This window comes from Streptomyces sp. SAS_270 (assembly GCF_052543295.1).
Map to the genome: position 1 here is coordinate 1 of NZ_JBMNDS010000017.1, position 111,619 is coordinate 111,619.

Annotated in this window: 100 protein-coding genes and 3 pseudogenes (1 of these 103 cut by a window edge); 50 read left to right on the top strand and 53 right to left on the bottom strand. The window is 70.6% G+C overall.

The window, feature by feature from the left end; all coding sequences use genetic code 11:
• A partial coding sequence (locus ACN6LB_RS14210) for a TniQ family protein (RefSeq protein ID WP_445026106.1) occupies positions 1-770 on the bottom strand: 770 nt, incomplete at its 3' end.
• A gap of 168 nt (positions 771-938) precedes the next feature.
• Here ACN6LB_RS14210 and ACN6LB_RS14215 point away from each other — a divergent pair.
• The 4 genes from ACN6LB_RS14215 (at position 939) to ACN6LB_RS14230 (ending at position 3,643) form a co-directional block, all read left to right on the top strand.
• Positions 939-1,391: a hypothetical protein gene (locus ACN6LB_RS14215; protein WP_445026107.1), complete on the top strand. Its 453-nt coding sequence runs from the start codon at positions 939-941 to the stop codon at positions 1,389-1,391.
• Positions 1,392-1,444: 53 nt separating this feature from the next.
• Positions 1,445-1,906, top strand: coding sequence for a hypothetical protein (locus tag ACN6LB_RS14220; protein WP_445026108.1), 462 nt, complete (start codon positions 1,445-1,447; stop codon positions 1,904-1,906).
• Positions 1,907-1,995: 89 nt separating this feature from the next.
• Positions 1,996-2,880, top strand: coding sequence for a DNA-processing protein DprA (locus tag ACN6LB_RS14225; protein ID WP_356457201.1), 885 nt, complete (start codon positions 1,996-1,998; stop codon positions 2,878-2,880).
• Between the two features lie 181 nt (positions 2,881-3,061).
• Positions 3,062-3,643, top strand: coding sequence for a hypothetical protein (locus ACN6LB_RS14230; protein ID WP_445026109.1), 582 nt, complete (start codon positions 3,062-3,064; stop codon positions 3,641-3,643).
• Between the two features lie 15 nt (positions 3,644-3,658).
• Here the strand turns inward: ACN6LB_RS14230 and ACN6LB_RS14235 are convergent, their stop codons facing one another.
• Positions 3,659-4,762, bottom strand: a complete 1,104-nt coding sequence (locus ACN6LB_RS14235; protein WP_445026110.1) for a hypothetical protein — start codon at positions 4,760-4,762, stop codon at positions 3,659-3,661.
• 611 nt (positions 4,763-5,373) lie between these two features.
• Positions 5,374-6,027: an FMN-dependent NADH-azoreductase gene (locus tag ACN6LB_RS14240; protein ID WP_445026111.1), complete on the bottom strand. Its 654-nt coding sequence runs from the start codon at positions 6,025-6,027 to the stop codon at positions 5,374-5,376.
• Between the two features lie 114 nt (positions 6,028-6,141).
• Here ACN6LB_RS14240 and ACN6LB_RS14245 point away from each other — a divergent pair, with 114 nt between their 5' ends.
• A complete protein-coding gene (locus tag ACN6LB_RS14245; RefSeq protein WP_356134223.1) occupies positions 6,142-6,513 on the top strand; it encodes a winged helix-turn-helix transcriptional regulator in 372 nt (123 codons plus the stop codon).
• Between the two features lie 204 nt (positions 6,514-6,717).
• The gene (locus tag ACN6LB_RS14250) at positions 6,718-8,181 is read left to right on the top strand and encodes a DUF2252 domain-containing protein (RefSeq protein ID WP_445026112.1); all 1,464 of its coding nucleotides are present in this window, start codon (positions 6,718-6,720) and stop codon (positions 8,179-8,181) included.
• A gap of 70 nt (positions 8,182-8,251) precedes the next feature.
• Here ACN6LB_RS14250 and ACN6LB_RS14255 read toward each other — a convergent pair.
• Positions 8,252-8,637 (bottom strand): annotated as a pseudogene (locus ACN6LB_RS14255) (IS110 family transposase); the annotation flags it as partial.
• A gap of 292 nt (positions 8,638-8,929) precedes the next feature.
• Here ACN6LB_RS14255 and ACN6LB_RS14260 point away from each other — a divergent pair.
• Both ACN6LB_RS14260 and ACN6LB_RS14265 read left to right on the top strand, forming a co-directional pair.
• Positions 8,930-9,805, top strand: coding sequence for a J domain-containing protein (locus ACN6LB_RS14260; protein WP_445026208.1), 876 nt, complete (start codon positions 8,930-8,932; stop codon positions 9,803-9,805).
• Positions 9,806-9,920: 115 nt separating this feature from the next.
• Positions 9,921-10,250 (top strand): rhodanese-like domain-containing protein, encoded by a 330-nt coding sequence (locus ACN6LB_RS14265; RefSeq protein ID WP_445026209.1) that lies wholly within the window; start codon positions 9,921-9,923, stop codon positions 10,248-10,250.
• Between the two features lie 70 nt (positions 10,251-10,320).
• On the opposite strand, the gene ACN6LB_RS14270 is transcribed toward ACN6LB_RS14265, so the two are convergent.
• Positions 10,321-11,493: an acyl-CoA dehydrogenase family protein gene (locus tag ACN6LB_RS14270; RefSeq protein ID WP_445026113.1), complete on the bottom strand. Its 1,173-nt coding sequence runs from the start codon at positions 11,491-11,493 to the stop codon at positions 10,321-10,323.
• Between the two features lie 514 nt (positions 11,494-12,007).
• Here ACN6LB_RS14270 and ACN6LB_RS14275 point away from each other — a divergent pair.
• From ACN6LB_RS14275 to ACN6LB_RS14285, 3 genes are read left to right on the top strand one after another with little or no spacing between them, the layout of a single operon-like run.
• The gene (locus ACN6LB_RS14275) at positions 12,008-13,210 is read left to right on the top strand and encodes a DUF5819 family protein (RefSeq protein WP_445026114.1); all 1,203 of its coding nucleotides are present in this window, start codon (positions 12,008-12,010) and stop codon (positions 13,208-13,210) included.
• Positions 13,207-14,442, top strand: a complete 1,236-nt coding sequence (locus ACN6LB_RS14280) for an HTTM domain-containing protein (RefSeq protein WP_445026115.1) — start codon at positions 13,207-13,209, stop codon at positions 14,440-14,442. The genes ACN6LB_RS14275 and ACN6LB_RS14280 overlap by 4 nt, the downstream gene beginning before the upstream one ends.
• Positions 14,439-15,227: a TrmH family RNA methyltransferase gene (locus tag ACN6LB_RS14285; RefSeq protein ID WP_445026116.1), complete on the top strand. Its 789-nt coding sequence runs from the start codon at positions 14,439-14,441 to the stop codon at positions 15,225-15,227. The genes ACN6LB_RS14280 and ACN6LB_RS14285 overlap by 4 nt, the downstream gene beginning before the upstream one ends.
• A gap of 4 nt (positions 15,228-15,231) precedes the next feature.
• On the opposite strand, the gene paaN is transcribed toward ACN6LB_RS14285, so the two are convergent.
• Positions 15,232-16,923, bottom strand: a complete 1,692-nt coding sequence (gene paaN / locus ACN6LB_RS14290; protein ID WP_445026117.1) for a phenylacetic acid degradation protein PaaN — start codon at positions 16,921-16,923, stop codon at positions 15,232-15,234.
• A 148-nt stretch (positions 16,924-17,071) separates the two neighbouring features.
• Between paaN and ACN6LB_RS14295 the strand changes: the two genes are divergently transcribed.
• Together ACN6LB_RS14295 and ACN6LB_RS14300 are read left to right on the top strand one after the other, a co-directional pair.
• Positions 17,072-18,586 carry a 3-hydroxyacyl-CoA dehydrogenase gene (locus tag ACN6LB_RS14295; protein WP_445026118.1) on the top strand — a complete coding sequence of 505 codons (1,515 nt, stop codon included), beginning with the start codon at positions 17,072-17,074 and terminating at the stop codon, positions 18,584-18,586.
• Complete coding sequence (locus tag ACN6LB_RS14300; RefSeq protein ID WP_445026119.1) at positions 18,583-19,173, top strand: TetR/AcrR family transcriptional regulator; 591 nt, start codon at positions 18,583-18,585, stop codon at positions 19,171-19,173. The genes ACN6LB_RS14295 and ACN6LB_RS14300 overlap by 4 nt, the downstream gene beginning before the upstream one ends.
• Positions 19,174-19,175: 2 nt before the next feature.
• Here the strand turns inward: ACN6LB_RS14300 and ACN6LB_RS14305 are convergent, their stop codons facing one another.
• On the bottom strand, positions 19,176-19,676 hold the full coding sequence (locus tag ACN6LB_RS14305; RefSeq protein WP_445026120.1) for an Lrp/AsnC family transcriptional regulator: 501 nt from the start codon (positions 19,674-19,676) through the stop codon (positions 19,176-19,178).
• Between the two features lie 174 nt (positions 19,677-19,850).
• Between ACN6LB_RS14305 and pdhA (ACN6LB_RS14310) the strand changes: the two genes are divergently transcribed.
• The 6 genes from pdhA (ACN6LB_RS14310) (at position 19,851) to ACN6LB_RS14335 (ending at position 27,249) form a co-directional block, all read left to right on the top strand.
• Positions 19,851-21,029 carry a pyruvate dehydrogenase (acetyl-transferring) E1 component subunit alpha gene (gene pdhA / locus ACN6LB_RS14310; RefSeq protein ID WP_445026121.1) on the top strand — a complete coding sequence of 393 codons (1,179 nt, stop codon included), beginning with the start codon at positions 19,851-19,853 and terminating at the stop codon, positions 21,027-21,029.
• Positions 21,026-22,030 carry an alpha-ketoacid dehydrogenase subunit beta gene (locus ACN6LB_RS14315; RefSeq protein ID WP_445026122.1) on the top strand — a complete coding sequence of 335 codons (1,005 nt, stop codon included), beginning with the start codon at positions 21,026-21,028 and terminating at the stop codon, positions 22,028-22,030. Before pdhA (ACN6LB_RS14310) ends, ACN6LB_RS14315 begins: the two co-directional genes overlap by 4 nt.
• Positions 22,030-23,427: a dihydrolipoamide acetyltransferase family protein gene (locus ACN6LB_RS14320; protein WP_445026123.1), complete on the top strand. Its 1,398-nt coding sequence runs from the start codon at positions 22,030-22,032 to the stop codon at positions 23,425-23,427. Before ACN6LB_RS14315 ends, ACN6LB_RS14320 begins: the two co-directional genes overlap by 1 nt.
• A gap of 71 nt (positions 23,428-23,498) precedes the next feature.
• Complete coding sequence (locus ACN6LB_RS14325; protein WP_445026124.1) at positions 23,499-24,677, top strand: NTP transferase domain-containing protein; 1,179 nt, start codon at positions 23,499-23,501, stop codon at positions 24,675-24,677.
• Positions 24,674-26,146 carry a molybdopterin molybdotransferase MoeA gene (locus ACN6LB_RS14330; protein ID WP_445026125.1) on the top strand — a complete coding sequence of 491 codons (1,473 nt, stop codon included), beginning with the start codon at positions 24,674-24,676 and terminating at the stop codon, positions 26,144-26,146. Before ACN6LB_RS14325 ends, ACN6LB_RS14330 begins: the two co-directional genes overlap by 4 nt.
• Complete coding sequence (locus ACN6LB_RS14335; RefSeq protein ID WP_356134249.1) at positions 26,143-27,249, top strand: potassium channel family protein; 1,107 nt, start codon at positions 26,143-26,145, stop codon at positions 27,247-27,249. Before ACN6LB_RS14330 ends, ACN6LB_RS14335 begins: the two co-directional genes overlap by 4 nt.
• A 25-nt stretch (positions 27,250-27,274) precedes the next feature.
• Here ACN6LB_RS14335 and ACN6LB_RS14340 read toward each other — a convergent pair whose 3' ends face one another.
• Positions 27,275-28,123 carry an ABC transporter permease gene (locus ACN6LB_RS14340; RefSeq protein ID WP_356134251.1) on the bottom strand — a complete coding sequence of 283 codons (849 nt, stop codon included), beginning with the start codon at positions 28,121-28,123 and terminating at the stop codon, positions 27,275-27,277.
• A complete protein-coding gene (locus ACN6LB_RS14345; protein ID WP_445026126.1) occupies positions 28,120-29,124 on the bottom strand; it encodes an ATP-binding cassette domain-containing protein in 1,005 nt (334 codons plus the stop codon). Before ACN6LB_RS14345 ends, ACN6LB_RS14340 begins: the two co-directional genes overlap by 4 nt.
• Before the next feature lie 238 nt (positions 29,125-29,362).
• On the opposite strand from ACN6LB_RS14345, the gene ACN6LB_RS14350 reads away from it, so the two are divergent.
• Positions 29,363-30,343 carry an NAD(P)H-quinone oxidoreductase gene (locus ACN6LB_RS14350; RefSeq protein ID WP_445026127.1) on the top strand — a complete coding sequence of 327 codons (981 nt, stop codon included), beginning with the start codon at positions 29,363-29,365 and terminating at the stop codon, positions 30,341-30,343.
• A 14-nt stretch (positions 30,344-30,357) separates the two neighbouring features.
• Here the strand turns inward: ACN6LB_RS14350 and ACN6LB_RS14355 are convergent, their stop codons facing one another.
• Positions 30,358-30,822: a hypothetical protein gene (locus tag ACN6LB_RS14355; RefSeq protein WP_445026128.1), complete on the bottom strand. Its 465-nt coding sequence runs from the start codon at positions 30,820-30,822 to the stop codon at positions 30,358-30,360.
• 205 nt (positions 30,823-31,027) lie between these two features.
• Between ACN6LB_RS14355 and ACN6LB_RS14360 the strand changes: the two genes are divergently transcribed.
• Entirely contained in the window at positions 31,028-31,600 is a 573-nt protein-coding gene (locus ACN6LB_RS14360; RefSeq protein WP_445026129.1) for a PadR family transcriptional regulator, read from the top strand.
• A 97-nt stretch (positions 31,601-31,697) separates the two neighbouring features.
• Positions 31,698-32,237, top strand: coding sequence for a bacterial proteasome activator family protein (locus ACN6LB_RS14365; RefSeq protein WP_356134262.1), 540 nt, complete (start codon positions 31,698-31,700; stop codon positions 32,235-32,237).
• 117 nt (positions 32,238-32,354) lie between these two features.
• Here the strand turns inward: ACN6LB_RS14365 and ACN6LB_RS14370 are convergent, their stop codons facing one another.
• Genes ACN6LB_RS14370 through pdhA (ACN6LB_RS14380) form a run of 3 tightly spaced genes read right to left on the bottom strand, consistent with a single transcriptional unit; the run spans position 32,355 to position 35,978 of the window.
• Positions 32,355-33,785, bottom strand: a complete 1,431-nt coding sequence (locus tag ACN6LB_RS14370; RefSeq protein WP_445026130.1) for a dihydrolipoamide acetyltransferase family protein — start codon at positions 33,783-33,785, stop codon at positions 32,355-32,357.
• Positions 33,786-33,795: 10 nt separating this feature from the next.
• Positions 33,796-34,776 (bottom strand): alpha-ketoacid dehydrogenase subunit beta, encoded by a 981-nt coding sequence (locus ACN6LB_RS14375; protein WP_356134267.1) that lies wholly within the window; start codon positions 34,774-34,776, stop codon positions 33,796-33,798.
• 2 nt (positions 34,777-34,778) lie between these two features.
• Positions 34,779-35,978 (bottom strand): pyruvate dehydrogenase (acetyl-transferring) E1 component subunit alpha, encoded by a 1,200-nt coding sequence (gene pdhA / locus ACN6LB_RS14380; protein ID WP_356134269.1) that lies wholly within the window; start codon positions 35,976-35,978, stop codon positions 34,779-34,781.
• Between the two features lie 379 nt (positions 35,979-36,357).
• Between pdhA (ACN6LB_RS14380) and ACN6LB_RS14385 the strand changes: the two genes are divergently transcribed.
• The 3 genes from ACN6LB_RS14385 (at position 36,358) to ACN6LB_RS14395 (ending at position 38,819) form a co-directional block, all read left to right on the top strand.
• Positions 36,358-37,023 (top strand): response regulator, encoded by a 666-nt coding sequence (locus tag ACN6LB_RS14385; RefSeq protein ID WP_445026131.1) that lies wholly within the window; start codon positions 36,358-36,360, stop codon positions 37,021-37,023.
• 226 nt (positions 37,024-37,249) lie between these two features.
• Complete coding sequence (locus tag ACN6LB_RS14390; RefSeq protein ID WP_445026132.1) at positions 37,250-37,672, top strand: pyridoxamine 5'-phosphate oxidase family protein; 423 nt, start codon at positions 37,250-37,252, stop codon at positions 37,670-37,672.
• Positions 37,673-37,775: 103 nt separating this feature from the next.
• Entirely contained in the window at positions 37,776-38,819 is a 1,044-nt protein-coding gene (locus ACN6LB_RS14395; RefSeq protein WP_445026133.1) for a phosphotransferase, read from the top strand.
• An 84-nt stretch (positions 38,820-38,903) separates the two neighbouring features.
• On the opposite strand, the gene ACN6LB_RS14400 is transcribed toward ACN6LB_RS14395, so the two are convergent.
• Positions 38,904-40,478, bottom strand: coding sequence for a protein kinase domain-containing protein (locus tag ACN6LB_RS14400; protein WP_445026134.1), 1,575 nt, complete (start codon positions 40,476-40,478; stop codon positions 38,904-38,906).
• A gap of 391 nt (positions 40,479-40,869) precedes the next feature.
• Here ACN6LB_RS14400 and ACN6LB_RS14405 point away from each other — a divergent pair, with 391 nt between their 5' ends.
• Positions 40,870-42,537 carry a protein kinase domain-containing protein gene (locus tag ACN6LB_RS14405; RefSeq protein ID WP_356134331.1) on the top strand — a complete coding sequence of 556 codons (1,668 nt, stop codon included), beginning with the start codon at positions 40,870-40,872 and terminating at the stop codon, positions 42,535-42,537.
• A gap of 91 nt (positions 42,538-42,628) precedes the next feature.
• Here ACN6LB_RS14405 and ACN6LB_RS14410 read toward each other — a convergent pair whose 3' ends face one another.
• On the bottom strand, positions 42,629-43,510 hold the full coding sequence (locus tag ACN6LB_RS14410; RefSeq protein WP_445026135.1) for a D-alanyl-D-alanine carboxypeptidase family protein: 882 nt from the start codon (positions 43,508-43,510) through the stop codon (positions 42,629-42,631).
• 196 nt (positions 43,511-43,706) lie between these two features.
• Here ACN6LB_RS14410 and ACN6LB_RS14415 point away from each other — a divergent pair, with 196 nt between their 5' ends.
• Positions 43,707-44,423, top strand: coding sequence for a GntR family transcriptional regulator (locus tag ACN6LB_RS14415; protein WP_445026210.1), 717 nt, complete (start codon positions 43,707-43,709; stop codon positions 44,421-44,423).
• Entirely contained in the window at positions 44,420-45,736 is a 1,317-nt protein-coding gene (locus ACN6LB_RS14420; RefSeq protein ID WP_445026136.1) for an MFS transporter, read from the top strand. Before ACN6LB_RS14415 ends, ACN6LB_RS14420 begins: the two co-directional genes overlap by 4 nt.
• 71 nt (positions 45,737-45,807) lie before the next feature.
• On the opposite strand, the gene ACN6LB_RS14425 is transcribed toward ACN6LB_RS14420, so the two are convergent.
• Complete coding sequence (locus ACN6LB_RS14425; RefSeq protein WP_356134287.1) at positions 45,808-46,632, bottom strand: maleylpyruvate isomerase family mycothiol-dependent enzyme; 825 nt, start codon at positions 46,630-46,632, stop codon at positions 45,808-45,810.
• A 155-nt stretch (positions 46,633-46,787) separates the two neighbouring features.
• Here ACN6LB_RS14425 and ACN6LB_RS14430 point away from each other — a divergent pair, with 155 nt between their 5' ends.
• Positions 46,788-47,597 carry a carbon-nitrogen family hydrolase gene (locus ACN6LB_RS14430; RefSeq protein ID WP_445026137.1) on the top strand — a complete coding sequence of 270 codons (810 nt, stop codon included), beginning with the start codon at positions 46,788-46,790 and terminating at the stop codon, positions 47,595-47,597.
• 55 nt (positions 47,598-47,652) lie between these two features.
• On the opposite strand, the gene ACN6LB_RS14435 is transcribed toward ACN6LB_RS14430, so the two are convergent.
• The gene (locus tag ACN6LB_RS14435; RefSeq protein ID WP_356134292.1) at positions 47,653-48,147 is read right to left on the bottom strand and encodes an LURP-one-related/scramblase family protein; all 495 of its coding nucleotides are present in this window, start codon (positions 48,145-48,147) and stop codon (positions 47,653-47,655) included.
• Entirely contained in the window at positions 48,144-49,142 is a 999-nt protein-coding gene (locus ACN6LB_RS14440) for a GlxA family transcriptional regulator (protein WP_445026138.1), read from the bottom strand. The genes ACN6LB_RS14435 and ACN6LB_RS14440 overlap by 4 nt, the downstream gene beginning before the upstream one ends.
• A 52-nt stretch (positions 49,143-49,194) precedes the next feature.
• On the opposite strand from ACN6LB_RS14440, the gene ACN6LB_RS14445 reads away from it, so the two are divergent.
• Positions 49,195-49,590, top strand: a complete 396-nt coding sequence (locus ACN6LB_RS14445) for a cupin domain-containing protein (RefSeq protein ID WP_356134296.1) — start codon at positions 49,195-49,197, stop codon at positions 49,588-49,590.
• A 21-nt stretch (positions 49,591-49,611) separates the two neighbouring features.
• On the opposite strand, the gene ACN6LB_RS14450 is transcribed toward ACN6LB_RS14445, so the two are convergent.
• The 3 genes from ACN6LB_RS14450 to ACN6LB_RS14460 form a co-directional block, all read right to left on the bottom strand.
• The gene (locus ACN6LB_RS14450) at positions 49,612-49,860 is read right to left on the bottom strand and encodes a DUF6458 family protein (protein ID WP_356134298.1); all 249 of its coding nucleotides are present in this window, start codon (positions 49,858-49,860) and stop codon (positions 49,612-49,614) included.
• An 80-nt stretch (positions 49,861-49,940) separates the two neighbouring features.
• Positions 49,941-51,233, bottom strand: a complete 1,293-nt coding sequence (locus tag ACN6LB_RS14455) for a M18 family aminopeptidase (protein ID WP_445026139.1) — start codon at positions 51,231-51,233, stop codon at positions 49,941-49,943.
• 165 nt (positions 51,234-51,398) lie between these two features.
• Positions 51,399-53,225, bottom strand: coding sequence for an acyl-CoA dehydrogenase (locus tag ACN6LB_RS14460; protein ID WP_356134302.1), 1,827 nt, complete (start codon positions 53,223-53,225; stop codon positions 51,399-51,401).
• Between the two features lie 299 nt (positions 53,226-53,524).
• On the opposite strand from ACN6LB_RS14460, the gene ACN6LB_RS14465 reads away from it, so the two are divergent.
• Both ACN6LB_RS14465 and ACN6LB_RS14470 read left to right on the top strand, forming a co-directional pair.
• On the top strand, positions 53,525-53,989 hold the full coding sequence (locus tag ACN6LB_RS14465) for an SseB family protein (protein ID WP_445026140.1): 465 nt from the start codon (positions 53,525-53,527) through the stop codon (positions 53,987-53,989).
• 119 nt (positions 53,990-54,108) lie between these two features.
• Positions 54,109-55,080 (top strand): pirin family protein, encoded by a 972-nt coding sequence (locus ACN6LB_RS14470; RefSeq protein WP_356134306.1) that lies wholly within the window; start codon positions 54,109-54,111, stop codon positions 55,078-55,080.
• Between the two features lie 81 nt (positions 55,081-55,161).
• Here the strand turns inward: ACN6LB_RS14470 and ACN6LB_RS14475 are convergent, their stop codons facing one another.
• The 5 genes from ACN6LB_RS14475 to ACN6LB_RS14495 form a co-directional block, all read right to left on the bottom strand.
• Positions 55,162-55,542, bottom strand: coding sequence for a hypothetical protein (locus ACN6LB_RS14475; RefSeq protein WP_445026141.1), 381 nt, complete (start codon positions 55,540-55,542; stop codon positions 55,162-55,164).
• Positions 55,539-55,829: a ribbon-helix-helix protein, CopG family gene (locus ACN6LB_RS14480; protein ID WP_445026142.1), complete on the bottom strand. Its 291-nt coding sequence runs from the start codon at positions 55,827-55,829 to the stop codon at positions 55,539-55,541. Before ACN6LB_RS14480 ends, ACN6LB_RS14475 begins: the two co-directional genes overlap by 4 nt.
• A 97-nt stretch (positions 55,830-55,926) precedes the next feature.
• On the bottom strand, positions 55,927-56,871 hold the full coding sequence (locus tag ACN6LB_RS14485; RefSeq protein WP_445026143.1) for a hypothetical protein: 945 nt from the start codon (positions 56,869-56,871) through the stop codon (positions 55,927-55,929).
• A 231-nt stretch (positions 56,872-57,102) separates the two neighbouring features.
• Entirely contained in the window at positions 57,103-57,315 is a 213-nt protein-coding gene (locus ACN6LB_RS14490) for a DUF397 domain-containing protein (protein WP_445026211.1), read from the bottom strand.
• Positions 57,316-57,340: 25 nt separating this feature from the next.
• Positions 57,341-58,390, bottom strand: coding sequence for an aldo/keto reductase (locus ACN6LB_RS14495; protein WP_445026144.1), 1,050 nt, complete (start codon positions 58,388-58,390; stop codon positions 57,341-57,343).
• Between the two features lie 115 nt (positions 58,391-58,505).
• Here ACN6LB_RS14495 and ACN6LB_RS14500 point away from each other — a divergent pair, with 115 nt between their 5' ends.
• Together ACN6LB_RS14500 and ACN6LB_RS14505 are read left to right on the top strand one after the other, a co-directional pair.
• The gene (locus tag ACN6LB_RS14500) at positions 58,506-58,970 is read left to right on the top strand and encodes a MerR family transcriptional regulator (RefSeq protein WP_445026145.1); all 465 of its coding nucleotides are present in this window, start codon (positions 58,506-58,508) and stop codon (positions 58,968-58,970) included.
• Between the two features lie 77 nt (positions 58,971-59,047).
• Positions 59,048-60,109 carry an AI-2E family transporter gene (locus ACN6LB_RS14505; RefSeq protein ID WP_445026146.1) on the top strand — a complete coding sequence of 354 codons (1,062 nt, stop codon included), beginning with the start codon at positions 59,048-59,050 and terminating at the stop codon, positions 60,107-60,109.
• On the opposite strand, the gene ACN6LB_RS14510 is transcribed toward ACN6LB_RS14505, so the two are convergent.
• On the bottom strand, positions 60,064-62,265 hold the full coding sequence (locus tag ACN6LB_RS14510; protein ID WP_445026147.1) for a SpoIIE family protein phosphatase: 2,202 nt from the start codon (positions 62,263-62,265) through the stop codon (positions 60,064-60,066). The genes ACN6LB_RS14505 and ACN6LB_RS14510 overlap by 46 nt on opposite strands.
• Positions 62,266-62,409: 144 nt before the next feature.
• Between ACN6LB_RS14510 and aspS the strand changes: the two genes are divergently transcribed.
• A complete protein-coding gene (aspS, locus tag ACN6LB_RS14515) occupies positions 62,410-64,173 on the top strand; it encodes an aspartate--tRNA ligase (protein WP_445026148.1) in 1,764 nt (587 codons plus the stop codon).
• A 118-nt stretch (positions 64,174-64,291) separates the two neighbouring features.
• Positions 64,292-65,257: an intradiol ring-cleavage dioxygenase gene (locus ACN6LB_RS14520; RefSeq protein ID WP_445026149.1), complete on the top strand. Its 966-nt coding sequence runs from the start codon at positions 64,292-64,294 to the stop codon at positions 65,255-65,257.
• A gap of 43 nt (positions 65,258-65,300) precedes the next feature.
• Here ACN6LB_RS14520 and ACN6LB_RS14525 read toward each other — a convergent pair whose 3' ends face one another.
• The gene (locus tag ACN6LB_RS14525; protein ID WP_445026150.1) at positions 65,301-66,752 is read right to left on the bottom strand and encodes an AAA family ATPase; all 1,452 of its coding nucleotides are present in this window, start codon (positions 66,750-66,752) and stop codon (positions 65,301-65,303) included.
• A gap of 84 nt (positions 66,753-66,836) precedes the next feature.
• On the opposite strand from ACN6LB_RS14525, the pseudogene ACN6LB_RS14530 reads away from it, so the two are divergent.
• The 3 genes and pseudogenes from ACN6LB_RS14530 to ACN6LB_RS14540 all read left to right on the top strand — a co-directional run.
• A pseudogene (locus tag ACN6LB_RS14530) lies at positions 66,837-66,923 on the top strand (transcriptional regulator); the annotation flags it as partial.
• Positions 66,924-66,978: 55 nt separating this feature from the next.
• Positions 66,979-67,365, top strand: coding sequence for a hypothetical protein (locus tag ACN6LB_RS14535; RefSeq protein ID WP_445026151.1), 387 nt, complete (start codon positions 66,979-66,981; stop codon positions 67,363-67,365).
• 154 nt (positions 67,366-67,519) lie between these two features.
• A complete protein-coding gene (locus tag ACN6LB_RS14540; RefSeq protein WP_445026152.1) occupies positions 67,520-68,866 on the top strand; it encodes a pectate lyase family protein in 1,347 nt (448 codons plus the stop codon).
• A gap of 65 nt (positions 68,867-68,931) precedes the next feature.
• On the opposite strand, the gene ACN6LB_RS14545 is transcribed toward ACN6LB_RS14540, so the two are convergent.
• The 8 genes and pseudogenes from ACN6LB_RS14545 to drmA form a co-directional block, all read right to left on the bottom strand.
• Positions 68,932-69,366, bottom strand: a complete 435-nt coding sequence (locus ACN6LB_RS14545; RefSeq protein WP_445026153.1) for a nucleoside deaminase — start codon at positions 69,364-69,366, stop codon at positions 68,932-68,934.
• Between the two features lie 65 nt (positions 69,367-69,431).
• Positions 69,432-69,968, bottom strand: coding sequence for a GNAT family N-acetyltransferase (locus ACN6LB_RS14550; protein ID WP_445026154.1), 537 nt, complete (start codon positions 69,966-69,968; stop codon positions 69,432-69,434).
• 108 nt (positions 69,969-70,076) lie between these two features.
• Positions 70,077-70,553 carry a hypothetical protein gene (locus ACN6LB_RS14555; protein ID WP_445026155.1) on the bottom strand — a complete coding sequence of 159 codons (477 nt, stop codon included), beginning with the start codon at positions 70,551-70,553 and terminating at the stop codon, positions 70,077-70,079.
• A gap of 48 nt (positions 70,554-70,601) precedes the next feature.
• Positions 70,602-71,039 carry a nuclear transport factor 2 family protein gene (locus ACN6LB_RS14560; protein ID WP_445026156.1) on the bottom strand — a complete coding sequence of 146 codons (438 nt, stop codon included), beginning with the start codon at positions 71,037-71,039 and terminating at the stop codon, positions 70,602-70,604.
• Between the two features lie 84 nt (positions 71,040-71,123).
• Positions 71,124-71,216, bottom strand: a pseudogene (locus ACN6LB_RS14565) (hypothetical protein); the annotation flags it as partial.
• 14 nt (positions 71,217-71,230) lie between these two features.
• Positions 71,231-72,049 (bottom strand): DISARM system phospholipase D-like protein DrmC, encoded by an 819-nt coding sequence (drmC, locus tag ACN6LB_RS14570; RefSeq protein ID WP_445026157.1) that lies wholly within the window; start codon positions 72,047-72,049, stop codon positions 71,231-71,233.
• Positions 72,046-73,902, bottom strand: coding sequence for a DrmB family protein (gene drmB, locus ACN6LB_RS14575; protein WP_445026158.1), 1,857 nt, complete (start codon positions 73,900-73,902; stop codon positions 72,046-72,048). Before drmB ends, drmC begins: the two co-directional genes overlap by 4 nt.
• Complete coding sequence (gene drmA / locus ACN6LB_RS14580; RefSeq protein ID WP_445026159.1) at positions 73,899-77,519, bottom strand: DISARM system helicase DrmA; 3,621 nt, start codon at positions 77,517-77,519, stop codon at positions 73,899-73,901. The genes drmB and drmA overlap by 4 nt, the downstream gene beginning before the upstream one ends.
• 241 nt (positions 77,520-77,760) lie before the next feature.
• Between drmA and ACN6LB_RS14585 the strand changes: the two genes are divergently transcribed.
• Positions 77,761-78,411, top strand: a complete 651-nt coding sequence (locus ACN6LB_RS14585) for a DUF4365 domain-containing protein (protein WP_445026160.1) — start codon at positions 77,761-77,763, stop codon at positions 78,409-78,411.
• Entirely contained in the window at positions 78,408-79,610 is a 1,203-nt protein-coding gene (locus tag ACN6LB_RS14590; RefSeq protein WP_445026161.1) for a hypothetical protein, read from the top strand. The genes ACN6LB_RS14585 and ACN6LB_RS14590 overlap by 4 nt, the downstream gene beginning before the upstream one ends.
• 20 nt (positions 79,611-79,630) lie before the next feature.
• Here ACN6LB_RS14590 and ACN6LB_RS14595 read toward each other — a convergent pair whose 3' ends face one another.
• The 4 genes from ACN6LB_RS14595 to ACN6LB_RS14610 form a co-directional block, all read right to left on the bottom strand.
• The gene (locus tag ACN6LB_RS14595; protein ID WP_445026162.1) at positions 79,631-79,888 is read right to left on the bottom strand and encodes a hypothetical protein; all 258 of its coding nucleotides are present in this window, start codon (positions 79,886-79,888) and stop codon (positions 79,631-79,633) included.
• Positions 79,885-80,232, bottom strand: coding sequence for a hypothetical protein (locus ACN6LB_RS14600; RefSeq protein WP_445026163.1), 348 nt, complete (start codon positions 80,230-80,232; stop codon positions 79,885-79,887). The genes ACN6LB_RS14595 and ACN6LB_RS14600 overlap by 4 nt, the downstream gene beginning before the upstream one ends.
• Before the next feature lie 74 nt (positions 80,233-80,306).
• Complete coding sequence (locus ACN6LB_RS14605; RefSeq protein ID WP_445026164.1) at positions 80,307-81,167, bottom strand: helix-turn-helix domain-containing protein; 861 nt, start codon at positions 81,165-81,167, stop codon at positions 80,307-80,309.
• Between the two features lie 239 nt (positions 81,168-81,406).
• Complete coding sequence (locus ACN6LB_RS14610) at positions 81,407-81,898, bottom strand: ATP-binding protein (protein WP_445026165.1); 492 nt, start codon at positions 81,896-81,898, stop codon at positions 81,407-81,409.
• A 155-nt stretch (positions 81,899-82,053) separates the two neighbouring features.
• On the opposite strand from ACN6LB_RS14610, the gene ACN6LB_RS14615 reads away from it, so the two are divergent.
• Positions 82,054-82,932, top strand: a complete 879-nt coding sequence (locus ACN6LB_RS14615; protein WP_445026166.1) for a helix-turn-helix domain-containing protein — start codon at positions 82,054-82,056, stop codon at positions 82,930-82,932.
• Positions 82,929-83,138 (top strand): DUF397 domain-containing protein, encoded by a 210-nt coding sequence (locus tag ACN6LB_RS14620; RefSeq protein ID WP_445026167.1) that lies wholly within the window; start codon positions 82,929-82,931, stop codon positions 83,136-83,138. The genes ACN6LB_RS14615 and ACN6LB_RS14620 overlap by 4 nt, the downstream gene beginning before the upstream one ends.
• Positions 83,139-83,202: 64 nt before the next feature.
• Here ACN6LB_RS14620 and ACN6LB_RS14625 read toward each other — a convergent pair whose 3' ends face one another.
• From ACN6LB_RS14625 to ACN6LB_RS14655, 7 genes are all read right to left on the bottom strand, one after another.
• Positions 83,203-87,357, bottom strand: a complete 4,155-nt coding sequence (locus ACN6LB_RS14625; RefSeq protein ID WP_445026168.1) for an Eco57I restriction-modification methylase domain-containing protein — start codon at positions 87,355-87,357, stop codon at positions 83,203-83,205.
• Positions 87,357-90,641: a DISARM system SNF2-like helicase DrmD gene (drmD, locus tag ACN6LB_RS14630; protein ID WP_445026169.1), complete on the bottom strand. Its 3,285-nt coding sequence runs from the start codon at positions 90,639-90,641 to the stop codon at positions 87,357-87,359. The genes ACN6LB_RS14625 and drmD overlap by 1 nt, the downstream gene beginning before the upstream one ends.
• A 155-nt stretch (positions 90,642-90,796) precedes the next feature.
• Positions 90,797-92,518, bottom strand: a complete 1,722-nt coding sequence (gene metG / locus ACN6LB_RS14635; protein ID WP_445026170.1) for a methionine--tRNA ligase — start codon at positions 92,516-92,518, stop codon at positions 90,797-90,799.
• 189 nt (positions 92,519-92,707) lie between these two features.
• Positions 92,708-94,132: a VWA domain-containing protein gene (locus ACN6LB_RS14640; protein WP_445026171.1), complete on the bottom strand. Its 1,425-nt coding sequence runs from the start codon at positions 94,130-94,132 to the stop codon at positions 92,708-92,710.
• A 158-nt stretch (positions 94,133-94,290) separates the two neighbouring features.
• Positions 94,291-96,363 carry an FUSC family protein gene (locus ACN6LB_RS14645; protein ID WP_445026172.1) on the bottom strand — a complete coding sequence of 691 codons (2,073 nt, stop codon included), beginning with the start codon at positions 96,361-96,363 and terminating at the stop codon, positions 94,291-94,293.
• A gap of 84 nt (positions 96,364-96,447) precedes the next feature.
• Positions 96,448-97,461 carry an endonuclease/exonuclease/phosphatase family protein gene (locus ACN6LB_RS14650; protein WP_445026173.1) on the bottom strand — a complete coding sequence of 338 codons (1,014 nt, stop codon included), beginning with the start codon at positions 97,459-97,461 and terminating at the stop codon, positions 96,448-96,450.
• Positions 97,462-97,567: 106 nt separating this feature from the next.
• Complete coding sequence (locus tag ACN6LB_RS14655; protein ID WP_445026174.1) at positions 97,568-98,371, bottom strand: alpha/beta fold hydrolase; 804 nt, start codon at positions 98,369-98,371, stop codon at positions 97,568-97,570.
• Between the two features lie 87 nt (positions 98,372-98,458).
• Here ACN6LB_RS14655 and ACN6LB_RS14660 point away from each other — a divergent pair, with 87 nt between their 5' ends.
• The gene (locus ACN6LB_RS14660) at positions 98,459-99,886 is read left to right on the top strand and encodes an aminotransferase-like domain-containing protein (protein ID WP_445026175.1); all 1,428 of its coding nucleotides are present in this window, start codon (positions 98,459-98,461) and stop codon (positions 99,884-99,886) included.
• On the opposite strand, the gene ACN6LB_RS14665 is transcribed toward ACN6LB_RS14660, so the two are convergent.
• Positions 99,801-100,736 (bottom strand): hypothetical protein, encoded by a 936-nt coding sequence (locus ACN6LB_RS14665; RefSeq protein ID WP_445026176.1) that lies wholly within the window; start codon positions 100,734-100,736, stop codon positions 99,801-99,803. The two genes, ACN6LB_RS14660 and ACN6LB_RS14665, sit on opposite strands and share 86 nt — an antisense overlap.
• A 176-nt stretch (positions 100,737-100,912) precedes the next feature.
• Between ACN6LB_RS14665 and ACN6LB_RS14670 the strand changes: the two genes are divergently transcribed.
• On the top strand, positions 100,913-101,461 hold the full coding sequence (locus ACN6LB_RS14670; protein WP_445026177.1) for an SH3 domain-containing protein: 549 nt from the start codon (positions 100,913-100,915) through the stop codon (positions 101,459-101,461).
• Between the two features lie 119 nt (positions 101,462-101,580).
• On the opposite strand, the gene ACN6LB_RS14675 is transcribed toward ACN6LB_RS14670, so the two are convergent.
• Positions 101,581-102,054, bottom strand: coding sequence for a hypothetical protein (locus tag ACN6LB_RS14675; RefSeq protein WP_445026178.1), 474 nt, complete (start codon positions 102,052-102,054; stop codon positions 101,581-101,583).
• Positions 102,055-102,169: 115 nt separating this feature from the next.
• Here ACN6LB_RS14675 and ACN6LB_RS14680 point away from each other — a divergent pair, with 115 nt between their 5' ends.
• Complete coding sequence (locus ACN6LB_RS14680; protein WP_445026179.1) at positions 102,170-103,393, top strand: PP2C family protein-serine/threonine phosphatase; 1,224 nt, start codon at positions 102,170-102,172, stop codon at positions 103,391-103,393.
• Here the strand turns inward: ACN6LB_RS14680 and ACN6LB_RS14685 are convergent.
• Complete coding sequence (locus tag ACN6LB_RS14685; protein WP_445026212.1) at positions 103,365-104,738, bottom strand: hypothetical protein; 1,374 nt, start codon at positions 104,736-104,738, stop codon at positions 103,365-103,367. The genes ACN6LB_RS14680 and ACN6LB_RS14685 overlap by 29 nt on opposite strands.
• 367 nt (positions 104,739-105,105) lie before the next feature.
• Between ACN6LB_RS14685 and ACN6LB_RS14690 the strand changes: the two genes are divergently transcribed.
• A complete protein-coding gene (locus ACN6LB_RS14690; protein ID WP_445026180.1) occupies positions 105,106-106,338 on the top strand; it encodes a molybdopterin-dependent oxidoreductase in 1,233 nt (410 codons plus the stop codon).
• 334 nt (positions 106,339-106,672) lie between these two features.
• Here the strand turns inward: ACN6LB_RS14690 and ACN6LB_RS14695 are convergent, their stop codons facing one another.
• From ACN6LB_RS14695 to ACN6LB_RS14705, 3 genes are all read right to left on the bottom strand, one after another.
• Positions 106,673-107,440 carry a methyltransferase domain-containing protein gene (locus ACN6LB_RS14695; RefSeq protein ID WP_445026181.1) on the bottom strand — a complete coding sequence of 256 codons (768 nt, stop codon included), beginning with the start codon at positions 107,438-107,440 and terminating at the stop codon, positions 106,673-106,675.
• Positions 107,437-108,054, bottom strand: a complete 618-nt coding sequence (locus ACN6LB_RS14700; protein WP_445026213.1) for a TIGR04282 family arsenosugar biosynthesis glycosyltransferase — start codon at positions 108,052-108,054, stop codon at positions 107,437-107,439. The genes ACN6LB_RS14695 and ACN6LB_RS14700 overlap by 4 nt, the downstream gene beginning before the upstream one ends.
• Before the next feature lie 128 nt (positions 108,055-108,182).
• Positions 108,183-108,890: a glycosyltransferase family 2 protein gene (locus ACN6LB_RS14705; RefSeq protein WP_445026182.1), complete on the bottom strand. Its 708-nt coding sequence runs from the start codon at positions 108,888-108,890 to the stop codon at positions 108,183-108,185.
• Between the two features lie 121 nt (positions 108,891-109,011).
• On the opposite strand from ACN6LB_RS14705, the gene ACN6LB_RS14710 reads away from it, so the two are divergent.
• The 3 genes in view from ACN6LB_RS14710 to ACN6LB_RS14720 are tightly spaced (at most 57 nt apart) and all read left to right on the top strand, a layout consistent with a single transcriptional unit that may run on beyond the window.
• Positions 109,012-109,782 (top strand): response regulator transcription factor, encoded by a 771-nt coding sequence (locus tag ACN6LB_RS14710; RefSeq protein ID WP_445026214.1) that lies wholly within the window; start codon positions 109,012-109,014, stop codon positions 109,780-109,782.
• 3 nt (positions 109,783-109,785) lie between these two features.
• Positions 109,786-110,898, top strand: a complete 1,113-nt coding sequence (locus tag ACN6LB_RS14715; RefSeq protein WP_445026183.1) for a sensor histidine kinase — start codon at positions 109,786-109,788, stop codon at positions 110,896-110,898.
• A 57-nt stretch (positions 110,899-110,955) separates the two neighbouring features.
• On the top strand, positions 110,956-111,619 hold the 5' portion of the coding sequence (locus ACN6LB_RS14720) for a hypothetical protein (RefSeq protein WP_445026184.1). The gene runs 473 nt beyond the window's last position; the window shows 664 of its 1,137 coding nt (coding positions 1-664); the start codon lies at positions 110,956-110,958; its stop codon lies off the right edge, out of view.

Sequence of the window (111,619 nt, forward strand, 5' to 3'; positions counted from 1 at the left end):
GCGGAACTCCTCCGGATAAGGCTTGGGCACAGCGACATCCTTCCCACCCGCCCCACAGGGCAAGCCAGTTCAGATGTCACCCGATCGTGCGGCAGACCCCGTTCCTGCAAGGTCAAGACGGAGGTGTCGCTGACGGGCACCGGCTGGCACATGGCCAGCGAGTGTCCGCAAGGCTCCCTGAGGTCGTGGGTCCATTCGCCCTCGTCGGTCATGTTGTCGCAGTTTCGCGGGGGTGGCGCGTCGTGCCGGAAATCGACGGTGTCCCAGCAGGACTGGCATTCGGTCACCATGTAGACGGCGTGATCAACGCACGCGAACGACCAGGGAAGTTTCCAGCGCAGGAGCCAGCGCGAGCTACTGCCGTTGCGCAGACACCTGGGGCACCAACGTGCCCGCGAACGGTGGAGCCGCGCCCCCTGGTTCCACTGCTGAACCGCCACACCGTCAGATGCGAGCAGCGGAAGATGCGGCAGAGCGTTGCCGGCGTAGCGTGCGAGGGTCATCGCGTGCAGGCGCTCGGCGTCGATCCCGGTCAGCTTCTCCACCCGCCGGACCACAGGATCGGACAACCGGGTTTCGGCCCCGGCGAGCCCACCCAGCCTGTCGAGGTGAAGTTCCCGCAGGAGCGGCTTCATCTCGAAATCCTGTTGACGGGCCAGCTCACCCACCCAGCTGGTCAGCGACTCCCCGGGGATCGGTTGAACCACCGGTCCAGTCAGCGTGCGGCGCGGTGGGCGACGCTTCTGCGCGGTCTTCTTCACGGTACTCACGTCGCGAATCCTGTGGCAGGTGCGCTCTGTTGAACCGTGGCTTGAGGGCGGACCACCAGTGTGAGTGACTGAAGCCTGTCGTCGTTTACCCAATCCCGGCCGGTGGCGTGTCACCCGTTAGGACGCCTCCATGGTGTTATTCGAATAGCATCGTGGAAACGTTGGAGCATGAACGACGCCTACCTGGATGGCTACGACGTAGTACGCCCCGTCGTCATCGACTCCTCGAAGCGCATGCTCCTCCTGATCCCGGACGGACCGGACGAGGAGAACTGCTGGACCCTGCCGATGGTCCCCATGCGTTCCGGTGAGACTTGCCGTCGGTCGGCAACTCGTCATCTGCGGAAGGTCGCGCACCTCCCGCCACTGCGTATCTCGCCGCTCATTGGCCGACTCGCCCGCAGGGACGCACCCCGCGGGGTCCAGTACGTCCTCGTAGTCCGCTCTGCCGTCGATAGCTGGCCGCCATCCGTCCGCTTTGCACTCGCCCCTGAGGCTTGCTGGTGGACAACAGCCGAGTTGCGGTCAGCCGACGCGGTGGTCGAACCCGCCGAGTTGCTCGACTTCATGGACGGCTACTGGGAGGGGTGGCTGCCAGACGGAGAGATCTCGCTCGAGTGACTCACCGGGGCCGCAGTTCTCGTTCGCAACTCACCGCAGCAGGAGGAGAAGCCGTGACCGTGCATGCCATTGAGATCAGCCTGACCCGCTCCTTGGACGCCGTCGAACTGAGGGCTGCGCAGCAGGAAAGCTCCTTCCCTCTGGCAGCCGCTGACGACCGCAGGCGGCTCGTGGTCCTGGTGTCCGCCAGGAACGAACGGCGGGCCATGCGGAAGATCTGGAAACGGTTGGAGGACGCACTTCCGATCGACGTGCTCTGCAGTCTCTTTCCGAGCTCGGACGGCAAGTACCTGATGAGCATCCCCATCAGCGAGGAGACCCACGAGCGGATCCGGGCGCGCGCCACAGCCGAGGGGAAGAAACCGGAGGCGTACCTGCAAGAGGCGATCGCCGAGGCCCTGGCTCGTGACCGGTCCACACGACGAGCCCAGCTGGAATGCTCGTTGAACGAACTGCTGCGCACCCACACCCCCGAAGAGATCACCGGTGCGGCCGCGCGGCGGATCAAAAGGTGATCCCGGGTACTGGTGCTCCTCGGGAGTCTTTACGGGACTGGTCCCTCCGTTCCCGTACCGCTGAGGTGGCCTGTTCTTATACTTGTGGCATGGACCAGGAGCTGGAGCGAGCCGCGCTCGTCGCGTTGTTGCGGCGCGGGGATCGCCCCTGGCCCGAGCTGACCGACCAGGTAGAGACCGTCGGCAGCGCACGTGATGTCCTGGAGAGTGCCCTCGACGCCTCCGGGCAGGCTGCCCTCTTCGACACCGAGCCAGCCGTGGATCTGGAGTCGATCGCCGCAGAGATCGCTGCCTGGAACCGCGAGGGCATGCGTCTGGTGACGATTCTGGACGAGGACTATCCGCTGTGCCTGAGGCTGGTGCACCAGCGCCCTCCCTTCCTGTTCCTGCGTGGCACCCACGTCGAGGAAGACCTGCGGGTCGCGGTCGTCGGCACCCGCAATCCCACACCTGAGGGCATCGACCATGCCCGGGCCATCGCGGGCGGGCTGGCCGAGCGTGGCGTCACGGTGGTCAGCGGGCTGGCTGCCGGAATCGACACCGCCGCCCATGGAACGGCTCTCGCTGTCGGAGGCCGAACCGTCGCTGTCATCGGTACGGGCCTGCGCCGCTCGTACCCTGCGCCGAACGCCCGTCTGCAGCAGGAGATCGCTGAGAGGGGGCTGGTCATTTCCCAGTTCTGGCCGGACGCGCCACCCTCGAAGGCCTCTTTCCCCATGCGTAACGCAGTGATGAGCGGATACAGCCTGGCCACGGTAGTGGTCGAGGCGGCCTATCGGAGCGGCGCTCGGATGCAGGCCCGCCTCGCCCTGGAGCACGGTCGCCGCGTCTTCCTGATGCGTTCTCTCATGACGCACGAATGGGCGCGCGAGTACGCCACCAGACCGAACACGAGCGTCATCGACACGGCAGACGACGTCTTTGACGTCCTCGATTCTCTCGTCCCCACAACGGGCGAGCTGACCTGGGCATAGTCGGCGGCCTCGGGTGACAACAGTCGTCGGACTGTCCGACCGTTACGCCAACTTCCTCGTTCATCCCCTGATGTCCGGCCCGGGCGTATGCCAAATCTGCCGCGGTACCGCGAACGCCGGCTACCCGAGTTGCAGACAGTGCCAGCAGACCGGAAACGTCCTCGGTATAGGTGTTGCTGACGTGGTCGTTCCGGTAAGCCTGGCACTCAAGGGTGAGCAGTATGCCAACGAACTGTGGCGCTACAAGAACGCCGCCGGCCCGCAGCAGATGTACTTCCGTATGGGCCTGGCAGCCGTTCTGTGGCGTTTCCTCGCGCTGCACGAAGCCTGCATTGCGGCCCACTGCGCCGTGCCCGGCTTCGACATCGTCACGACGGCCCCCAGTACCAGCGGCCGTGAGAACCACCCCCTGCGCACCATTACCGCCGAGATGGTGGAGGTCACCCGCGATCGGTACCGTGACCTGCTCGCACCGGCCCCGGACGCGGCCGTTCTGGGCCGGAACCCGTCTCGCTCGCGCTATACCTCGACAGCGCTCTGGGGTGAGAACGTCCTGGTCATCGACGACACGTGGACCAGCGGAAACCATGCTCAGTCCGCCTCCGCAGCGCTGAAGGCAGCGGGTGCGAGAAGCGTGGCTGTCGTGGTCCTTGGGCGGCATTTGAACAACTCGTACGGCGACACGGCCACGCTCGTCGAACAGGCGCGGCTACGGCGGTTCTCCTGGGACACGTGCGCACTTCGACCCTGGCACCACGGCTGAGCCCTGTTTCGGTGCCTACACGCTGCTTTCCCATCTATTCAAGGCGCAGGCCGTTTCACGAATACAGGTATCTACCAATTCGCTCAGCTGCTCATAGGTATAGGCAGGAAAATACTGAGGTACTAGGCCAAAGATCGGCTGTGCCAAATCAACCTTTGCGGGATCGGCTCCCTTCAGCAAGTTGTAATGAATCAAGGTGTTCCGAAACTCTCGGACCGCACCATCCGTGATGGTATGCACGGCGTCAGTATTCAGGATGGTTTTCAGTACTGCGTTAGATGAAGGCGACAGCGGATAACGCGCGTCATCCTTGAGGAGCTTGAGGCTCAGCAGCACCTGATACAGGGTGATGTAGCGAATCTTGAAAACCGTGTACTCAAGGTTACGGATATCGGCTCCAGCAGTGACGATCTTATCGATGAAGTTCATCCTGACTTGGAAGTCGGTCAAAACGCCGTTCATGGCCTGTGTTGCTACTCCATCGAAAGCCTGCGCGTAGTACGTTGAAGCTCGCACATCTGCAGACCTCAAATGCGCCCCCGCGAGGTGGCGTACAAACGTCTCGCCCCCCTGAGTATCCATACGGGCGCCGAGTGCTCCGAAGCAACGTCCCAACTGCTGCATAATACCGAGCATGTAGGTGCCGTTATCCTCCTGAAGGAGGTTCTCTGCCTCAACTCCAAGGTGAAAAGCAGCGGCATGCGAGGTCGTAACTAGAGTACCTTCGTACGTGAACAGCCCCAGGTCCTTCTCCCACCTTCGGGCGAGCCAGAGCCAGGTGTTCCCTAGGAAGTGATCGGAGTGCTTGTCCAAAATGTCATCTGTGAAAAATCGCAACTGTCCGTCGATGTGTCGTTGTGTGTCCTCGAAGAGCTTCAGGCTATGCCTCGCGCGAGCACACACCTCCTCAGCTTCGGCAGAGAACCCATCAAATGCTGAAGAGTCGATCGCCTGGGGCTTCCTCTTCGCCTCATGGAGCACCAGCGAAAAGTATGGAGCCATGCACAGGGGCATGATCGAAGATACGCTCGCATCATTTGCTGCCTGAAAGTCGCGGAACAATCGACCCACGTAGTCAGCATCGCTCGCCACGCCAGCCTTGATGACGTCATCGTTCACGGACACTGCCAGCCTCCCTCATGCTGAGCCAGAATTATCTTCCCTTCTCATGTGGTGCTCAACGGCTTTTCCTCAGATGTCACCGGGCGCCAAAAGTCGTTCACCAGGCGCGTACTACCCGTAGGTATGCCGCCGCCGATGGCCGGCGCGCCTTCTACGGGGCATGGGCGCTGATTGAACAGGCGCCGGTGGCTCGGAGTTTCCTCGGCGGGCATCCCCGGGGTATCGGCCGACTGGCGCGCCTCTCACCTGGCGGATGGGAAAAGATCTTGGTGATCGCGGGAGTTGATCTTTGGATGCGTGGTGTACCCCTTGGTCAGCCCATTCCGTCGGTTCCCCACCATGAGGACGGGTCCTCACCAGAGACGAGAGTCTCGGTGAGGGCCCGTTTCTCGTTGTTCTGGGGTCAGCTTCTGGGCTGGGGTCAGCTCCTGGCTTTGGGTTCGGGGTTCCGGCGGCTCTTGTGGTCGCGGTGGTGGGGAGTGCACGGCAGGACCCCGGCGGTGAGGTATCTCACTGCCGGGGTCCTGCTGTTTGCGGTGTTCATGCTTTTGAACGGCCGGTGGTCGCGGGCGGCCGGTGCTTTTGGGTGGACGGTGCTGAGGCGGTGTTCAGCCTGCGAGGCGCTGGGCGAGCTCCTTGGCCTTGGTGGCCGCGTCGTCGAGGGCCTTGGAGCGGGACGCCTCGAAGAGCGGGACCAGCTCGGCCATCGCCGGGTTGTGGGGAGCCATCGTGAGCTCCGGGACGATGAACTCCAGCTCCAGGCCGAGGGTGTCGCTGAGGATGGCCTCCAGGTAGTTCTGCACGTACTCGTATCCCTCGCGCGGGGTGCCCGGTGCATAGGAGCCGCCGCGGCTGGCGACGACCGTGACCGGGGTCCCCTTGGTCTTCGAGTCCTCGGCCATGGCGGTGCGGCCGATGAGGACCACGTGGTCCAGCCACGCCTTCAGCGTCGAGGGGATCGCGTAGTTGTACATCGGGGCGCCGATCAGCACCGCGTCCGCGTTCTCCAGCTCCTCTATGAACTTCACGCGCTCGGCGAAGGCCTCGGCCTGTCCGGGCGTGTGCGTGTCCGGAGCGGCGAAGCCGGCGGTGTGGGAGTCGGCGGTGATGTGCGGAACGGGGTCCGCGGCCAGGTCGCGGTAGATCACCGTGCCCTCGGGGTGCTGCTCCTCCCAGGCCTTGCGGAAGGCGTCCGTCACCGCGCGGGAGGCGGAGGCGGCGGCGGGGAACACCGAGGAGTCGATGTGAAGAAGCGTGGCCATGGGGGTCTCCAGAGGCAAAAGGAAGGGGGATGCCTGACGTTTCGTACTGAACTATTGATAACACAGTCGCTTACTTTTTTTCAGCCCCCTACGGGAACGCAGTACCCTGGGCCTATGGCGGAGCAGGTGAAGCACGAGGCGGGCCCGTGCCAACGGGTCGACGACGGCATGACCCGGGTCTTCCTGCTGCTCGGAAAACGCTGGACCGGTCTGATCGTGGCCGTGCTCATGCAGCACCCCGTGCACTTCTCCGACCTGCGCAGGGCGATCCCCGGCATCAGCGAACGCATGCTCTCGGACCGGCTCACCGAACTCGGCGCGGCCGGCCTCGTCGTGCGCGAGGTCGACGAGGGCCCCCCGCTGCGCGTCTCCTACCGCCTGACGCAGGCTGGCTCAGCCCTGGAGCCGGCCCTCAAGGAACTCGGCAGCTGGGCCGAGCAGCACCTGCCCGAAAGCGCTCCGTGCTCGGAGAAGTTCGGAAAGTAGAGCCCACCGGCAGCCCGCCGCGCTCCTGCCGGGAGCCCGCCAGGAGCGCGACGGCCGGGTTGGCCGGCGCCCGTGCGCGGCAGCCCGTATCCACGGTGGTTTTCCACAGTCGCGGAGTTGTCCACAGGGTCTGACGCGTCTCGACGACCGGCTGTACGGTCATCACGAGTTGATGTTCGTGCAGGCACGGGGGAGGCGGTCGAAGTGACCCAGCTCGGTACGGCGGTCGAGGCGACGTCGGTTGGTACGAAGGCGGTCGGGGCGGCGGTCCCCGGCGCGCGGGCGACCCGGGTCCCCGGAGTACGCGGCTTCGCGCAGTGGCCCGTACAGGGCTCACCCAAGGACGAGGGCAAGGCGCTGCGCGAGCGGGTGGGCCGCACCGCCCACGCCGAGCTGACGCTCGACGTCGCCCGGCCGGACGCCGTCGCCGCGGTGGAGGAGTCCAACCGCGGCAGGATCCCCGAGCTCACGGCGATACGCGTCGGCAGGATGGCGGCCACACCCTTCGCGTTCCTTCGCGGCTCGGCCGGCCTTATGGCGTACGACCTCGCGCGCACCCCCATGACCGGGATAGCGGCACAGATCTGTGGCGACGCGCACGCGGCGAACTTCGGCCTCTACGGAGACGCGCGCGGAGGCCTCGTCATCGACCTGAACGACTTCGACGAGACGGTGCACGGCCCCTGGGAATGGGACCTCAAGCGGCTCGCCACCTCGCTCGTTCTCGCGGGCCGGGAAGCCGGGGCGGACGAGGACACCTGCCGCAAGGCGGCCCGCGACGCGGTCGGTGCCTACCGGCGCACCCTGCGGCTGCTCGCCAAACTCCCGGTCCTCGACGCGTGGAACGCCATCGCCGACGAAGAACTCGTCTCGCACACGGACGCCCATGACCTGCTCGGCACGCTGGAACGGGTCTCGGAGAAGGCGCGCGCCAACACGAGCGGACGCTTCGCGGCCAAGTCGACGGAGGTGACGGACAACGGCGGACACCGCTTCGTCGACGCCCCGCCGGTGCTGCGCCGCATACCCGACGAGGAGGCCGCGGCGGTGGCATCCTCCCTGGAGCAGTACCTCGGCACGCTCTCGGAGGACCGCCTCCCCCTGCTGGCCCGCCACGCCGTGCACGACGTCGCGTTCCGCGTGGTCGGCACGGGCAGCGTGGGCGCGCGGTCCTACGTCGTCCTGCTCCTGGACCACCGCGGCGAACCGCTCGTCCTCCAGGTGAAGGAGGCCCGCCCGTCGGTGCTGGTGCCGCATCTGGTGACCGCCGGGTTCGAGGCACCGGACGTGGAGCACGAGGGGCGCAGGGTTGTCCTCGGGCAGAAGCGCATGCAGGTCGTCAGCGACATCCTGCTCGGCTGGACCTCGGCCGACGGGCGGCCCTTCCAGGTACGTCAGTTCCGCAACCGCAAGGGCAGCGTCGACCCCGCCGCGCTGTCCGCCGACCAGATCGACGACTACGGCCGCATGACCGGCGCCCTTCTGGCCCGAGCCCACTCCCACACCGCCGACCCCCGCCTCCTCTCCGGCTACTGCGGCAAGAACGAGGAACTGGACGAGGCGATATCCACATTCGCCGTCGCCTACGCCGACCGCACCGAGGCGGACCACGCGGAGTTGGTGGGTGCGGTGCGGGCGGGGCGGGTTGCTGCGGAGATGGGGGTTTGACGCGGTTGGGGCGGGGGGTTGGGTCCCGCCCGGCTGATGCCGAGTGCCCGGACCTGCGAGTTTGGCCGACCTCGTCCAGCGCGGTGAAGACATCGTCGACCAGACGTTCGGCCAGCCGCGGGGCCTTGGCCCGTATCAGGCCGACCAGTTTGCGGCCTCCGGCCTTCCTCAACTGGGCTGGAGAGCCGAACCGTTCGAGCATCAGCAGCACGGCCGGGTGCTGGAGCGTGGGCCCAGGACCCGTTCCAGACGGGGGTGGATCTGAGTGAGCAGACCGCGGAGCCGGTGGGAAATGCGGGTGGCTTCGCCGGCCAGGTCGTCGTCGAAGCCGACGATCATCTCCAGCTCTGCGATGGTCTCGTCTTCGACGTCGATGGCGCGCAGGGTGTGCGGCATCGCGCGGGCGGCGTCCGCGGTGATGAACGCGTCACGGGCGTCGGTCCGCGCGGAGGGAGGCCCCGGAGGGGCCTTCGGAGGGGGATGACAGTGAGCCTGCGTGGGCGTTTGAGCCGTGGCCTACGCTGGGCGGGTGACGACGCCGGAAGCTGAGCAGTCCCAGTCCGCGCCTGCTGGTGAAGAGCCGCGGGAGCGGGAGGGCACGGATGTGCCGCCCGCCGCAGCCGAGCGGGCCGGTGAGGCTGCCGGCGACGCTGCTGGTGGGGTTGCCGGCGACGCTGCTGGTGAGGCTGACGGCGGCGCTGCTGGTGAGGCTGCCGGTGAGGCGAAGAACGAGGTCCAGAGCGAGCCGGTGAGCGAGGCCGCGAACGAGGCTGAGGCCGCGAGCGAGCCTGGGGAGAGCAGCGCGGCCGGTGAGAAGGCGGACGGCGCGCGGGATGTCACGGGTGAGGAAGACCGGCCCGAGGAGCGGCTGGAGCGGGCCGTGCGGGCGGCAGAGCAGGCGTTGATCGAGTTCGAGATCGCGGTGGAGACCTTCCGCGTCGAGGTCGAGAACTTCTCGCGGCTGCACCACCAGAAGCTGGGGCCGATGTACGCCCGCCTGGACGAGCTGGAGGCGCAGATCGCCGAGGCGCGGGCCGCGCGGACCGGTGACCCCGAGGACGTTCGCAAGGCGCACGAGGCTCGGGCGCGGGTCATGCCGATGCCGGGCGTCGAGGAGCTGTTCCACGGCTGGATGGACTCCGAGGGCCTCTTCCCGGAGGCGGCGGCGATGCTGACCGACCAGCCCGTGCGGCCCCCGCAGCGGGTGCGCCCCAGCGACGAGGCCCGCAAGCTCTACCGTGAGCTGGCCCGCAAGGCCCACCCCGACCTGGCGCAGGACGAGGCGGAGCGTGCGCGCCGGGACGAGTTCATCGCCCGGGTCAACGCCGCGTACGGCAGGGGCGACGAGGTGCTTCTGCGGGAGCTGGCGCAGGAGTGGGCCGCCGGGCCCGTTCCCGAGGAGTGGCGTCCGAGCCGCACCGAGGAGCTCTACGCCCGCCTCGAATGGCTCGCCCAGCGCAAGGAGCTGCTCACCCTGGTCGCCCGCGACCTGGAGGAGAGCGCGATCGGAGCGATGCTCAAGCTGGCCCCGGAGGACCCCGACCGTCTCCTGGAGGAGATCGCCGAGCAGCTGCTGGCCCAGGTCGGCGAGCGCGAGGCGGAGCTGACCGGGCTGACGGGCTGACCGGACTGACCAGACGGATGAGGTGATCCGCTGACCGGGCTGGGGTCTCCTGGACGGCAGCGTTCGTGGTGTCGGTCCGGTCAGGTAGCGTCGGGGCATGGCTTTTGGATCTGGTGTGCCCTCGGTCGCGGTCGGCGATCTCGTGGACGGCGACTTCCTGCTGGACGTCCGGGAGGACGACGAGTGGCAGGCGGGTCATGCCGCAGGGGCGTTGCACATCCCCATCAGTGAATTCGTGGCACGCTACGGCGAGTTGACCGAGGCGGCTCCGCAGGACGGCCGGATCCACGTGATCTGCCGCTCCGGTGGGCGTTCGGCGCAGGTCACGCAGTATCTGGCCCAGCAGGGCATCGACGCCGTGAACGTCGACGGCGGCATGCAGATCTGGGAAGCCGCCGGCCGCCCGGTCGTGGACGACAAGGGACAGCCCGGCTTCGTGCTGTAACCCCGGCCGGCTGGCCAGCGCCCGCAGCGCCCGCTTCCCGGTCGGGAACGGGCGGGCGCGGGGGTCAGGGTCAGGCCAGGGGATGCGCCGCGAGCAGGTCCCCGAGGGCCTCCTCGTGTGCCGCCGCCGGGCCCAGGGACAGTTCCAGCTGCTTGGCCCAGGCGTGGTAGCGGTGCAGCGGATAGTCGGTGTCGGCGCCGAAGCCTCCGTGCAGATGCTGCGCGGTCTGTACGACGCGTCGTACCCCCTCGGACGCCCAGATCTTCGCCACGGCGACGTCCGCGGACGCCGGGAGCGCGCCGCCCGCTCCCGTACTGATCCGCCAGGCGGCCTGCCAGAGGGTCGCCTCCATGGCGCGCAGGTCGATGTAGCGGTCGGCGGCCTGGACGGCGACGGCCTGGAACGTGGCGACGGGGAACCCGAACTGCTCCCGTTTGCTGGTGTAGTCGCTGGTCATCCTGAGTACGCCGGCGCCCAGTCCGAGTGCCAGCGCGCACGTCCCGGTGACCAGCAGCTCGCGCAGCCACTCCCACGCGCCCTCGGCGTCGATGACGTCCCGGGCGGCGATACGTACGGACTCCAGGCGGAGTTCGCCGAGGCGCTCACCGGTCGTGGAGATCTGCTCGCCGAGGACGGCTCCGTCGGCGCCACGGGGGACGAGCGCGAGCACGGCGCGTCCCGGGGCGATGCTGTCGCTCTGCTCGTCGCTGGTGTCCGGGCCCGTGACATGGGCGGGTACGACGGTGAAGTCGGCGGTGTGCGCCCAGGGGATCGCCGTCTGCACCCCGTCAAGTACCCAGGTGTCACCGTCCTGCCGTGCGGTGACCGCGAGTTCGGCCGGGTCGTGTCCGGTCCGCCCGTTCGCGGCGACGGTCAGGACGACCTCGCCCCGTCCCGCACGCGCGAGCAGATCCTCCTTCAACTCCGGGCCTGCGTAGGTCTGTACGGTCACGGCAGCCGCGGTGCTTTCGAGCAGCGGCACCCGCGCGAGCACCTTCCCCGCCTCTCGCAGCACCAGGCACAGGGCTATGGCGTCCAGCCCGGCCCCGCCGTACTCGGCGTCGAGGAGCAGGCTCAACAGGTCGGTGTCGGCGAGCCTGGCCCACAGCGCGCGGTCGAAGTCGTCCGCGACGGTGCCCGCGGTCAGCGCGGGACTGGGCACGCTGTCGGGAGCCACCCCCGCGAACACCGCTTTCGCCGCCTCCAGCGCCGCCTGCTGCTCTTCGGTGAAGGTGAAGTCCACGGTTCCTGCCCTCCCGCGCGCCGGCCCACCGACCGGATCTCGGGATCCGACGGCCTGACAGATCTGACGGGTCGTCAAGATAGAACAGGTTCTAGGAGAAGGGAACGGCCGGAAGGTGGGAATGACCGGAAGGGCGGGAATGGCCGGCCCTTGTCGTGCCGTCCCCTGCTCGCATCTGCCAACCGATCGTTCGGTCTGCTAGATCAATGGTCGGGCGCGGCGCCGTATGGTGTCAACCGCTGTGGATAACCATGACGCTGCCCGAGTGACCTCTGTGTCTCTCGGGGCTGTGCCTGGTGGGCCTGCCTGAGTACCGTTCCCGTGCGAATGCCACTGCGAATGCCACGGCGCGGTGCGTGTGGGCGGTAGGGCTCCTCGCGGCTCGCGGCGAGAATCGGACGGGCAGCGGGCAGCGGGCAGCGGGCAGCGGGATACAGGGCATCGGAGATCGCCGGCGGAAGCCGCCGACGGACATCGGAATCGGAATCGGAATCGGAATCGGAATCGGGGCGGAATGAACGCGCACGACGAGGACTCGAACGCCCGGCAGCGACCGGCCGCCGAGCCACACGGCTCCGCGCCGCCCGCCGAGCCTCCTGCCTCCGCGCTCACCGAGCCCCAGGCCCCCGCGCCCGCCGAGCCTCCTGCCTCCGCGCTCACCGAGCCCCAGGCCCCCGCGCCCGCCGAGCCTCCTGCCTCCGCGCTCACCGAGCCCCCTGCCCCCGAGCCCCGTGCCGCCGAGCCCACCGACCTGCCTGCCCCCGAGCCCACCGACCTTCACCCCTCCCAGCCCGCCGAACCCGAGGACTCCGCGCCCACCGAGCCTCCCGAGTTCTCCGAGCCCCAAGAGCTGACCGACCCCGCCGAGCCCGCCCAGCCAGCCGCTTCCGAACCCGCCGTCTCTCAGCCCCCCGCTCCCACCCTCCCCACTGCTCCCACCCTCCCCACCGCCCCCCCTTTCCCCCCTCTCCCCGCCGCCCCCGCAGTCCCCCCGCCGACCGGCGTCGCCGCCCTCTCGCTCCGGTATCAGATCGCCGCGGCCCTGGCGCTCGCGGTCGTGGCGGTTGCCGCCTGTGTGCATCTCGGGATGGTGTTTCTGCATGTCGCGCCGTCGAACACGGTCACCAAGCAGCACGGGCGGGCGATCGACGAGTGGGTCTATCCCGAGTTCGAGCAGAACTGGAAGCTCTTCGCGCCCAACCCGCTGCAGCAGAACATCGCGGTCCAGGTGCGCGCCGAGGTCCGCCTGGTGAACGGCAGCAGCCGTGAGACCGGCTGGTACGACCTGTCGGCGCTCGACGGCGCGGCCATCGACGGAAACCTGCTGCCCAGCCACACCCAGCAGAACGAACTGCGCCGGGCCTGGGATTTCTACGTCGCCACGCACGACAACGAGAACCGCCCCGCGGCCCTGCGCGGCGCCCTCTCCGAGGAGTACCTGCGCCACATCGTGGTGCAGCGCCTGGACCGCGAGGAGGCCGGCGGCAAGGGAGCCGTCGTCGAGCGCGTCCAGGTCCGCTCCCGTACGACCAATGTGCCGTCCCCCAAGTGGAGCGAGGAAAAGGTGTCGGACAGGCCCGTGCTTCGCGAACTCCCCTGGTGGGCGGTGCCGCGCGACGACCGTTCGGAAGCACGGACAGCCGCTCGGACAGCCACGGGGACCGGGGCCCGGACGGCCACCAGGACCGTCGCCAGGACGGAGGCGAGCGCCCGATGAACCGATTCGCCCTCTGTGTCTCGCGCGCCGTCACCCGGGTCACCGGCGCGGCACTGGGCCCGTATCAGAGTGCCGTGATCCGTATCGGGTTCTCCGCCACCTGGCTGCTGTTCCTGCTGCGCGAGTTCCCGCACCGCCAGGAGATGTACGGACCCGACGGGCCGTGGAGCTGGGATCTCGCCCAGCAGCTGGTCGCGAACAACCACGCCTTCACCGTTCTGCTGTGGTCGGACAACCAGTTCTGGTTCGAGACCGTCTACGCGCTGGCCGTCCTGTCGAGTGCCCTGCTGCTGCTGGGCTGGCGTACTCGCGCGATGTCCGTGCTGTTCATGATCGGCGTGCTGTCGCTGCAGAACCGCAGCGTCTTCATGGGGGACGGCGGCGACAACGTCATCCACCTGATGGCGATCTACCTGGTGCTGACACGCTGCGCTCAGGTGTGGTCGCTGGACGCCCGCCGGGCGCGGCTCGCGCGAGCGGCACGCGCGCGTGGAGAGCGGGAACCCGGACCCGACCGCGTCGGTCCCGCGTTGTGGATGGTGCTCGGTCTCCTGCTGGCGGTGGCGACGGGCGCGGGCAAGATCGGCGGCGGGTGGCTGGGCGGCTGGGCGGCGGTCTTCTGGGGTCTGTGGGCGGTGCAGGCCCTGTGGTGGTGCGCAGGTCGTCTCGGCCCGCGCGCGGAGCCCCGCATCCTGCTCGACGTCATCGCCAACGTCGTGCACAACGCGGGCCTGTTCGTGATCATGGCCGAGGCGTGTCTGATCTACTCGACCGCCGGCTGGTACAAGATCCAGGGCTCGCGCTGGCAGGACGGCACCGCGGTCTACTACCCGCTTCACCTGGACTACTTCTCGCCGTGGCCCGCGCTCTCCGACCTGCTCGCGGGGCATGGCGTGATGGTGATGCTCGTGACGTACGGGACGGTCGTCGTGCAGGTGGCCTTCCCGTTCACCCTGTTCAACCGGCGGGTCAAGAACGTCCTGCTGGCGGTGATGATGACCGAGCACGCGGTGATCGCCGTGGTGCTGGGGCTGCCGTTCTTCTCGCTCGCGATGATCGCCGCCGACGCGGTGTTCCTGCCGACGTCCTTCCTGCGGCGCCTCGGCGCGTGGGCCACGCGCGCGCGTGGAGGGCTGTTTCCGGGCGGCGGTCGTACGCTGCCGGGGCCGCGCGGACAGCAGCCGCGCACCCCGGAACCGGCCGAGCACACGCACGTAGGCTTCACGGCATGAACGACCCTGTACGTGCCGCGGGCGATCCCCGGCCCGCGTCGGACCCCGTACGTGTCTGGCACCGGCTCGTCGACACCTCCGTGCTGCTGGACGGCTTCCACGCCCTCAAGCACGCGGTGCGGTTCGGGGCGGACATCCCGGTGGCCGTCACCGTCGACCGGGCGGCCGCTCTGGCCCTGGCCGACGAGCTCGCTCCGGACGTACGGGCGCCGCTCGAAGGGCTGCTGGCCGAGGTGTCGCAGGAGACGCTGAAGTCGCTGGTTTCGCGGCCGCATCCCACCGAGGTCGCCGCTCTCGCCGTACGGCCCGCCCGCGAGGCCAACCTGCGGGCGCTGGCGCACACGCCCCGGGGCGCGCCCGTCGTGGTGCTCGACAATCCGCGCAACCTCGGCAACGCCGGCGCGGTGATCCGGCTGGCGGCGGGCTTCGGCGCGACCGGGGTGGTCACCACCGGCACGCTCGACCCGTGGCATCCCACGGTCGTACGGGGTGGTGCGGGCCTGCACTTCGCGACTGCCGTGGAGCGGCTGGCGGTGGACGAGCTGCCGCCGGGCCCGGTGTTCGCGCTCGACCCGGAGGGCGAGGACATTCGCGCTCTGAAGCTCCCGGACGACGCCGTGCTGGCCTTCGGGTCCGAGCGCACCGGCCTCTCCGCCGAACTGCGCGCCCGCACCGACCACTTGGTGGCCCTGCCGATGCGCCCCCAGGTCTCCAGCTACAACCTCGCGACCAGTGTGGCCATGACGCTGTACCACTGGAGCGCCACCGGGGGCGCACCGAGCTGAGGCGCTACGCCTGCCTGCGGACCTCGACCACCCGGAAGCGGTTCGCCACGAACGCGCTGTCGCACAGTGCCGCGTTGGCGGCCGGGTTGCCGCCCGAGCCGTGGAAGTCGGAGAAGGCCGCGGTCTGGTTGACGTAGACCCCGCCGGTGAGGTTCAGGGAGAGCTGGGCGCACTCCTCCAGGCAGGCCTCCTCGACGGCCCGGGTCACCTCGTCCGAGGTGGTGTACGCGCCGACGGTCATGGCGCCCTTGTCCCGTACGGTCCGTCGCAGCAGCTCGACCGCGTCCGCCGCCGAGTCGACCGCGACGGCGAAGGAGACCGGGCCGAAGCACTCGCTCATGTAGGCGGCCTCGTCGTCGGGCTTGGCGCCGTCGAGCTTCACGATCACCGGCGTACGGACGACGGCGCCCGGGAACTCGGGGTTGGCGACCTCGCGGGAGGCGAGTGCGACCTCGCCGAGGCCCGCGGCGGCCTCCAGCCGTGTCTTCACGTCGGGGTTCACGAGGGCGCCGAGCAGCCCGTTGGCGCGGGCGTCGTCGCCGAGGAGTCCGCCGACGGCCTTGGCGAGGTCCGCGACGACCTCGTCGTAGGACCGGGGGCCCTCCTCCGTGCTGATGCCGTCGCGGGGGATCAGCAGGTTCTGCGGGGTGGTGCACATCTGGCCGCTGTAGAGGGACAGCGAGAAGGCCAGGTTGGAGAGCATGCCCTTGTAGTTGTCGGTCGACTCCACGATCACCGTGTTGACGCCGGCCTTCTCCGTGTAGACCTGCGCCTGGCGGGCGTTGGCCTCCAGCCAGTCGCCGAACGCCGTCGAGCCCGTGTAGTCGATGATCCTGATCTCGGGGCGGGTGGCGAGGGTCTTGGCGATGCCCTCGCTCGGCCGCTCGGCGGCCAGCGCCACCAGGTTCGGGTCGAAGCTCGCCTCGGCGAGCACCTCGCGGGCGACCTGGACGGTGAGTGCGAGCGGCAGCACCGCGCGCGGGTGGGGCTTCACGAGCACCGCGTTGCCGGTGGCCAGGGAGGCGAACAGGCCCGGGTAGCCGTTCCACGTCGGGAAGGTGTTGCAGCCGATGAGCAGGGCGATGCCGCGCGGCACGGGGGTGAACTGCTTGTTCAGCGCGAGCGGGTCCCGCTTGCCCTGGGGCTTGGTCCACTCCGCGCTGTCGGGGGTGCGCACCTGCTCCGCGTAGGCGTATGCCACCGCCTCCAGGCCGCGGTCCTGTGCGTGCGGGCCGCCCGCCTGGAACGCCATCATGAAGGCCTGGCCGCTGGTGTGCATGACCGCGTGCGCGAACTCGTGCGTGCGGGCACTGATCCGCTTGAGGATCTCCAGACAGACCACGGCGCGGATCTCCGCGCCCGCGTCGCGCCAGGCGCGTTGGCCGGCCCGCATGGCGGGCAGCAGCACGTCGACGTCCGGGTGCGGGTACGTGACGCCCAGTTCGATCCCGTACGGCGAGGCCTCGCCGCCCACCCAGTCGTCGGTGCCGGGCTGGCCGAGGTCGAGGCGGGTGCCCAGGAGGGCGTCGAAGGCGGCCTTGCCCTCCGCCATGCCGAGGCTGCCGTTCTCGCCGTAGGCCTTGGGGTGCTCGGGGTGCGGGGACCAGTACGCGCGCGTGCGGATCGCTTCCAGCGTCTGGTCGAGGGTGGGCCGGTGCTCGGCGATCAGCTGGTGCGCGGTCAGTTCGGCGGCCATCAGGGACCAACTCCTCGTCTCTTGAGCTCTTCGTCGAGCCCGCGAGCTGGGCAGGAATGGACAGACACGGCTAGAGTAACCGAACGATCGGTCGGGACAAGGGGGTCCGCCGCATCTGTGGAAAACCCCGTGCGGGAGGATCGCGCACATGACAGCACTCGACCTCAGCAGCCCCGTGGCCGTCGTCGGTACCGGCACCATGGGCCAGGGCATCGCCCAGGTCGCGTTGGCCGCCGGGCACCCCGTGCGGCTCCACGACGCCGTCCCGGGCCGTGCCGACGCGGCGGCCGAAGCGATCGGCGCCCGGCTCGACCGGCTCGTCGACAAGGGCCGCCTCACGAGCGCCGACCGGGACGCCGCCCGGGCCCGGCTGCACCCGGCGCACAGCGTCGCCGAGCTCGCGGACTGCGCGCTCGTCGTCGAGGCGGTGCTGGAGCGACTCGATGTGAAGCAGGAGCTGTTCCGCGAGCTGGAGGACGTCGTCGGGGACGACTGCCTGCTCGCCACCAACACCTCCTCCCTGTCCGTGACGGCCATCGGCGGGGCCCTGCGCAACCCCGGCCGTTTCGTCGGGCTGCACTTCTTCAACCCCGCGCCGCTGCTGCCCCTCGTGGAGGTCGTCTCCGGCTTCGCGACCGACGTCACGTACGCCACGCGCGCGTACGAGACGGCGCGCGCCTGGGGGAAGACGCCGGTCGCCTGCGCCGACACGCCCGGCTTCATCGTCAACCGCATCGCGCGGCCCTTCTACGCCGAGGCCTTCGCGGTGTACGAGTCGCAGGCCGCCGACCCCGCGACCATCGACGCGGTGCTGCGTGAGTCGGGCGGCTTCCGGATGGGTCCCTTCGAACTGACCGACCTGATCGGCCAGGACGTCAACGAGTCGGTCACGCACTCCGTGTGGCAGGCCTTCTTCCAGGACGTGCGGTTCACGCCCTCGCTCGCCCAGCGCCGCCTGGTCGAGTCCGGCCGCCTCGGCCGCAAGACGGGACAGGGCTGGTACGACTACGGGGACGACGCCGAACGCCCGGAGCCGCACACCGCGGAGCGGGAGCAGCCGCCCGCGTACGTCACCGCGGAGGGCGATCTGGGGCCCGCCTGCGAGCTTCTCGCCCTGATCCGCGAGGCGGGTGTCCAGGTCCGCGAGGAAGAGGAGGACCACGGCACCCGGCTGATGCTGCCCAGCGGCGGCCAGCTGGTCCTGGCGGACGGCCAGACCTCGATCGAGTTCCGTGACGTCGTCTACTTCGACCTGGCGCTCGACTACCGCAGGGCCACCCGTGTCGCGCTGTCCGCCTCGCAGGACACCGCGCCCCAGACGGTCGCGGAGGCCATCGGCCTCTTCCAGGCGCTCGGCAAGGACGTCAGTGTCATCGGGGACGCCCCCGGCATGATCGTCGCCCGGACCGTGGCCCGGATCGTGGACCTGGCGCACGACGCCGTCGCCAAGGGGGTGGCCACCGAGGAGGACATCGACACGGCGATGCGGCTCGGGGTCAACTACCCGCTGGGGCCCTTCGAATGGTGCCGCAGGCTCGGCAGGACGTGGGCGCACGACCTCCTGGAGGAGCTGCACCTGCGCGAACCCTCGGGCCGCTATGCGCCCTCCCTCGCGCTGTACCGCCACGGGCACGCCGCCGACAAGCGGGAGGGCACCTCATGACGACCGCGAAGCGCGACACGTACACGCCGGAGACGCTGCTGTCCGTCGCCGTCCGGGTCTTCAACGAACGCGGCTACGACGGCACCTCCATGGAGCACCTCTCCAAGGCGGCCGGCATCTCCAAGTCGTCGATCTACCACCACGTCACGGGCAAGGAGGAGCTGCTGCGGCGCGCCGTCAGCCGGGCGCTGGACGGCCTCTTCGGGATCCTCGACGAGGAGGACGCGCGCGTGGGGCGTGCCGTGGAGCGGCTGGAGTACGTCGTACGGCGCATGGTCGAGGTGCTCACCTCCGAGCTGCCGTACGTGACGCTGCTGCTGCGTGTGCGGGGCAACACGGGGACCGAGAGGTGGGCCCTGGAGCGGCGCCGCGACTTCGACCACCGGGTCGCCGACCTGCTGAACGCGGCAGCGGTCGACGGGGACGTACGCGGTGACGTGGACGTCCGGCTCGCCACCCGGCTCGTCTTCGGGATGATCAACTCGCTCGTGGAGTGGTACCGGCCCGACGGGCGAGGCGTCGGCGAGCGCGAGGTCGCCGACGCGGTGGTGCAGCTCGTCTTCTCAGGGCTCCGCAGAGAGCAGTGAGCTCAGCCCTGCGGCTCCAGGTCCTCCTCCTCGAAGACCAGCAGCGTTCTTGTGCTGAGCACTTCCGGGATGGCCTGGAGGCGGGTGAGGACCAGCTCCCGTAGTGCCCTGTTGTCGGGGGTGTGCACCAGGAGCAGTACGTCGAAGTCGCCGCCCACCAGCGCGATGTGGGAGGCGCCGGGGAGGATCCGCAGCTGTTCGCGGACCGTGCGCCAGGTGTTCTGCACGATCTTGAGGGTGATGTAGGCCGAGGTGCCCTGACCGGCGCGTTCGTGGTCGACGCGCGCCCCGAAGCCGCGGATCACGCCGTCCTCGATGAGCCGGTTGATGCGGGCGTAGGCGTTGGCCCGGGAGACGTGCACACGTTCGGCCACGGAGCGTATCGACGCGCGGCCGTCCGCCTGGAGCATCTGGAGGATGTCCTGATCGATCGCGTCGAGCGGCCGGGCGGGCGGTTCGACGCCGCCGGGCTCGGGCGGTTCGGCCATTTGTTCAGGTGCCATGTCCCCCCGCCTCCCTGCCATGGACGTACTGCATCCATCTCAGGCTGTGCAGAACCGTTTGTCCACAGCTTGGTGGGGTCTGTAGCCAAAATGTGCCGACGACCGAACAATCGGTAGGTGAGGCGCATCACAACCGACGCGTCTCTTCAGCCGCTCCCACGAGGAGGTGCCGTCATGACGGTCATGGAGCAGCGAGGCGCATATCGGCCAACGCCGCCGCCCGCCTGGCAGCCCCGTACCGACCCCGCGCCGCTGCTGCCCGACGCGCTGCCGTACCGCGTGCTCGGCACCGAGGCGGCCGGACAGGTCGACCCGGGTCTGCTGCGCCGTCTGTACGCGGAGCTGGTGCGCGGCCGCCGCTACAACACGCAGGCCACCGCCCTCACCAAGCAGGGCCGTCTCGCCGTGTACCCCTCCAGCACCGGCCAGGAGGCCTGCGAGGTCGCCGCCGCGCTGGTCCTCCAGGAGCACGACTGGCTCTTCCCGAGCTACCGCGACACCCTCGCGGCCGTCGCCCGCGGCCTCGACCCCGTGCAGGCTCTCACCCTGCTGCGCGGCGACTGGCACACCGGCTACGACCCGCGCGAGCACCGCATCGCGCCGCTGTGCACCCCCCTCGCGACGCAGCTCCCGCACGCCGTGGGCCTCGCGCACGCCGCCCGTCTCAAGGGTGACGACGTGGTCGCGCTCGCCCTGGTCGGCGACGGCGGCACCAGTGAGGGCGACTTCCACGAGGCACTGAACTTCGCCGCCGTCTGGCAGGCCCCGGTCGTCTTCCTCGTGCAGAACAACGGTTTCGCGATCTCCGTCCCGCTCGCCAAGCAGACCGCGGCGCCGTCGCTGGCCCACAAGGCCGTCGGTTACGGCATGCCGGGCCGCCTGGTCGACGGCAACGACGCGGCCGCCGTGCACCAGGTGCTGAGCGAAGCCGTCGCCCACGCACGTGCGGGTGGCGGTCCGACGCTCGTGGAGGCGGTGACCTACCGCATCGACGCCCACACCAACGCCGACGACGCGACCCGCTACCGCGGCGACACCGAGGTCGAGACCTGGCGCGGGCACGACCCGATCGCTCTCCTCGAGCACGAGCTGACCGAGCGAGGTCTGCTCGACGAGGAGGGCATGCGCACCGCACGCGACGCCGCCGAGGCGATGGCCGCGGACCTGCGTGAGCGCATGAACCAGGACCCGGTGCTCGACCCCATGGATCTGTTCGCCCATGTGTATGCCGAGCCCACACCGCAACTGCGCGAGCAGGAGGCCCTGCTGCGGGCCGAGCTCGACGCCGAGGCGGACGGATCGCACGAGCACGGGCACACGCACGCGCACGGGCCGGAAGGAGCCGGGCGATGACCACCGTTGCCCTCAAACCGGCCACCATGGCGCAGGCCCTCGGGCGCGCGCTGCGCGACGCCATGGCCGAGGACCCGACGGTCCACGTCATGGGCGAGGACGTCGGCACCCTCGGCGGCGTCTTCCGGGTCACCGACGGGCTCGCCAAGGAGTTCGGCGAGGACCGCTGCACCGACACCCCGCTCGCCGAGGCGGGCATCCTCGGCGCGGCCGTCGGCATGGCGATGTACGGGCTGCGGCCGGTCGTCGAGATGCAGTTCGACGCGTTCGCCTACCCGGCGTTCGAGCAGCTCATCTCGCACGTCGCCCGCATGCGCAACCGCACCCGCGGCGCGATGCCTCTGCCGATCACCATCCGTGTGCCCTACGGCGGCGGCATCGGCGGAGTCGAGCACCACAGCGACTCCTCCGAGGCGTACTACATGGCGACTCCGGGGCTCCATGTCGTCACACCCGCCACGGTCGCCGACGCCTACGGGCTGCTGCGCGCGGCCATCGCCTCCGACGACCCGGTCGTCGTCCTGGAGCCCAAGCGGCTGTACTGGTCGAAGGACTCCTGGAACTCGGAGGAGCCGCCGGCCGTTGAGCCGATAGGCCGCGCGGTGGTGCGGCGCTCGGGCCGGAGCGCCACGCTCATCACGTACGGGCCGTCGGTGCCGGTCTGCCTCGAAGCCGCCGAGGCGGCGCGGGCGGAGGGCTGGGACCTCGAAGTCGTCGACGTGCGCTCCCTGGTGCCGTTCGACGACGAGACGGTCGCCGCGTCCGTACGACGGACCGGACGCGCGGTCGTCGTGCACGAGTCGGGTGGGTACGGCGGACCGGGCGGGGAGATAGCGTCCCGGATCACGGAGCGCTGCTTCCATCATCTGGAGGCGCCGGTGCTGCGTGTGGCCGGGTTCGACATCCCGTACCCGCCGCCGATGCTGGAGCGGCACCACCTGCCCGGCGTCGACCGGATTCTGGACGCCGTGGGGCGTCTGCAGTGGGAGGCGGACAACTGATGGCGCAGGTGCTGGAGTTCAAGCTCCCCGACCTCGGCGAGGGCCTCACCGAGGCGGAGATCGTCCGCTGGCTGGTGGAGATCGGGGACGTCGTCGCGGTCGACCAGCCCGTCGTCGAGGTCGAGACGGCCAAGGCGATGGTCGAGGTGCCGTGCCCCTACGGCGGTGTGGTCACCGCCCGCTTCGGCGAGGAGGGCACGGAACTGCCCGTGGGATCACCGCTGCTCACGGTCGCGGTGGGTGCGCCCACCGAGGCGCTCTCGGGTGCGGTGTCCGCGGAGAGCGGCGAGACCTCCGGCAACGTGCTGGTGGGATACGGCACGGGGGCGGCGCCCGCGCGGCGCAGGAGGGTGCGGCCCCAGCACACGGCTTCGGTACGTCCAGCCGAGCGGGCAGTGCCCGACCCGGCCCCCGCCGCCCCGGTGGAGCGGCCGGAGGGGCCCGTGGCGGTGATCTCCCCGCTCGTGCGTCGGCTCGCCCGGGAAAACGGGGTGGACCTGCGGGAGCTTGAGGGATCGGGGCCCGAGGGACTGATCCTGCGGGCGGACGTCGAGTACGCGCTGCGGGCGGCGGCCACGCAGGGACGGTCGGTCCACGCGGGACCACAGGCCGCGCCGATGCACGCACCGGCCGCACCGGCGGAGTCCGTGCACGCGCAGTCCGTGCAGGCGCTGCCCGCGCCCGCCGCCGTTCCCGCCGGCCGGGGCGAGGGCGTTCGTGTCCCGCTGCGCGGGGTGCGGGGAGCCGTCGCCGACAAGCTCTCCCGCAGCCGCCGGGAGATCCCCGACGCCACCTGCTGGGTGGACGCCGACGCGACGGAACTCATGCACGCGCGCGTGGCCATGAACGCCGCGGGTGGCCCGAAGATCTCGCTGCTGGCGCTGCTCGCCCGCATCACCACCGCCGCGCTGCTCCGCTTCCCCGAGCTCAACTCGACGGTCGACATGGAAGCCCGCGAGGTCGTACGGCTCGACCGGGTGCACCTGGGTTTCGCCGCGCAGACGGAGCGGGGGCTCGTCGTCCCCGTGGTACGGGACGCGCACGCGCGCAGTGCCGAGTCGCTGAGCGGGGAGTTCGCCAGGCTCACCGAGGCGGCGCGCGCCGGGAAGCTGACGCCCGGGGAACTCACGGGCGGCACCTTCACGTTGAACAACTACGGGGTGTTCGGCGTCGACGGCTCCACGCCGATCATCAACCACCCCGAGGCCGCCATGCTGGGCGTCGGCAGGATCGTGCCCAAGCCGTGGGTGCACCAGGGTGAGCTGGCGGTGCGCCAGGTCGTCCAGCTCTCGCTCACCTTCGACCACCGGGTGTGCGACGGCGGCACGGCAGGCGGTTTCCTGCGCTATGTCGCGGACTGCGTGGAACAGCCGGCGGTGCTGCTGCGCACGCTGTAGTCGCCGCGAGCCCCCGTCCACATGCTGTGCACGGGGGTGGACATGATCCTTCAGGCGCTCATACTCGGGGGATGAACGCGTACGAGCCCCCGGGCGCCGCCGACTACGACGCCGTCGTGCTCGCCGGAGGCGCTGCCCGGCGGCTCGGCGGAGCCGACAAGCCCGGCGTGCGCGTGGGTGGTCGTCCGTTGCTCGACCGGGTACTGGCCGCGTGCTCGGGTGCCGCCGTCACGGTCGTCGTGGCCGAGCCCAGACCGACCGCCCGCTCCGTGACCTGGGCCCGCGAGGACCCACCCGGCGGCGGCCCCCTCGCCGCTCTCGCCGCCGGCCTGCGGCACACCTCGGCGCAGTACGTCGTCGTACTCTCCGCCGACCTGCCGTTCCTGGCCGGGACGACGGTCCGGCGCCTGGTGGCGGGGCTTCGGGCGGACACCTCCGGGGAGGGCCTCCTTGGCCCCGGGAGCCGGCCGAACGACTCGCCGGTGGCAGCGCAAGGCTCCGGCGCACCGCGCCCGCGCACGGCTTCGCTCGAGAGGGACGCTCTCGAGGGGGCTCCCGTCGGCCCTGACGGCGAATCGCCCCGCCCGGACGTCGCGTCCGTCGACCCCACCCGCAACTCGCCCGACCCCGAAGGCGCCGCGCTCACCCGCCCCGACGGCGTCATGCTCACCGACCCCGACGGGCGGGACCAACCCCTCGTGGCCGCCTACCGTGTCGCCTCGCTGCGGCGTGAACTGGCGGTGCTCGTAGCCGAGTACGGCGGTCTGGACGGGCTGCCGCTTCGGCGGCTCACCGGGGCGCTCGATCTCACTCGTATCTCCGACCCGGTCGCGTCCTTCGACTGCGACACCTGGGACGACATCGCTGTCGCCCGGGCACGTATCAGGGAGCATGGGCACGTGTTGGATGAATGGATTTCCGCAGTCAAGGACGAACTGGGCATCGATCTGGACGTCGACACCGGCGTCCTGCTCGATCTGGCCCGTGATGCCGCGCACGGTGTGGCGCGGCCCGCGGCGCCGCTGACCACGTTCCTCGTGGGGTACGCGGCGGCGCAGGCGCGCGGAGGACCCGAAGCCGTGGCCGAGGCCGCCCGCAAGGCCGCGGCGCTGGCGCTGCGCTGGGCCGACGAGGACGCTCCCGACGCCAAGCCCGGCTCGGTGAGCGACGCCAAGCCCGGCCCCGTGACGGAGACCGAGCCCGGCACCGAGGCCGGAACCGGTCCCGGCGATCGGCCCGGCGCCGGATGACCGCGCCGCGTGCCCGGGCCGGCCGCGACGCCGACGAACTCGACGTGGAGGAGGCCCTCGCCTTGGTGAAGGACACGGGCGACCGCGGGCCGCGGGAGCCGGGGCCCGGCCCGCGGCACGACGCGCAGGACGCACAGGACCTCGACGTGGAGGAGGCCCTCGCCCTGGTGAGGGAGGCGGGCCCACGCGACCCCCTTCGCACCCCCGGCGCCGACATCCCCGCCCCCTCCTCTCAGGGCGCCCACCCCGGCAAGGGTGGTGCCCATCACAAAGCCACCCCGTGGCCCGAGGCCCGCGTCACCGCCGAGCGGGCCGCCCGCTCCGTACCGCGCCGGGCCCCCGTCTCCGTGCCCCTGGACGCCGCCCTCGGCCTCGTCCTCGCCGCTCCCCTCACCGCGCTCACCGACCTCCCCTCCTTCGACACCTCCGCCATGGACGGCTGGGCGGTCGCCGGGCCCGGCCCCTGGGACGTACGGGAGGAGGGGGCGCTCGCCGGCCACGCGCAGCCGCAGCCGCTCACCGACGGCGAGGCGATGCCGATCGCGACCGGCGCACGCATCCCGCAGGACACCACGTCCGTGCTGCGCAGCGAGCACGGACAGACGGACGGCAGAGGCCGGCTGCACGCCACCCGGGAACCGGCCCACGGGCAGGACATCCGGCCGCGCGGCCAGGAGTGCCGCAGCGGCGACCGCCTGCTGCCCACCGCCACGGTGGTCACACCGGCGGTGCTCGGGCTCGCCGCGGCAGCCGGGTACGACACCGTCTCCGCCGTGCCGCGCCCGCGCGCCGAAGTCCTCGTACTGGGCGACGAGTTGCTGACCGCCGGACTGCCTCACGACGGGCTCATCCGGGACGCGCTCGGCCCCATGCTGCCACCCTGGCTGCGGGCGCTCGGCGCCGAGGTCGTCGCCGTGCGCAGGCTGGGCGACGACGCCGAGGCACTGCACCGGGCGATCACCGGCTCCGGCGCGGATCTGATCGTCACGACCGGAGGCACCGCCGCCGGCCCCGTCGACCACGTCCACCCCACCCTGCGCCGCATCGGCGCCGAACTCCTCGTGGACGGCGTCAAGGTGCGCCCCGGCCACCCCATGCTCCTGGCCCGCACGAGGGACGATCAGCATCTCGTCGGCCTGCCCGGCAACCCGCTGGCCGCCGTCTCCGGGCTGCTCACGCTCGCCGAGCCCCTCCTGCGCACCCTGGCGGGGCGCGCGGCCCCGGAACCGTACACGCTGCCTCTCAAGGACGAGGTGCACGGGCATCCGTACGACACCCGGCTCATCCCCGTGGTGCTGCGCGCCGACGAGGCGGTGCCGCTGCACTTCAACGGCCCGGCCATGCTGCGCGGTATCGCCGCGGCGGACGCCCTTGCGGTCGTACCGCCGGGCGGCGCCCGTCCGGGTCAGGAGCTCGAACTGCTCGATCTGCCCTGGGCGATGGCCGGCATCGGGGAGTGTTTCACGTGAAACTTCCGGGCCGTGACGCGATCGCGCGTCAGCCGGACGAGCGTCTCGTGATCCACCATGTGACGCTCCCGAGAAAGGTGGTCGCCCGTCCGCTCCTGCAGGTCGGCAGGCGGTTGGCCATGGCCCTGCTGGTGCTGGTCGCGACCGCGTTCATCGTCTGGCTCGACGGGGACGGCTACAACGACAACTCCGACGGCGCCGTCGACCTGCTCGACGCCCTCTACTACGCGACGGTCACCCTCTCCACCACGGGATACGGCGACGTCACACCGGTCAGCGACGCGGCCCGGATCACCAACATCTTCGTCATCACACCGCTGCGCGTGCTGTTCCTGATCATCCTGGTCGGCACCACGCTGGAGGTCCTCACCGAACGCACCCGGGAGGAGTGGCGTCTGAACCGCTGGAGGGCGGCCTTGCGCGATCACACCATTGTCATCGGCTTCGGGACCAAGGGGCGTTCGGCCATCGAGACCGTCTGTGCGGCCTCAGCGGCGCCGCTGAGGAAGGACCAGGTCATCGTGGTCGACCCCGACGCGAAGGTGGTCGAGGCGGCGACCGCCGAGGGGTATGCCGGGGTCGTCGGGGACGCGACCCGCAGTGATGTGCTGGCACGGGCCGAGGTGCGCAACGCGCGGCAGATCATCATCGCGACGCAGCGCGACGACACCGCGGTGCTGGTCACCCTGACCGCGCGGCAGCTCAACCGAACGGCGAAGATCGTCGCGGCCGTGCGCGAGGAGGAGAACGCGCCGCTGCTGCGGCAGTCCGGCGCCGACGCCGTGATCACCAGCGCCAGCGCGGCCGGACGGCTGCTCGGCCTCTCCGTGCTCAGCCCCAGCGCGGGCATGGTCATGGAGGACCTCATCCAGCAGGGCAGCGGCCTGGACATCACCGAGAGGCCGGTCACCAAGGCCGAGGTGGGGCGCGGGGTGCGGGACACCGAGGACCTGGTGGTGAGCGTCGTACGAGGGCATCGGGTGCTCGGATACGACGATCCGGACCTCGGGACCCTGGAGCTGACGGACCGGCTGATCACGATCGTGCGGGTGACCGCGGCCAAACAGACGGCGCCCGACACCCGGCCGCTGCCCCGGGACTGAACCGGAGCAGCGGCAGGCGAGCGGGCTACTTGCGGTTGTAGAGCCGCATGGTGACCGGGCCGAAGACCGCCAGGAACAGCGCGGACCAGCCCAGTGACCAGGCGACCTCGGCGCCCGGCCAGTCGCCGCCCATCAGGCCGCGCACGGCGGACGACAGATGGGTGATCGGGCTGTTGTTGACGAAGGCCTGCAGCCAGCCCGGCATGGTCTTCGGTTCGACGAACACGTTGGACAGGAACGTGAGCGGGAAGATGACCATCATGCTGACCCCCATCACTGACTTCTCGGTGCGCAGCAGCAGGCCGAACATGGTCCAGATCCACGAGAACGCGAACGAGAAGACCAGCAGCACCGCGATTCCGGCGAGTACGCCGAGGACTCCGCCGTCGGGGCGGTAGCCCAGGATGATTCCGACGGTGAGCATGACCACGGACGCCATCGTGTAGCGCAGGGCGTCGCCGAGGAGATAGCCGACCATCGTCGACGGCCGCCAGATCGGCAGCGTACGGAAGCGGTCGAAGACACCCTTCTCGATGTCGGTGTTGACCGAGACGCCCGTGTACATCGTGATCATCACGACCGACAGCACGAGGATGCCCGGCAGCAGGAACTGGATGTACTCCTTCGGCGAACCGGCCAGCGCACCGCCGAACAGGTACGTGTACATCAGCACCATCATGATCGGGAAGGCGGTGACGTCGAAGAGCTGTTCCGGTACGTGCTTGATCTTGAGGATCGCCCGCCAGCCGAAGGTCAGCGACGTCGACAGGGCGCTGGGCCGCGGCGGCCGTTCCTTGGACAGGAGCAGCGTGGCCAGCGACTCGGCGCTGACGGGGGCGAGGTCCTGGCTCTCGGTGGTCGTCGCGGTGCTCATGCCGCCGCCTCCTCGTCCTTGACGGGTTCGGTGTGATGGCCGGTGAGGGCGAGGAAGACCTCGTCCAGGCTGGGCTGGCCCAGCGAGAAGTTGTCGACGACGACGCCGGTGCGGGCCAGTTCGGCGAGCGCCCGCGCGGCCTGCTCCACCGCCCCCTGGCCGTTGGTCCCGCCCGTGCCGACGCGGGCCGTCAGGGCCACCGGATCGGGCTCCAGCTGCACCTCGGCGTCCAGGGCCAGCCGCAGCACCTGCTCGGCCTCGGGGCGCTGGGCCGGGTCGCGCAGCCGCAGATGGACGGAACCGGCGCCGACGGACGCCTTCAGCTCGCCCTTGGTGCCCTCCGCGATCACCCGGCCCTTGTCGATGACGGCGATCCGGGACGCCAGCTGGTCGGCCTCGTCCAGGTACTGCGTGGTGAGCAGCACGGTCGTGCCCTGGGCGACCACCGCGCGCACGATGTCCCACACCTGGTTGCGGCTGCGCGGGTCGAGACCGGTCGTCGGCTCGTCGAGGAAGAGCAGGTCGGGCGTGTTGAGGATGGACGCGGCGATGTCGATACGGCGCCGCATACCGCCCGAGTAGTGCTTGATCTGCTTCCCCGCGGCCTCGGCCAGCCCGAACGCCTCCAGCAGCTGGGCCGAACGCAGCTGTGCGGCCCGCTTGCCGTACCCGAGGAGCCTGCCGAGCAGCACCAGGTTCTCGGTGCCGGTCAGGTCCTCGTCGACGGACGCGTACTGCCCGGTGAGGCTGACCCGGCCGCGCACATGGTCGGCCTCCCGTACGACGTCACGGCCGAAGACGTGTGCCTGGCCGCCGTCCGGGCGCAACAGCGTGGCCAGCATCTTGACGGTGGTGGTCTTGCCCGCGCCGTTGGGACCGAGGACCCCGTAGACCATGCCGGCGGGTACGGAGAGGTCGACGCCGTCGACGGCCCGGGTCTCGCCGAACGTCTTCACCAGCCCCGCGGTCTCGATCGCCGGGCCGGACGTCTGTGCGCTCATGTCGTGGGTCCTTCCGCGTCGTGCGCGTACTCGGTGTCGTCCACGGACTCGGTGTTCTCGGTGTGCTCGGCTGCGGAATCCGTGGACGCGGCTACCAGAGGGAAGACCGCCGCCGAGGCGTGAACTCATCGCTCGCGGCCCGGGGAATCGCAAGGACGCGCGCGGCCGCCGTACTCCACCGTGCCTCGGCCCGAAGGGCGCCCGCATCCGAATTACCGCGAGGAGTAGCGTCCCCCTCATGTACGCGATCACGATTCCTGAACCTGGTGGGCCCGAGGCGCTGGTGTGGGACGAGGTCCCGGACCCTGTGCCCGGCGAGGGCGAGGTCCTGGTCGAGGTGGTGGCCAGCGCCGTCAACCGCGCCGACCTGCTGCAGCGGCAGGGCTTCTACAACCCGCCCCCCGGCGCCTCCCCGTACCCCGGTCTCGAGTGCTCGGGCCGTATCACCGCGCTCGGTGCGAACGTCACCGGCTGGTCCGTCGGCGACGAGGTGTGCGCGCTGCTCGCGGGCGGCGGATACGCCGAGAAGGTCGCCGTCCCGGCCGGGCAGCTGCTGCCCGTGCCCGAGGGCCTCGACCTCAGGCAGGCGGCGGCGCTGCCCGAGGTGACGTGCACCGTGTGGTCGAACGTGTTCATGGTCAGCCATCTGCACCCCGGCGAGACCCTCCTCGTGCACGGCGGCTCCAGTGGCATCGGCACCATGGCGATCCAGCTCGCCAAGGCCGTCGGTGCGAAGGTCGCCGTCACGGCGGGCACCAAGGAGAAGCTCGACTTCTGCTCCGAGCTCGGCGCGGACATCCTGATCAACTACCGCGAGCAGGACTTCGTCGAGGAGATCGAGCGGGTCACGGACGGCGCGGGCGCGGACGTCATCCTCGACAACATGGGCGCCAAGTACCTGGACCGCAACGTGCGGGCCCTCGCGGTCAACGGACGCCTCGCGATCATCGGCATGCAGGGCGGCATCAAGGGCGAGCTGAACATCGCGACGCTCCTGGGCAAGCGCGCCGCGATCAGCGCGACCTCGCTGCGCGCCCGGCCGCTCGGCGAGAAGACGGCCATCGTGGCGGCCGTACGCGAGCACGTGTGGCCGCTGATCGCGGCCGGTCGCGTACGGCCGGTCGTCGACCGCGAGCTGCCGATGAGCGACGCGGCGGCGGCCCACCGGGTGCTGGAGGAGAGCGGCAACATCGGGAAGGTGCTGCTCGTCGCGCCGTAGCGCGGCGGACCGCCTCAGCCGCGCCGCACGCGCAGCGCCACGAAGGCCAGCCCGAGGCCCAGGCCGACGAGGATCAGCCCGCTGCCGAGGGACACGATCCGCAGGACGGGTTCCTCGGCGGGCACGGGCGGCACGACGCTCCGCCGGACGGGGATCGCGGCGTTCTGCGACGGCACGGGCGTGACAGTGGCCTCCGGGCTGGCCTCCTGGCCGGTCTCCTGGTCCTCCTGGTCCGCGACCCCGTCGTCGTCCTCGTCCACCCCGTCCTCGTCCACCCCGTCCTCGTCCCGCGCCACCGGGTCCTCGCGGCCGGGCCGTTCGCGGCCCTCTCCCGGGAGGCTTCCGGCCCGGGAGGCGGTGGGGGCGGGGGCGGGCGCGGCGGCGTGCGCGGTGTACGGGGCGTACGCGGTGGGGACGGCGCCGGTGGCCAGGACCAGCAGCAGCCCGGTCACGCGCAGGGTGCGAAGCCATGGAGTCACGCCGGTGACCCCCTCCCGGTGCGGATGCGAGAAGGCGGATGCGCGAGGACGGGTGCGCGAGGACGGTGTGCCGACATCGGACGGTTCGCCGAGATCACCGAGATCGGCGGGACCAGCCTCACACGGCCCCCCGCCTCCGGCATCTCGGCAGCTTCCCCCCGGCGCCCCTTGGCGTGCCCCGGGCCGCCCGCTAGAGATACCGGGTATGTCGATACGCCACGGTCTGCTGACGCTCCTGGAGCGCGGCCCCCGCTACGGTGCGCGGCTGCGGAACGAGTTCGAGTCGCGCACCGGATCCACCTGGCCGCTGAACGTCGGCCAGGTCTACACGACGCTCGGCCGTCTGGAACGGGACGGCCTGATCGCCCAGCAGGGCGCGGACCGGGCGGGACACGTCCTGTACGCGCTGACCGAGGCCGGCCGCACCGAGCTGCGGGCCTGGTTCGCGCGGCCCGTGGAGCGCACGAGCCCGCCGCGCGACGAACTGGCCATCAAGCTGGCGATGGCGGTCGGGGCGCCCGGCGTCGACGTCCGCGAAGTGGTGGAGGTCCAGCGCCACCATCTGACGGAGGCGATGCGGACGTACGCCCGGCTGCGGGCCCGCGCGCTGGCCCCGGCGCCGCGGCACCGTGACGAGGTGGCCGCTCTGCTCGTCGTCGAGCGGCTGATCTTCCGTGCGGAGGCCGAGGTCCGCTGGCTCGACCACTGCGAGGCGCGGCTGCTGCGGCTCGCCCGGGCCGCCGCGACCGAGCCGCCGCCGGTCGGGGGCCGGCCGTGAGGCCGTACGGACGCAAGCAGCCGCGTCGTAAACGGTGGATCAGGCTCCGGAGGGGGCACCACCGTGGTGTGGACTACGCGTGCGAGAGAATGGCTGCATGGAGATGCCGAGGAACGAACGGTCGCCGGAGAACCCCCAGATTCTGGTCGTGGGCCAGGACGGAATGGCCATCGGTGGCGGAGGCGACGAGGACTCCCGCGAGGTTCCGGTGACGGAGATGGTGGAGCAGCCGGCGAAGGTCATGCGGATCGGAAGCATGATCAAGCAGTTGCTGGAGGAGGTCCGTGTGGCTCCTCTGGACGAGGCGAGCCGGGTCCGGCTCAAGGAGATCCACGCCAGCTCGGTGAAGGAGCTGGAGGACGGCCTGGCCCCCGATCTCGTCGAGGAGCTGGAGCGGCTCTCCCTGCCCTTCACGGACGAGCAAATCCCCAGTGACGCGGAACTGCGCATCGCGCAGGCCCAGTTGGTGGGCTGGCTGGAGGGACTCTTCCACGGGATCCAGACGACCCTGTTCGCCCAGCAGATGGCGGCCCGGGCCCAGTTGGAGCAGATGCGCCGCGCCCTGCCGCCGGGTGTCGGCGACGAGCATGGCGACGACCCGCGCGCGGGTGGCCGCTCGGGTGGGCCCTACTTGTAGGCCTGACTCGTAGGCCTGACTCGGGTCTGACTTGTAGGCCTGTAGCGGCAGTACGTATGGGTGGGGCCCGGCACGAAAAGTGCCGGCCCCCACCCATACGCCGCTGCGCGTGGCCGATCAGGCCCAGGTGATCAGCCGCTTGGGCTGCTCCAGGATCGCCGCCACGTCGGCGAGGACCTTGGAACCCAGCTCGCCGTCGACCAGGCGGTGGTCGAAGCTCAGCGCCAGTGTCGTCACCTGGCGCGGCTTGACCTTGCCCTTGTGGACCCACGGCTGGAGCTTGATCGCACCGACCGCGAGGATCGCGGACTCGCCGGGGTTGAGGATCGGCGTGCCCGTGTCCACGCCGAAGACGCCGACGTTGGTGATCGTGACCGTGCCGCCCTGCATCGCCGCCGGGGAGGTCTTCCCCTCGCGGGCCGTCGACACCAGCTCGCCGAGCGCCTGCGCCAGCTGCGGCAGCGTCTTGTCGTGGGCGTCCTTGATGTTCGGGACGATCAGGCCGCGCGGGGTGGCCGCGGCGATGCCCAGGTTCACGTAGTGCTTGAGCACGATCTCCTGGTTGGCCTCGTCCCACGACGCGTTGACGTCGGGGTTGCGCTTGATCGCGACCAGCAGGGCCTTGGCGATGAGCAGCAGCGGGTTCACCCGCAGCCCCTGCATCTCCTTGTCCTGCCTCAGCTCCTCGACGAGCTTCATCGTGCGCGTCACGTCGATCGTCACGAACTCCGTGACGTGCGGCGCGGTGAACGCCGAGCCGACCATCGCCTGGGCGGTCATCTTGCGGACACCCTTGACCGGGACACGGGTCTCACGGGCGCCGTCGTACGTGCTGACGGGCGCGGGTGCCGGGGCGGGAGCCGCCGGGGTCTGCACGACCGTCGGCTGCGGCGCCGGGGGCGCCACCGCCGCGTGCACGTCCTCGCGCGTGATGATGCCGTCCGGCCCGGACGGCGTGACCGTGGCGAGGTCGACCCCGAGGTCCTTCGCCAGCTTGCGCACCGGCGGCTTGGCGAGGGGGCGGGAGGCGGCGGGCGCGGAGTGCCCGTTCATCTCGGCCTGGATCGCGCTCGCCGCGTAGTACGTGCCCGCCGGGGCCTCGGGCTCCGGCTTCCGGGCCGGGACCTCGGCTCCCTTGCGGGGGCGGCGCTTCGTGGAGGACTCGGCGACCCCGTAGCCCACGAGCACCGGTGTGCGGCCCTGGGGCTTGGCCTCTTCGGCGGGCGTCTCCTGGACCGGAGCCTCTTGAGCGGGAGCGTCGGCGGCAGGCGCCACCGCACCCCCGCCCACGTTCACCGCGATGATCGACGTGCCCACGTCGACCGTGGTGCCCTCGGGGAAGCGCAGCTCGTGGACGACCCCGTTGTACGGGATGGGCAGCTCGACGGCGGCCTTGGCCGTCTCGACCTCGCACACCACCTGCCCGTCCGTGACGGTGTCACCGGGCTGGACGTACCACTTGAGGATCTCCGCCTCGGTGAGTCCCTCGCCCACGTCGGGCATCTTGAACTCGCGGAGCCCCGACGCGTTCTCAGTCATCGTCGTCACGACCCTCTCCTCAGTACGCAAGCGAGCGGTCGACGGCGTCGAGCACCCGGTCCAGGCCCGGAAGATACTCGTCCTCCAGGCGCGCCGGCGGATACGGGGCGTGATAGCCGCCGACCCGCAGTACGGGCGCCTCCAGGTGGTAGAAGCACCGCTCCGTGATGCGGGCGGCGATCTCCGCGCCCGTACCCAGGAAGACCGGGGCCTCGTGCACCACGACCAGCCGGCGGGTCTTCTCGACCGAGGCCTGGACGGAGTCGAAGTCGATGGGGGACATCGAGCGCAGATCCAGGACCTCCAGCGACTTGCCCTCCTCCTGGGCGGCGGCGGCGGCCTCCAGGCAGACCTTCACCATCGGGCCGTACGCGGCGAGCGTCAGGTCGGAGCCCTCGCGGACCACGCGCGCGGTGTGCAGCGGGCCGGGGATCGCCTCCGTGTTGACCTCGGCCTTGTCCCAGTAGCGCCGCTTCGGCTCGAAGAAGATCACCGGGTCGTCGCTCTGGATGGCCTGCTGCATCATCCAGTACGCGTCGGAGGCGTTCGAGGGGGAGACCACCTTGAGGCCCGCCACGTGCGCGAAGAGCGCCTCGGGCGACTCGGAGTGGTGCTCGACGGCGCCGATGCCGCCGCCGTACGGAATGCGGATGACGACGGGGAGCTTGATCTTGCCGAGCGCCCGCGCGTGCATCTTCGCGAGCTGCGTGACGATCTGGTCGTAGGCCGGGAAGACGAAGCCGTCGAACTGGATCTCCACCACCGGGCGGTAGCCGCGCAGGGCGAGGCCGATCGCGGTGCCGACGATGCCCGACTCGGCGAGCGGGGTGTCGATGACCCGGTCCTCGCCGAAGTCCTTCTGGAGGCCGTCGGTGACGCGGAAGACGCCGCCGAGCTTGCCGACGTCCTCGCCCATGATCAGGACCTTGGGGTCGGTGTCGAGGGCCGTGCGCAGCGACTCGTTGATCGCCTTGGCCAGCGCCATCTTTTCTGCTGCCATCGCTACTTGCCCTCCTCTTCGGCTGCGAACGACGCCTGGTAGGCGGCGAACTGGGCGCGCTCCTCGTCGACGAGCGCGTGCCCGTCCGCGTACGCGTTCTCGAAGATGGCGAAGTGGTCCGGGTCCGGCATGGCACGCACCACTTCACGCACTCGTTTGCCCAACGCCTCGCTCTCGGCTTCGAGTTCCGCGAAATATCCCTCGTCCGCGTGGTTTGCGGCCTCGAGATAGGTGCGCAGACGCAGGATCGGGTCCTTCGCCTCCCACGCCTCGCGCTCCTCGTCGGCCCGGTACTTGCTCGGGTCGTCGGAGGTGGTGTGCGCGCCCATGCGGTAGGTGTACGCCTCCACGAGGGTGGGGCCCTCGCCGCGGCGGGCGCGCTCAAGGGCCCACTTGGTGACGGCGAGGCAGGCGAGGACGTCGTTGCCGTCGACGCGGACGCCCGGGAAGCCGAAGCCCTGCGCGCGCTGGTAGAGCGGGACGCGGGTCTGCTTCTCGGTCGGCTCGGAGATGGCCCACTGGTTGTTCTGGCAGAAGAACACCACGGGGGCGTTGTAGACCGCGGAGAAGGTGAACGATTCGGCGACGTCGCCCTGGCTGGAGGCGCCGTCCCCGAAGTACGCGATCACGGCCGAGTCCGCGCCGTCCTTGGCGATGCCCATGGCATAGCCGGTGGCGTGCAGCGTCTGCGAGCCGATGACGATCGTGTAGAGGTGGAAGTTGTTGCTGTTGGGGTCCCAGCCGCCGTTGTTCACGCCGCGGAACATGCCGAGCAGGTTGGTCGGGTCGACCCCGCGGCACCAGGCGACGCCGTGCTCGCGGTAGGTCGGGAAGACGTAGTCGTCCTCGCGGGTGGCGCGGCCGGAGCCGATCTGGGCGGCCTCCTGGCCGAGCAGCGACGCCCACAGGCCCAGCTCGCCCTGGCGCTGCAGGGAGGTGGCCTCGGCGTCGAAGCGGCGGGTCAGGACCATGTCCCGGTACAGACCGCGCAGCTCGTCGGGGGTGATGTCGGCGACGTACGGGTCGTACGTGGCGTCCTCGACCCGGGTGCCTTCCGGGGTCAGCAGTTGTACGAGTTCGGGCTCGGAGCCCGGTGTGCTCGGCGACTTCTTGGCGGCGGCGCGCTTGGCAGCGGCGCCTGCGGCGCTCTTCGTACCGGCGCTGCGTCGCGGCTTGCGCGCGGCAGTGCTCTCCACGGTCACGTGTGCTCCTCCGTCGGTCCGGTCCCCGGGGTTGCCGGTGGGCCAGTGCGGCTCGCCTGCTTCCGATATCCGTGCACGGGGTGGGTGCACTCGGCCGGGAACAGGCGTGACAGGTGCCCCGGCGAGCGCCCTGCAACCTTCACGTTACCCAGTGCTCCACAATTCTGTGAAACCCCTCCTGACCTGCGTTTTTGCTTGGATTTCCAAGTACTTTTACTAGGGTTTCCAAGTATCTTGCGCCGGTCGGGAACAGTTGCTGGTCACAGCACTGGTTACAGCCTTGCAGGGGGCCGGAACACCGGCACGTTATCCCGGCCACCCCGGGCATTGGAAGAGTTCCCCTGGGGCGGGGTTTCGACCACTGTGTGAGACTGACCCCGTGCGCGAAGACGGAAAAATCACTGTATTTCTCCTCGACGACCATGAGGTCGTCCGGCGCGGCGTCCATGAGCTGCTCTCGGTGGAGGACGACATCGAGGTGGTCGGAGAGGCCGGTACGGCGGCCGACGCGCTGGCGCGAATTCCGGCCACCCGCCCGGACGTGGCGGTGCTGGACGTACGGCTCCCGGACGGCAGCGGCGTCGAGGTGTGCCGCGAGATCCGCTCCCGGGACGAGAGCGTCAAGTGCCTGATGCTGACCTCGTTCGCCGACGACGAGGCTCTCTTCGACGCGATCATGGCGGGCGCCTCGGGCTACGTCCTGAAGGCCATCCGCGGCGCCGAACTGCTCTCGGCGGTCCGGGACGTCGCCGCCGGGAGGTCCCTGCTCGATCCGGTGGCCACCGCTCGCGTTCTGGAGCGGCTGCGTGACGGCGGCCGCTCCAAGGAAGACGACGGGCTCTCGCACCTCACCGATCAGGAGCGCAGGATCCTCGACCTGATAGGCGAGGGGCTCACCAACCGCGTGATCGGCGAGCGGCTGCACCTGGCCGAGAAAACGATCAAGAATTATGTATCGAGTCTGCTTTCCAAACTGGGGATGGAGCGCCGTTCCCAGGCGGCTGCGTATGTGGCCCGTCGGCAGGCGGAGAAGGAGCGTCGCTGATCGGAGCCGTCGGTTCATTCGCCGGCTCGTTCTGCTTCTCGTTCGCCGTCTCGTCCTTCTGTTCGTTCTTCTTGCCCTTCTGGTCGCTCGCCGTCTCGTTCGCCGCCTCATGCGTCGTTTCGTGCGTCGGCTCATTCGGGCGTCGTGAATTACTCGGGACTTAAGGCCTCCCTTTCGGGGGCAAGTTCCTCTTTTTCGCCCGGTCCCGGTGGCGCAGATTGGTCGCATGCCCACCGACGAACAGCTCGCCGCGGAACTGCTCAGGCGCACCGACCACGGGCGGGTGGCCACCAGCATGCGCGCGCTGCCCTTCCTCGCGTTCGCCCGCCACATCGCCGTGGACGGCGGCATCCTGCTGCGCATGCACCGGGGTCTGGGCTACCACCAGGCGTGCGTCGGCAGCGTCGTCGCCTACGGCTCCGACAACCTGAGTTCCGCCCGGCCCGGCGAAGGGCTGTGGATCGTCCAGGTCGTGGGCCGGTGCGACAGCGTCGAGCCGTCCGCCGAGGAGCTCGCCCGTTTCGGCCCCGCTCCGCGCGTCGTGGACGGCGAGTCCTACGACCCGGTCTATCTGCGCATCGAGCCGGAGCTCGCCACCGTGCACTCCACCGACGGCGCCCTTGAGTACCCGGTCACTCACAGCCCGTAATCCGGCGGGAGTGGGGTGCCCTACCATCTGGCGCGTGCCGCGCTCATCTGTACCACCGCCCGTGCCCCATGTACCACCTCCCGCACTCCGCGTACGACTCCCTGTGCGCCTCGTACCACCCCCTGCGACCCACACGCCTCCGCTGGGCGCCCTTCTCAAGCAGTACGCCGCCGGGTCCGCGCTGACCTGTGAACCCGTCGACCAGGGGCTGCTGAACCGCGGCTACCGGGTCGCCACGACCCGCGGCCGGTACTTCCTCAAGCACCACTTCGACCCCGAGACCGCCGACCCCGCCGCCATCGCCCACCAGCACCGGGCCACCCAGCGCCTCGCCGACCTGGGCGTTCCCGTCGCGCCACCGCTGACCGGCACCGACGGGCGCACAGTCGCCGTCATCGGGGGCCACGCCTACGCCCTGCACCCCTGGATCGACGGCCGGCACCGGCACGGCGGACAGCTCACGGCAGCGCAGTGCACGCGGCTGGGGGCGCTCCTGGGCGTCGTGCACGCCAGCCTGGAGCGCGTCATGCCGGCGCAGGGGCGCGCGCCCGAGCGGAAGCGTGCGCCCGCGCATCCGCCGGAAGGCGCCGACCCCACCGACACCTTCGCGCTCATCGACGACCTGCTGGCCCAGGTGCGCCGCCACCGCCCCTGCGACGCCTTCGACGAACTGGCCCGCCACCGGCTCCTGGAACGGCGCGCGCTGCTGGAACGGCACGTGGACCGTCGGCCCCCGCAGGGCGGCTCGGAGGGCTGGGTGCACGGCGACTTCCACCCGTTCAACCTGCTCTACCGCGATGGCGAGCCGGCCGCGATCGTCGACTGGGACCGGCTCGGCGTGCAGCCCCGCGCCGAGGAGGCGGTACGCGCCGCGGTCATCTTCTTCGTCCGCCCCGCCGGCACGCTCGACCTGGCGAAAGTACGGGCCTACGCGCGCGCGTACCGGCGCACCGCGGGCGCGGGACCCGCCGAACTCGCGGCGGCCGTGCACCGCGTCTGGTGGGAGCGCCTCAACGACTTCTGGATACTGCGCTGGCACTACGAGCGCGGCGACACCCGAGCCGATCCGCAGTTCCCCGCGGCGTCGGCGCTGGTGGTGTGGTGGACGCGCGAGTACGAGGCGGTGTGCGAGGCGTTCGCCGGCTGAGCGGGCGAAGGCGGCGGAGACGAAAAACGGGGCCCACGCGCGCGTGGACCCCGCTTTCACTTCTCCGCTCGGTGAGCCGACGCGTCAGCCGCCGGTCACTCCCTCCGTCGTGCCGCCGGGGTCCGTGCCGCCGTCCGCCGGATCCGACGGCGTGACCGGGTCCTCGGAAGGCGTCGGGTCGTCCGTCGGCGGCGGAGTGGTCGCCGTCGACTTCGTCGGCTCGCTCGACGGCGTCGTGGGGTCCGTCGAGGGCTCGTTGCTGTAGCTCTGCGTCGGGGTGGAGGACGGCGACGAGTAGTCCGAGCTGTTGCCCGTGCTGGTGCCGGACTCCGTGGAGTCGTCGCTCGGCTCGTCGCTCGGAGCCTTGGAGGACTCCTTGTCCTTGCTGGACTGCGAGGTGGACGGTGACGGCGACGTGCCCGTGTCCCCGTCCTTCTTGTTGCCGGTGTTGTTCAGCGCGAGCGCGACACCCGCCGCGATGGCGATCACCGCGAGGACCGCGAGGATCCACAGCTTGCCGCGGCCGCCACCCTTGTTGCCGTGCCCCTCGAAACCGCCGTCGTCCCCGCCGCCGTAGCCCGTGGGCAGGATCGGCTGCGGGATCTGCGTGGTGCCGGACTCGCCGGGGTGCGGCAGCGCCGATGTGCCGGCGAAGCCCGCCGCCGGGGTGTTGCGGCCCTCGTGCATCGCCACGGGCCCGGTGTTCCAGGTGCCGGTGTGGCCGCCCTGGTCGTACAGCATCTGCAGCCCGTACTGGACGAGGCCGCGCATCTCCTCGGCGGTCTGGAAGCGGTCGTCCGGCTCCTTGGCCAGCGAGCGCATGACGAGGCCGTCGAGCTCCGGCGGGGACACGCCGTCCGAGGTCTGGGACGGCGGCACCGGCATGTCCTGGACGTGCTGGTAGACCACCGACAGCGGTGTCTCGCCGGTGAACGGGGGCCGCAGCGCGAGGAGTTCGTAGAGCAGGCAGCCCGTCGCGTACAGGTCGGAGCGGTGGTCGACGGCCTTGCCGAGCGCCTGCTCCGGGGAGAGGTACTGCGGCGTGCCCATGACCATGCCGGTCTGCGTCATCGTGGACTGCGCGCCGTGCAGGGCACGCGCGATGCCGAAGTCCATCACCTTGACCGCGCCGGTCTGCGTGATGATCACGTTCGCGGGCTTGATGTCGCGGTGCACGATGCCGTGCTGGTGGGAGTAGGCGAGCGCCTCCAGGACCCCGGAGACGATGATCAGCGCCTGCTCGGGCCCGGGGGCCTCGGCGTTGAGCAGCAGGTCGCGGATCGTCCGGCCCTCGACGAGCTCCATCACGATGTACGGGACGACTCCGTGGCCGACCACGTCCTCGCCGGAGTCGTACACGGCGACGACCGCGTGGTGGTTGAGTCCGGCCACCGACTGGGCCTCGCGCGTGAAGCGGGCCTTGGAGACCGGGTCCTCGGCGAGGTCGGAGCGGAGCAGTTTGACCGCGACGGTGCGGCCGAGACGTACGTCCTCGGCGGCGAACACCTCGGCCATGCCGCCCCGGCCGAGTCTGTGGGTGAGCCGATACCGGCCGTCCCCGACCAGTCCGCCGTTACCCCACATCTCCGGCGCATCTGACATACCGCCGCCAGTCGCCTCGGGGTCGGACGGGCCCTGAGCGCGCTGCTGCTGTGCCATCAGTCCTCGCCGTCGTTTCTGCCCGCGGTCTGCGCGGTGGTTGTTACGGTCTCCGTCGGGCCACGCTACAGGCTCGACGCAAGGCGCCGGTCCGGGTTGGAATCGAGAAGGACCGGCCATCAAACCCGTTTCGGGTACCGTCGTGCAAATTCTGTGTACCGGCCGTACGCCACCTGTAACGCTTCCGCGACGCTTCTTTCTCAGACGGTCACGGAACGGGCACCGAGCTTGACGTGTCAGTGGCCTGGGGCAGACTTGGGCCGGAATAAGCCAATGGATCACGGACAATCGATCGCGGACAATCGCGCACGGACGATTGGCCGTTGATCAGGAGATCACGGAACGCGGGAGCAACCAGCCGCTGCCGCCGCGCCGATGGGGGACGCAGAAGATGAGCCAGGACGGCGCACAGGGCCGGTACGCGGGGCGTGCGGTCGCCGGCGGGCGCTACCAGCTGCGGGATCTGCTCGGCGAGGGCGGTATGGCCTCGGTGCATCTCGCGTACGACTCGGTGCTCGACCGGCAGGTCGCGATCAAGACGCTGCACACCGAGCTCGGGCGCGAGCAGGCCTTCCGCGAGCGGTTCCGCCGCGAGGCCCAGTCCGTGGCGAAGCTCACGCACACGAACATCGTCTCGGTCTTCGACACCGGCGAGGACGATCTCGACGGCATGACGACGCCGTACATCGTCATGGAGTACATCGAGGGCCAGCCGCTCGGCTCGGTCCTCGACGCGGATGTGCAGCAGTTCGGCGCCATGCCCGCCGACAAGGCGCTGAAGATCACCGCGGATGTGCTGGCCGCGCTGGAGATCAGCCACGAGATGGGCCTGGTCCACCGGGACATCAAGCCGGGCAACGTGATGATGACGAAGCGCAGCGTCGTCAAGGTGATGGACTTCGGCATCGCCCGCGCCATGCAGTCCGGGGTCACGTCGATGACGCAGACCGGCATGGTCGTCGGCACCCCGCAGTACCTCTCCCCGGAGCAGGCGCTCGGCCGGGGCGTGGACGCCCGCTCCGACCTCTACTCGGTCGGCATCATGCTCTTCCAACTGGTCACCGGGCGGCTGCCGTTCGAGGCGGACTCGCCGCTGGCCATCGCGTACGCGCATGTGCAGGAGGAGCCGGTGGCTCCTTCCTCGATCAACCGGTCGCTGCCGCCGGCCGTGGACGCGCTGGTCGCCCGCGCGCTGAAGAAGAACCCGAACGAGCGCTTCCCGAACGCCGAGGCGATGCGCGACGAGTGCCTGCGCGTGGCCCAGTCCTTCCAGCCCGCCGCGCCGAACATCGTGCCGGGCGCCCAGACGTCGAGCGGCGCGGGCGTCGGCTCCGCCGTGTTCCCGCCCGTCGACCAGGCGGCGCAGGGCCCGACGGGCGCGGTGCAGACGCCGTACCAGCCGGGCCCGTACGGCTACCAGACCCCGCCGCCCGCCACCCCGGCGCCGGCCCCGTCGTACGGCTACCCGCAGCAGGGCGGCTACCAGACGCCGGCGCAGACCGCCGCGTACGCCCCCCAGCAGGCCGCCTCGACGCCGCCTCCGTACAACCTCACGCCGCAGCCCACGACGCCGCTTTCTACCGGCTCGGGCGGGCAGGGCGGCTCCGGCGGCAAGAACAACAAGCCGGTCATCATCGGCTCCATCCTGGTTGCCCTGGTCGCCATCGGCGGCCTGATCACCGCCCTCACGCTCAACGGCGGCAGTGACGACGACAAGGGCGGCACCAACGCGAGCTCCAGTGCGTCGGCCTCGTCGCCGGCGTCGGGGCACCGGGGCCCGGACCTGACGAAGACGATCGAGAAGGAGAAGTGCACCGATCCCCAGGAGTCGTACAACGACCCGGACAAGATCGAGGTGCCTGACTTCACCTACAAGAACATCAAGTCGGTCAAGTCCTGCTTCCAGGCCGCCGGTTGGGAAATGAAGGAAACGCCCGTCGACGAGAACGTCTACGGCGAGGGCACGATCACGGACCAGTTCCCCTCCGCGGGCACGGACGTCGACCCCAAGGACATGCCCGAGATCGAGCTCAACGTCTCGACGGGCGACCCCTCCTGATCGCTCCCGTACCTCTTTCTGCCTGAAGCGCCGAACGGCGAAGGGGGCCGGCCGCTGGTTGCGGCCGGCCCCCTTCTGCTGTGTGCGTGGGCTACAGCGCGAAGCCGTAGTTCATGATCTTCGTCGCGTCCGACTCGCGGGCCGGGATGGACGTGGAGGCGAGGACGGTGCCGATGACCGTCTTGCCGTTGCGGGTCGCGGCGAAGACGAGGCAGTACTTGGCCTCGGGGCCGGAGCCCGTCTTCACACCGATGGCGCCGCTGTAGCTGCTGAGCAGACCGTTGGTGTTCTTCCACGTGTCCATCGTGCGGATGCTGCCGGTCTTCGTGACCGTCTTGGCCTGGTAGGCCTTGGTCTTCACGACCGTGCGGAACGTGGAGTTCTTCATCGCGCTGCTGGCGATCTTCGTCAGGTCGCGCGGCGTCGAGTAGTTGGAGCCGTTGCCGATGCCGTCGAACGAGTCGAAGTGCGTGTGCGTCAGGCCGAGGCTGGTCGCAGCGCTGTTCATCTTGCCGATGAACGACTTCACGCGGGCGGCACGCGTGGTGCCCGAGCCGTACTTGTCGGCGAGCGCGTACGCGGCGTCGCAGCCGGACGGCAGCATCAGCCCGTAGAGGAGCTGGCGGACGGTGACCTTGTCGCCGACGATCAGGTGGGCCTGCGACGCGTTGTTCGCGACGACGTAGTCGCTGTAGGCCTTCTGGATCGTGACCTTGGAGTCGAGGTTCAGGTTCGTCTGGGCCAGCACCACCTTGGCCGTCATGATCTTGGTGGTGGAGCCCGTGGAACGCTTGGTGTCCGCGGCCTTGGTGTAGAGCGTCTTGCCCGTGCCGTTGTTCATCGCGAAGCCGCCGACGGCCGCGATCGTGGGCTTGGTGACGGCGTTCGCGGGCGCCGCGCCGAGGGTTCCGGCCGCGACCACCGCGCCGGTGGTGATGACGGTGGCGGCAGCCCTGCGCGCACGCATGCCCATAATGCCAGTTTTCAAGTCGAGTACCCCGAATGCGTCAAATGACCCAAGAGTGCGGCCACATGGGAGTGCCGCACCACATCTGACACGTAAGTAGCACGGAAGGTTGTGCAGTTGGTGGGCGGGGTCCGAATGATGGACGCGGATCACGATGCGTACGTGTTGTATCTATGCTGTGCGCATGCCTGCCGTCACTCCTGTGTCCTCTGCTCCCGCCGAGGCCGTCGGACCTGCCCCCGAGAAGCCCGCCGCCCCTGCCGTCCCCGCCGCTGCGGCCGTGAAGCAGCCCCCCGCCGCCGAGCGCGTCTACGCGCACGTCAAGCAGGGGGTCCTGGAGCGCCGCTACGAGGGCGGGACACTGCTCACCGAAGGGGAGCTGGCCGAGGCGGTCGGCGTCTCGCGCACCCCCGTGCGCGAGGCGCTGCTGAAGCTGGAGGTCGAGGGGCTGATCAAGCTCTACCCGAAGAAGGGCGCGCTCGTCCTGCCCGTCTCCGCGCAGGAGATCGCGGACGTCGTCGAGACCAGGCAGCTCGTCGAGGAGCACGCGGCCCGCAAGGTCGTACCCGCCGGCCCGCAGCTGATCGCCCGGCTGGAGGAGCTGCTCGCGCGGCAGAAGGAGCAGGCCGCGGCCGGGGACCTGGCGGGCGCCGCCGTCACCGACCGCTGCTTCCACGCCGAGATCGTCCGCAGCGGCGGCAACGAGATCCTCTCGCGGCTCTACGACCAGCTCCGCGACCGGCAGCTGAGGATGGGCGTCGCCGTCATGCACGCCCACCCCGACCGGATCACCAAGACGCTCACCGAGCACGAGGAGATCCTCGACGCGCTGCGCTCCGGTGACGCGGAGGCCGTCGTCGGCATCCTCCACCGGCACGTCAGCTGGTTCTCCAACCTGGCGCGGGGCGAGGTCCGATGAGCGTCCCGAAGAGCTCCGCCGGGGCCCTCTCCCTGCCCGGCGATCCGCCCGGCGGCCGCCGCGCCGTCGCCGTCTGGAGCATCGGCGTCTCCGTCTACTTCGTCGCCGTCATCTTCCGTACGTCCCTGGGCGTGGCCGGCCTGGACGCGGTGGACCGCTTCCACGTGGGCGCCTCCGCGCTCTCCACCTTCTCCATCCTCCAGCTCCTTGTGTACGCGGGCATGCAGATACCCGTCGGCCTGCTGGTCGACCGGCTCGGCACCAAGAAGGTGCTGACCATCGGCGTCGTCCTGTTCACGGCCGGGCAGCTGGGCTTCGCCTTCTCCCCCTCGTACGGCACGGCGCTGGCCTCGCGCGCGCTGCTCGGCTGCGGCGACGCGATGACCTTCATCAGCGTGCTGCGGCTCGGCACCCGGTGGTTCCCCGCCCGGCGCGGGCCGATGGTCGCGCAGTTCGCCGGTCTCGCGGGCATGGCGGGCAACCTGGTCTCGACGCTCGTGATCGCCCGGCTGCTGCACGGGGTGGGCTGGACGGCGGCGTTCGCGGGCAGCGCGGCCGCCGGCGTCGTGGTCCTCGTACTCCTGCTGCTGTTCCTCAAGGACCACCCCGAGGGCCACGAACCCGAGCCGTTCCCGCACCAGGGGGCCGCCTACGTCCGCCGGCAGATCCTCGCGTCCTGGCGGGAGCCCGGCACCCGGCTGGGCCTGTGGGTGCACTTCACGACGCAGTTCCCGGCGATGATGTTCCTGCTGCTGTGGGGGATGCCGTTCCTCGTCGAGGCGCAGGGGCTGTCGCGGGCCGCCGCCGGTGAACTCCTGACGCTGGTCGTCCTCTCCAACATGCTCGTCGGGCTGGTGTACGGGCAGGTCGTCGCCCGGCATCACGCGGCGCGCCTTCCGCTGGCGCTCGGCACGGTGGCGGCGACCGCGATCGTGTGGGCCGGGGTGCTGGTGTATCCCGGGGAGCACGCGCCGATGTGGGTGCTGGTCGTGCTGTGCACGGTGCTCGGGGCGTGCGGGCCGGCCTCCATGATCGGGTTCGACTTCGCGAGGCCCGCCAATCCGCCGGAGCGGCAGGGGACGGCGTCCGGGATCACCAACATGGGGGGCTTCGTCGCCTCCATGACCACGCTGCTGGCGATCGGGGTGCTGCTGGACGCCACCGGGGACAACTACCGGGTCGCGTTCGCCGCCGTGTTCGTTCTTCAGGCGGTGGGGCTGAGCCAGATCTTCCGGCTGCGCGGACAGGCCGCTCGACGTGAGCGGGAGCGGTTGGTCGCCAGCCGGGTGGAGACGGTGCACGTCCCCGTGTAGGGGCGGCGCCCGTTCACCCCCTGCGCAGCGCCGCCGTGCTCTTCCCCGGCCGCCGGACGGGCTCGGACCCGCTAGCGGGTCACCGCGAAGTTTCTCAGGATCGCGGCCGTCAGTTCCGGGTCGCCCTCTGCCTTGATGCGGTCCGCCACGGCGTCGGCGCGCACGCGGCCGCAGGCGAGGCGGACGTAGGTCTCCCAGTCGAGGGCGAGGGTGGCGGCCGGTCCGAGGGAGGGTGCGCCGTCGACCGTGCCGTTGCCCTCGGCGTCGATGCGGACCGTGCGCAGGAACTCGACGGGACCGTGGACGTCGAAGACCACCGCCGAACTCGCGGGCGCACCGGCGTCCTTGGCGACGACACCCGGCAGCGCGGCCAGCAGCTCGTCACGGGTGACGTACGCGCCCGGCGAGTCGAGGTTGCCCGGGCGGCCCAGCGCCGCGCGCAGGTCCTGCTCGTGCACCCACACGTCGAACGCCCGCTCCCGCATGGCCTCTTCGAGGGTCCACTCGCTGCCGAGCGGGCCGCGCACCTTGGTCTCCGGCTGCCGCGACTCGTTCCGCAGCTGGCGGTTGCGGCGGATGACCGTGTACTCCAGCTCCGACGTCATCTCCGGCGCCGTGTGGTGACGGCGGACGTCGACCTGCATCTCCATGTACCGCTGGTGCTCGTTGGTCACGTGGTAGAGGTCGCGCGGGAGTGTGTGGATGGGGCGGGGGTCGCCGAGCATCTCGCAGTCGAGACCGATGACATGGGACACGATGTCGCGCACCGACCAGCCGGGGCAGGGCGTCCGCCGATTCCACTCGCCCTCGACCAGCGGTGTCACCAGCTCGGTTATCGCTTCGATCGAGTGGGTCCAGGCGTCGGCGTAGGACTGAAGGCTGGGATGCAGACTCACGGAACGGGACCCCTCGGGCGGTTGGTACGCGGGCAGTGCACGGGCAGCGGGTGTCTTGAAACGCTAAGTTACGCTGCTGTGAGGCACCCCGGCAGTGCTTTCGTGTGACGATCGTAGGCCTGTATGGACGGCTCGAATGCCAGGACGGTGGTAGTGTGCGCGCCTCTCTCATCCAGATCGCCGTAGACGAGGGTGAATCGGTCGATTCACGCAGGCAGCGCGTGGCATCTCTCGTACAGGAGCACGTACGGGAACAGGGCGGAGTGGATCTTGTCGTCCTGCCCGAACTGTGGACGACCGGAGCGTTCGCCTACGAGGCGTTCGCCGCCGAGGCCGAGCCGCTGGAAGGGCCCACCTACGAGGCGATGGCGAAGGCGGCGAGCGACGCGGGCGTCTGGCTGCACGCGGGCTCGATCCCGGAGAGAGACCCCGAAGGCCCCCTCTACAACACCTCGCTCCTCTTCTCGCCCGCCGGTGAACTCGCCGCCGCGTACCGCAAGATCCACCGCTTCGGCTTCGACAAGGGCGAGGCCGTGCTGATGGGCGCGGGCACGGAACTGGTGACCGTCCGGCTGCCCGAGACGACCCTCGGCCTCGCCACCTGCTACGACCTGCGCTTCCCCGAGCTCTTCCGCGGGCTCGTCGACGCGGGCGCCGAGACCCTCGTCCTGTCGGCCGGCTGGCCCGAGCGGCGCCGCGCCCACTGGACGCTGCTGGCGCAGGCGCGGGCCGTGGAGAACCAGGCGTTCGTGCTCGCCTGCGGAACGGCCGGTACGCACGCGGGAGTTCCCCAGGCCGGGCACTCGATCGTGGTCGACCCCTGGGGCGAGGTCCTCGCCGAGGCGGGCCCGGACGAGGAGATCCTCACGGTCGACTTCGACCCCGGCAAGGTCGCCACGACCCGGGAGCAGTTCCCCGCGTTGAAGGACCGCCTGCTGGGGCTGGACCCACCGCGCCGGCCCTGACCGAAGGCCCCTGGCGGCCTAGCCGAAGGCCCCTAGCGGCCCTGGCCGAAGCCCCCTAGTCCTCCCCGCGTTCCTTCTCCGCCAGGTGGATCACGCATACCGCCACCGCGATCATCAGCGCCGGGTCCGCGTCGTCGCGTACGACGTCGACGCCGTACGTCTCCCGGACGTGCAGCCAGCGCCGGGAGATCTGGGCGAGGAGTTCGCCGTCGTAGTCGACGGCGAACTCGCGGTCGAGGATCTTGCCGCTGACGTCGAGTTCGGTGCCGTCGACCAGGCAGACGCGGTAGTGGTTGCGGAGCAGGGACAGGCGTTTGCGTTTGATGGTGGCCAGCGGGCCGCCGTCCCGCTCGATGATCATCGTGTCGCGCAGCGCGAGCATCTTCCGGTGGATGTCGATGAGGACGCGCCCGTGCGTGTCCTTCAGCTCGAAGGTGTCCCGCAGTCGCATCGCCTTGCCGTCGACGAGGTAGACCTTGGCGCCGTGGTCGTCCTCGATCCAGTAGTCCTCGCCGAAGCCGAGGAGCCGGTCGCGTACCAGGAATCTCATACGGCGAGCCCTTCCCCGGCGGCCGGTCCGAAACGCCGCCGATAGGCCGACGGGCTGAGTCCCGTCTCTCGCCGCAGCCGCGCCCGCAGGTTCGCGGCGCTGCCCAGACCGCTGCGCTGTGCCACCACGCCGAGCCGCTCCTCGCCCCGCTCGATCAGCCGGCAGGCCATCGCCACCCGCTCGCCCGTCAGCCAGGCCAGCGGGGTCGTGCCGAGCTGGGCGCGGAAACGGCGGTGCAGGGTGGCGGGGGAGACGGCCGCGCGGGTGGCGAGGTCCGCGACGGTCAGCGGCTCCCCTATCCGCCCCTGGGCCCACGCCAGCAGCGGGGCGAGGGACTCGTCCGGTACGTCGGGGAGGGGCCGCTCGACGAACTGACGCTGCCCGCCGTCGCGATGGGCCGCGAACACGAGTCTGCGCGAGACCGCGTTGGCGATCTCGGCGCCGTGGTCCCGCCGTACGACGTGCAGACCGAGGTCGAGCGCCGAGGCGCTGCCGGACGCGGTGAGGATGTCGCCGTCGTCGACGAAGAGGACGTCGGGCTCCAGGCGGACCCGGGGGAAGCGGGAGCGGAAGGCGGAGGCCCACATCCAGTGACAGGCCGCCCGGCGCTCGTCCAGCAGTCCCGCCTCGGCGATCGTGAACGCGCCGGAGCAGAACCCGATGAGCCGCGCGCCCCGCTCATGCGCCCGGCGCACGGTGGCCAGCAGCTCGGGGGAGCGCGGCGTCTGCGTGTCGGGCCGGTTGGGCACGATCAGCGTGTCCGCCTCCTCGGCCGCGTCGAGGCCCGCGACGCCGGTGAGCGTGAAGAAGCCGTCCCGCATACGGGTGTGCGGATCCGCCGCGCAGAGCCTGAAGTCGTAGAGCTCCCGGCCGAGTTCGGGCCGGCGCAGGCCGAAGACCTCGATGGCGCAGCTCATCTCGAAGGGGTTGGAGTTCTCGTCGACGACGAGAACGACCCGGTGCGGTCGGTCCGGCTGAGAGGATCCTTGCGGCATATGCGATTTCTAGCACTCGTGCGGACGCCGGACCACCGCCGAGGATGACGTCATGAGCAGCGAACCCCTCTCCCTGGCCAAGGCCCTCGCCTCCTTCGACGACCTGTGGAGCCCCCGCATCGTCACCACCGTCAACGACTACGACGTACGCGTCGCCAAGGTCGAGGGCGAGCACGTCTGGCACGTGCACGACCACACCGACGAGTTCTTCCTGGTGGTGGAGGGGGAGCTGCACATCGCGCTGCGCGAGCCCACGGGCGAGCGAACCGTCGTACTCCCCCGGGGCTCCGTCTTCACCGTCCCGCGCGGCACCGAGCACAAGCCGGCCGCCCCGGCCGGCGCCGCCCTCCTCCTCTTCGAGCCGACCGGCACCCTCACCGTCGGCGACCGCCACGACGAGGTCCCCGATCACGTGGACGCCACCACGGGCCACACGCTCGCTCCTTAGTGGGCGCGCGGGTGTGCGGAATCACATCCCGTAGCCGTCGTTGTAGCCGTCGCGGTGGTGGTGCCGTTCCTCCTCGATCACCGGCGTGGTGGGCGGTACGACCACCCGCCTGCGCCTGGCGATGCTGCTGAACGTCGTCACACCGATCAGCCCGACGATCATGAAGATGACGCCGACCAGGGGCAGGTTGACCCCCTGCATGTCCCAGTCGGTCGCGAAAGTGAGGATCGCCCCTACGGCGATCAGAATGATGCACCCGCCCAGACCCATGGATGCCGCCTCCCTGTAACGGATTCGGAGTCGCTCCGGGAGAAGCCCGGGTACCCGGCACCGTCGCAGCCATGCGGCGGCTAGCCCTCCAGAAACGCGACCAGCGCGTTGGCCAGCAGGAACGGGTCGTCGGCGGCGCAGAGTTCACGGGCGCTGTGCATCGAGAGGATGGCCACGCCGATGTCGACGGTCTTGATGCCGTGCCGGGCCGCGGTGATGGGGCCGATGGTGGTGCCGCAGGGCATGGAGTTGTTGGAGACGAACGACTGGAAGGGCACGTCGGCCTTCTCGCAGGCGGCGGCGAAGACCGCGCGGCCCGAACCGTCCGTGGCGTAGCGGTTGTTGACGTTGACCTTGAGGATCGGGCCGCCGCCGGCACGCGGGTGGTGCGTCGGGTCGTGCCGCTCCGCGTAGTTGGGGTGCACCGCGTGGCCGGTGTCGGAGGAGAGGCAGACGGTGCCGGCGAAGGCGCGCGCCCGGTCCTCGAACGAGCCGCCGCGTGCGAACACCGAGCGCTCCAGCACGTTGCCGAGGAGCGGCCCGTCGGCGCCCGTGTCGCTCTGCGAGCCGTTCTCCTCGTGGTCGAAGGCGACCAGGACGGGGATGTACGGCAGCTCGCCCACGGCCGACACGGCGGCGAGGGCGGCCGTACAGGCGTGCACGGACAGCAGGTTGTCCATGCGCGGGCCCGCCACCAGCTCCTTGTCGCGGCCCAGGTAGGCGGGCGGCTCGATGGAGTGGGTCATCAGGTCCCAGCCGGTGACCTCGCCGGCGGCCAGTGCGCACTCCCCCTCCAGGAAGGAGATCAGGTCGCCCTCGCGGGGATCGCCGAGACCCCAGATGGGCTGCAGGTGGCGCTGTTTGTCGAGCTTGAGGCCCTCGCTGCTGACGGACCGGTCGAGGTGGACGGCGAGTTGGGGCACGCGCAACAGGGCGCGGTCGATGTTCACCAGCCGCGTCGAGCCGTCCCGCAGTGTCAGGCGCCCCGCCAGGCCCAGGTCGCGGTCGAGCCAGGAGTTGAGCAGCGGGCCGCCGTAGATCTCGACCGCGATCTGCCGCCAGCCGTGCGCACCGCTGTCGGGCTGCGGCTTGACGCGCAGGTTGGGGGAGTCGGTGTGGCCGCCGACAATCCGGAACGGAGTGTGCGGTTCGGCGCTCTCGGGCACGTACCAGGCGACGACGGCACCCCCGCGCAGCACGTACTTCCCGCCCTTGGTCCCGTCCCACGCGTCCGTCTCGGCCACCTGGCGGAATCCGGCCTTCTCCAGCCGCTCGGCGACGTTCGCCACCGCGTGGTACGGCGAAGGGCTCGCCGCCAGGAAGGACATGAGGTCGTCGGTGTGGCCGCGGTCGAAGCGGGAGGGTGTGCGCATGGGGTTCACCTTAACGACGCCCGAGGGCCCGCTCCCCGGGATGGGGAACGGGCCCTCGTAAGGAGGATGTGAAGGGCGGCCACCTGAGAGGACGGACGTGGACGGACGCGGACGGACGGGGTCGCGTCCGGCGTCCGGCCCGGTCGGCGGGGCCCGGCGGAGGTCCTAGAACGCGGCCTCGTCGAGCTCCATCAGGTCCAGCTCCACGCCCTCGGCGAGCTTGCGCGCGCCGGTGACGCCGGGCAGGACGTTGGCGGCGAAGAACTTCGCGGCCGCGATCTTGCCGGTGTAGAACGGGCGGTCCTTGGCCGAGGCCGTCTCCAGCTTCTCCGCGGCGACAGCGGCGCCGCGCAGCAGCAGGTAGCCGACGACGACGTCGCCGGAAGCGAGCAGCAGGCGGGTGGTGTTGAGGCCCACCTTGTAGATGTTCTTGACGTCCTGCTCGGTCGCCGCGAGGTCGGTGAGCATGAGGCCGACGATGGCCTCCAGCTCGACGGCCGCCTTGGCGAGCTGCTCGCGGGCGCCGGACAGCTCCTCGCCGCCGGTGCCGAGCGCCAGGAACTTCTTGATGTCCTCGGCGAGCGAGTTCAGCGCGGCGCCCTGGTTGCGGACGATCTTCCGGAAGAAGAAGTCCTGGCCCTGGATCGCGGTCGTGCCCTCGTAGAGGGTGTCGATCTTGGCGTCGCGGATGTACTGCTCGATCGGGTACTCCTGGAGGAACCCGGAGCCGCCGAAGGTCTGCAGCGACTGCGCGAGCTGCTCGTAGCCCTTCTCGGAGCCGTAGCCCTTCACGATCGGCAGGAGCAGGTCGTTGAGCGCGTGCAGCGCGCTGACGTCCTCGCCGGCCGCCGTCTTCACGGCTATCTCGTCCTGGACCGACGCGGTGTGCAGCACCAGGGCGCGCATGCCCTCCGCGTACGCCTTCTGCGTCATCAGCGAGCGGCGCACGTCCGGGTGGTGGGTGATGGTGACCTTGGGCGCGGCCTTGTCCATGAACTGCGCGAGGTCGGGGCCCTGGACGCGCTCCTTGGCGTACTCAAGTGCGTTCAGGTAGCCCGTCGACAGGGTCGAGATCGCCTTCGTGCCGACCATCATGCGGGCGAACTCGATGATGCGGAACATCTGGCGGATGCCGTCGTGCTTGTCGCCGATCAGCCAGCCCTTGGCGGGGTGACGGTCGCCGAAGGTCATCTCGCACGTGTTGGACGCCTTGAGGCCCATCTTGTGCTCGACGTTCGTCGCGTACACGCCGTTGCGCTCGCCCAGCTCGCCGGTCTCGAAGTCGAACTCGTACTTCGGGACGAGGAAGAGGGACAGGCCCTTGGTGCCGGGGCCGTGGCCCTCGGGGCGGGCGAGGACGTAGTGGAGGATGTTCTCCTCCATGTCGTGCTCACCGGAGGTGATGAAGCGCTTCACGCCCTCGATGTGCCAGGAGCCGTCGTCCTGCTGGACGGCCTTGGTGCGACCGGCGCCCACGTCCGAACCGGCGTCCGGCTCGGTGAGCACCATGGTCGAGCCCCAGGTCTTCTCCACCGCGATCTGGGCGATCTTCTTCTGGACGTCGTTGCCCTCGTCGTAGAGGATCCCGGCGAACGCGGGGCCGGAGGAGTACATCCAGACCGCCGGGTTCGCACCGAGGATCAGTTCCGCGTACGACCAGATCAGGGACGGGGGTGCCGTCGTGCCGCCGATGCCCTCGGGCAGGCCCAGGCGCCAGTACTCCGAGTCCATGAAGGCCTTGTAGCTCTTCTTGAAGGACGCCGGGACGGGCGCGGTGTTCGTCTCGGGGTCGAAGACCGGCGGGTTGCGGTCGGCGTCCGTGAAGGACTCGGCCAGCTCGTTCTCCGAGAGGCGGGTCAGTTCCTCGAGGATGCTCTTGGCGGTCTCGACGTCCATCTCCGCGAACGGGCCGGTGCCGTACAGCTTGTCGCGCCCGAGCACCTCGAAGAGGTTGAACTCGATGTCGCGGAGATTCGACTTGTAATGCCCCATGGCGACGGCTCCGTAAGGGATCGGGGAGGTGGTGATGCCTCGTACCTGGTGCGATAGCTGGTGCGTATCTGGTTTACGTACCAACTAGTAGCTACGATGATGCTACCCGTCGGTAATAAGATGCAACCCCAAACCGCCCAAGTGTGAGCAGGCTCTACCCTGCCGCGTACCGCCGGAGCCCGCCTCGACTTCCGTACGTGTGCTCCGCGGCCCCCGCGCTCTGCCTGCTCCGTGCGCCCCGTGCGCCGGGTGGCGGGACGGCGTGCCCCGCCACCGGCGCGCTCGGTACGCTGTCGCCCATGTACGGCTACGAGCAGAACGCGGGTGCGCAGCAGCAGTACGCCCCGCCGCAGCAGCAGATGCCCGGCGCGTACGGCCAGCAGCCGCCGCTCTACCCCGAGCCGTCCCCGCCGTCCCTCGCGGACGCGGTCCGCGCCTTCACCACGGGGTCCATGTCCGCCGAGGACTTCCAGCAGATCTTCGCGGGCTCGAAGGTCTACTGCCCGCGCGGCGACAACCCCGGTTTCCTGGCCCTGCACAACACCCAGCAGCCGGTCATCCCCATGTTCACGTCGCTCAAGGAGCTCCGCCGCTACGCCGGCAAGGAGTCCAAGTACTTCGTCATCACCGGCGCCGAGGTGATCGACCTGCTCCCGACGGGCTACGGCTTCGTCCTCGACATGGAGGGCGAGCACCGCATGGTCTTCGACGCGAAGGCGGTCGAACAGATGGTCGACTTCGCGATGCGGCGGATGTACGGCTGACGTTCTGTCGCTGGCTCTTCACCTGAGACGCCCGGAGGGAATGCCCTCCGGGCGTCCGCCGTTATGGGTGGCAGAAAGTTCAATAATCAACTAAACTCGAAGCACAAGGAGGTCCCGACATGCCTGCAGTGACCGTCGAGAACCCGCTGACCCTGCCCCGTGTGGCCGCGTCGGTGGACGCCGTGGCCCGTCCCGTGCTTGCCGTGACGACCGCTCCCAGCGGCTTCGAGGGTGAGGGCTTCCCGGTGCGCCGCGCGTTCGCCGGGATCAACTACAAACACCTCGACCCGTTCATCATGATGGATCAGATGGGCGAGGTGGAGTACGCGCCGGGAGAGCCGAAGGGCACCCCCTGGCACCCGCACCGCGGCTTCGAGACCGTCACCTACATCATCGACGGCATCTTCGACCACCAGGACAGCCAGGGCGGTGGCGGCACCATCACCAACGGCGACACCCAGTGGATGACCGCGGGCGCCGGCCTCCTGCACATCGAGGCCCCGCCGGAGGCGCTCGTCATGTCCGGCGGCCTCTTCCACGGCCTGCAGCTGTGGGTGAACCTCCCGGCCAGGGACAAGATGATGGCCCCGCGCTACCAGGACATCCGCGGCGGCCAGGTCCAGCTCCTGAGCACCCCCGACGGCGGCGCCCTGCTCCGCGTCATCGCCGGTGAGCTCGACGGCCACGAGGGCCCCGGCATCACGCACACGCCGATCACGATGGTCCACGCGACGGTACGGCCGGGCGCCGAGGTCACGCTGCCGTGGCGCGAGGACTTCAACGGCCTGGTCTACGTCCTCGCCGGGCGCGGCAGCGTCGGCACGGACCGCCGCCCGGTCCACAAGGGCCAGACTGCCGTCTTCGGCGCCGGCTCCTCCCTCACGGTCCGCGCGGACGAGCAGCAGGACGCCAACGAGCCCGACCTCGAGGTCGTCCTCCTCGGCGGCCGCCCGATCCGCGAACCGATGGCCCACTACGGCCCGTTCGTCATGAACACCCAGGCCGAACTCCAGACAGCCTTCGAGGACTTCCAGAAGGGCCGCCTGGGCACGATCCCGGCGGTGCACGGGATGTCGGAGGGCGGGCTGTAAGCGACCGGATGAAGGGTCGCCGTTCGCGGGACCTGGCGCCCGTCTCCTGCCGGAGTGCCGGCGGAGACGGGCGCTTGTCGTTTATTGCTCGACGTGCAGGACAGGCACTCCGAAGCCGTGGTACTCCTGCGGCTCGGTGGTCGCGATCTCCCATCCGGAGACGAGGCTCGCCGCGACCGCGTGCAGGACGTGCCAGCCCTGCTCGGGGAAGAGCGCGGCCCCGATGCGCCCCATGGTGTCGGCGACGATCCGGTCGATCACGGTGACCTCGACCGCTGGGAGCTGCGCCAGGTGCGTCGAGACTCCCGGTCGGTTGCGTGTGGCCTCGGCGAGGCAGAGTGCCGGGACGGACAGCGTGTAGAGCGGGTCCTCGTGAGCTGCTACGACGAAGCCCGAGAGCCTGCGATCCCCGCTTCCCAGTGCGAGCAGACCATGGTGATCCAGGACGATCCCGTAGCTCATGCCGCTGTGGCACCGCCTGTACGACGTGCGGCGGTGCGGGCTTTGCTCGCGGCCAGCGCGCCACGGGCTTCCACGAGTTCCTCTTCGCTCAGCGGATGCCCGCCGAGCAGGGTCTCCTCGATGTACGCGCGAGCCCGCTCGGCGTTCTGCCGCCGTTCCACACGGCTGCGCATGGTCTCGTTGATCACCGCGGAGAGGGAAGAGGCCTCTCCCGCTTCGACAAGACGTTGCAGCTCTTCGAGCACGTCAGGGTCCAGGGTTACGGAGATGGGCTTCTTCGCGGCCATAATGCGAGGGTATCGCATAGTCATGCGATGGACTCCTATTGCGGGGATCGGCAACTGGTGTGCGAGGCGCGGAGCACTGAAGTCGGGCAGCGCCGGGTCACGTGGGGCACGGTTCACGCAGCGCCGTGCGCAACTGGGCTACGCGAACGCGTACGGCGGTTGCCGCAAGCACGTCGCCCCCGGCCACGCTGTCGCCGGTATCCGCGTCGCGGCATGCGCGGCAGAGTCCGCCGGGCAGGGCCTCCGGGCGGCCCGGCGCACCGCAGTTGGTGCACTCCATGAGCGTGCGGGGTGCGCGAGCGGGCGGGGCGGGTCGTTCGGGAAGCTCGGGCGGCATCTTGTCGCGCAGTCGCCGCTGTGCGAGGGCCCGGGGTGAGTGCACCTGCTCGGGAAGCCCCGTGGTGAGGCTCCGCACCAGGTGGGAGACGTCGGCCCCGCGGGCGAGCCAGTCGGTGGCGAGGGTTTCGAGGGCGACACAATCGGCGTGGGAGAGCGCCAAACGGGGTTCCGTACTGCCGAGTCGAGCGAGGACCGCGTAGGCGGGCGACGGACCTGCCTTCGGTCGTACGTCGTCGGGGGCGTCCTCGGGCGTGGGCGTCATCTCGGTCGGTACGACGCCTTGTACGGCGTCACTCCGCACCTCACCCGTCGCGTCACCGTCGAGGAGCCGGGCCCACCATTCGTTGTCACGTGCGGTACGGGACCAGTAGGTGTGGAACACCCACCGGGTTCCGGTGTCGTTGTCCTCCGCGCGGCGTCGTACTCGACGTAGGTGCCCTGCCGCGGAGAGGTTGTTGAGTGCGGTCCGGATGGCCGCCTGGCCGTAGAGGGGCAGCGCCTTGGCGAGGGTCTTGGCGTCCATCGCGGCGCCGTCCGGGAGCCGGTCGAGGAATCCGGCGACGTAGGCCTCGCGGGCGGGCAGATGTCCGAAGGTGCCTGCACGAGCGGGCAGTTGGTCCGGGGCGGAGCGCTTGCCGTAGCCGGGATTCGCCATGGGGTGTGCGGGCGTGGGCAGGGCAGCGTTAGGGTCTTGGTAAGCCATGAGATCGTCATTTCCGATCTTGAGGTCAGACCCCGGTTCGGTGCTGCTAACACCTGCCGGGGTCGTTTGTTGCTGCGAACGCTAGAGGGTCGCGACCATGTGTCGCAAGCCGATCACGAAAAGTGATCTGGCCTGGTGTGCGCGGGAGTTGAGGCGCAGGGAGGGCGGGAGGGTGGGTTGAACCTACCGCCCATTCCTTGCAAAAGGGGCTCGGGTCCCGGAGCCCGAAGCTCAAGCTCCCGTTGCGTACGTGATGAAGGCCGCCCAGGCGTCGCCGGGGACCGAAAACTGAGGGCTCCGGTCGCCGAGCTTCGAGTCCCGGACGTGGACGGCGTGGGGGCAGGGGGCGACTTCTACGCAGGCGCTGCCCGATGAGTCGCCTACGGCAACACGTAGACCGGTGCCCCGTCCGGAGCGCAGCCCGCCTGCCGTAGGCCGCCACAGAACCCGTTCGCCATGATCAGGTCGCTCAGGCCGCGGCGCGTTCGGTGAGTGGGCGGCGGCGCAATGCGGTGTCGGTCAGTGATCGCGGGGGGAAGTAGGTCCAGGGGTTGTACCGGTTGACCCCGGGCGGAACGATTTCGTCGATTCGGTCGAGGGTCGCATCGTCCAGGGTGAGCGCGGCGCCTTTGAGCAGGTCCTCCAACTGCGGCATGGTCCGCGGTCCGATGATCGCCGAGGTGACGGCGGGGTGGGCCACGGTGAAGGCCACGGCGAGCTGCGGGAGGGTGCAGCCGATGCTCGCCGCGAGCTCGATGAGCTGTTCGACGGCGTCGAGCTTGGCGGCGTTTTCGGCGATCGCGGGGTCGAAGAACGCCGGTCGAAGAGCGGCACGGCCGGCTGCCAGGTCGATGGGCTGGTCCTTGCGGTGCTTGCCGGTGAGGAATCCGAAGGCGAGGGGGCTCCAGACCAGTACCCCCATTCCGTAGCGCTCGCAGACGGGCAGGAGCGAGGCCTCGATTCCGCGGGCCAGAATCGAGTAGGGCGGCTGGGCCGAGCGGAAGCGGCCGAGACCGCGCCGCTCGGAGACATGGTGTGCCTCGGCGATCTCCTCGGCCGGGAAGTTCGAGCAACCGAAGGCGCGTACCTTTCCCTCGCGCACGAGGTCGCTGAGCACCGAGAGCGTCTCCTCGATGTCAGTGGAGTGGTCGGGGAAGTGGACCTGGTAGAGGTCGATCCAGTCCGTGTTCAGGCGCCGGAGGCTGTCCTCGACCGCCTTGAGGATCCAACGCCGTGAGTTGCCACCGCGATTACGGCCCTCGCCCATCTGGAAGTGGACCTTGGTGGCGAGTACGACGTCGTCACGGCGTCCCCGCAGCGCCTTGCCCACGATCTCCTCGGACTCACCCTGTCCGTACATGTCGGCGGTGTCGACGAAGTTGATCCCCTGGTCGAGGGCGGCGTGGATGATGCGGACGCAATCGTCGTGGTCGGAGTTGCTCCCGTCCTGGAACATCATGGTCCCGAGGCAGTGGGCACTGACCTCGATACCGGTTCGGCCGAGGGTGCGATAGCGCATGGTGATGGTCCCTTGCTCATTCAACCGATGATGCGGAGCGACAGAGGCGTCGGTCGCACGAGGCACGCTAGGAACTAGACCTTGATCTAGGTCAACCCCCGTTAGCCTGGCGGGCATGGCTGAGATCACGGCAAGTCTGAGCATCGGACAGGTCGCCGAGCGCACCGGCTTGAGCGTGCACGCGTTGCGCTTCTACGAGCGCGAGGGCCTCTTCGTCAATCCCGTGCAGCGCAGAGCAGGCGGGAGCCGCCTCTACAGCGAGGACGACGTGGACTGGCTGACCATCTGCATCATTCTCCGCGCCTCGGGCATGCCTCTGCCCGTGCTGCGGCGATACACCGATCTCGTCAGAGCGGGCGCCGGCAACGAGGAGGAACGGCTCACGCTCATGCGCGAGCACCAAGAGCAGGTCACCAGCCAGATCGCCAGGCTCACCCAGTCCCTGGACCTGATCAGGTTCAAGGTCGGGGTGTACGAGGACCTTGTCGACCAAGGCGGCGGCGCCGCTCACGAATGTCACGCCCCACCCCCGTCGGCTGACGCGGTGAGCGAGGACGTCCAGAGGGTCTCTCCGAGCTGACACCGGATGTGACGCCCCGTCACCCGGGCGGCTCGTCCCGGCAGGACAGCCGGACCGGGCCGTGTTCGGGTGGAAGCGTGCAACTCCTCCCCGAACCCGTCCGGCGGCTGGCCGCCTGGTGTGTCGTCGTTCTGCTCGTTGCCGCGGTCGGGTGGGTGGGGGTCGTGCTGTGCGGTGAGTTCCGTACGGCGGTGACGCCGGTGCTGCTCGCGTTGCTCGGGACGGCGTTGCTCGGGCCGTTGCACCGGTGGCTCATCAGGGTGAAGGTCAACCGGTCGGTCGCGGCGGGGCTCACCTGTGTCGCCGTGGTGGCGGTGGTGGGCGGGGCCGTGTACATCGTGGTCGCCGCGCTGATCGACACCGGGGATCAGATCGTGTCGTCGCTCAAGGACGCGGCGCAGTCGCTGGTCGAGCACTTCGGGGCGGCGGGGACCTCGCTCGACGACCTCGCCTCCAACGCCAAGGAGTTGCTGACCAAGTTCGGCGGGACCGCCGCGTCCAACGTCATCAGCGGGGTCAGTGTCGTCGGCGAGACCATCGCCATGGCCGTGCTCGCGCTGCTGCTCGTCTTCTTCTTCCTGCGGGACTCCCAGCACGCGGTCGGCGCCCTGCGGTCGCTCGCGCCGCGCGGCACCGCCGACACCGTCGAGGCCATGGGCCGCCGCGCCTTCGAGGCCGTCGAGGGCTTCATGCGGGGGACCACGATCATCGCGCTCATCGACGCCCTCTGCATCAGCGTCGGGCTGCTGGTCCTCGACGTGCCGGGTGCCGTCGGCCTCGGCGCGCTCGTCTTCGTCGGGGCGTACATCCCCTACCTCGGCGCCTTCCTCTCCGGGGCCATGGCCGTGCTGGTCGCGCTCGCGGACCGGGGGTTCGTGATCGCGCTGTGGGTGCTCGGCGTCGTACTCGCCGTACAGGTGCTTGAGGGGCACGTGCTCCAGCCGATGATCCAGAGCCGGACCGTGCAGATGCATCCCGCGGTGGTGATGCTCGCGATCACCGCGGGCGCGTCCGTGGCCGGGGTCCTCGGGATGCTGCTCGCGGTGCCGCTGACGGCGGCCGCCTTCGGGGTCGCGCACGAACTGCGTACGCGCTACTCCCCCGCCCCCTCGGGAGCCTCGGCGCCGCCGGACTCGTAGAGCTCGAACCAGATGCTCTTGCCCTCGCCCCGCGGGTCCACACCCCATGCGTCCGCGAGGAGCTCGGTCAGGACCAGGCCGCGTCCGGAGGAGGCGAGTTCGCCGGGGTGGCGACGGTGCGGGAGGTCGTCGCTGGCGTCGGTGACCTCGACGCGCATCCGCCGGTCGCCCGGGGTGCCCACGAGGCCGGGTTCGCCGGTGACCTCGGCGACGAGCAGCGCGTCGGCGTCGGTGTGCACGAGAACGTTGGTGAGCATCTCGGAGACGAGCAGGACGGCGGAGTCGACCTGGTCCTCGGACGCCCAGTCGTGCAGCAGTTCCCGCAGTTGCTGCCGGGCCCCGGCGATCCGCTCCGGCTCGGCCTGCGCGATGGTCAGCATCGTGCGGCGTACGGAGGGAGCCGTGATCACCTCGCTGTCGCAGCCGCACCCCTCGCCCAGCCGGCACAGCAGCAGCAGCGCTATGTCGTCCTCGCGCCGGTCGGCCAGCGGTCCGGTGGTGTGGTGCGAGGAGGGCCCGTGGACGGCCTGCACGAGGGCGTCGGCGAGGGCCTCCATGTCGCCGTCGTGGGACTCCAGGGTGCGGCGGATGCGCCGCCAGCCGGTGTCGAGGTCGTGGCCGCCGGTCTCGATCAGCCCGTCGGTGCAGATCAGCATGGTCTCGCCGGGCTCCAGGACGAGCCGGGTCGTCGGGTAGTCGGCGTCCGGGTCGATGCCGAGCGGCAGCCCGCCCGCGGTCGGCCGCATCAGCACCGTCCCGTCCGCCATCCGTATCGCCGGGTCGGGATGCCCGGCGCGGGCGATGTCGAGCGTGCCGGTCGCCGGGTCGACCTCGACGTACAGGCAGGTCGCGAAGCGCACGTCGCCCGCCTCGGGGCCGCTCTCGCCGTACGTCACCGAGTCCGTGACCCCGTACAGGAAGCGGGAGGCGCGCGAGAGGACGGCGTCGGGGCGATGGCCCTCGGAGGCGTAGGCGCGCAGCGCGATCCGCAGCTGGCCCATCAGCCCGGCGGCCCGTACGTCGTGCCCCTGGACGTCGCCGATGACCAGCGCGAAACGGCCGCCGCCGGACTTCGCGGGGGAGGTGCCGCCGGGCAGCGGGATCATGTCGTACCAGTCGCCGCCGACCTGGAGCCCGCCGCCCGTGGGGACGTAGCGGGCGGCGACGGCCATGCCGGGGATCTCCGGGCCCAACGTCGGCATCATCGAGCGCTGCAGCCCGTCGGTCAGCTCCCGCTCCGACTCGGCGGCGCCGGCGCGCGAGAGGGCCTGCGCGAGCATCCGCGCCACGGTGGTCAGCACCGAGCGCTCGTCGGGCGTGAAGGTGACGGGATACGTGAAAGCCGCCATCCACGCGCCCATCGTGCGCCCGGCGACGGTCAGCGGCAGAAACGCCCAGGACTCCCGCCCGAAGTGCTGGGCCAGTGGCCAGGACGCCGGATAGCGCGCCTTGTAGTCCTCGGGGGTGGAGAGGTAGACGGCCCGGCCCGTGCGGACGACCTCGGCGGCCGGGTAGTCCGTGTCCAGGGCCATATGGGAGAAGGGGCCCTCGGCCCCCGGCTGGTGCCCGTGGTGGCCGATGACCGTCAGCCGGTCGCCCTCGGCGCCGAACACCGCCAGCCCGTCCGGTGAGAACCCCGGCATCGACAGGCCCGCCGCGACCCGCAGCACCTCCTCCGTGGACCGCGCCTCGGCCAGCGCGCGCCCCGCGTCCAGCAGGAACGCCTCGCGCGAGCGGCGCCAGTCCCCGGTGACCGGGCTGCGCGCGGCGGCGCCCGGCGGGGGTTCGGTGACCTCCTGGATGGTGCCGATCAGCTCGTACGCCTTCACCTCGTGGCTGAAGGAGGGCTTGGAGCGGCTGCGCACCGTGCGGACGACCCGGCCGTGCTCGTCCATGATCCGGACCCGGACCTCGGCGAGGGTCTCCTCCATCACGGCGAGCTGCACGACGGAGACGATCTCGTTCCAGTCGACCGGGTGCAGCCGGGCGCGCACCGCCGCCACCGTGAGCGTCGCCGTTTCCGCGGGCAGCCCGAGGAGCCGAGCGGCCTCGGCATCGACCGTGACCTGCCCCGCGGCGTTGTCCCAACGCCACAGACCGGTTGCGAGGGCGGCCAGGACGTCCCCCACGGCGGGCAGGGGCTCACCAGTGCGCATTGACCCACTGTAGGGAGAGGTGATCGAGAGCTGCCACCGAAGGGAGCGCCGAGGTAATGGGGAGAGGCGCTGTGGGGCGGCCGGTACCCTGGGGTGTGTTTCACGTGAAACACTCCCCGATCCGCGAAGGCTGGATGAACGACGATGCATCGGTACAGGTCCCACACCTGCGGCGAGCTCCGCGCCTCTGACGTCGAAAGCGACGTCCGGCTGAGCGGCTGGCTGCACAATCGCCGAGACCTGGGCGGCATCCTCTTCATCGATCTGCGCGATCACTACGGCATCACGCAGCTGGTGGCCCGCCCCGGCACGCCCGCGTACGAGGCCCTCGACAAGATCTCCAAGGAGTCGACGGTCCGCATCGACGGCAAGGTCGTCTCGCGTGGCGCCGAGAACGTCAACGCGGACCTCCCCACCGGCGAGATCGAGGTCGAGGTGAGCGAGGTCGAGCTGCTCGGCGCGGCCGCCCCGCTCCCCTTCACGATCAACACGGAGGACGGTGTCAACGAGGAGCGGCGTCTGGAGTACCGCTTCCTCGACCTGCGCCGCGAGCGCATGCACCGCAACATCCTGCTGCGTACGGCCGTGATCTCCGCGATCCGCCACAAGATGACGGCGCTGGGCTTCAACGAGATGGCGACCCCGATCCTCAGCGCGACCTCCCCCGAGGGCGCGCGCGACTTCGTGGTGCCCTCCCGTCTGAACCCGGGCAGGTTCTACGCGCTGCCGCAGGCGCCGCAGCAGTTCAAGCAGCTGCTGATGATCTCCGGCTTCGACCGGTACTTCCAGATCGCGCCCTGCTTCCGTGACGAGGACGCCCGCGCGGACCGCTCGCCGGGCGAGTTCTACCAGCTCGACGTCGAGATGAGCTTCGTCGAGCAGGAGGACGTCTTCCAGCCCATCGAGAAGCTCATGACGGAGCTCTTCGAGGAGTTCGGCAAGGGCCGTCACGTGACGTCGCCGTTCCCGCGGATCCCGTTCCGTGAGTCGATGCTGAAGTTCGGCTCCGACAAGCCGGACCTGCGCGCCAAGCTGGAGCTCGTCGACATCACCGACGTCTTCGAGGGCTCGGAGTTCAAGGCCTTCGCCGGCAAGCACGTGCGCGCGCTGCCGGTCCCGGACGTCGCCGGACAGTCCCGCAAGTTCTTCGACGGCCTCGGTGACTACGCGGTCGAGCAGGGCGCGAAGGGCCTGGCCTGGGTGCGTGTGGCCGAGGACGGCTCGCTGACCGGCCCGATCGCGAAGTTCCTCACGGAGGAGAACGTCGCGGAGCTGACGAAGCGGCTGTCCCTCTCCGCCGGGCACGCCGTCTTCTTCGGTGCGGGCGAGTTCGACGAGGTCTCGAAGATCATGGGCGCGGTGCGGGTCGAGGCCGCCAAGCGTGCCGGTCACTTCGAGGAGGGCGTCTTCCGGTTCTGCTGGATCGTCGACTTCCCGATGTACGAGAAGGACGAGGAGACCGGGAAGATCGACTTCTCGCACAACCCGTTCTCGATGCCGCAGGGCGGCCTGGAGGCCCTGGAGACCCAGGACCCGCTGGACATCCTCGGCTGGCAGTACGACATCGTCTGCAACGGCGTGGAGCTGTCCTCCGGCGCGATCCGGAACCACGAGCCCGACATCATGCTCAAGGCCTTCGAGATCGCCGGCTACGACCGTGACACCGTCGAGGAGCAGTTCGCGGGCATGCTCCGCGCGTTCCGCCTCGGCGCCCCGCCGCACGGCGGGATCGCCCCCGGCGTCGACCGCATCGTCATGCTGCTCGCGGACGAGCCGAACATCCGCGAGACGATCGCGTTCCCGCTCAACGGCAACGCGCAGGACCTGATGATGGGCGCGCCCACCGAGCTGGACGAGACCCGTCTGCGTGAGCTGCACCTGTCGGTGCGCAAGCCGCAGCCGAAGTAGTCCCCGTACGCGCGAGTGGCCCGGAACCGACGTCGGTTCCGGGCCACTTCCGCGTCTACACGCCAACCACAGTCCTCACCCACGCTGTTGACAGGTGCGGTTCATAGCGTCCCGGCCCATGACTGAGACAGAGAACGAGCCCTCCAAAGGACCGGCGCACAAAAGGAACATGACGCGGCGCAAGGTCGTCGTCGCAGGTGGAGCGGCCGTCGCGGCCGTGGGTGTGGGCGGCGGCCTCGCCATGAACGCGTTCGCGGGCGAGACCTCCGAGAACACCGGAGCGACCACGTCGGAGACGTGTTACACCCTCACCACGGAGACCACCGAGGGCCCGTACTACATCGACGCGGACAAGATCCGCCAGGACATCACCGAGGACGAGGAGGGCATCCCGCTCACCCTCAAGCTCAAGGTGATCGACGCGGAGACCTGCAAGCCCGTCAAGAACGCGGCCGTCGACATCTGGCACTGCAGCTCGCTCGGCATCTACTCCGGCTACGAGGCGATGGGCAGCGGCGGCGCCGGCGGTGGCGGCACCCCGCCGTCGGGCTCCCCCTCGGACGCGCCCTCCGGTACGCCCACCGGTGAGCCCCCGTCCGGCGCCCCCTCCGGAGGCACGGGCGGCGGCGGTGGCCACTCCGAGCCCACCGACGACGAGCGCTACCTGCGCGGCACCTGGAAGACCGACAAGCACGGCTACGTCACCTTCAAGACGGTCTTCCCGGGCTGGTACCAGGGCCGCTGCGTCCACATCCACGTCAAGGTCCATGTGGACGGCACCTGGACGGACGCGGGCTACGAGGGCGGCCACGCCTGCCACACGGGCCAGCTCTTCTTCGACGAGAAGTCGGTCCTCGCGTCGGCGAAGGTCTCCCCGTACTCCACCAACACCACCACCCGCACGACCCTGACCGAGGACACGATCTACCCGGACAACGGCCACGAGGGCGGCCTGCTCCACCTCAAGTACGACAAGAAGCACATCGCCAAGGGCGTCCACGCCCACCTGACGATGGGCGTCGCCCCGGACGAGACACACGACAGCACGGACACACAGCCGAGCGCTTCGGCTTCGGCGTCGTAACTTCCGACGCGCGGGCGCCCGGGACTGTGGAGTCCCGGGCGCCTCAGCGCCGCCAGGCCGAAACGACGTCCTGCGGACCCCACACCAGCCCGACTTCACCGTCGGCCACCGACTCCGCCGTACCGGAGAGGGAGACGACGGCCAGGCCCGTGAAGCCCGGTGTGAAACCGGGAACCTGGGCTGCGCCCTGCACGAGGGTGGCCAGGTCGTGCCGGTCGAAGGGCGAGGCCAGCCACTTCACGGAGCCGGCGAAGAACAGGGTCCCGGCGACGGGCGAGCGATCGGCGCCGATGAGGTCGATCTCCGGCTGGAACTTCCTGTTCCACCAGCCGCCGACGACCTCCGTGTCGGGCCAGGGGAATTCACCGTCCGCCGCGGCCAGTTCCAGCGCTTCACGGACGAGGGGCTCGACGGCTCGCCCCCGCCAAGCCGCCCATCGGCGCTCGACCACCCGGTACGCGGCCTCGGGGCGGCCACGCCGGGACAGCTGCTGTGCGGAGCGCATCGCGGCGAGGTAGAAACGCAGGTTGCTGTCGGCCACGTGGTGGAGGGCGGGCTTTCCGGAGCTGGTGGAAAGCGGGGAGTCCGCGGTGAGCACCCGCTTCTCGTCCGTGAGGCGGCGGAGCAGCGGAGACAGTATTCCGGAGGGCAGCGCACCACTCTGGCTGCCGGCGGTCGCGGCGATGTTGGCGTGAGTACGGTCACCGCTGCCGACCGCCTCCAGCACCCGGCGTGCCTGGTCGGGCGCGGGGAACTCGGCCATGAGAGCCGCCTCCGGAACACCGAAGAGCGGTGAGGCGGGGTCGGCGCACTCGGCCTTGATGAAGTCGAGGGCCGGGGTGGCATGCGGCCAGGCGCGCAGGATGCCGGGCAGCCCGCCCGAGACGAGATGAGCGTCGACGGCGTCCGACGCCTCCAGTCCCAGAGCGTCACCCGTCTCGGCCGGGTTGAGCGGGCCCAGGACCAGGCTGTCGGCCCTCCCGTAGAAGGGCCGGTCGTACGCCGTGAACCGCTCCATCATGTGCAGGTCGCTGCCGAGCAGCAGCAGGAGCACCGGGCGGTGGGAGAACAGCCGGTCCCAGGCGGTCTGGAGCGCTCCGTCGAACACCGGATCCTGTTCGGCGAGCCAGGGCAGTTCGTCGAGTACGACGATGCTGGGTGAGGCGGGCAGCACGGCGGCGAGGGTCCGCAAGGCGTCGGGCCAGTTCGTGGGAGCGGTCTTCGGGACGAACTCCTGATCGGCCGGAAGCGAGGATTCTCGGAGCTCCGCCATGAAGTCCGCGATGCCTTCCACGGGGGAGGCGCCCTTGGTCGCGGTGAAGAAGACGTACGGCCGCCGGGCGCGGTCGCAGAACTCCTGCACGAGCCGTGACTTCCCCACCTGCCGCCGGCCCCTTATGGCGACCGCGACCCCGGCGCCGTCGTCGGCGACCCTGCCCAGGCGCTTGTCCAGCAGGGCCAGCTCGGCTTCACGTCCTACGAAGGGGGTGGGCATGGGCGAGCCTCCGACGGGGGGGATCTATGTAGATTAATTCTACGTAGATTCATTCTACCTCCGCTGGTCAGGCTGCAGCCCACGCGAACGCTCTTTCGTAAGGTGGAGGCGGTAGCTCTCGACCCCGCCCGGTCCCGGGACCACATCCACCGCCTGTGGAAGGAGCTGTAGACGTGATCCAGTGCCAGAGGTCCGCCTTCGTCCGCCGCCTTCAGTCAGACCGCCCGTGACAGCGGACGACGAGTTCACGCGCGCCCTCGAGACCGTCCTGAAGGACCTCCGTGCGCAGTGCGCCGTACAGCCCGACGTCCGTGAGCCCGAGGACGACTACCCCGGAGTCACCCTCTACGCGCCCGACGGCTCGGGGCAGGGCGTGTACGCGTGGCCCGACGAGCGGGCCGGTGTGCGGCTCGCCGCCGTGGCGGACGGGGTGCAGGAGTGGGCCGTCGAGGCGTTGTGGGGGGAGGGGGAACCGGCCGTGTGGCCGGGCTGCCCGGCGCATCCCGGCTCGCATCCGCTGAACGCGACCGTCGTCGACGGCGTCGCGGTGTGGGTCTGCCCCCAGGACAGGGAACGGCCGGTCGGCGCGGTCGGGGAGCTGCCGCCCGGTTGACCGCCAACAGCACGGCAGCCGCCGTGAGTTGAGGCGGAAGGCAAAGGATCGACGGGCGGCAACCTTTCCGGACCCGGTGCCCACTGATGAGTCGTAAGCCTCCACGGAGGCTTCACACCCTGCACGTGCTCCACAACCACGTAAGGACTCATCCGTGGCTTCCCCCTCCCACCGCCGGTCCCTCCGCAAGCGCCGTTCCCTTCTGGTGGCCGGTGCCGCCGTCGCGGCCACCGGTCTCGGCGCTGCCGTGTTCGTGATGAACGCGGACGCGAACCCCGTGGACCTGGCCCACCAGACGCTGCCCGCGAAGGACGGCTGGGCGGCCTCCGGCTCCGGTACGACCGGTGGCTCGCAGGCCGACTCCGCGCACGTCTTCACCGTGAGCACCCGCGCCCAGCTCGTGAAGGCGCTGGGCAGCGCCTCGAACTCCACGGCGAAGATCATCAAGGTCAAGGGCACGATCGACGCCAACACGGACGACGCGGGCAAGAAGCTGACCTGCGCCGACTACACGTCGGGCACCGGCTACTCGCTGGCCGCGTACCTGAAGGCGTACGACCCCTCGACGTACGGCCGTTCCAAGCTGCCGAAGGGTACGCAGGAGACGGCCCGGGCCGCTGCGCAGGCCAAGCAGGCGAAGAACATCGTGTTCAAGGTGCCGGCCAACACCACCATCGTGGGCGTGCCCGGCACCAAGGCCGGAATCACCGGCGGCAGCCTTCAGGTGAAGGGCGTCGACAACGTCATCATCCGCAACCTCACCCTCACCGCCACCGAGGACTGCTTCCCGCAGTGGGACCCGACGGACGGCGACGACGGAAACTGGAACTCGGCGTACGACGCCGTCACCCTGCGCACGGCGACCCATGTGTGGGCCGACCACAACACGTTCAGCGACGGGCCCCACTTCGACAGTGCCAACGCGAAGTACTACGGCCGCGAGTACCAGATCCACGACGGCGCCCTCGACATCACCAACGGCTCCGACCTGGTGACCGTCGAGCGCAACCAGTTCACCAACCACGACAAGACGATGCTGATCGGCAGCAGCGACACCGACAGCACCGGCAAGCTGCACATCTCCATCCACCACAACGTGTGGAAGGGGATCATCCAGCGAGCGCCCCTGACCCGCATCGGCCAGGTCCACATCTACAACAACTACTACGACACGACCGCCCTCAACGGCTACGCGCCGTCCTACAGCATCAACTCCCGCGCCAAGGCCCAGGTCGTGGCCGAGGACAACTACTGGAGGACCGCGACCGGCCAGAAGGTCGCGAAGCTGCTCAGCGGCGACGGCACCGGCTCGGTCGCGGGCAGCGGCAACCTCGTCAACGGCACGGCGACCGACCTCGTCGCCGCGTACAACGCCGCGAACTCCAAGAAGATCAAGACGACGGTGAACTGGACGCCGACCCTGACCGCAGGTCTCCAGACGTCGGCCAAGAACCTGCCGACGGAGCTGGCCACGACGACGGGCGCCGGGGTCCTTTCCTAGGTGCGGCTCACGAGGGGGCCCGGGAGCGGACGCGTTCCCGGGCCCCCTCGTACCGACCGGAGCGGTCACCGCCGGTAGTAGCCCTCGATGGGAACGCGGGCCTCGTCGAACAGGGCCGGGCCCTCCTGCGGCACCGTCGGCCAGGCGCCCGAATCCGGGTTGAGCTCGACGAGTTGGTCGGTGGCGAGGGCGTAGACGACGCGGCCCAGTCCGGAACGGATGATGCCGCCGGTGCACATCCCGCAGGGCTGGCAGCTGGTGTACATGGTGGCGCGCGCGGCCGTGGCGGCGTCGAGTTCGCGGGCCGCCCAGCGGGCGAGCTTCAGTTCCGGGTGGGCCGTGATGTCGTCGTCGCGCCGCACCGTGTTGTGCGCCTCGGCGAGAACGGCGCCGTCCGGGCCGGCGAGCAGGGAAGCGTACGGTGCGTCGCCCAGGCTGACGGCGTGGGCGGCGAGATCGATCGCGCGGCGCAAGAGGACCTCGTCCTCGGGGGTGATCACGATGGTTTCCCTCCAGTGGGTGGCAACGGCGGTCAGTGATCGGCGGTCCGGCGCGCGGGGACTCGTTACGCCTCGAACTCCGTGAGGTCGATGCTGTGGACGATCACCGGGAAGCCGTACACCGGGTGCGTGATCTCGCGGTCCCGGGCCATGCCGAGCTTGCGCAGGACGTTCTCGGAGGCGTCGTCACCCAGCCGGGGGACGCTGATGAGGCGGTCGAGGCCGCGGTCCTGAAGGGCGAACTCCAGGGTGGCGTGGGCGGCTTCGGAGGCGTAGCCCTGGCCCCAGAAGTGGCGGGCGAAGCGCCAGCCGATCTGTACCTCGGGAAGGGTGTCCTCCGGCAGGAACTCGGACACGGACAGGCCCGTGACGCCGGCCAGTTCGCCGGAGGCGAGGAGTTCGACGGCGAAGAGGCCGAAGCCCTCGTCGTCCCACTCCTCCTCCCACCGCTCGATGTCCTCCGCGGTCCGCTCCAGATCACGCACCGAGCCGTCGTCGACCCAGCGCATGACCTCGGGGTCCGCATGGAGCTCGGACAGCGGGACGAGGTCGTCGTCGGTCCAGCGGCGCAGCAGGAGGCGAGGGGTGTGGATCTCGGTCATGCCGCCATTTTGCCTGGTGGTACGGCGGCGGCGGTACGACAGCGCTGGTATGGCGGCGCTGGTGCGGCGGCACGGGTACGGCGGCGCTGCTACGGCGCCGCGGACCACTCAGGTGTCGTACGTGCCGTCCCACGGCGCGCCGAAGCCGAGGCGGTCCGGGTAGAGCTCGGCCCAGTCGCCTTCCTCGTCGGAGCCGCTCAGAAGGCCGAACAGGACGCCGTCGACGGTGAGTTGGAAGGGGCGGATCGCGATGTCCGTGTAGCTGCGCCGGGGAAGGCTTCGCAGGAGCTTCCCCAGGTGGGCCTGGGCGCGGCTGAGTACCGAGCCCTCACTCCCCGGGTTGCGCTGCTGCTCGGCCCAGGTGCCGGCGCACCAGATCTCGGAGTCGCGGTACCGGCCCTCGGCGTCGAAGGTGTGGAGCACCGTGTAGAGGCGCTTGTGCTCTTCCCAGCCGTCGTCGGGACGGAACCCTTCGGGGAAGGCGTAGGTCACCGACGCCAGGAACTGACCGTCCGCGTAGTGGCCGATGGCCTCGGTGCGGCCGTGTGGTTCGTAGGCGATCGGAATGAGTTCGGGGACTGCCATGGCGGAAACCATACGGGTGGACGGGCGCATGTCAGTAGCAGGGGGCGCTCAGGATCCCGTGAGGGGGGTGCGGCGGGCCGCGATCCTGCGGCGCGCGATGCGCCAGCCCTCGGGGCCGCGGACCACGATGTCGTCGTAGGACACCGAGCCGCAGGAGCCGTCGGCCATGACGCCCAGGCCTTTCGAGCGGGCGCGGGCCCTGCCGTCCGCGAGCGCGGTGACGACGACGTTGGTGACGTGGTGGGCGACGGGGTTCGCGGCGCCGACCGCCAGGGCGGCATCGCGGATCGCCGCGATGCCGACCAGCTCGCCCTGCCCGAAGGCGCTCACGTCGTAGACGACATCGGCGGTGAACAGCTCCCCGAGCCGGTCGAACTCCCCCTCGTCGAAGAGGTGCCCGTGCAGCGCGATCAACTCGCTGATGGCCAGACGGTCTTCGACGGAGAGGGCGGGGGGCGGCGGTGTCGGTGCCGAATGCGGTGCCATGTGGGGTCCCCTTCTGTCCTGAGCGGGCGGAGGCCCGGGAACGACAAGTTCCCGGGCCTCCGGATGGATTCTGCGATGTCTCGGTTACTTCGCCGGCGCGCCGCCGAAGCGCTCCTTGTACGACTCCAGGTCCTCGTCCGCGATCTTGGCGAAGAGGACCGGGGGACCGTGAACGGGTGCCCACCGTCAAATCACGCAAGCCGCATGACGTTGTTTTCAGGTGCCAGAAGCCAGCGGAAATGGCCTACGAGCGGCTCCACCAGGTGTGGATCACGCAGCACCACACCAAGCTCGATGTTGTCGGAGAGAGCCCGGTCCGTGAGGTTGGCACTGCCCAGAAGCGCTGTGTGCCGGTCGGCAGCGATCAACTTGGCGTGCAGGACGCCCGAGGGCCCGACTCGATGCCAGACATGCACATGGTCGGGAAGCTCTGCAAATGCCGCCGATGCCTGTGTGGACTCTTCCAGTAAGAGATCCACGCGAACCCCTCGGTCGACTGCTTGCCCTATCTCCGTGACGACGTCACGAGCGCCGTGGGCGGCGAAGCTGGCGATCAGCAGTGAGGTTTGCGCCATGCGGATGACCTCCACGGCGACGCCACTCGTCAGCCTTGCCGGTATGGACGCACTGATCGGTCCGCTCACCGCGACCTGGGCGGGCCTGGGCCGGGGGAACGACCGGGAGGTTGCCAAGGCAAGGGCGAGTCCCGCCCCGGTCATGTCCGGCATCTCGGCGCGCCAGACGCGGACGATCTCGGAGAGCTGCTGCCCCAGACCGGCGGCGGACTGCGCCGCGATGAAACGGCTCAACAAGGGGTCTTCGGGACCGGTGATCGTGTCGAGGACTTGCTCCACGACGGCGATACGGTCCTCGGGCAGGCGATCGCAGAGAGCGGCCAGCAGCCGGGGAAGACGGCGGAAGGGGGCACCGCTCCGGGCCGCGGGCACGTCCGCCGTGTGAGCAGACGGCCTGTCCGGTCCGCTCAAGTCCTGGCCGCTCGGTCGGCTCATGGCCTGAACGCACACTTGTCGTCCGCCAGCGTCTCCACCAGCAGGGCCCGGTCCAGGTAGTGGTTGCCCCGCTCGCAGGAGGTCTCCGCCGCGAACAGGCAGGCATGACACGCCGCCCCGTGCAGCCGGGCGTGGACACGTGGATCGTGCTCGGCACACATCGGGTCGGAGCTGCACAGTCTGGCTTCCTCAAGGGCCTGAGTGATGGCCGGTCCGAGCCGCTCGCCACGGCCGAGCGAGACGAGTCCGCCCAGGGTTCCCTCACTGTCGGGAGCAGCGGTGTAGAGCAGGATTCCGGACATGGGGTCAGGCCCGGAGCGGGCGTAGATGCGTTCCGCTATGCCGGAGGCTCCGTAGCCGCATTCCAAGGCGAACTGGCGAATGAGAACGTGCGCCAGGGTGTGCAGGAGGACGTACCTGATACCGGGCCAGCGGGGCTCGACCCGGCGGGCCATGCACCAGTCCAAGTGCGCCGACTTCAGGACCTCTTCGCGGGCGCGTACGGAGTCCTCCAGTTCCCACTCCGCGAGTTGTTGCTCGTTGAGTGCGAGGAACACGCCTTCGCCGCGCAGCTCGGCACAAGGCACCCAGGTGGAGGGACTGCGGCTGAGCATCGCTCCGGAGCGGGTGCGCCCTTCCTCCTCCGGCAGCCACTCGGGAGCCTCTATCCGGGTGAAGCCGGTGAGTGCCGAGACTTCGCGGAGCCGGTGGACGAGGACGACGCTGTCGAGCCAGTCGGTGGTGCCGTCGGGCACCTGCCGCTCACGGACGGTGGTGAAGTCCGGAAGCGAGTGGTCGCGGGGGTGGGTGAAAGCCCGCCACTCGGGGGTGATGAGGTCGAACTCCTCGTCCTCGCCGACTTGATCACCCGCAGCCGCCTGAGCCTCCCTGGTGACCGCGGCCCAGACGGCGTCCGTTCCGTACTGCTCCAACTCGGGCCAGCACGCCTGCGTGGGCAGCAACATCTTCGCGGCGTCGGCGGGGACGGCGGCGAGCGGGGACAGCAGGCTCCAGTGTTCCCTGACTGCTTGGGTGAGTGGCTCCTCGGCACGGGGGATGCTGAACACTCTCAGTTGGGAGGCGAACCAGCTGTTGGTAGCGCCCAGCACCATGGTGCGCGCGTGCTCGGAACACCCCGGGGTGAAAGTGCCGAGGTGCGGGTGGTGGCCTCGGCAGGCGGGCAGGTTCCGCTCCCCTGCCTGGCCGAGGGCGTCCGCCATGGAACGGGGCGGCACTCCGCAGGTACACCGTACGAAGACGTTGGCGGCTTCGCCGGTGGTGCCGGACTCGGTCAGGCTGAGGGTGTGCCCCTCGCACGAGGATGCGCCACGGTGGACGAAGTAGACCCAGGGAAAGTCGTCCATGTGCCCGTCCGGGCAGGCGACGAGGAAGCGGGCCGGCAGGGCGGTGGGCTGCCCCTTGCCGGCGCCGCCGCAGTTGACGTGGACGTACTTGGTCTTCTCCGGTCGGTAGAGGTTCGGCCGGAGCTGGAAGAGGCCGCCCGAAGCGGGGGCCAGCTGGTTGCAGCGTTCGCGTGAGCAGCGCAGCCAGCGGGGGAACAGGCCGACCGGTACGCCGGTCCTGGTCCAGTCGCCGTACGGGTCCGCAGGGTTCTCCGGCAGGTGGGGCGGGGTGCGCAGGGCGGCGACCTGGCCCCCCAGTCGGCGGCGGACGGCGGCCAGGAGGCGGTCCTCGGTGAGAACGCGGGCGCGCACGGGGTCCCAGTCGTCGAGCCCCATGACCATCGTCGACAGGTTGGGCAGGTCGGTGACGGCGCCGACGCCGTACGTATGGAGGAGCTGGCTGGGACGCAGCTCGCCGACGCGGAGCGAATCGGTGGCGGGGCTGGTCATGTCGTCTCCATGGGATCTGCGGGATCTGCGTCAGTGGCCGGGCCGGTGTCGTCGGCCTGTTGACGAGGTACGTAGGGCGGCTCGTCGTCGGATTCACCTGCCGGCCCGGTGAAGATCAGCCGGATCGGGGGCTCCACCTCACGCAGTGACGTCGGGCAGGTCATGAGCCGCCATGGGCCGCTGTCCGGTTCCAGCAGGAGGGGAGCCACGTCGCCCTGGCGGCGGGCCGCGCGGTAGCCGAGAACCGCTCCCGGTGCCTTGCGCTTCTGCTCCCAGTAGTCGAGCCGGACGTCGAGCCGGGTGCGTACCTCGTCGGCGGTGTGTTGGACGGCCGTGACGTCTCTGGCGCGCAGCTCCAGAGACCGCAGGGCGTGAGAGACGACCTCGCCGCGGCGATCGACCCACTGGGCGCCGCGGTTGGGGTTGTAGTCGGGTTTGAGGTTGCGCACCAAGGACGCCAGGACGCCGGTCAGGCCCCGGTCGACGGCGCGGTCTGCGAACGGTGTGACGGACAGCGCTTCGACATGTTGGTAGATGGTGGCGTGGAAGGACTCGAAGGTCTCGTAGTGCGAAAGGTCGCGCGGTCGGGCCCAGTTGAGGACGGTGAAGACAAGACCGGGCGCCCGACGGCCGACGCGGCTGGTCGCCTGGATGTACTCGGCGGTCGATTTGGGCTGGTTATTGACAACCATCACGCCGAGCCGGGAGACGTCCACACCGACGGCGATCATGTTGGTGGCGAGCAGGACGTCGATGGGGCGCGGCGAACCCTTGGGCCGACGGCCGAAGGTGATGTCGAGCTTCTCCAGGATGTCGGGAATGGCGTCGGAAGCCATCCGGCTGGTCAGCTCGGCCGGTTCACCGATCCGTCGTGCGGCGAGGCCGCGGCGGTCGGCTCGGACGAGCCTGGCCGACACGTCGTCCTCCACGAGCCGCCGCATGCCGCCGAGGTCGCGCAGACTGTTGAAGTAGCCGACGAGGGTCATGTACGGGTCGGTCAGGTCGCTCGCCCCGTAGGTCTCGTACAGATGCTGGGCGGCAGCGAGTTGTGCGACGAACACCCTGATCGCCACGGACTTGGTCCGCACTCCCTGCGCGCAGATGCCCACGTACCGTCGGCCCGGTGTGGTGTCGGTGTCCCGGCGCCGGGCGAAGAACGTGTCGTCGGCGCTCACTCCCGAGGGTGGGAAGACCGCCGTCCTGCGGGCGAAGAGGTCGTGGATCTGCCGGTCGGCGCGGCGCACGGTGGCCGTGGAGGCGATGACCTTCGGGCGCACGGCCCGGCCGGGTTCGGGCTCCCAGGTGGAGAGCCGGTCCACGGCGGTCTCATACAACCCGGTGAGGGAGCCGAGCGGGCCGGAGATGAGGTGCAGCTCGTCCTGGACGATCAGGTCCGGCGGGCGCACGCGCACGGCGTCGACGGTGGAGGCGGCCGGCTGACCGCCCGCCGCGGGGTGGCTGGAGGACTCCCATTCCGCGTCGACGGCGGACGGCGTGACATAGCCGTGCCGTGTGCAGCGCCGGGAGACCTGGCCGAACAACGCCTGGGTCTCGCCCTTCCAGGGCAGTTGGGCGAACTTGTCGACGGTGGCGATGACGAGGCTCGGCGGATAGCGGTAGATCTCCTCGTCCACGACGAGGATCGGCAGGCCCTGTTCATCGGCCGGGAGCCCGAAGGCGGCGGCCCCGAAGGGGCACTCGAAGGCGTCGGGGCAGGTGATGAACGTCCGTCGGAGGGTGGTGTCGACGGCGATGTCGCGGCCCGCCTCCATCTTCGCCCCGCACCAGGGACAGCTGGTGAGTTGATGAGGCGAGCCCATACGGCCGAAGCCGCCGTGCCCCTTCTCCTTCTTGCGCTCCTTGGCCCAGTCGGCTGCCTGGTCAGTGGTGTTGGGGGTGACCCTGCCCCCCACCCACAGTCCGATACGGAACGGGTTGTGACCCCAGCGGTCCGGCTCCTCCCGTCGGATCACCTCGCAGGCGCAGATCAGCGCGGTGGCGCGCTGGAACTGCTGGATGGTGAGCAGCCGCAGCGTGTAGCGCATGATCACGGCGACGCCGTGCTCGGCGTCGAGGCTGCCGAGGTGGGGCTTGCGCCGCCGGATGGCGAGGGTGAAGGCGGTCAGACCGAGATACGCCTCGGTCTTGCCGCCACCGGTGGGGAACCAAAGGAGGTCGGCGAGTGCGCTGCGGTCGTCGGTGCGCTCGTGGTGGGCGGGGTCGGCGAGGGAGGGCAGATTGAGCAGCAGGAAGGCCAGCTGGAAGGGTCGCCAGCTGCGGTTCTTCGGCAGGTCGACTTCCCGGACCGCTTCTTCGAGCGACTTCGTGGGTGTACGGCGACGGTCGCCCGCGGCGATGGTGTGGACGCGCTGGTGCCACATGGCGCGGTTGGCGAACCGGAAGGCGTCGAGGGCGTCGGGGTCGTCCCGTAGCAGGTCAATGCCGGCGTGGATACGGTCGGCGGCCTCACCGGCGAGGCGCATGTTCTCCAGAGCTTCCGCACGATAAGCGTCGAGCCCGGCGGCCGGGTCGTCCACCGACTGCTTCTGCCGCTCGATCCAGGACCGGTAACCGTCCACCAGCGGGAGCAGGGCGGCCCGCAGCGGAGCGGCCTCCAGCCTGCTCAACTCGCTCATGTCCAGCACGAGTTCCGTCAGCTCCGGCAGGTCCTCGTCGCGCTGATCGTGCCGCGGGTCCGGTACGTCCGTGTGCGGGATCTCGTACGAGGGCGTGGCCGTGGTGGAGATACGCATCGCACGCCGAGGGTCCGCAGGGTCGGCCTCGGCGTGCACGCCGGTGCCGTGGCCCACGGCGAACTCGGGGTGGAAGCGGTACGTCATGGCGAGCGAGCGCCGCTCGTCCTGATTGCCGCCGGGAGGCTCGGCGCTGCGGCGTGGCAGGAACGGCGCGGTGCCCGGCGCACTCGCGACGGCCATCGTGGCCTGGAACATCCAGTGGGTCGAACCGGGCTTGTTCTCCTGCCCGTTGACCAGGAACAGGGAGATCAGCCACGATCCCTCGTGCACGCGGGCCCGGCCGCGCACCACGATGTGCGGGAAGTCGCGGGCGTGCACCGGCTGGGCGGCCAGCTTGCCCTCCACCAGTTTCACGGTGACCGTGCCCGAGCAGGGCACCCGGTGGTACACGCGCTTCGGGTTGCCCTCGATCTTCGAGTCCCCACGTTCGTAGCGCGCCCAGGCGCAGTCGACCGTCAGCTCCTGGACCTGGCCGTCCACGCGCAGGGTCAGCCCCAGCGTCGACGGATGAAGACTCGGCATATTGGGCGCTGACGGCTCGGGATCCCCGGCCTCCGGCTCCTGTTCAGGCGCCATGCTCGTCTCGTCGAGCGTTTCGGGCGCGACCACCTTGCCGACGGTCCGCAGGGCCGCACTCTCCTCGTCCCGTACACCACCGGGGGCCAGCCGCCCGATGATGTAGTGGTCCAGGGGATTGCCCGCCAGCTCCTCCGGTTCCTCGCCGGTGGGCCCCAGAAGATCGCGTACTACCAGCTCGGCGAGCCGGTCGCGCAGTTGCTGCGGGGTGGGCGCGGACAGCACCGCTCCACCGGAGGCGGGGTCCGGATCGGAACCTGAACTGGCGAGAGGTTGCTGCGTCACGGGGCCAGACTAGGTGTGCCCACCGACAACCGGTACGGACTTCCGTACGGAACCCGATCAGCCGCTTCACCTGCTGATGGTTCCGCGCCATCCGGCGGGCTGCTTTCGGCCTGATTCCGATCAAGGTCTTTGGTTGAGCGTGTGACCGTCGTTACGGTGCGTGGCTCCAGGGGTACGAAACGCGTGCGAAGAGCCGCAGGACGCAGCGGCGCGCGGGGGTTCGAGGGGCGAGCGGGGACACATGACGGACAACAGAACCGGCGGTATCCCGCATCAGCCGTCGAGTGGTTTAGCACCTGCGAAATCCGTGGCCGGGACATACGGCATTCCGCTGACCGGCCCTGAGCATGCACCGGGATGGCTCAAGGGATCGACGGGATTCGGGGACAACGGCCACCGGGGAGCGTTCGGCGAGGAGTTCATCCGCATGCTGGCCACGGCGGCCGATCTGGACGTGAGTCGCAGGGAACGCGACCGGGTGGGCGTCGACTGGCAGTTGGGCTACGCGGGGCGGGCGGGGACCCGTCGCTTTCCGGCCATTGAGGCGCAAGTGAAGTGCACATCGTCACCGGACATCCACGGCGAGTACATCCATTACCCGCTCAAGGTGAAGAACTACAACCTGCTGGCCGGCCGTGACTACGAGATCCCCCGCTTCCTCTTTCTTGTCCTGGCCCCGGCCGACCCCTTCGCTTGGGCGCACGCGAACCAGGACCGCCTGCTGTTGCGGCGTGCCGCCTACTGGATGTGCCTGCACGACCAAGATCTGCTGGAGAACGTGCCGAAAACGGGTACGCGCACGGTCCACGTCCCCCGTGCCAATCTGCTGACCGTCGACTCCTTGCACGACCTCTTCGCCGAGGACTACCGGGACATGCTGGTGGTGTCATGACCGTGATCACGGATGCGGAGTTCGAGGAGGCTGCGGGCCTGGCTCCCGTAGTTGTGAGGCGCTACCTGAGCGGCAAGGGATGGAACGCGGAACGCGACCTGTCCGGTGCCGAGCTGTGGGAGTGGAGGCCGCCGCAGGAGCCGGGGGCACCCTTCGACCCGGCTCCGTACGAGCTCCTGGTGCCGATGCAGCGCCGTCGTGACTATGCGGGCCGGGTCGCCGACATCCTGGAGACCCTCGCGATCGTCGAGGCCCGCCGTCCCGGCGACATCCTGCGCGAGATGCAACTGCCGCCGGTGGACTGGCAGTTCCTCAGGCTCGTACCGCCGGGCCCTTCCGGTACGGCTCCCCTCCTGGACCTGGTGTCGGCACTCACCGGTCTGAAGGACCTGCACACGGCGGCCGCGTCCTCCGCGCTCACCCCGCAGGCCGTGCAGCCCGGACAGAAGCCGCAGGTGGTGAAGGACCACGTGGCCGCGGTTCGGCTGGACCAGACGCGGGTCGGCAGCTATGTCATCGCCGCCCACACCCCGCTGCCGGACGGCCTGTACGGCGGGCACGACAGGACCGGGCAGGGCGCTCTCTTCGACGACTCTGACCTGGCCAGGCATCCCTCGCTGCCCTCCGAACCGTTCGCCCGAAGGGTCTCGCGGATGCTGTTCGCGGGAGTCACCTGCGCGCGTTTCGTCGCGGAGGAGACACTGGCCGAAGACTCCGTGCCGCACTTCGAGCACCTGGACAGTGCCGGCCTGTCGGCCAACCTCTGCGAGTCCCTCGTGAAGATCGCGGGCGAGGAGCGCCGTGACTTTTCGCTGGCGTTCGCCTGGTCACCCGAGATGCCGATGGAACAGCCCTCACGACCGGTCGCGATCACCGGCCGCCATGTGGAGGCCCTGGAAGCGGTGGCCGAGGATCTGCGCGAGCGGCTGGGCCGGGAGCAGGACGCCGTCCTGCACGGCGTGGTGACCAAACTGCACCGGGACATGAGCCCACGTGAGGCGACGATCTACGGCTCCCTCCTCCACGAGGACTCCCAGCGCCAGCGGAGTGTCCGGGTGGAGCTGCGTCCGGAGGACGTCGACAAGGCCACGGACGCCTGGCGGCACGGATTTGAGGTGGCGGTGACGGGTGATCTGGAGCCGCGTGGCACGGGGGTGCGGATGCGCGGGGTGACGATGTTCGCCGTTCGGCCGGAGTAGCGAGTGCGTGCCTGGAACGGTCAGAACCCCAGGTAGGTGATCTGCACGACGTAGACACGTTCGCTGCGTACGACGACCTGATACGTGAACATGCCGCCGGGGACGATGATGTCGCCGCCCTTCGGGTCGACGCCCTTGTGGTCCCGGCCGTGGATGTGGACGGCTTCGGCAGCTCTGACCAGCTCGTCCGCCTTCCTTTCCACCCTGGTGAGGAAGTCGGTGGGAGCGGTGCGGGCGGCTTCCTCCGCACCGAAGGCGTACTCCCATTTCCAGCTCAACCGCGCACTGCCTTCATGGCGTCGTCCAGGACGACGCTCAGCTCTCGCAGAGCCTCCTGCGCGATGGCAGGGTCCTCGTGTTCCAGCGTGCTCTGCGCGTGGGCGAAGCGGGAGGACAGGTCGGGGCGGCGGGCGATCTCGATGTCCCTGGCCCAGATGAGGACCCAGCTCTGCACGGGGCTCAGCGACTGCCACTCGACGGCTTTGGCGAAGGCTTCGTCCTTCGTGGTCTGCATCTCGTCCAGGCGCCCAGGGGCAACGACGGCGAGGGCCGCGCGGAGCGCATCGGGGGTCTGCTCGGGGCGGGGGATTAGCTCGCGTCCGTGGTCGGCCAGTGTGCTCATGGTGTCCTCCAGGAGTGCCCCCGCCAGGGTATCCGGCCGGGGCTGGAGTGAAGGAGATTCCTGCACCGTCACGCTCATGCTGGGCAGCCTCCCATCAGGTCGGACCGGCAGTCCCGGCAGTGGCCTGGCACGGGAGCGCGGAAGGCGCGGTCGCAACCGTCGCAGGTCTGGAGCGGATGCCGTACGTCACGGGGTGGCGCGGGTGCGCGGAACGGCGGCGGAGGCGGCAGCTGGGCGGCGAGTCGGTGGGCCAGGAGGGCTGCCGGGCGGCGCAGGTCCTCGGGTGGCAGGTCCGTGGTCAGGGCGTGGCGTACGGCGGTGGGGGTGAGGTCGCGTTCCAGCCAGGCGGCGACTCCGGGGGCGAGGTGTTCCGCGTCGGTGGTGGAGAGGAGGAGGCGGGGGTCGAGGCGGCGCAGGCCCGCGAGGAGGTCGGTGGCCGTCTGGAGAAGGGAGGGCGAGGGGTAGGTGGGCCGGGGTACGGCGGGGAGGAGCTTGCGGGGTGGGGGTTTGTCCGGGGCGGTCCGTCGTACGGCGGGGGCGGCGTCCTCCCGGGGCGCGCCGGGCTGGTTGCAGGAGACCGTGCGGGTGACGATCCGGCCGCCGGGGACGCGCTCGCGGGTGCGGCGGAGGTAGCCGTGGGTTTCCAGTTCGCGCAGGGCGGCGGCGATTCGGGTCGTGCCCTCAGGGAAACGGGCGGCGAGGGTCTTGATGTCGGCGGGGGTGCCGGTAGGCAGTGACTGGATGTAGACGGCGAGCCCGATCGCGAGACCCGAGAGCTCGGCGTGCTGGGCGAGGTGGTTGCCGATCACCGTGAAACGGGTGGTGTGGCGGGTGTTGTCGTGGACGACGCCCGCGGGTGGCCGCCGGTGTGGGTGGTTTTTGCCCGCGATACGGGACTGGGCGCGCGGGGGCGCGCTAGGGTTCTTCGTGTCCATCAGGAAGGGCCTAACTTCCTCGGTGGTCAGGCCCTCGCAGGGATCGTTACTCCCGGCGGGGGCCGTCGCATGTCTGCGGTTGTTTTGTGTTGTGCCGCGCTGAGCGTAGGGCAGGCAACCGGTCCCGAATCCAGCCCAGTTGGTGATGTTCACTCGCGTGAGTGAGTTTGCGCGGTGGGTGGCCACGCGGGCGGGAGGGAGGGGTGGGGCTTGGTGGGGTTCTTTCTCTCCCGTGGTTCTTAGGGAAGAGCGCTGGTGGCACCGGAGCATGGACCGCTGTGCTTCGGTGCCGTCAATGATTCCGCTGGTGGCAGGTCGAGTTCGGCCCAGACGGTCTTTCGGGGGACGGGACCGAGTTCGACGCCCCAGCGGTCGGCGAGAGCCTCCACGAGGAGCAGGCCGCGTCCCGATACGGCGTCCGGGGACGGGGGTTGGCGTCGAGGGAGGTCGTCACCGCGGGTGTCCGTCACCTCGATGCGGAGTACGTCGGTTGTGGCGTGCAGGGCGAGTCGGAAGTCCCGGCCTGGGAGCCGGCCGTGCGTGGCGGCGTTCGCGGCGAGTTCGGCGACGAGATGTGCGGCGGTGTCGGTGCTGCCGGGTGGCAGGTCCCAGGTGCGCAGCCACTCCGTGGCGAGGAGACGGGCCAGGCGGGCGCCGCGTGGCGTGGGGGACAGCAGGACACTGAAGTGGCGGGTGGGGGCGTGGAGTTGGGTGGAGTTTTCCTGGTTCACGTGACTGAGCGTGGTCGTGCGTGCTTACCGTGAACAGTGACTCGGCCGGTCCGTACCGTGACTGTCCGGAGTTTGTCCGGTGTTGTCGGGGCTGTCGGCACGGGCTGTACGGGTAAGGGGCGTTGCGGCGTGGACGTACGACGGAGGGGTGCGGGATGCAGCAGGTGGACGGCGACGCGGGCCGGCTCAAGAGCGAGGCGGACGAGCCGGGTTGGGAGGTGGACCCGGACGACGAATGGGGTGTGGCGGTGGTCGCGACCGTGGGGCGGCAGTTGAAGCTGCGGCGCGAGGCAAAGGGGATGCGGGCCGCCGAGTTCGGGGTGGCGGTGGGGTACGGGGAGGACATGGTCTACAAGATCGAGGGAGGTAGGCGGATCCCTCAGCTTGAGTACCTGGACAAGGCGGACGAGGTGCTGGGGGCGGATGGGCTGATCTCGGCGATGAAGGAGGACGTGAAGAAGGTCCGGTACCCGAAGAAGGTTCGGGAGCTGGCGAAGCTGGAGGCCAAGGCGGTCGAGCTTCTCTCGTACGGCAGCCATGCCACGCATGGCCTCCTGCAGACCGAGGAGCACGCGTGGGCGTTGCTGAGGACGCGGCGGCCTTCGCCGCCGGAAGAGGAGCTGGAGCGGGCGGTGGCCGCACGCATGGCCAGGAAGGAGATCTACCAGCGCTCGCCGGCCCCGGAGCTCAGCTTCGTCCTAGAAGAGGCCACGCTGAGGCGTCCGGTCGGAGGCAAGATGGTGAGGCGTAGGCAGTTCGAGCACCTCCTGGAGCTGGCCCAGTTGCGGAACGTGGAAATTCAGGTGATGCCGATGCACCGCTGGGACCATCCTGGTACCGGAGGACGGATCCAGGTGCTGAAGTTCGGGGACGGAACGGCGGTTGGGCGCATGGACGACGAGTTCGGCGGCCGTCCCGTGTCCGACCCGAGGCAGCTGAGGATCCTCGAACTGCGCTATGGCATCATCCGGGCCGAGGCTCTGACCGCACGGGAGTCACTGGCCTTCATCGAACAACTGCTGGGAGACACATGATCCGCGAGGCCTCTGCCGGAGACCCTTCCGAGCTGGCGTGGTTCAAGAGCAGCTACAGCGACACCAGCAACCCGAACGACTGTGTCGAGGTGGCCAACACCCCCGGCACCATTCACGTCCGCGACTCCAAGGACACCCAGGGCGCCCGCCTGGGCTTCGCTCCGGACGTGTGGGCGGACTTCGTGACGTACGCGTCCGGGAGCTGACCTCTCAACTGCTCGCGCCCCACGCCTGGTTGGCACCGGGAGCGGGGCGCGTTGGCGTGTGGGCTCAGAAGAGGGCGTCCGGCGTGGGGAACAGTCCGTCGGCGAAGTCCAGTTGGGTGCTCCGAGACGCGTGCGCGGTGCTCCGTTGGTTCGCCTTGGCCTTACGGGCGGCAGCCCTTCGCTTCTTCGCCTGGGGAGTGTGTTCCCCCCTCTTCACCTCTTGCTCGTACCGTGCGTGGTTCAGCTGAAGGAGCAGGTCCAGGATTTTCGTCTGAGCGTCCGGCGACAGGGTGAAGCGGGTGCCGCGCCGAGTCTCATGGAATCCGTATTCAAGGTCGACGTCCCAGCCGTAGCCAGCTAGCACGGCGTGATCGATCCTTCGGTGGACCTCCCTGAGCGCGACGATGTCGGTGGCTGAGTCCTCACGTGAGTGGATGCTCTGCGACAGCGGGGTCAGGGCGAGGCCCGTGCGCTTCTGGAGGGCTTCCAGTTCTTTGCCGAGGCGGGCCAGATCGTCGTCGAGTTGCGGGAGAGGTAGAGGAGCGCAGCAGGTGGTCGGCGTGTAGACGAGATCTGCCGTTCGGGTTGGGCCGTACTTTTCAGTCCACCAGAACTGGAACTCGCTGCTACGGAAGGCCAGTTCCGCGTGGCTGTCGGTAGGGAAGACCACCAACTTCTGATCGAAGACAGAATTGCGCGGCAGGAGCGCGGGTAGCTGCGTACTGCTGGTCTGGCCGATGGCGATTACCTTGTCCAGGTGTTCGATCGACTCGTACAGCTGGGGGGCGCGCTCGGCGAACTGCCACCAGCGGTCCCGGCGAGCCGGACGATTGTTCCTCGCGCGTACGGGTTTCACGTCGCGTTCTACGATCGCAAAAACGTCCTCGTACTGTGCGGCCTCTTCCTGCGACCAACCGCGGAAGTTGATGACCCACCGGCGCGCCGGTGCCCCCGTTCGCTGATTCAGATCGTCACCGTTGAAGTACGGGAATAGGACGTCCTTGTTCTTGGGATCTTTTTTGATGAGCGCCCGAGCTTGCTCGGGTTCAAGTAGGAACCCCGCACCCAGTACGTATGACCCGATGAGCGCTCGGTTCTCGTTCTCCACCAGCTGTTGATGCTTGCCCGACGTCTGTGAACGAGCCGTGAGCAGAGGAGTGATCCCGTCCACCTGCCGCCCGTCCAAGAACACTGCCTCCGTTGGACCCAAGTTCTGCGCGAGCCAGACGAGAGCAACTTCAAGATTGGCTGTCCCAGGCCAAGGCTGAGACTTGATCGCTCGACTTACGGTCCAACCCTTCGCCGTGGCTTGCTCAAGCCCCACCTCTCTGGTGTAGCCCTGAGCGATCGTGTTCGTCGCGATGATGCCCGTGCGCTGTCCCGGTGCGATCCCCAGGTTCCGCAGTAGGAAGTACGCGCACAGGTCTGCGTGCCCACGCGTACCGCCCGCCAGCCGGTTGACCAAGTACTCGCGGTAGTCCTGGCCCAATGCCCCTGTGATCTTCAAGCCGCCCACAAACGGCGGATTCCCCACCACCACATCAAACCCAGCCGCGCCCCCCACCCCCATAACCTCAGGAAACTCCAATGGCCAATGCAAAGGCCGCACAGCCTCCGCCCGAGGCCCCTTCAACCACCCGTCGACAATCCCCCGCGCCCGCGCCGCAGCCTCCCCAGCCCCGTCGCCCTCCTCCAGCGCGGTAGCCACCAGCCCCGCCACCGACTCCAGCCGGTTCCGGTAGGCCCGGGACTTCGCGTCCTCCTTGGCGTCACGGAAACGCGCAGCGCCCCGCGCCCCGCCCACCTGCTCCTCACCGGAGATGTCGGACGCCTCGTCGTCGGAGATACCCTCGGCGGCCAGGGCCGCGCCCACCACCGCGTCCGCCGCCAGCCGCAGCCGTTCGCTTCGTGACTCCGCCTTCGCCAGCAGGTCCGCCTTGTCGCGCACCACCCGGATGTCGGTGACCGCCGTCGACTCGATCTGCCGCCGCAGCTCCGCCGCCTCCGACAGCAACGTCTCCGTGACGTCGAGCGCCCGCGCGACCTCCTGGCTCAACTGCCGGTCCTGCCACTCCAGATGGAACTGCTTGACCTGCCGGACGTCGATGACCCCCACCAGCGAGTCCCCCGACCGCAGCGCATGGTCCAGGAACGAGAACGGCCGCCCCTTCGCCAGCGTCACGAGCCACAGCGACAGCTTGGCCAGCTCCACCGCCATCGGGTCGCGGTCGACGCCGTACAGGCACCGGTCGGACACCAACCGCCGTGCGATCTGGTGGAGTTGCTCATGGTCGTCACGGTCCACGTCCCGCGCGAGCTCCGGCGGCAGCTCGTCCTCCCGGAGCCACGCCTCCACCACCCGGTCCGACAGATACCGGCACGCCGAGACCAGGAACGCCCCCGAACCCATCGCCGGATCCAGAACCCGCAGCTTCAGCAGCTCTTCGGCCTTCTTCGGCTGCCAGACGCCCGGCTCCGCACCCTCCGCCGGACCGGGCGCGAAGCACAGGGGCGCGAGGGTGTGCTCGACGACCTCCTCCGCCAGCGCCTTCGGCGTGTAGTGCGTGCCGGTGTCCCGGCGGTTGCCGGAGCGGACCACGATGACCGAGCCCTCGGGCCACACCTTCGGCTCGCCGCGCAGGTCGAGGCCGTACAACCCAGAGAAAGCAGCGGCCCGCTCGACGAGCGCCGTGTCGTTGCCGCACGCCGTCTCCAACTCGACCGTCGCCGCACCCGACTTGGCCTGCGCGGCCGTCACCGTGGCGGCCTTCGTCCCCGTGACCGCCGCCACCTGGTCCGCCAGAGTGCCGGCCGCCGCCCACTCCTCCAGCCGGGCCAGCGGCAGTACCGCCTCGTACTTCTTGTCCCGCCCGAAGGAGACCCCGACGTAGGGCTCGTCGGCCCATCGGCAGCCGTACTCCAGGAGGCCCTCGTAGACATGGCCGATCTGCTCGACGTCGAGGCCCTTGTAGGACAGGCGCTCCCTGCCCTTGAAGCCCTTGCGGGCGCGCAGGGTGAGGAGGGCGTCGAGGATCTCGTAGACCACCCGGTCGGTGACCTTGGCCGGGACCAACCAGGGGAAACGGGACGGGTCGAAGAGCGAGCCGCCGTAAGGGGGGATCCACAGCCGGTCGTGCGTGCTGCCGCCGTGGATCGCGGCGAACAGGGCGAGCAGGCGCGGCCAGGTCGCCTCGACCCGGTCGCCCAGCTCGTCGCCGTGCAGGCTCTGGGCCGTCGCCAACTCGTCGTGCAGGGGGCCGACGGCGTACGAGGCGTCGTACAGCTCGTCGCCGGAGGGCAGCAGGCGCTGCTCCTCGGCGTAGAGGAGGAAGACCAGGCGCATCATGACCGTGAGCGCGCCCTCGTAGACCTGTTTGGCGGGTACGCCTCGCAGCAGTTCGCCGCGCGACTCCCGGTCGAGTCGGGACAGCTCCGCGACCAGCAGCGACACCGCCTCGCGGACCTGGCGGCCCAGCGTGTCGGTGACCTCGGACATCGCGTCGACGGTGCGGGCGAACAGGCCCGCGGTCGAGTCGGTCGGCTTGCCCGCCGCGTCCAGCGGAGGGCGCACCGCCCGGCCCGCGGTGAGTAGGCTCGCGAAGGCGCGGGCGAGGATCGGTTCCTCGGTCCACAGGTCCGCGTCGAAGACGGCGACGGTCGTCGCCTCCTTCGGGCGGGCGTGGACGAGAGCCCACTCGCGGCCGTTCGTGAGCAGCGCCAGCGGCACTCCCCGCGCCCGGCACAGGTCCGCGGCCCGGTCGGCGAGGCCGGGCTGTTCGCCGCGCGGGCGGTTGAGGGCGCCCTCCCAGTCGTCGGTGCGGAAGAAGAGGGCGCGCGGGGCCAGGCCGCCGGACTGGCCGGGGCCCAGGAGCACGGCGTCGGGCGTGTTCGCGCCGGCGTGCAGCGACTCGGGGATCGCCGCGCCCTCGCGCAGGCCGGGAGCCCGCCAGCCGATCAGCTCGGTCAGGACGAACTTCTCCCACGCGGGGCGCAGCAGCGCCGGGTCCTCCTGGACCTCCGCCCACGCCTGCCGCAGCTTCGCCCATGTCTCTTGGGGGATCGTGTCGAGGCCCTGCGGGAAGGCGCCGACCAGCACCGGCAGCGACACGAACGGGCCGTCGGGGCGCAGCAGCCGCAGCCAGTCCTCGTGCTGTTCGGCGGGGGTGGGGACCGAGCCCTTCGGCGGGAACTTCCTTGCGGCGGGGGCGGCGGTCGGCATCAGCGGTTCTCCTGGCGGGCGGCGGTGGCTGCGAGGGGCGAGAGGGAACGGGGCACGAGGAAGGTCACGGCGACCGGGAACCAGCGCGGCGAAGGGGCGGCCCAGCGGCGGCGCAACGCGGCCGTCTCCGCCTCCGTCACCTCCGGCAGCCGCCGCAGCCGCTCCTGCAACGCCTCCCGGTCCGCACGCAGTTGGCGGCGTTCGTCGTCGACGTCGAACAGCGACTCCTGCTGCCAGTGGCCCGTGTCGTCCAGCCGGTCCCGGATCGAGCGGCCCAGGTCGTTCAGGACCGCCCGCATGCCCTCGACCTCCTCCTCGCAGCGTTCGGCGAGCAGCGTCTCAAGGGAACGGAAGCGCCGGTTCGCGCGGGTGTTGAGGGCGCGCGCGAGACGGTCCTCCAACTGCGGCCAGAGAGCGGCGAGTTCGGTCCGGATGCCGGTGGCGGGCAGCTCGTCCGTCGCCTCGGTCAGCCAGCCGTCGACCTCCTCCATCTTCGCCGCGGCGAACTTGCCGCCCTCGATCAGGCCGCCCGCCGTGATCACCTCCTCGTGCAGCCGCGTTCCGCCACTGCCGGTGATGACCACACGGCCGTGTGCGACCAGCGCCGGCTGCCGCAGTGCTCCGTCCGGCACCACCCGGGCCGTCACTCGGGACAGGTGGGCCCCCGCGCCGCTCGACCACAGCTCGGCCCGCAGCAGCCGTAGACACATCTGAACCAGCCGGTGACCCAGGTGCAGGTGCACCACGTCCGTACGGTCGCGGGCCTCCGCCTCGTCGAAGACGACCGGGCGTTCCCTGCCGGTGAGGGGGTGGCGCAGCCCGTCGTTGCGGGCGCGCGCCCAGGCTCCGGGCAGCTCCGGCAGCCGGAAGCAGCGGGCACCCTTGTCCGGCTTGGGGTCGGGGACCTCGCCGAGGTCCTTGTGGTGGGCCAGCAGCAGACCCGTGCGCACGACCCGCTCGACCGTCTCCGGGTGCAGGTGCAGTTCCTGGCGGCTGCCGGACAGGGCGTCCACCAGCCGCTCCAGGTCACGTGCCAGGTCGCGCTCGACCTTGAGGACGGCCTTCCCGGACCGCTTGGTGATCTCGGCGTCGGCGGTGGTCCAGCTCGAACGGCGGCCCAGCATCTTCTGCTCGACCTGCGCGGCGATCACCTCGCCCGCGCTGCCCAAGTCCTCGCGGATGCGCTCGGTCTTCCGGGCGGCCACGGCGAGGAAGTGCAGCTCGTCCTCCAGGGCCCCGTCCTCGTAGCCCGAGTCCGTCTGGTGGTCGTGTGCCGGGTCGAAGCCCTGCCAGCCGGCCGGCACGAAGTGGAACACGTCCACCTGGTCGGCCTTCTGCCCGTGCCGGTCCACACGGCCATTGCGCTGCTCCAGGCGGTTCGGGTTCCAGGGGATTTCCCAGTGCAGGACGCGATGGCAGTGCGCCTGGAGGTTGATGCCCTCGCTGGCCGCGTCGGTGCCGAGCAGGATACGTACGGGGGACAGGTCGGGGCTCTCCTGGAAGACCTGCTTGACGCGCTCCCGGTCGTCCTGGTCCTGGCCGCCGTACAGCTGGGCGATCCGCTCCTCGGGGTACCCGGCGGCGATCAGCTGCCCGTACAGCCAGCGCTGGGTGTCGCGGTACTCGGTGAAGACGATGACCCGCTCGGGTTCCCAGTCGCCCAGCGGGCCGTCCGGGCACACGATCTCGTCCAGCCACTCCCGGAAGCGGGCGAACTTGGCGTCCGGCCGCTTCCCGGCGTCGACGGCCCAGGTGTCCAGCTCCTTGAGGAGTGTGTGCTCGCGGTCGGAGAGCGGACGCATGGCCTGACGGGCGGCGGTGAAGGCCCGCGTTGCCGCCTCGGCCTGCTCCTGTTCGTCCTCTTCCTCGGCCTCCTCGATCCCGTCGATCAGAGGCCGCAGCACCCGGACGCTCGGGGCCGGTTCCTCCTTGGGCTCGGCGCGCCGGGACGTCATCGTGTCCAGGTGGGTGTGGATGGTTTCCGCGAACGCCTTCGGCGACGACAGGAAGCGTTTCTTCAGCAGCGACGTCACGAAGTCGGCGGCCGTTCCGCCCGCTTTCCCGTTGCCCTGTTCGGTGCGGCGCGAGCGTGCGTACTCGGTCAGCTTGGCGTACGCCTCTCGCATCGCCTCGCTGTACTCGACCTCCAGCGCGTGAGGCACCCGCTTGGGGAAACGTGACTTGCCGTTCCACAGGGGCGGCAGCTCCGACTTCATACGGCGCACCATCACCCGGCGCAGTTGCTCCTCGGACGGCTTGATCCCCCGGGCGAAGCGGTGGTCGTCGAGGAGTTCCAGGAGTGCGGTGAAGGACTCCAGGTAGCCGTTGTGCGGGGTCGCCGAGAGGAAGAGGCGGTGCTCGCAGTGCGGGGCCAACAGCTTCACGGCCCGGGTGCGCTGCGAGTCCACCGCGTACTTTCCCGTCCCCGACGGCGCACACGTGTGCACCTCGTCCACGACCAGCAGGTCGAAGGCGCGCGGATACTCGGGCACGGCGGGCAGCAGCTCGCGCAGCATCCGCAGCGGGCGCTCGCGCTTCAGCCAGTCGATCGAGACGATCAGACGCGGGTGGTGGGTCCACGGGTTGGCGTACAGCCCCGCCGAACGGCGAAGCTCCCGCAGCATTTTCGTGTTGACGATCCGGAAGTCCAGGCCGAACTTGTCCCGCATTTCGTCCCGCCACTGAAGCGTCAGCCCGGCGGGGCAGACGATCAGCATGGAGCGGGCGCGGTGCCGCAGCATCAGTTCCTGCATGACCAGACCGGCCTCGACCGTCTTGCCCAGACCCACGTCGTCCGCGATCAGCAGGTTCGTCCGCGGCATGGACAGGGCGCGGACGACCGGGTCCAGTTGGTAGTCCTGGATCTCGACGCCGGAGCGGAACGGGGCTTGGAGGGCCGTCTTGTCGGCGGAGGCGATGGCACCCCAGCGCACGGAGTCGAGGAAGGCGTCCAGCCGTCCAGGCTCGTCGAAGCCATCGCCGGGAGAAGGCAGTTCGTACTGGTCGTGGACGTCCGTCGCCTGTTCCAGCTCCCACACCACCCGGAGCTCCTCGTCCCGGCCGTCGCTCTCCAGCGAAGAAAGAGTGATCAGGTGGCTGGTGGCGGCTTCCGCAGCGCGGGCCGGGTCGTCGCTGGCGGCGGTCGAGCGGAGGACGTCGGTGACCACCCAAGGGCGGTTGCGTACGGTCACGCGCTGTCCGGGTGCCGGAACAGACGCGCTCGACGTGTCCGTAATCGCCGACTCCATGACCATCTCGCCAGTCCCCTCAGTACGCACGGGCATCCCCTTCCGCAGCGGTCAAAATTCTAGGTGCGAAATGAGCAATGACGCCCAGATGTTCCGGAGTGCGGGTTGAGGCCATCTCGTCGGCATCTGCCGGCAAAGCAGGGCCCGGTGACGTCGCATGACGTCACCGGGCCCTTTCGTATGCCTGGGACTTACTCGGACGCGCCGCCGAAGCGCTCCTTGTACGACTCCAGGTCCTCGTCCGTGATCTTGGCGAAGAGGACCGGGGGAACCGTGAAGGGGGTGCCGGCGGGGACGGAGGACAGGGTGCGGGCCTCGTCCGCCGTGACCCACTTCGCCGTGTCGGCGGGGAGGGCGAAGGCCGCGCGCATGGCGGCGGACGACGCCGGGATGAAGGGCTCGGAGACCACCGAGTAGAGGTGGATGAGGTTCATCGCGGTGCGCAGGGTCAGGGCCGCGCCCTCGGGGTCGGTCTTGATCTCCAGCCAGGGGGCCTTCTCCTCCAGGTAGGAGTTGCCCGCGGACCACAGGGCGCGCAGCGCGGCCGCGGCCTTGCGGAACTGGAGGGCCTCCATCTGGGTCTCGTACTCGGCGAGGAGCGAGGCGATCTCCTCGCCCAGCTTCGCCTCCGGCTCACCCGCCGCCGCTCCCGCGGGGACCTCCTCGCCGAAGCGCTTCTTGGAGAAGGACAGCACGCGGTTGACGAAGTTGCCGAGGGTGTCGGCCAGGTCCTTGTTCACCGTGGTCGTGAAGTGCTCCCACGTGAAGGACGAGTCGTCGGACTCGGGGGCGTTGGCGATGAGGAAGTAACGCCAGTAGTCCGCGGGCAGGATCTCCAGGGCGTGGTCCGTGAAGACGCCGCGCTTTTGGGACGTGGAGAACTTTCCGCCGTAGTACGTCAGCCAGTTGAAGGCCTTTACGTAGTCGACCTTCTTCCAGGGCTCGCGGATGCCGAGCTCCGTGGCCGGGAACATCACCGTGTGGAACGGGACGTTGTCCTTCGCCATGAACTCCGTGTACCGGACGTCGGCGGCGCCGTCGGGCTCGTACCACCAGGACTTCCAGTCGCGGTTGTCCGGGTCCTGGTCCGACCACTCCTTCGTCGCACCGATGTACTCGATCGGGGCGTCGAACCAGACGTAGAAGACCTTGCCCTCGGCGGCCAGCTCCGGCCAGGTGTCGGCCGGGACCGGGACGCCCCAGTCCAGGTCACGGGTGATCGCGCGGTCGTGCAGGCCCTCGGTCAGCCACTTGCGGGCGATGGAGGAGGCCAGCTGCGGCCACTCGTCGCCGACCTCGTCGATCCACGCCTCCACCTCGTGCTGCAGCTTCGACTGGAGGAGGAAGAGGTGCTTCGTCTCGCGGACCTCCAGGTCCGTCGAGCCGGAGATCGCCGAGCGCGGGTTGATCAGGTCGGTGGGGTCCAGGACGCGCGTGCAGTTCTCGCACTGGTCGCCGCGGGCCTTGTCGTAGCCGCAGTGCGGGCAGGTGCCCTCGACGTAGCGGTCCGGGAGGAAGCGGCCGTCGGTCGGGGAGTAGACCTGACGGATCGCCCGCTCCTCGATGAACCCGTTCTCGTTCAGGCGGCGGGCGAAGTGCTGGGTGATCTCACGGTTCTGCGGGGAGGAGCTGCGGCCGAAGTAGTCGAAGGCCAGCTCGAAGCCGTCGTACACCGCCTTCTGCGCGTCGTGCGCCTGGGCGCAGAACTCGGCGACCGGCAGGCCCCGCTCCTTCGCCGCCAGCTCGGCCGGGGTGCCGTGCTCGTCCGTCGCGCAGATGTAGAGCACGTCGTGGCCGCGCTGGCGGAGGTACCGGGAGTACACGTCCGCCGGGAGCATGGACCCCACCATGTTGCCCAGGTGCTTGATTCCGTTGATGTACGGAAGGGCGCTGGTGATGAGGTGTCGAGCCATCGCGGGCTGCTCCCAAGTCGCTACGTGCGGTGACGGAACTCGCTTCCGGCAAGGATGCCGGGCCGTCTACGAACCTTGAAATCGTAGCCGAAACGGGTAGGCCGCCCGCTTCCCGTTTTAGTGGGTGGGAAGCGGGCGGCCTGTGGCACGCCGTGGGCGGGCTGTGCGGGTGGTGCGGACTGCTGGGGGTTACGGGCGCCAGGACGCGAGTACGCCGTCGAAGAGCTCGGCGTCCGTCAGCTCGCGCGGGGTCGGGCCCGCGTGGAAGAACGACGTGTTGTCCGTCTTCAGCTTGCGGAGGTAGTCGAACGCCTTGTTCTCGTGCTCGCCGAACGCGACGAAGGAGAAGAAGACGGCCGGGTGGGACTTCGCCGCGTCCGTGAGGGACTGGGTGGCGGGGGTCTTCGCGTCCGGGGCGCCGTCCGTCTGGAAGACCACCAGGGCGGGGGCCTTGGGGTCGTCCGACTTCTCGTGCTGGGCGAGGACTTCCTGTACGGCGGCGTGGTAGCTGGTACGGCCCATACGGCCGAGGCCCGCGTGGAGCTCGTCGATCTTGTTCTCGTGCGCGGCGAGGGTCAGCTCGCCGGTGCCGTCCAGCTCCGTGGAGAAGAAGACGACGTGCACCGTGGCCTCGGGGTCCAGGTGGGCGGCGAGTGCGAGGGTCTGCTCGCCGAGGGCCTGGGCGGAGCCGTCCTTGTAGTACGGGCGCATGGACGCGGAGCGGTCCAGTACGAGGTAGGTCTTCGCGCGGGTTCCGGTGAGGTCCCGCCTCTTGAGGGCGGCGGCGGCTTCCCTGGACGCCGTTGCCAGGGCGGGGGCTGTGGCCTTCACGGCCTCGGCCTCGGCTTCGCCCTCGGCCGTGCTGTTCCCACCCGCACCACCCGTGCGGCTCTCGTCGTCGTCTGCGAGTGGCCCCTGTGGGGCATCAGCGACGTCGGCGACTGCCGGTTCGGGGGTCTGCTCGGCCTCCGGGGCCTCCGCGGGCTCCTCGGCTGCCGGTTCGATCACCGGTTCCGGTGCCGCAGCCACTGGCTCGACGACGGGCTCAGGTTCGACGACTGCCACGGGCTCCGGCTCGGGCTCGGGCTCGACCACCGTCTCCGGTTCCGCTGCCGCGGCTGCCAGCGGCTCGGGCTCGGGCTCGACCACCGGTTCCGGTGCCGCAGCCACTGGCTCGACGACGGGCTCGGGCTCGACGACGGGCTCCGGTTCGACGACTGCCACGGGCTCCGGCTCGGGCTCGGGCTCGACCACCGGCTCCGGTTCCGGTTCCGCGGCAGCCACCGGCTCCGGCTCAGGTTCCACCGCAACCGGCGCCTCGACCTCAGCCTCGACTTCGGCCTCAGCCTCGGCCACAGGGGCCTCCGGCTCGGCTGCCGGCTTCGGCACGGTCACGTTGTCGAAGGCCGCGGACACGAGGTCGTCGGCGGTGGGCTTCGGCTTCGGTTCCGGGGAAGGGGACGGAATCCTCGGTGCGGCCTCCTGCGAAGGGGCCGGTTCCGTCGCCGGGGCGGGGATGGTGGGAGCCGGAGCCTCCAGCGAGGTCCCCGCGTCGGCGTCACGGTCCTTGCGTGAGCGGCCGAACGCGTTCCGCAGGAGAGTGAGAATGCCCATGTGCGCAACCCTTCGCATGAGTTGTAGCCCGTCAATCCCTGGCCAGGACGGACACGTAAGGTTAGCGGCCGCTGCCGGCGATCTTGGCCGGGGGCGCAGTGGCCGGGCGGCGGCGTCAACAGCACTACCGCTCGGGTGGGTGGCGAGCCCCTACCGGATCAGTGCGGCGAGGCGATCGTGCGTGCCGCCGCGACCTCCTGGCGGAGCGGTTCGAGCACGCTGCCCGGAGGCCCGGTGAGATCCGTGCGGACCTCCACGAGGACGTCGGTCTCGCGCAGTCCCTGCGACAACTCCCGTAGCTGGAGCGCCACTTGCGCGATCTCGGCGGTGGACGGCGGCTCGGCGCCGTGTTTGATCCGTACCCGCGCCGCCGTCGTCGCGTCCACGATCCGCTCGACGGCGACGACGAGCGGCCACCACGCGGCGGCGCGACGGCCGGTGGGCGGCGGTTCGGTCAGGGCGCGCTGGAACTCCGTACGGATGACGGAAAGATCGCGGTACAGACCGCGGCGCATCCGGGCGCGGGCCGCCGGCTCCGTGCCGGCGCCGAAGGCGGACTCGACGTAGCGGGCGGTGTCCGCGACCGCGTCCGCGAGCCGGTCGCCGACCCGGGTGTGCCAGCTCTCCGGCCAGAGGAGATAGCCGGCCACCAGGGCGATCGCGCAGCCCATGAGGGAGTCGACGAGACGCGGCACCAGCAGGCCGGTGCCCTGGTGGTTGAGGATGTCGGAGAGGAGCAGGATGACCGGGGTGATGGCGGCGGTCTGGTAGCCGTAGCCGCGCGGGGTCAGGGCGGGGATGAGCGGTGCGAGCACCAGCATCACGGGTACGTCCCACCAGCCGCGGGGGACGACGGTGAGCACGGCGGCCGCGACGGCCAGTCCCGCCACCGTGCCCAGCGCGCGCAGCAGCGCCCGGGAGAAGACCGACCCGAAGTCGGGCTTCAGCACGAAGGTGATGGTGAGGGCGACCCAGTACGAGCGCGGCACCGGGACGATCGAGACCAGGGCCTGCGCGATACCGATGCACAGCGCGAGACGCAGGCCGTAGCGCCAGGAGGCTGCGGACAGGACGACGTTCCTGGCGACGCGGCCGGTGCGGACGCGCAGCGCCGCCGGGCGGCCGAGGCGGTCGTCGATGGTGCGCGGGTCGGGATCCTGGTCGGTGACGACACCGGCGGCGTGCCGCAGGGCGTGGTCGACGGCGCGGGCGGTCTCCGACGCGGGCGTCGGCAGGTCGAGCCCTATGGGACCGGTGTACCCCGTCTCGACGGCGTCGGCGAGATGCCGTACGGCGGTGGGAATCCCGTCCGGCAGCGGCTTCCCGGACTGGTGGACGGCGGGGGCGGCCTCCACGACCGGCGTGATCGCGTTCAACTGGGCCAGCAGCCGGGTGAGGTCGGGGCTGCGGCCGTGGTGGCGGGCGCGCCGGGCGAGGACGAGGTCGTAGGACTGGTTGAGCGACTGGGTGACGGCGTGCCGCGCGCGGTCGTACGCGTCACGGAGGTCACGGAGATCGCGGCTGTCACTGCTACCGGTTCCGCCGGTTCCGCCGGTCCCGTCGGTCCGCCCGGCCTCGCCGCTCTCTCCCGGTGTCTCCCCTGGCCCGCGGTTCTCGCGTGCGCCCTCGTTCGCGCAGACCGCCAGGAGTTCGGCCACCCGCCGGTACGTCCCCGCGACCGCGGCCCGCTCCGGTACGCCCGACCGCAGCGGCCAGGCCAGCAGGGCCAGGAAGAGGACGAGGAGTCCGCCGCCGGACATCAGCAGCGGGGCCAGCCACCACGCGCCCGGCATCGGGAGGCCCGCGCCCACAACGGAGTTGAGGAGCAGGAGCAGTCCGGACACGGAGGCGACGGCGCCGATCGTCGAGATCATCCCGGAGACGAGCGCGACCCCGGTGACCGCGGCGACGGCGAGCCATCCGTGGCCGTACACCAGCGAGCCGACGGTGACACCGAGGGCGCCGAAGAGCTGGGGGATCGCGATGTTGAGGATGCGCATGCGGTAGGCGTCGGCGGTGTCGCCGATGACGCCGGACAGGGCGCCCATGGAGGCGAGCGCGCCGTACGCGGGCCGGTCCACGGCCAGGCCGATCGCGAGCGGCAGGGCCATGGCGACGGCGGCGCGGGCGACGGCGGCCCAGGGGATGGGTGCCTGCTGCGGTTGGAGGTTCCTGACCAGCCAGTCGGGAGGGGTGAGGGCGCCGGACAACTGGCGGGACGGGCGGGACATGCGCCCCATTATGGCCGCATTGCCGATCGGGCCCGGAGCGCATGTCCCCTGGTGGGGCCGGTGAAGTCGGGGGACCTGGTGGCGCTAGCGGAGCTGGTGGAGGCTCAGTGTGATGAGGAGCGCCCGGTGATCGGTGCCGGAGATGTCGAGGAAGGACGCCTTGCTCGCGGAGAAGTCCGGGGAGACGAGGACGTGGTCGATCTGGCTGCCGATGACGGGCGCGGTGCGGGCGGGCCAGCTCGGGGTGCGGGGGCTTCCCGCGAGGCGGGCGCCGTCGTGCAGCCCCGCGTCGAGGATGTGGCGGAACGCGGCGTGGTCCTGGGAGGCGTTGAAGTCCCCGGCGACGATGGTGGAGCCGTCGCTGGTTGCGGCGTAGTCGCGCAGCCTGCCCAGCTCACGCCGCCAGGCGCCGAGCTGGCCGGGCAGCGGGGGCATGGGGTGCGCGAGTTGCAGGCGTACGGCGTGGCCGTTGACGTCGGCGACCGCACCCGGCATGCCCATGGTGCCGCGCACACCGTCCGCGCCCTTGAGCGGGAACCGGCTCATGATCACGGAGCCGTTGGATCCGGAGCCCTCGACGGCCGCCCGGTACGGGTAGCCGCCGTGGCTCCCGCCGAAGGTGTTCTTGAGCGTGCCGGAGCACCTGTGCTCGCACTCCTCCACGAACACGATGTCGGGCCGCTCCCGCCGAACCGCTGTGACCAGCGAGTTGGTGCCCCGGCCGAACTGCACGTTGGAGGTCAGCACCCGCAGCTCGGCGACGGACTTCCCGTCGGGTTCGCCGACCTTCCCGTAAGGCTCGATGAACCAGGCGACCGTCCCCAGCACCAGGACCCCCCACACCATCCCGACCCGCCACCGGGCGAGCAGCGCGAAGGCGAGGCCGACGCCCGCGGGCGCGAGCAGCCACGGCAGGAAGGCCAGCAGTTGGGGCACGGGTGTGATCCCGTCGCTGTCGGCCGCCCGGCAGCCGACGACCACGCTCACCACGGTGAACAGCAGCCCGGCCGCGAAGCCCGCGAACACCCGTCCGGGCCGCCGCCGTTGTCCGCCGGCCGCGTCCTGCGACTCCGTCCACTCAGCCGTCGCACTGTCCAAGGCCAGGCCTTCCGCTCGTCCGCTGTTCAGCTCGTTCGCGAGGAGTGTCCGAATCCTCCCTCAAGGACGGGAACTTCGGGGGGAAGGTTGCCGTGAGACCCCGAAGTCACCTCTGATCGTCCACCCGCGCCAGGAACGTCTCCATTGTCCCGTTGAACTCCTCGGCACGCTCGAGGTTCGGTAGATGGGCGGCGGAGTCGATCACACGGAGGGTGGAGTCGGGGAGGGCCGCGTGCATCGCCTCGGCGTCGGACACCGGGGTGTACTCGTCGTCGGCACCCACCACGACCAGGGCCGGGACGGTGACCCGGGTCAGCAGCTCGCGGTAGTCGGGGCGCTCGGCCCGCCCGCGCAGGGCCGCCGCGGCGCCCTCGGGGGAGGTCGCCGTCATCATGCGGTGCACATGCGCGGCGACCTCCGCGTCCGAGTACGGCGCGACCATCTTGTACAGCACCTCGTCGGCGTATCCGCGCATCCCCTCGCGCAGCAGCCGGTCCGCCATGGCGCCCCGGGCCCGTCTGCCCTCCTCGGTCTCGGCGGCCGGGAAGGTGTCGGCGAGGACCAGGCCCCGGATGCGCTCCGGGAACTGCCGGTAGCACTCCATGACGATCTGGCCGCCCATGGAGAGCCCCGCGAGCACGAACTCCCCCACGCCCAGGGCGTCCAGCAGCGCCGCGATGTCCCCGGCGAACACCTCAAGAGGTGTGACACCGGGGGTCACCGGGGACTCGCCATAACCGCGCAGGTCCGGCGCGATGACCCGGCGCGTCGCCGAGAACGCGGTGATCTGCGGGGCCCACATCGTGCGGTCGAAGGGGTGGCCGTGGACCAGGACGAGGGGCAGCGCCCGCGTCGAGGAGTCGCGCCCTTTGTCATCGTATGCAAGGAAAGGTGCCGATGTGGTTGCCATGACCACGACCCTAGGTTCACCAACCGCTCGGTGCAATAAGATCTTTGCCCTCGGTGCAATGTGCCGGGAACGGAGTGAGGGGAACTCGTGGAGGACTACCGGCGGCTCGCCGACCGCATAGCCGACGACATCGTCGCCGGACGGCTGCGGCCCGGCGAACGGCTGCCCACGCAACGGGCGTTCGCGCGCCGCACGGGCATCGCGGGGTCGACGGCCGGGCGGGTGTACGGCGAACTGGTGCGGCGAGGTCTCGTCGTCGGCGAGGTCGGCCGCGGCACGTTCGTGCGTGCCGCGCCGGTCCCCTCGGGCCGCGCGCTCGCCGAGCCCGCAACCGGCGCGCCCCGGACCACCAATCCCACGAGCCCTGATCCCACGACCGCCGGTCCCGTGACCACCGCGTGGGCCGACGGGGACCCCGACCACCCTTCCGCCCCGGTCAACATGGAGCTCAACTACCCTTCCGCGCCCGGCCAGTCGGAGCTGCTCGCCCCGGCCCTCGCGCCGCTGCTGCGCCCCGACCTGCTGACCGAGGTGCTGCGCCCGGCGTCCGTCACGGGCACGGCACCCGCCCGGGCGGCGGCCGCCGCGCTCCTCGCCACGGCGGGCTGGCGCCCGGACCCGTCCCGGCTGCTCTTCGCGGGCAACGCGCGCCAGGCCATCGCGGGCGCCCTCGCCTCGCTGGTACGGCCGGGGGGCCGTGTCGGCGTCGAGGCGCTGACGTATCCCCTGGTCAAGGAGATCGCGGAGCGCCTGGGCATCGTCCTGGTCCCGCTGGCCATGGACGAGGAGGGGCTGCTCCCGGACGCCGTCGCGACCGCCCACCGCTCCGCACCCCTGTCCGCCGTGTACGTCCAGCCGACGCTGCACAACCCGACGTCGGTGACCGCCGGTCACCGCAGGCGGAGTGAACTCGCCACCGTCGTAAGACAGTTGGACCTTCCCGTCGTGGAGGACCGCATCTGGTCGTTCCTGTACCAGGACCTCGCTCCGCTGGCCGCCCACGCCCCCGAGCGCGTCCTTGTCGTCGACGGGCTGTCCAAGCGGGTGGCGCCCGGCCTGACGGTGGGATTCCTTGTCGTGCCCGAGGGGCGGGCGGGGGCTGTCGGGGCCGCCCTGCGCTCCGGCGGCTGGGCGGCGGGCGGCTTCGCGCTGGAGGCGGCGGTGCGCTGGATCGCGGACGGGACGGTCGGCCGCCTGGTCACCGCCAAGCGCGCGGACGCGGCACGCCGGCAGGGACTCGTCGCCGAGCACCTCGCCGACTTCACCGTGCACGCCGATCCGCACGCGTACTTCGCCTGGTGGGAGCTGCCGAAGCCGTGGCGCGCGGACACCTTCACGGCGGCGGCAGCGGCGCGCGGGATCGCGGTCACGCCGGGCCCGGCGTTCGTGGTGTCGCCCGCGTCGGGAACGGGCTCCGTGGCGGACTGCGTCAGGCTCGGACTTGCGTCGGCTGCTCCGCGGCAGCTGGAGCGAGCGCTGCGGACGCTTGCCGGGCTCGCGCGATCCGGCCCGTGAGCAGGGCGCCCAGTGCCACCGCGAGGCCCAGCCCCAGCAGCAGCCAGGAGACCTGGCGGAGCGTCTCGGTGAGGGCGTCGTACACCGCGCCGACGGCCGAGCGGGACACCCCGGCCGGCAGGTCGGCGAGGGTGAGCCGGCGGCCGATGGCGACGGCGGCGCCGAGCAGCGCGGCGCCCAGCGAGGTACCGAGCCCGGTCGCGAGCACCGCGCGGCGGCGGCAGACGGCGACGAGGATGCCCGTCGAGGCGAGGACGGCCGCCGCGACCGGCAGCCAGAAACCGGCGACTTCGAGCACCTGGAACCCCTTCCGGAGCCGGCCCGCGTCCCGGGCGTGCAGCACCGTGGTCGCGGTGTGCTCGACGGGGATGCGGCCGGCCAACGGCATGTGGTTGTCGGCCAGTTGACGTTTGACCTGCTCGGTGACGGGCGCGAGGTCGATGGTCACGTCGCCGCCCCCGCCTCCGGCGCCGCGCCCGTTGCCGGCCCGGTCGTTGCCGTCGCGCAGGGCCTGCATGACGGCGTCGTGCGCGGCCCGGTTCGCGGCCTCCCAGGCCGCGGCGAAGGCCGGTGTCCGCGTGAACGAGCGCGCCGCGTCCCGCACGAAGGAGTGCACCGGCCCCCGCAGCGGCGGCCCCACGTGGACCTCGTGCATGATGCCGTCGGCGATGCCCGCGGCGATCGCGTCCCGCACGTTCCGGTCGGTGGCGAGCGGCGCCATCGTGGCCTCGTAGCGGCCGGTGTCGCCGATCGCGTACGTCGCCCAGGCCGAGAGCGCGCCGAGCGGCGCGAGCAGACAGGCGAGGCCGATCAGCACGGCCGACAGGACGCTCCGGACACGGTGAGGCACTCCACCAGGCAAGGCCTCTTCGGCGCGGTGCGCGAGCTGTTTGACTGCATATGGGTGCATATGACAAGCCGAAAGTGGGGCGGGCGGGGAGCCAAGGGGGAGCTGGGGAGTGAGCCCTCCGGTGGAGGGCTCACCCGAACGGGTGTTTCCTGGAGCTGGGGAAAAGGAGGTTGATCATGCGGACCACCCCGGCCCTGCGGACCCTTGTCGCGGCCCTGTTCACCGGCGGTGTTCTGACCGTCGTGGCCGCAGGAACCTCGGCGGCGGCAGTTCCGCCGACACAGACCACCACCGGTGGCCACGGCCATCACGACCCCATCTGGGGCACCGTCGTCTCCCGCGGAGAGCTGAACCTCCGGGAGCAGCCCACCACGAACTCGGCCGTTGTCGGCGTGCTCTCGCCGGGCAGCCAGGACCGGGTCCGTTGCGCGGTACTCGGACAGAGCGTCTTCGGCAACCCGTACTGGTACTGGCTGGTCGGAGCGCAGGCCTGGGCAAGCGCCGCGTTCGTCGACACCGGCAACCAGGGCGTGCCGAGCTGCGACCCGTGCCCCGGCTGGAAGGACGACTCCTGGAAGAACGACTCCTGGCACGACGGCTCACGCAACGACTCGTGGAGCAGTTCGAGCTCCGGCGCCTGGAGCTTCAGCGCCTCCGGGACGTGGAGCTGGAGCGCGGCCGGTGCCTCTTCGAGCTCCTGGGGCATGGTCCCAGGTGGTGGGTGAATGAGGGAATCGGGTGAAGGGTGAGGCCCCGGCAGCCGTTGCCGGGGCCTCACCCGTGGGAGCCCGTCGAGACCCCGTGGAAAGCCCCTCTCAGGGGCTCCCCACGGGGTCTTCGAGCGTCAGCTCACCCGGTGGCCCTCCGCGTCCTCGTGCGTGTAGTACCGGTAGAACGTGACGGCGAAGACGCCTGCCGCGACGCCGAGCGCCATCATCGTGGACCGCAGGACGGTCGTGCCGGTCTGGCTGTACAGGAAGCCGAACGCGATGCCCGCGAACGCCGTCCACAGCAGGGCGTGCACCTCGCGCTTCATGAGGGGCGCCAGCATCCGTACGCCGATCCACATGGCCGCGAACACGATGGCGCAGACGAATCCGAACAGGATGTTCCAGCCCGTGATCGGCCCGCCGCTGCGGTTGATCGCCGCGGCCCAGAAGCCGTACAGGAGCCCGCCCGCCACGGGCAGGCCCCACCTCGCCGCGGTGTGCGCCTGCGCACCGAAGATGTCGGGGGTCCCGGCGGTTGCGGCCGGGCCGGCCGTTCCGGTTGTGCGTGGTGTTCCCGGTGCCCCTGAAGCGGGTGCTGCGTGAGCCATGGGAGCACTCCTCTCTCCTCGCCCCTGCTTACCAGGGCACACCTCGCCCCGGCCGCTGGCAAGTCGGATGCGGGTCGGGATGCGGCCGACCTGGCGGCGTGTTTCGCTGAACCGCATGAGGCAGGGCGACCGGTGGGCCGTGCTGGACCGGCTGCCGCGCGCCGGGCACGAGACGGCCGCCGCCGAGCGGCAGAAGCTGCTGCGGGTCCGTGGCCGCAGTGTCGCCTGGGTGCCACCGCTGCTGCTGTGCGGGGCGATCGCCGCGGTCGACTGGAACACCAGCGGCGAGTTCCGGGTCATCTCCTGGATCGTGCTGGTGCCCGGGATCGCCGCCGCGATCTGCGGGGTGTGGGGCACGGCGGCGTTCGCGGTGCTCTCGCTGCTGACGTACGTCCTCGTGGACAACGCCTGGCCGCACCAGTACCAGACCGGCCTGCCCGACTTCATCCTCGTCGCCGTCGGCGGTGTCCTCGCGACGCTCGCCTGCGCGGTCCGGGTCCGCGGCGAGCGGCGCATGCTGCACATGCGGGACATCGCCGAGACCACCCGGCGCACGGTGCTGCGCCCGCTGCCGCCCGGCTGGGGGGACCTCGACCACGCGGCGGTGTACCTCGCCGCCGACAGCGAGGCGCGCGTCGGCGGCGACTTCTACGACATCCAGCCGGGCCCGCGCGGCACCCGTGTCGTCCTCGGTGACGTCCAGGGCAAGGGGCTCGGGGCGGTGGAGGCGGCCGCGGCGCTGCTCGGCACGTTCCGCGAGGCGGCTTACCACGAGCCGGAACTCGCCACGGTGGCCGACCGTCTGGAGGTGCGGATGCTCCGGCACGTGCGGTACCGCAAGGCGGTGGGGCGGGGTGACGGCGAGCGGTTCGCGACGGGTGTCCTGGTCGGATTTCCGGACACGTCCGGCGCGGGTGAGCCGCCTCCGGACGTCGTGGAGGTGGTCAATTTCGGGCATGAGCCGCCGCTCGTGGTCGCTCCCGGCGGCGTACGCCGACTCCCGCCGGGGGACGGACTCCCGCTCGGACTCAGTGAGTTCACGGACGCGCCGCCCCTGGTCCTCACCGTTGCGCTGGCCCCCGGCGAGACCCTCCTGCTGGTCAGCGACGGGGTGACCGAGGCCCGGGACGCCCAGGGGGTCTTCTATCCGCTGCGCAAGCGGGTCGCCGAGGCGGTGTCCGCCGACCCGGGCACGGCCGAACCGCAGCGTCTGGTCCGGTTCGTGCGCGACGGCACGCTGCGGCACTGCGGGGGCCGTCTGGCCGACGACACAACGGTTTTCGCCGTACGGCGCCGGGGGCCCGGCCCGGTCACCAGCCCGTCAGCAGCAGGTGATTGACCAGCAGGGCGAGCCCGGCCTGGGCGGCGAGCCAGGCCCGTGGACCGGTCAGGAACGCCCCCGCGGGCAGCAGCCACACCGCGAACGGCAGCCAGATCCGTTCCGTCTCCGCCTTGCTCATCCCGGAGAGGTCGGCGACGAGGAGGGCGAGCAGGGCGGCGAGCACGAGGAGCGCGAGCCGCCGGTCGCCGGGATCGCCGGCGCCGGCGCGGGCCCCGGCGCGGGGCGCTCGCAGGGAGGCGCCCGCCCGCCGCAGGCCCGCCACCGTGGCGAGCCCCGCCATCAGCACCGTGCACGCGAGGTTGGCCCACACCCAGTAGCCGTACGGCCGGAAGCCGCCCGCGCCCTGGCCGTAGCGGACGACCAGCAGGCGGTACGCCTCCCACCAGTCGAAGCCCGCGAGGGTGAAGGCGACCGGGACGACGGCGAGTCCGAGGAGCCCGGGGAGGAGCAGGGACAGGGTCCGGGTGCGCAAGCCGTCGCGGCCGAGCAGCAGCACCGCCCCGGCGATCACGGCGATCAGTGTCAGGCCGTACGAGAGGTAGCAGGCGAGCCCGAGGAGGAGCCCCGCGGCCGCGGCGCAGGTCCGGGGCGCGGGGCCGGTGACCGCCAGCGCGAGCAGGGCCAGGGCCCAGGCGGCGACCGCCGCGAAGTAGCCGTCGGCGGACGTGCCCACCCACACGGCGGTGGGCGCGAGCACGAGGAACGGCGCCGCCCGCCGAGCCAGGGCCTCACCGGCCAGCGCCCGTACGGCGACGAGGACGGCCACGCACGCCGTCCCGCCGACGGTGATGCACCAGACACCGGCCCAGGCGCCGCCGCCGAGCCCGATCCGGTCGAGGAGGACGAAGGTGAGGGTCGCCGCCGGGGGGTGCCCGGCGACATGGGCGGGCCAGTGCTCGGGGGAGCCGAGCAGGATGTGAGCGGTGAAGTCCCGCAGGGTGGCCGGGATGTCGTGGAAGCGGTCGATGACCTGGAGGTATTCGTACCTGCTCGTCAGCCGCCGGGCGACCCCCCGCTGCCAGCCGTCGACCAGCGCGAGCGAGAACGTCCACACCACGGCCGCCGCCCACGCCCCGCCCAGCAGCGCCCGCCAGGGCAGCCGCGCGGCCACCCGGGGCCCGTACACCACGACGACGCCCGCCACCACGACCGCGGCCGGCGTGCCCGGACCCACATGTGGCCCCCAACTCGCCAGCAGCGGCGGCCAGTTCACGAACAGCGTGCCGTCCGCCCGCTGAATAGCGGTACCCACCAGCACGGCAGCCAGCACGAGCAGAACGGCCGCGAGGGCAACGCCGAGGTCGGCGAGGAGGGGACGGCGGGGGTGGAGGTCGGCGGGCAGGGGGGCGGGGTGGCTACCGTCGGGTCGGGCGTCCTGAGATCGGGTGTCCCCGGATCGGGTGGTGCCGTCGGCGGAGCCCCGGCGCCCGTCCTCGGGCCGGGCATCCCGATGGCTGTCCTCGGATCGGCCGTCCCGGGATCGAGTGTCGCCGGGCAGGGCGTCCCGATGGCCGGCCCCGGATCGGCCGTCGTCGAACCGGCCGTCCCCGGATCGGGCGTCGGAGCGTGCGGCGTCGCGGAGGTGGTCGCGGTTCACAGCTGAACGCTAGGGCCGGGTGGGATCCGCGAGGGTGTCGCAGGGCCGGACGTCAGCGTTTCGTCATCAGTCGTGAGCCCCTTTCCGGGGTGGTCCTGCCTACGGTCGGAACATGCGCGACCACAAGCTCCCCACCTCCCCAGGGTTCTGGCGCAGCCCCCTGCGCGGCCCCTGGTTCACCTCCGTGCTCGGCCTCGTCCTGCTGGTCGGGATCACGGCCTTGTTCGTGACAGGGCTGGTGTCGTACGCCGCCTACAACCCGGACCTGTCGCCGGTGAACGACAAGACCCCCGACAAGGGCCTGCTCGGCTTCTATCTCTTCTCCTGGCCGACGAACCCGTCCTGGCTGTACCGGCTGACGCAGGGCGTGCACGTCACCCTCGGGCTCGTGCTCGTCCCCGTGCTGCTCGCGAAGCTGTGGTCGGTGATCCCGAAGCTGTTCGCGCTGCCGCCCGCCCGGTCGCTCGCCCACGCGCTGGAGCGGATCTCGCTGCTCCTGCTGGTCGGCGGCGCGCTTTTCGAGTTCATCACCGGCATCCTGAACATCCAGCTCGACTACGTCTTCCCGGGCTCCTTCTACCCCCTCCACTTCTACGGCGCCTGGGTCTTCTTCGCCGCGTTCGTCGCGCACGCCGTGCTGAAGATGCCCCTGGCCCTGCGCAATCTGCGCCACCTGAGGGAGGAGCGGACGGAACTGGTGTCGCCGGACCCCGCCGAACCGACCGTCTCGCGGCGCGGCGCGCTCGGCCTGGTCGGCGGCGGCTCCCTGCTGCTGTTCGTCACCACGGCCGGCCGCAACTTCGACGGACCGCTGCGCGAGACCGCCGTACTCGCACCGCACGGCGGCTCCGAACCGGGCACCGGACCCAACGGCTTCCAGATCAACAAGACGGCCTCCGTGGCCGGCATCCACCCGGCGGAGACGAGCGAGGACGCGTGGCGGCTGGTCGTCACCGGCCGCACCGGCACCGTACGGCTGAGCCGCGCCGAACTCCTTCAACTCCCCCTGCACAGCGCCGCGCTGCCGATCGCCTGCGTGGAGGGCTGGTCGACGTCCGACCAGTGGTGGCGGGGCGTCCGGCTGCGGGACCTCGCGGCGCTCGTCGGCCACGAGGGGGCGCAGGCGCCCGACGTACTGGTCGAGTCCCTCCAGCGGCACGGCTCGTTCCGCAAGGCCGCGCTGCGCGCCAACCAGGTCCGCGACCCGCGCTCCCTGCTCGCCTTCTACGTCAACGGCGAGCCCCTGACCCTCGACCACGGCCACCCGGCGCGGATCATCGTGCCCGCCGCACCCGGCGTGCTCAACACCAAGTGGGTGGCCCGGATGACGTTCGGAGACCTGTGATGCCGAACCCTGTGACGCATGGCCGACTCGGGCTCCGCATCGGGAGCCCCCTCCAACTCGTGCTGCTGGCCTGCTCGTTCGCGCTGGCCGCATACGCGGGCGTACGGCTGCTCGCGGACGACTGGTTCGAGGTGGCGCTCTGGCTCGTCGGCGCCGCCCTGCTGCACGATCTGGTGCTGCTGCCCCTGTACGCCGTGGCCGACCGGGCCGTCACCCGGCTGCTCGGGGCCGTCGGGCACCGGGAGTGGACGGGCTGGGTCCGCGTCCCGGCGGCGCTCTCCGGCCTTCTGCTGCTGGTGTGGTTTCCGCTGATCAGCGGGCAGGTCGCTGAGCGCTACACGTCCAAGACGGGCCTGTCCGGTGACGGCTTCCTGGCCCGCTGGCTGCTGATCACGGCCGTGCTGTTCGGCAGCTCGGCGGTGCTGCTGGTGCTGTCCGCGCTGCGGTTGCGCAGGGCGACGAAGGACCGGCCGCCGGCCGTCCACTGATCGACCGGGCGCCAGCCCGTGCGGCGCGCGTGCCGCAGCAGTGCCGGGGTGCCGAGGCGAGCCCAGAGGAAGGGCGCGCCGGTGGCGCCCCGGCCGTCGGCGACGCGCACGTGGACGCGCTCGTCCACGTCGTCCACCGGCACCGTCTCGGCGATCAACAGCCCGCCCGGGGCCAGGAGTTCGGACACCCGCCGCAGCAGGGCGCGCGGGTCGCCGCCGATGCCGACGTTGCCGTCGATGAGGAGGGCGGTGTCCCAGCGCCCCTCGCCGGGCACCGACTCGAAGACGGACCGGCGCAGGGCCTGCCCGCCGACCCGCACGGTGTGCTCGACGGCGGCCTCGCTGACGTCGATGCCCAGCGCCCGCAGCCCCTGCCCGGCGAGCGCCGCGACCAGCCGTCCGGGCCCGCACCCCACGTCGAGCACGGCACCCTCGCAGCGCCGCAGCACGTCCAGGTCGGCGGCGTCGGCCCCGGCGCACCACCGCTCGACCTCCAGCGGGAGCAGCCAGCCGTCGGTGCGGCGCAGGAAGAGGGGGCCGCGTCCGGTGCGCAGGGCGTCGGCGTACGGGTCCGCGCACCAGGCGGTCGCCGTCTCCTCGGTGACGGTGCTCATCGGCCGGCGACCGCTGTCAGCCGGGCCAGCTCCGACGCGAACCGGCCGTGCGGCGCACCGGCGGCGACCACCTCAGCGTCGTGGGCCGTGTCGACGTCCCGCAGCCGCGTCAGATCGCGCACGCGCAGGCCCGCGGCGACGAGCCGGCCGCGCTGCAGGGCGCCGGTGCCGGCCGTCGACATCGGCACCCCGCGCAGCAGCTCCGGATCGGGCTCGGCGAGCCCCAGCGCCCAGAACCCGCCGTCCTCGGCGGGCCCGAAGTACGCGTCGGTGCCCCGCCAGTCGACGGTGAGGAGCGTCGGTGTCACCTGGGGCGTGTCCATTCCGATGAGCAGGGCGGGCCCGTCGCAGCCCCCGAACGCGCCCGCGAGCCGCTCGTCGAGCCCGCCCGCACACTGCGGTACGACCTCGAAGCCGGCCGGCAGCCAGGGCCCCGGTGCCCCGTCGAGCACGAGCACCCGTCGCCGCGCGGGCGCCGCCAGCACGGCGAGCAGGGTGTCCCGCAGGGCGGCCTCGGCGAGCGCGGCGGCCTCCTCGGGGGTGAAGGGGGGCGTGAGCCGGGTCTTCACGCGCCCGGGCCGAGGTTCTTTGGCGATGACAAGCAGGGTGCTGATCACTTGAGGGCTTCCTCCAGCGTTTAAGCCCGTCCGGCGTTTGAGGACGAGCGCGAAGCGCGACAGGGGGAGAGGGGGCGAAACCCCCATGAGGACGGGACGGGACGGGAAGGGGCGGAGGGGGCGAACTACACGCCGGTCTCGGCCAGCACGCGCCGCATGTCGGCGACCGCCTGCCACGTCCCCCGCCAGGTCCCCGTGACCTTGGAGACCCCGGCCCGCGGCAGATACGGCACGTCGTGCTCGGCGACGCGCCACCCGGCGTCGGCGGCCCGCACGACCATCTGCAGGGGATAGCCGCTGCGCCGGTCGGACAGTCCGAGGCCGAGCAGCGCCTCGCGGCGAGCGGCCCGCAGCGGCCCCAGGTCGTGCAGCCGCAGCCCGGTACGCCGGCGCAGCAGATGCGCGAGCGCGAGGTTGCCCGCGCGGGCGTGCGCCGGCCAGGCGCCGCGCCCCCGCGGCCGCCGCCGCCCGAGCACGAGGTCGGCCCCGCCACTGCGCACCTCGCGCACGAAGGGCACGAGGAGCGAGGGGTCGAGCGAGGCGTCGCAGTCGCAGAAGCACACGATGTCGGCAGTGGCGGCGGTCAGCCCCGCATGGCAGGCGGCGCCGAACCCGCGGCGCTCCTCGTGCACGACCGTCGCGCCGAGGCCGCGGGCGATGTCCGCGGAGCCGTCGGTGGAGCCGTTGTCCACGACGATCGCACGCCAGCCGGGCGGGATCCGGGCCAGCACCCAGGGCAGCGCCTCGGCCTCGTCGAGGCAGGGCAGCACCACGTCCACGTCGGGTGTTTCCCGGGCTTGCGGGTTCACGGGGGAGGTCGTCACGGCTTTCACCCTACGGAGACGAAAGGGACATCACGGGCATCGGCTCCTTACGAAACACGGACGTCGACGCCGTACGGCGCCCTCCGCGCGGCCGCGGTGCGACGCTGGTCGTATGCAGCACCCGCACGAAATGCCGCAGCCGGACGCACTGCCCTCGCCCCCGCCCGCGCCACCCGCTCCGGGGGCCCCCGCCCGCGTCCTCGTCGTCGACGACGACCCCACGGTCGCCGAGGTGGTCTCCGGCTACCTCGACCGCGCGGGCTACGCCGTGGACCGCGCCGGCGACGGCCCCGCCGCGCTCGCCCGGGCCGCCGCGCACTGGCCGGACCTGGTGGTCCTGGACCTGATGCTGCCCGGCATGGACGGCCTGGAGGTGTGCCGCCGGATACGCGGGCGTGGCCCCGTGCCGGTCATCATGCTCACCGCCCGCGGTGACGAGGACGACCGCATCCTGGGACTGGAGGTGGGCGCCGACGACTACGTGACGAAGCCGTTCAGCCCGCGTGAGCTGGTGCTGCGCGTCGAGTCCGTGCTGCGCCGCACCCGCCCCGCGACCCGGACGCTGCGCCCCCTGAGCGCGGCCGGCCTCACCATCGACCCGGCGGCCCGCCGCGCCACCAAGGACGGCACCGAACTGGCCCTCACCATCCGGGAGTTCGACCTCCTCGCGTTCTTCCTCCGCAACCCCGGCCGCGCCTACAGCCGCGAGGACCTGATGCGCGAGGTCTGGGGCTGGGACTTCGGCGACCTCTCCACGGTCACCGTCCACGTCCGCCGGCTGCGCGGCAAGGTCGAGGACGACCCGGGCCGGCCCCGCCTGATCCAGACGGTGTGGGGGGTGGGCTACCGCTTCGAGGAGCCCGACACCGCCGCCTCCGACTCCACGACGCGGGAGCCGTGAGTCATGCAGGACATGCTCCTCATCGCCCTCTTCGCCTTCCTCGGCGCCGCCGCGGCCGGGCTGCTCGGGGCGTTCGCGCTCTGGCTGATCCGGCGCCGCTCGCTGACCGCGTCCCTGGCCGTCGTCGCCGTCGTGGCGGTGACCGCGATGCTCGCGGGCACACTGGCCGTGGCATGGGCGATGTTCCTGTCGGCGCACGACCTGACCGTCGTCACGACGGTCGTCGCGATGGCCGCCGTGGTCTCCCTCGCGACCGCCCTGCTCCTGGGCCGCTGGGTCGTCGCCCGCAGCCGGGCGCTCACCCTGGCCGCCCGCTCCTTCGGCGACGGCGGCTCCTTCGCGGCCCCCGACGGCCCGGCGACCGCCGAACTCGCCGCGCTGAGCCGCGAGTTGCAGGCCACCAGCGTCAAGCTGGCCGAGTCCCGCGACCGCGAACGCGCCCTGGAGACGTCACGGCGCGAACTCGTCGCCTGGATCTCGCACGACCTGCGCACCCCCCTCGCGGGCCTGCGCGCGATGTCCGAGGCCCTGGAGGACGGGGTGGCCGCCGACCCCGACCGCTACCTCCGCCAGATCCGCACCGAGGTCGAACGTCTCAACGACATGGTCGGCGACCTCTTCGAACTCTCCCGCATCCACGCGGGCGCCCTCGCGCTCTCCCCGTCCCGGATCTCCCTGTACGACCTCGTCGGCGACGCCCTCGCGGGTGCGGACCCGCTCGCCCGTGAACTCGGCGTACGGCTGGTCGGCGACCCCATCGAACCGGTGCCGGTGGAGGTGGACGGCAAGGAGATGAGCCGGGTGCTGGGCAACCTCCTGGTCAACGCGATCCGCCGCACCCCCGCCGACGGCACCGTCGCCGTCGCCGCCGAACGTTCGGCCGAGGGTGTCGTCCTGTCCGTCACCGACGGCTGCGGCGGCATCCCCGAGGAGGATCTCCCGCGCGTCTTCGACACCGGCTGGCGCGGCACCCACGCCCGTACGCCGCCCGCCGGAGCGGGCCTCGGCCTCGCCATCGTGCGCGGCATCGTGGAGGCCCACCAGGGGCGCGCTGCCGTACGCAACGTCACCGGGGGCTGCCGCTTCGAGGTGACCCTTCCCACCGCCCAAGGGTGAGGGTTTGCACCCGCAGCGGTTACGGTGCTCGCGTACGTGATCGATGGGGAGGGAACCATGCCCGGAACCGTGCTGCTCCTCGCGGCCTCGCCGGTCGGCAAGGGGTGTCTGGTGGACGCGGCGTCCGTGCTCCCCGTTCTCGCGGCGGTCGCCCCCGCCGTGCTGTCCGGCACCGACACCGCGAACGTCGTCGAACTCGCCGACCCGCTGGAGCCGCAGGCCGTCCTCACCCGGCTGCGTGCCGCGGCCGCCGCGCCCGGGCCGCTCACGGTGTTCCTCGCCGGACAGCTCCAACTCGACCGCCGCCAGCGGCTTCCGCATCTCGCGCTGGCCCGCACCACCCCCGCGACCGTCCGCTACACCGGCTTCCCCTGGCACTGGGTCACCGAGGAACTCCGGCTGCGCGCACCCGGCACGGCCAGCCTCTTCGTCGACCTCCACACGGACGCGGAGACCTGGCTGCATCTCGGGGCGCACCCGCTGACGGCGGGGCCCTCCGTCGCCCTCTACGGGCGTATCGCGCCGCCTCCGCCCCGGCGGGCGGTGGCGCAGCCGGCGTACATGAGGGCCGTCGCGACCATCCTGCGCAGTGGTCACCGGCCTCCGCTGCCGCAGCTGCACCAGGCCGCGTTGGGGCGTATCGCGGACGACGCCGGCTCCGCGGACCTCGTGTTGTCGACACCCGGCGGGGGTGTGCGCGTCCCTGGGGGCTCTGCCCCCA

Bases quoted from the DNA above. Each gene is read 5' to 3' on its own strand.
- ACN6LB_RS14215 (WP_445026107.1), top strand. From the start codon at position 939: ATGAACGACGCCTACCTGGATGGCTACGACGTAGTACGCCCCGTCGTC.
- ACN6LB_RS14225 (WP_356457201.1), top strand. From the start codon at position 1,996: ATGGACCAGGAGCTGGAGCGAGCCGCGCTCGTCGCGTTGTTGCGGCGC.
- ACN6LB_RS14240 (WP_445026111.1), bottom strand. From the start codon at position 6,027: ATGGCCACGCTTCTTCACATCGACTCCTCGGTGTTCCCCGCCGCCGCC.
- ACN6LB_RS14245 (WP_356134223.1), top strand. From the start codon at position 6,142: ATGGCGGAGCAGGTGAAGCACGAGGCGGGCCCGTGCCAACGGGTCGAC.
- ACN6LB_RS14275 (WP_445026114.1), top strand. From the start codon at position 12,008: ATGAACGCGCACGACGAGGACTCGAACGCCCGGCAGCGACCGGCCGCC.
- ACN6LB_RS14280 (WP_445026115.1), top strand. From the start codon at position 13,207: ATGAACCGATTCGCCCTCTGTGTCTCGCGCGCCGTCACCCGGGTCACC.
- ACN6LB_RS14285 (WP_445026116.1), top strand. From the start codon at position 14,439: ATGAACGACCCTGTACGTGCCGCGGGCGATCCCCGGCCCGCGTCGGAC.
- paaN (WP_445026117.1), bottom strand. From the start codon at position 16,923: ATGGCCGCCGAACTGACCGCGCACCAGCTGATCGCCGAGCACCGGCCC.
- ACN6LB_RS14295 (WP_445026118.1), top strand. From the start codon at position 17,072: ATGACAGCACTCGACCTCAGCAGCCCCGTGGCCGTCGTCGGTACCGGC.
- ACN6LB_RS14300 (WP_445026119.1), top strand. From the start codon at position 18,583: ATGACGACCGCGAAGCGCGACACGTACACGCCGGAGACGCTGCTGTCC.
- ACN6LB_RS14305 (WP_445026120.1), bottom strand. From the start codon at position 19,676: ATGGCACCTGAACAAATGGCCGAACCGCCCGAGCCCGGCGGCGTCGAA.
- pdhA (WP_445026121.1), top strand. From the start codon at position 19,851: ATGACGGTCATGGAGCAGCGAGGCGCATATCGGCCAACGCCGCCGCCC.
- ACN6LB_RS14315 (WP_445026122.1), top strand. From the start codon at position 21,026: ATGACCACCGTTGCCCTCAAACCGGCCACCATGGCGCAGGCCCTCGGG.
- ACN6LB_RS14320 (WP_445026123.1), top strand. From the start codon at position 22,030: ATGGCGCAGGTGCTGGAGTTCAAGCTCCCCGACCTCGGCGAGGGCCTC.
- ACN6LB_RS14325 (WP_445026124.1), top strand. From the start codon at position 23,499: ATGAACGCGTACGAGCCCCCGGGCGCCGCCGACTACGACGCCGTCGTG.
- ACN6LB_RS14330 (WP_445026125.1), top strand. From the start codon at position 24,674: ATGACCGCGCCGCGTGCCCGGGCCGGCCGCGACGCCGACGAACTCGAC.
- ACN6LB_RS14340 (WP_356134251.1), bottom strand. From the start codon at position 28,123: ATGAGCACCGCGACGACCACCGAGAGCCAGGACCTCGCCCCCGTCAGC.
- ACN6LB_RS14345 (WP_445026126.1), bottom strand. From the start codon at position 29,124: ATGAGCGCACAGACGTCCGGCCCGGCGATCGAGACCGCGGGGCTGGTG.
- ACN6LB_RS14350 (WP_445026127.1), top strand. From the start codon at position 29,363: ATGTACGCGATCACGATTCCTGAACCTGGTGGGCCCGAGGCGCTGGTG.
- ACN6LB_RS14360 (WP_445026129.1), top strand. From the start codon at position 31,028: ATGTCGATACGCCACGGTCTGCTGACGCTCCTGGAGCGCGGCCCCCGC.
- ACN6LB_RS14365 (WP_356134262.1), top strand. From the start codon at position 31,698: ATGGAGATGCCGAGGAACGAACGGTCGCCGGAGAACCCCCAGATTCTG.
- ACN6LB_RS14375 (WP_356134267.1), bottom strand. From the start codon at position 34,776: ATGGCAGCAGAAAAGATGGCGCTGGCCAAGGCGATCAACGAGTCGCTG.
- ACN6LB_RS14390 (WP_445026132.1), top strand. From the start codon at position 37,250: ATGCCCACCGACGAACAGCTCGCCGCGGAACTGCTCAGGCGCACCGAC.
- ACN6LB_RS14400 (WP_445026134.1), bottom strand. From the start codon at position 40,478: ATGGCACAGCAGCAGCGCGCTCAGGGCCCGTCCGACCCCGAGGCGACT.
- ACN6LB_RS14405 (WP_356134331.1), top strand. From the start codon at position 40,870: ATGAGCCAGGACGGCGCACAGGGCCGGTACGCGGGGCGTGCGGTCGCC.
- ACN6LB_RS14410 (WP_445026135.1), bottom strand. From the start codon at position 43,510: ATGGGCATGCGTGCGCGCAGGGCTGCCGCCACCGTCATCACCACCGGC.
- ACN6LB_RS14420 (WP_445026136.1), top strand. From the start codon at position 44,420: ATGAGCGTCCCGAAGAGCTCCGCCGGGGCCCTCTCCCTGCCCGGCGAT.
- ACN6LB_RS14435 (WP_356134292.1), bottom strand. From the start codon at position 48,147: ATGAGATTCCTGGTACGCGACCGGCTCCTCGGCTTCGGCGAGGACTAC.
- ACN6LB_RS14440 (WP_445026138.1), bottom strand. From the start codon at position 49,142: ATGCCGCAAGGATCCTCTCAGCCGGACCGACCGCACCGGGTCGTTCTC.
- ACN6LB_RS14445 (WP_356134296.1), top strand. From the start codon at position 49,195: ATGAGCAGCGAACCCCTCTCCCTGGCCAAGGCCCTCGCCTCCTTCGAC.
- ACN6LB_RS14450 (WP_356134298.1), bottom strand. From the start codon at position 49,860: ATGGGTCTGGGCGGGTGCATCATTCTGATCGCCGTAGGGGCGATCCTC.
- ACN6LB_RS14455 (WP_445026139.1), bottom strand. From the start codon at position 51,233: ATGCGCACACCCTCCCGCTTCGACCGCGGCCACACCGACGACCTCATG.
- ACN6LB_RS14460 (WP_356134302.1), bottom strand. From the start codon at position 53,225: ATGGGGCATTACAAGTCGAATCTCCGCGACATCGAGTTCAACCTCTTC.
- ACN6LB_RS14465 (WP_445026140.1), top strand. From the start codon at position 53,525: ATGTACGGCTACGAGCAGAACGCGGGTGCGCAGCAGCAGTACGCCCCG.
- ACN6LB_RS14470 (WP_356134306.1), top strand. From the start codon at position 54,109: ATGCCTGCAGTGACCGTCGAGAACCCGCTGACCCTGCCCCGTGTGGCC.
- ACN6LB_RS14475 (WP_445026141.1), bottom strand. From the start codon at position 55,542: ATGAGCTACGGGATCGTCCTGGATCACCATGGTCTGCTCGCACTGGGA.
- ACN6LB_RS14480 (WP_445026142.1), bottom strand. From the start codon at position 55,829: ATGGCCGCGAAGAAGCCCATCTCCGTAACCCTGGACCCTGACGTGCTC.
- ACN6LB_RS14485 (WP_445026143.1), bottom strand. From the start codon at position 56,871: ATGGCTTACCAAGACCCTAACGCTGCCCTGCCCACGCCCGCACACCCC.
- ACN6LB_RS14495 (WP_445026144.1), bottom strand. From the start codon at position 58,390: ATGCGCTATCGCACCCTCGGCCGAACCGGTATCGAGGTCAGTGCCCAC.
- ACN6LB_RS14500 (WP_445026145.1), top strand. From the start codon at position 58,506: ATGGCTGAGATCACGGCAAGTCTGAGCATCGGACAGGTCGCCGAGCGC.
- ACN6LB_RS14510 (WP_445026147.1), bottom strand. From the start codon at position 62,265: ATGCGCACTGGTGAGCCCCTGCCCGCCGTGGGGGACGTCCTGGCCGCC.
- aspS (WP_445026148.1), top strand. From the start codon at position 62,410: ATGCATCGGTACAGGTCCCACACCTGCGGCGAGCTCCGCGCCTCTGAC.
- ACN6LB_RS14520 (WP_445026149.1), top strand. From the start codon at position 64,292: ATGACTGAGACAGAGAACGAGCCCTCCAAAGGACCGGCGCACAAAAGG.
- ACN6LB_RS14525 (WP_445026150.1), bottom strand. From the start codon at position 66,752: ATGCCCACCCCCTTCGTAGGACGTGAAGCCGAGCTGGCCCTGCTGGAC.
- ACN6LB_RS14550 (WP_445026154.1), bottom strand. From the start codon at position 69,968: ATGACCGAGATCCACACCCCTCGCCTCCTGCTGCGCCGCTGGACCGAC.
- ACN6LB_RS14555 (WP_445026155.1), bottom strand. From the start codon at position 70,553: ATGGCAGTCCCCGAACTCATTCCGATCGCCTACGAACCACACGGCCGC.
- ACN6LB_RS14560 (WP_445026156.1), bottom strand. From the start codon at position 71,039: ATGGCACCGCATTCGGCACCGACACCGCCGCCCCCCGCCCTCTCCGTC.
- drmC (WP_445026157.1), bottom strand. From the start codon at position 72,049: ATGAGCCGACCGAGCGGCCAGGACTTGAGCGGACCGGACAGGCCGTCT.
- drmB (WP_445026158.1), bottom strand. From the start codon at position 73,902: ATGACCAGCCCCGCCACCGATTCGCTCCGCGTCGGCGAGCTGCGTCCC.
- ACN6LB_RS14585 (WP_445026160.1), top strand. From the start codon at position 77,761: ATGACGGACAACAGAACCGGCGGTATCCCGCATCAGCCGTCGAGTGGT.
- ACN6LB_RS14590 (WP_445026161.1), top strand. From the start codon at position 78,408: ATGACCGTGATCACGGATGCGGAGTTCGAGGAGGCTGCGGGCCTGGCT.
- ACN6LB_RS14600 (WP_445026163.1), bottom strand. From the start codon at position 80,232: ATGAGCACACTGGCCGACCACGGACGCGAGCTAATCCCCCGCCCCGAG.
- ACN6LB_RS14605 (WP_445026164.1), bottom strand. From the start codon at position 81,167: ATGGACACGAAGAACCCTAGCGCGCCCCCGCGCGCCCAGTCCCGTATC.
- ACN6LB_RS14615 (WP_445026166.1), top strand. From the start codon at position 82,054: ATGCAGCAGGTGGACGGCGACGCGGGCCGGCTCAAGAGCGAGGCGGAC.
- ACN6LB_RS14620 (WP_445026167.1), top strand. From the start codon at position 82,929: ATGATCCGCGAGGCCTCTGCCGGAGACCCTTCCGAGCTGGCGTGGTTC.
- ACN6LB_RS14625 (WP_445026168.1), bottom strand. From the start codon at position 87,357: ATGCCGACCGCCGCCCCCGCCGCAAGGAAGTTCCCGCCGAAGGGCTCG.
- drmD (WP_445026169.1), bottom strand. From the start codon at position 90,641: ATGCCCGTGCGTACTGAGGGGACTGGCGAGATGGTCATGGAGTCGGCG.
- metG (WP_445026170.1), bottom strand. From the start codon at position 92,518: ATGGCTCGACACCTCATCACCAGCGCCCTTCCGTACATCAACGGAATC.
- ACN6LB_RS14640 (WP_445026171.1), bottom strand. From the start codon at position 94,132: ATGGGCATTCTCACTCTCCTGCGGAACGCGTTCGGCCGCTCACGCAAG.
- ACN6LB_RS14645 (WP_445026172.1), bottom strand. From the start codon at position 96,363: ATGTCCCGCCCGTCCCGCCAGTTGTCCGGCGCCCTCACCCCTCCCGAC.
- ACN6LB_RS14655 (WP_445026174.1), bottom strand. From the start codon at position 98,371: ATGGCAACCACATCGGCACCTTTCCTTGCATACGATGACAAAGGGCGC.
- ACN6LB_RS14670 (WP_445026177.1), top strand. From the start codon at position 100,913: ATGCGGACCACCCCGGCCCTGCGGACCCTTGTCGCGGCCCTGTTCACC.
- ACN6LB_RS14675 (WP_445026178.1), bottom strand. From the start codon at position 102,054: ATGGCTCACGCAGCACCCGCTTCAGGGGCACCGGGAACACCACGCACA.
- ACN6LB_RS14680 (WP_445026179.1), top strand. From the start codon at position 102,170: ATGAGGCAGGGCGACCGGTGGGCCGTGCTGGACCGGCTGCCGCGCGCC.
- ACN6LB_RS14690 (WP_445026180.1), top strand. From the start codon at position 105,106: ATGCGCGACCACAAGCTCCCCACCTCCCCAGGGTTCTGGCGCAGCCCC.
- ACN6LB_RS14695 (WP_445026181.1), bottom strand. From the start codon at position 107,440: ATGAGCACCGTCACCGAGGAGACGGCGACCGCCTGGTGCGCGGACCCG.
- ACN6LB_RS14710 (WP_445026214.1), top strand. From the start codon at position 109,012: ATGCCGCAGCCGGACGCACTGCCCTCGCCCCCGCCCGCGCCACCCGCT.
- ACN6LB_RS14715 (WP_445026183.1), top strand. From the start codon at position 109,786: ATGCAGGACATGCTCCTCATCGCCCTCTTCGCCTTCCTCGGCGCCGCC.